At 65.6% G+C, this 115,343-nt stretch carries 87 protein-coding genes, 2 tRNA genes and 2 pseudogenes (1 of these 91 running past the window's edge); 60 read left to right on the top strand and 31 right to left on the bottom strand.

Going from position 1 to position 115,343, the window contains the following annotated elements:
* The 15 genes and pseudogenes from AC1DUN_RS18325 to AC1DUN_RS18255 form a co-directional block, all read left to right on the top strand.
* Positions 1–887, top strand: partial view of a FecCD family ABC transporter permease gene (locus AC1DUN_RS18325; protein ID WP_477715217.1) — the 3' portion only. The gene continues 205 nt to the left of window position 1, outside the view; the window shows 887 of its 1,092 coding nt (coding positions 206–1,092); its start codon lies beyond the left edge, outside the window; it ends in the stop codon at positions 885–887.
* Positions 884–1,669: pseudogene (locus AC1DUN_RS18320) on the top strand (ABC transporter ATP-binding protein); the annotation flags it as partial. The gene AC1DUN_RS18325 and the pseudogene AC1DUN_RS18320, both read left to right, overlap by 4 nt.
* 27 nt (positions 1,670–1,696) lie before the next feature.
* Positions 1,697–2,266 (top strand): cob(I)yrinic acid a,c-diamide adenosyltransferase, encoded by a 570-nt coding sequence (cobO, locus tag AC1DUN_RS18315; RefSeq protein ID WP_477715326.1) that lies wholly within the window; start codon positions 1,697–1,699, stop codon positions 2,264–2,266.
* A 4-nt stretch (positions 2,267–2,270) separates the two neighbouring features.
* Positions 2,271–3,134, top strand: a complete 864-nt coding sequence (locus AC1DUN_RS18310; RefSeq protein ID WP_477715216.1) for an ABC transporter substrate-binding protein — start codon at positions 2,271–2,273, stop codon at positions 3,132–3,134.
* 21 nt (positions 3,135–3,155) lie between these two features.
* The gene (gene cobW, locus AC1DUN_RS18305) at positions 3,156–4,217 is read left to right on the top strand and encodes a cobalamin biosynthesis protein CobW (RefSeq protein ID WP_477715215.1); all 1,062 of its coding nucleotides are present in this window, start codon (positions 3,156–3,158) and stop codon (positions 4,215–4,217) included.
* Between the two features lie 15 nt (positions 4,218–4,232).
* Complete coding sequence (cobN, locus tag AC1DUN_RS18300) at positions 4,233–8,051, top strand: cobaltochelatase subunit CobN (protein WP_477715214.1); 3,819 nt, start codon at positions 4,233–4,235, stop codon at positions 8,049–8,051.
* A complete protein-coding gene (locus AC1DUN_RS18295; RefSeq protein WP_477715213.1) occupies positions 8,048–9,115 on the top strand; it encodes a magnesium chelatase ATPase subunit I in 1,068 nt (355 codons plus the stop codon). Before cobN ends, AC1DUN_RS18295 begins: the two co-directional genes overlap by 4 nt.
* Positions 9,094–9,786, top strand: coding sequence for a vWA domain-containing protein (locus AC1DUN_RS18290; protein ID WP_477715212.1), 693 nt, complete (start codon positions 9,094–9,096; stop codon positions 9,784–9,786). The genes AC1DUN_RS18295 and AC1DUN_RS18290 overlap by 22 nt, the downstream gene beginning before the upstream one ends.
* Before the next feature lie 31 nt (positions 9,787–9,817).
* Entirely contained in the window at positions 9,818–10,213 is a 396-nt protein-coding gene (locus AC1DUN_RS18285; protein WP_477715211.1) for a DUF1636 family protein, read from the top strand.
* A gap of 77 nt (positions 10,214–10,290) precedes the next feature.
* Positions 10,291–10,482 carry a CbtB domain-containing protein gene (locus tag AC1DUN_RS18280; RefSeq protein ID WP_074575189.1) on the top strand — a complete coding sequence of 64 codons (192 nt, stop codon included), beginning with the start codon at positions 10,291–10,293 and terminating at the stop codon, positions 10,480–10,482.
* A gap of 19 nt (positions 10,483–10,501) precedes the next feature.
* Complete coding sequence (locus AC1DUN_RS18275) at positions 10,502–11,335, top strand: CbtA family protein (protein WP_477715210.1); 834 nt, start codon at positions 10,502–10,504, stop codon at positions 11,333–11,335.
* Between the two features lie 53 nt (positions 11,336–11,388).
* Positions 11,389–12,066 carry a 5,6-dimethylbenzimidazole synthase gene (gene bluB / locus AC1DUN_RS18270; RefSeq protein ID WP_477715209.1) on the top strand — a complete coding sequence of 226 codons (678 nt, stop codon included), beginning with the start codon at positions 11,389–11,391 and terminating at the stop codon, positions 12,064–12,066.
* Positions 12,063–13,082 carry an adenosylcobinamide-phosphate synthase CbiB gene (gene cbiB, locus AC1DUN_RS18265; RefSeq protein ID WP_477715208.1) on the top strand — a complete coding sequence of 340 codons (1,020 nt, stop codon included), beginning with the start codon at positions 12,063–12,065 and terminating at the stop codon, positions 13,080–13,082. Before bluB ends, cbiB begins: the two co-directional genes overlap by 4 nt.
* Complete coding sequence (locus tag AC1DUN_RS18260) at positions 13,079–14,098, top strand: aminotransferase class I/II-fold pyridoxal phosphate-dependent enzyme (RefSeq protein ID WP_477715207.1); 1,020 nt, start codon at positions 13,079–13,081, stop codon at positions 14,096–14,098. Before cbiB ends, AC1DUN_RS18260 begins: the two co-directional genes overlap by 4 nt.
* Complete coding sequence (locus tag AC1DUN_RS18255; RefSeq protein ID WP_477715206.1) at positions 14,095–15,549, top strand: cobyric acid synthase; 1,455 nt, start codon at positions 14,095–14,097, stop codon at positions 15,547–15,549. The genes AC1DUN_RS18260 and AC1DUN_RS18255 overlap by 4 nt, the downstream gene beginning before the upstream one ends.
* A gap of 11 nt (positions 15,550–15,560) precedes the next feature.
* Here the strand turns inward: AC1DUN_RS18255 and AC1DUN_RS18250 are convergent, their stop codons facing one another.
* The 5 genes from AC1DUN_RS18250 to AC1DUN_RS18230 all read right to left on the bottom strand — a co-directional run bounded on the left by AC1DUN_RS18250 (position 15,561) and on the right by AC1DUN_RS18230 (position 21,561).
* Positions 15,561–15,992 (bottom strand): hypothetical protein, encoded by a 432-nt coding sequence (locus AC1DUN_RS18250; RefSeq protein ID WP_477715205.1) that lies wholly within the window; start codon positions 15,990–15,992, stop codon positions 15,561–15,563.
* A gap of 88 nt (positions 15,993–16,080) precedes the next feature.
* Complete coding sequence (locus tag AC1DUN_RS18245; protein ID WP_477715204.1) at positions 16,081–18,003, bottom strand: sensor histidine kinase; 1,923 nt, start codon at positions 18,001–18,003, stop codon at positions 16,081–16,083.
* Positions 17,969–18,658 carry a response regulator transcription factor gene (locus AC1DUN_RS18240; RefSeq protein WP_477715203.1) on the bottom strand — a complete coding sequence of 230 codons (690 nt, stop codon included), beginning with the start codon at positions 18,656–18,658 and terminating at the stop codon, positions 17,969–17,971. The genes AC1DUN_RS18245 and AC1DUN_RS18240 overlap by 35 nt, the downstream gene beginning before the upstream one ends.
* A gap of 236 nt (positions 18,659–18,894) precedes the next feature.
* Positions 18,895–20,829: a sensor histidine kinase gene (locus tag AC1DUN_RS18235; RefSeq protein WP_477715325.1), complete on the bottom strand. Its 1,935-nt coding sequence runs from the start codon at positions 20,827–20,829 to the stop codon at positions 18,895–18,897.
* Positions 20,830–20,865: 36 nt separating this feature from the next.
* Positions 20,866–21,561 (bottom strand): response regulator, encoded by a 696-nt coding sequence (locus AC1DUN_RS18230; RefSeq protein WP_477715202.1) that lies wholly within the window; start codon positions 21,559–21,561, stop codon positions 20,866–20,868.
* A gap of 392 nt (positions 21,562–21,953) precedes the next feature.
* On the opposite strand from AC1DUN_RS18230, the pseudogene AC1DUN_RS18225 reads away from it, so the two are divergent.
* The 3 genes and pseudogenes from AC1DUN_RS18225 to AC1DUN_RS18215 all read left to right on the top strand — a co-directional run.
* A pseudogene (locus AC1DUN_RS18225) lies at positions 21,954–22,067 on the top strand (ESPR domain-containing protein); the annotation flags it as partial.
* Between the two features lie 126 nt (positions 22,068–22,193).
* Positions 22,194–27,053, top strand: a complete 4,860-nt coding sequence (locus tag AC1DUN_RS18220) for a beta strand repeat-containing protein (RefSeq protein WP_477715324.1) — start codon at positions 22,194–22,196, stop codon at positions 27,051–27,053.
* 229 nt (positions 27,054–27,282) lie between these two features.
* Complete coding sequence (locus AC1DUN_RS18215; RefSeq protein WP_477715201.1) at positions 27,283–27,936, top strand: response regulator; 654 nt, start codon at positions 27,283–27,285, stop codon at positions 27,934–27,936.
* 30 nt (positions 27,937–27,966) lie between these two features.
* Here the strand turns inward: AC1DUN_RS18215 and AC1DUN_RS18210 are convergent, their stop codons facing one another.
* The 3 genes from AC1DUN_RS18210 to AC1DUN_RS18200 are packed head-to-tail and all read right to left on the bottom strand — an operon-like array spanning position 27,967 to position 32,168.
* Complete coding sequence (locus tag AC1DUN_RS18210) at positions 27,967–28,653, bottom strand: response regulator (protein ID WP_477715200.1); 687 nt, start codon at positions 28,651–28,653, stop codon at positions 27,967–27,969.
* A gap of 8 nt (positions 28,654–28,661) precedes the next feature.
* Complete coding sequence (locus tag AC1DUN_RS18205; RefSeq protein ID WP_477715199.1) at positions 28,662–30,872, bottom strand: CHASE domain-containing protein; 2,211 nt, start codon at positions 30,870–30,872, stop codon at positions 28,662–28,664.
* A 12-nt stretch (positions 30,873–30,884) separates the two neighbouring features.
* Entirely contained in the window at positions 30,885–32,168 is a 1,284-nt protein-coding gene (locus tag AC1DUN_RS18200; protein WP_477715198.1) for an ABC transporter substrate-binding protein, read from the bottom strand.
* Positions 32,169–32,688: 520 nt separating this feature from the next.
* Between AC1DUN_RS18200 and AC1DUN_RS18195 the strand changes: the two genes are divergently transcribed.
* From AC1DUN_RS18195 to AC1DUN_RS18165, 7 genes are all read left to right on the top strand, one after another.
* Entirely contained in the window at positions 32,689–44,649 is an 11,961-nt protein-coding gene (locus AC1DUN_RS18195; RefSeq protein ID WP_477715197.1) for a YDG domain-containing protein, read from the top strand.
* 789 nt (positions 44,650–45,438) lie between these two features.
* Entirely contained in the window at positions 45,439–48,075 is a 2,637-nt protein-coding gene (locus AC1DUN_RS18190) for a two-partner secretion domain-containing protein (RefSeq protein ID WP_477715196.1), read from the top strand.
* Between the two features lie 250 nt (positions 48,076–48,325).
* Positions 48,326–50,011 (top strand): ShlB/FhaC/HecB family hemolysin secretion/activation protein, encoded by a 1,686-nt coding sequence (locus AC1DUN_RS18185; protein WP_477715195.1) that lies wholly within the window; start codon positions 48,326–48,328, stop codon positions 50,009–50,011.
* Between the two features lie 766 nt (positions 50,012–50,777).
* Positions 50,778–51,353, top strand: coding sequence for a toxin-activating lysine-acyltransferase (locus tag AC1DUN_RS18180; protein ID WP_477715194.1), 576 nt, complete (start codon positions 50,778–50,780; stop codon positions 51,351–51,353).
* 57 nt (positions 51,354–51,410) lie between these two features.
* Positions 51,411–52,727 (top strand): hypothetical protein, encoded by a 1,317-nt coding sequence (locus AC1DUN_RS18175; RefSeq protein WP_477715193.1) that lies wholly within the window; start codon positions 51,411–51,413, stop codon positions 52,725–52,727.
* Complete coding sequence (locus AC1DUN_RS18170) at positions 52,697–53,416, top strand: hypothetical protein (RefSeq protein ID WP_477715192.1); 720 nt, start codon at positions 52,697–52,699, stop codon at positions 53,414–53,416. Before AC1DUN_RS18175 ends, AC1DUN_RS18170 begins: the two co-directional genes overlap by 31 nt.
* The gene (locus AC1DUN_RS18165) at positions 53,350–53,844 is read left to right on the top strand and encodes a calcium-binding protein (RefSeq protein ID WP_477715191.1); all 495 of its coding nucleotides are present in this window, start codon (positions 53,350–53,352) and stop codon (positions 53,842–53,844) included. The genes AC1DUN_RS18170 and AC1DUN_RS18165 overlap by 67 nt, the downstream gene beginning before the upstream one ends.
* Positions 53,845–53,909: 65 nt before the next feature.
* Here AC1DUN_RS18165 and AC1DUN_RS18160 read toward each other — a convergent pair whose 3' ends face one another.
* From AC1DUN_RS18160 to AC1DUN_RS18150, 3 genes are all read right to left on the bottom strand, one after another.
* On the bottom strand, positions 53,910–54,245 hold the full coding sequence (locus AC1DUN_RS18160) for a pentapeptide MXKDX repeat protein (RefSeq protein WP_477715190.1): 336 nt from the start codon (positions 54,243–54,245) through the stop codon (positions 53,910–53,912).
* Between the two features lie 113 nt (positions 54,246–54,358).
* Complete coding sequence (locus tag AC1DUN_RS18155; protein ID WP_477715189.1) at positions 54,359–55,153, bottom strand: molybdopterin-dependent oxidoreductase; 795 nt, start codon at positions 55,151–55,153, stop codon at positions 54,359–54,361.
* Between the two features lie 31 nt (positions 55,154–55,184).
* The gene (locus AC1DUN_RS18150) at positions 55,185–55,781 is read right to left on the bottom strand and encodes a cytochrome b/b6 domain-containing protein (protein ID WP_477715188.1); all 597 of its coding nucleotides are present in this window, start codon (positions 55,779–55,781) and stop codon (positions 55,185–55,187) included.
* Between the two features lie 192 nt (positions 55,782–55,973).
* Here AC1DUN_RS18150 and AC1DUN_RS18145 point away from each other — a divergent pair, with 192 nt between their 5' ends.
* Positions 55,974–56,540: a VTT domain-containing protein gene (locus tag AC1DUN_RS18145; RefSeq protein ID WP_477715187.1), complete on the top strand. Its 567-nt coding sequence runs from the start codon at positions 55,974–55,976 to the stop codon at positions 56,538–56,540.
* Between the two features lie 38 nt (positions 56,541–56,578).
* On the opposite strand, the gene AC1DUN_RS18140 is transcribed toward AC1DUN_RS18145, so the two are convergent.
* The 5 genes from AC1DUN_RS18140 to AC1DUN_RS18120 form a co-directional block, all read right to left on the bottom strand.
* On the bottom strand, positions 56,579–57,091 hold the full coding sequence (locus AC1DUN_RS18140; RefSeq protein ID WP_477715186.1) for an O-acetyl-ADP-ribose deacetylase: 513 nt from the start codon (positions 57,089–57,091) through the stop codon (positions 56,579–56,581).
* A 64-nt stretch (positions 57,092–57,155) separates the two neighbouring features.
* Positions 57,156–57,887, bottom strand: a complete 732-nt coding sequence (locus AC1DUN_RS18135; RefSeq protein WP_477715185.1) for an amino acid ABC transporter ATP-binding protein — start codon at positions 57,885–57,887, stop codon at positions 57,156–57,158.
* Positions 57,865–58,632: an amino acid ABC transporter permease gene (locus AC1DUN_RS18130; protein WP_074579902.1), complete on the bottom strand. Its 768-nt coding sequence runs from the start codon at positions 58,630–58,632 to the stop codon at positions 57,865–57,867. Before AC1DUN_RS18130 ends, AC1DUN_RS18135 begins: the two co-directional genes overlap by 23 nt.
* Before the next feature lie 20 nt (positions 58,633–58,652).
* A complete protein-coding gene (locus tag AC1DUN_RS18125) occupies positions 58,653–59,420 on the bottom strand; it encodes a basic amino acid ABC transporter substrate-binding protein (RefSeq protein WP_477715184.1) in 768 nt (255 codons plus the stop codon).
* 178 nt (positions 59,421–59,598) lie between these two features.
* A complete protein-coding gene (locus AC1DUN_RS18120) occupies positions 59,599–60,489 on the bottom strand; it encodes a dienelactone hydrolase family protein (protein ID WP_477715183.1) in 891 nt (296 codons plus the stop codon).
* 322 nt (positions 60,490–60,811) lie between these two features.
* Between AC1DUN_RS18120 and AC1DUN_RS18115 the strand changes: the two genes are divergently transcribed.
* The 4 genes from AC1DUN_RS18115 to AC1DUN_RS18100 are packed head-to-tail and all read left to right on the top strand — an operon-like array spanning position 60,812 to position 66,429.
* Positions 60,812–61,618, top strand: coding sequence for a DUF2726 domain-containing protein (locus AC1DUN_RS18115; protein ID WP_477715182.1), 807 nt, complete (start codon positions 60,812–60,814; stop codon positions 61,616–61,618).
* Positions 61,619–61,676: 58 nt separating this feature from the next.
* The gene (locus AC1DUN_RS18110) at positions 61,677–61,994 is read left to right on the top strand and encodes an HNH endonuclease (protein ID WP_477715181.1); all 318 of its coding nucleotides are present in this window, start codon (positions 61,677–61,679) and stop codon (positions 61,992–61,994) included.
* Positions 61,991–64,825: a 7TM diverse intracellular signaling domain-containing protein gene (locus AC1DUN_RS18105; RefSeq protein WP_477715180.1), complete on the top strand. Its 2,835-nt coding sequence runs from the start codon at positions 61,991–61,993 to the stop codon at positions 64,823–64,825. Before AC1DUN_RS18110 ends, AC1DUN_RS18105 begins: the two co-directional genes overlap by 4 nt.
* An 11-nt stretch (positions 64,826–64,836) precedes the next feature.
* Complete coding sequence (locus AC1DUN_RS18100; protein WP_477715179.1) at positions 64,837–66,429, top strand: alkaline phosphatase D family protein; 1,593 nt, start codon at positions 64,837–64,839, stop codon at positions 66,427–66,429.
* Here AC1DUN_RS18100 and AC1DUN_RS18095 read toward each other — a convergent pair.
* From AC1DUN_RS18095 to mfd, 5 genes are all read right to left on the bottom strand, one after another.
* Positions 66,426–67,547 carry a 2OG-Fe(II) oxygenase gene (locus AC1DUN_RS18095; RefSeq protein ID WP_477715178.1) on the bottom strand — a complete coding sequence of 374 codons (1,122 nt, stop codon included), beginning with the start codon at positions 67,545–67,547 and terminating at the stop codon, positions 66,426–66,428. The genes AC1DUN_RS18100 and AC1DUN_RS18095 overlap by 4 nt on opposite strands.
* A gap of 16 nt (positions 67,548–67,563) precedes the next feature.
* Positions 67,564–68,982: a TolC family outer membrane protein gene (locus tag AC1DUN_RS18090; RefSeq protein WP_477715177.1), complete on the bottom strand. Its 1,419-nt coding sequence runs from the start codon at positions 68,980–68,982 to the stop codon at positions 67,564–67,566.
* 139 nt (positions 68,983–69,121) lie between these two features.
* Complete coding sequence (locus AC1DUN_RS18085; protein WP_477715176.1) at positions 69,122–70,978, bottom strand: ABC transporter ATP-binding protein; 1,857 nt, start codon at positions 70,976–70,978, stop codon at positions 69,122–69,124.
* A 36-nt stretch (positions 70,979–71,014) separates the two neighbouring features.
* Complete coding sequence (gene serB / locus AC1DUN_RS18080) at positions 71,015–71,725, bottom strand: phosphoserine phosphatase SerB (RefSeq protein WP_477715175.1); 711 nt, start codon at positions 71,723–71,725, stop codon at positions 71,015–71,017.
* Positions 71,722–75,210, bottom strand: coding sequence for a transcription-repair coupling factor (gene mfd / locus AC1DUN_RS18075; protein WP_477715174.1), 3,489 nt, complete (start codon positions 75,208–75,210; stop codon positions 71,722–71,724). Before mfd ends, serB begins: the two co-directional genes overlap by 4 nt.
* 145 nt (positions 75,211–75,355) lie before the next feature.
* Between mfd and ispD the strand changes: the two genes are divergently transcribed.
* Positions 75,356–76,087, top strand: a complete 732-nt coding sequence (gene ispD / locus AC1DUN_RS18070) for a 2-C-methyl-D-erythritol 4-phosphate cytidylyltransferase (RefSeq protein WP_477715173.1) — start codon at positions 75,356–75,358, stop codon at positions 76,085–76,087.
* A gap of 56 nt (positions 76,088–76,143) precedes the next feature.
* Entirely contained in the window at positions 76,144–76,629 is a 486-nt protein-coding gene (gene ispF, locus AC1DUN_RS18065) for a 2-C-methyl-D-erythritol 2,4-cyclodiphosphate synthase (protein ID WP_477715172.1), read from the top strand.
* On the opposite strand, the gene AC1DUN_RS18060 is transcribed toward ispF, so the two are convergent.
* Both AC1DUN_RS18060 and ompR read right to left on the bottom strand, forming a co-directional pair.
* Positions 76,630–78,006, bottom strand: a complete 1,377-nt coding sequence (locus AC1DUN_RS18060; protein ID WP_477715171.1) for a sensor histidine kinase — start codon at positions 78,004–78,006, stop codon at positions 76,630–76,632.
* Positions 78,007–78,226: 220 nt separating this feature from the next.
* The gene (ompR, locus tag AC1DUN_RS18055; RefSeq protein ID WP_007866319.1) at positions 78,227–78,964 is read right to left on the bottom strand and encodes an osmolarity response regulator transcription factor OmpR; all 738 of its coding nucleotides are present in this window, start codon (positions 78,962–78,964) and stop codon (positions 78,227–78,229) included.
* Positions 78,965–79,353: 389 nt separating this feature from the next.
* Between ompR and AC1DUN_RS18050 the strand changes: the two genes are divergently transcribed.
* A complete protein-coding gene (locus AC1DUN_RS18050; protein ID WP_477715170.1) occupies positions 79,354–80,070 on the top strand; it encodes an SIMPL domain-containing protein in 717 nt (238 codons plus the stop codon).
* 33 nt (positions 80,071–80,103) lie between these two features.
* Here the strand turns inward: AC1DUN_RS18050 and AC1DUN_RS18045 are convergent, their stop codons facing one another.
* Positions 80,104–80,565, bottom strand: coding sequence for a multidrug/biocide efflux PACE transporter (locus AC1DUN_RS18045; protein WP_477662697.1), 462 nt, complete (start codon positions 80,563–80,565; stop codon positions 80,104–80,106).
* A gap of 130 nt (positions 80,566–80,695) precedes the next feature.
* Here AC1DUN_RS18045 and AC1DUN_RS18040 point away from each other — a divergent pair, with 130 nt between their 5' ends.
* Positions 80,696–81,607: a LysR family transcriptional regulator gene (locus AC1DUN_RS18040; RefSeq protein ID WP_477715169.1), complete on the top strand. Its 912-nt coding sequence runs from the start codon at positions 80,696–80,698 to the stop codon at positions 81,605–81,607.
* Between the two features lie 73 nt (positions 81,608–81,680).
* Here the strand turns inward: AC1DUN_RS18040 and AC1DUN_RS18035 are convergent, their stop codons facing one another.
* Entirely contained in the window at positions 81,681–82,301 is a 621-nt protein-coding gene (locus tag AC1DUN_RS18035; RefSeq protein ID WP_477715168.1) for an outer membrane beta-barrel protein, read from the bottom strand.
* Between the two features lie 244 nt (positions 82,302–82,545).
* On the opposite strand from AC1DUN_RS18035, the gene AC1DUN_RS18030 reads away from it, so the two are divergent.
* The 3 genes from AC1DUN_RS18030 to AC1DUN_RS18020 are packed head-to-tail and all read left to right on the top strand — an operon-like array spanning position 82,546 to position 85,569.
* Positions 82,546–83,391, top strand: a complete 846-nt coding sequence (locus AC1DUN_RS18030; protein ID WP_477715167.1) for an N-formylglutamate amidohydrolase — start codon at positions 82,546–82,548, stop codon at positions 83,389–83,391.
* A gap of 46 nt (positions 83,392–83,437) precedes the next feature.
* Positions 83,438–84,475, top strand: coding sequence for a histone deacetylase family protein (locus AC1DUN_RS18025; RefSeq protein WP_477715166.1), 1,038 nt, complete (start codon positions 83,438–83,440; stop codon positions 84,473–84,475).
* The gene (locus tag AC1DUN_RS18020; protein WP_477715165.1) at positions 84,475–85,569 is read left to right on the top strand and encodes an NAD(P)/FAD-dependent oxidoreductase; all 1,095 of its coding nucleotides are present in this window, start codon (positions 84,475–84,477) and stop codon (positions 85,567–85,569) included. Before AC1DUN_RS18025 ends, AC1DUN_RS18020 begins: the two co-directional genes overlap by 1 nt.
* Before the next feature lie 6 nt (positions 85,570–85,575).
* Here AC1DUN_RS18020 and AC1DUN_RS18015 read toward each other — a convergent pair whose 3' ends face one another.
* A complete protein-coding gene (locus AC1DUN_RS18015) occupies positions 85,576–86,358 on the bottom strand; it encodes a 3-hydroxybutyrate dehydrogenase (protein WP_477715164.1) in 783 nt (260 codons plus the stop codon).
* Positions 86,359–86,476: 118 nt separating this feature from the next.
* Between AC1DUN_RS18015 and AC1DUN_RS18010 the strand changes: the two genes are divergently transcribed.
* The 5 genes from AC1DUN_RS18010 to rimO all read left to right on the top strand — a co-directional run bounded on the left by AC1DUN_RS18010 (position 86,477) and on the right by rimO (position 92,268).
* On the top strand, positions 86,477–87,382 hold the full coding sequence (locus tag AC1DUN_RS18010) for an alpha/beta fold hydrolase (protein ID WP_477715163.1): 906 nt from the start codon (positions 86,477–86,479) through the stop codon (positions 87,380–87,382).
* Positions 87,383–87,410: 28 nt separating this feature from the next.
* Entirely contained in the window at positions 87,411–89,672 is a 2,262-nt protein-coding gene (locus tag AC1DUN_RS18005) for a RelA/SpoT family protein (RefSeq protein ID WP_477715162.1), read from the top strand.
* Between the two features lie 246 nt (positions 89,673–89,918).
* Positions 89,919–89,995, top strand: a tRNA-Val gene (locus AC1DUN_RS18000).
* A gap of 273 nt (positions 89,996–90,268) precedes the next feature.
* Complete coding sequence (gene phaR, locus AC1DUN_RS17995; protein WP_051001938.1) at positions 90,269–90,760, top strand: polyhydroxyalkanoate synthesis repressor PhaR; 492 nt, start codon at positions 90,269–90,271, stop codon at positions 90,758–90,760.
* A gap of 98 nt (positions 90,761–90,858) precedes the next feature.
* On the top strand, positions 90,859–92,268 hold the full coding sequence (gene rimO, locus AC1DUN_RS17990; RefSeq protein ID WP_477715161.1) for a 30S ribosomal protein S12 methylthiotransferase RimO: 1,410 nt from the start codon (positions 90,859–90,861) through the stop codon (positions 92,266–92,268).
* Between the two features lie 132 nt (positions 92,269–92,400).
* Here rimO and AC1DUN_RS17985 read toward each other — a convergent pair.
* Both AC1DUN_RS17985 and AC1DUN_RS17980 read right to left on the bottom strand, forming a co-directional pair.
* Positions 92,401–92,485: transfer RNA gene (locus tag AC1DUN_RS17985), tRNA-Leu, on the bottom strand.
* Between the two features lie 4 nt (positions 92,486–92,489).
* On the bottom strand, positions 92,490–92,699 hold the full coding sequence (locus AC1DUN_RS17980; protein ID WP_477715160.1) for a hypothetical protein: 210 nt from the start codon (positions 92,697–92,699) through the stop codon (positions 92,490–92,492).
* On the opposite strand from AC1DUN_RS17980, the gene rnr reads away from it, so the two are divergent.
* Entirely contained in the window at positions 92,652–94,964 is a 2,313-nt protein-coding gene (gene rnr / locus AC1DUN_RS17975) for a ribonuclease R (RefSeq protein WP_477715323.1), read from the top strand. The genes AC1DUN_RS17980 and rnr overlap by 48 nt on opposite strands.
* A 61-nt stretch (positions 94,965–95,025) precedes the next feature.
* Entirely contained in the window at positions 95,026–95,583 is a 558-nt protein-coding gene (locus tag AC1DUN_RS17970) for a YggT family protein (protein ID WP_477715159.1), read from the top strand.
* 12 nt (positions 95,584–95,595) lie between these two features.
* Here the strand turns inward: AC1DUN_RS17970 and AC1DUN_RS17965 are convergent, their stop codons facing one another.
* From AC1DUN_RS17965 to AC1DUN_RS17955, 3 genes are all read right to left on the bottom strand, one after another.
* On the bottom strand, positions 95,596–97,089 hold the full coding sequence (locus tag AC1DUN_RS17965) for an NAD(P)H-hydrate dehydratase (protein WP_477715158.1): 1,494 nt from the start codon (positions 97,087–97,089) through the stop codon (positions 95,596–95,598).
* A 47-nt stretch (positions 97,090–97,136) separates the two neighbouring features.
* Positions 97,137–98,396: a D-amino acid dehydrogenase gene (locus tag AC1DUN_RS17960; RefSeq protein WP_477715157.1), complete on the bottom strand. Its 1,260-nt coding sequence runs from the start codon at positions 98,394–98,396 to the stop codon at positions 97,137–97,139.
* Positions 98,397–98,516: 120 nt separating this feature from the next.
* Positions 98,517–99,869, bottom strand: a complete 1,353-nt coding sequence (locus AC1DUN_RS17955; protein ID WP_477715156.1) for an amidase — start codon at positions 99,867–99,869, stop codon at positions 98,517–98,519.
* A 180-nt stretch (positions 99,870–100,049) separates the two neighbouring features.
* Here AC1DUN_RS17955 and rpsB point away from each other — a divergent pair, with 180 nt between their 5' ends.
* From rpsB to AC1DUN_RS17875, 16 genes are all read left to right on the top strand, one after another.
* Positions 100,050–100,799, top strand: coding sequence for a 30S ribosomal protein S2 (gene rpsB / locus AC1DUN_RS17950; RefSeq protein ID WP_413329170.1), 750 nt, complete (start codon positions 100,050–100,052; stop codon positions 100,797–100,799).
* Positions 100,800–100,924: 125 nt separating this feature from the next.
* Positions 100,925–101,839: a translation elongation factor Ts gene (gene tsf / locus AC1DUN_RS17945; RefSeq protein ID WP_477715155.1), complete on the top strand. Its 915-nt coding sequence runs from the start codon at positions 100,925–100,927 to the stop codon at positions 101,837–101,839.
* Positions 101,840–101,902: 63 nt separating this feature from the next.
* Positions 101,903–102,613 carry a UMP kinase gene (pyrH, locus tag AC1DUN_RS17940; protein ID WP_036838012.1) on the top strand — a complete coding sequence of 237 codons (711 nt, stop codon included), beginning with the start codon at positions 101,903–101,905 and terminating at the stop codon, positions 102,611–102,613.
* Between the two features lie 48 nt (positions 102,614–102,661).
* The gene (frr, locus tag AC1DUN_RS17935) at positions 102,662–103,222 is read left to right on the top strand and encodes a ribosome recycling factor (protein WP_007866405.1); all 561 of its coding nucleotides are present in this window, start codon (positions 102,662–102,664) and stop codon (positions 103,220–103,222) included.
* A 27-nt stretch (positions 103,223–103,249) separates the two neighbouring features.
* Complete coding sequence (gene uppS / locus AC1DUN_RS17930) at positions 103,250–103,990, top strand: polyprenyl diphosphate synthase (RefSeq protein ID WP_477715154.1); 741 nt, start codon at positions 103,250–103,252, stop codon at positions 103,988–103,990.
* Positions 103,990–104,850, top strand: a complete 861-nt coding sequence (locus tag AC1DUN_RS17925) for a phosphatidate cytidylyltransferase (RefSeq protein WP_477715153.1) — start codon at positions 103,990–103,992, stop codon at positions 104,848–104,850. The genes uppS and AC1DUN_RS17925 overlap by 1 nt, the downstream gene beginning before the upstream one ends.
* A gap of 7 nt (positions 104,851–104,857) precedes the next feature.
* On the top strand, positions 104,858–106,045 hold the full coding sequence (ispC, locus tag AC1DUN_RS17920) for a 1-deoxy-D-xylulose-5-phosphate reductoisomerase (protein WP_477715152.1): 1,188 nt from the start codon (positions 104,858–104,860) through the stop codon (positions 106,043–106,045).
* 1 nt (position 106,046) lies between these two features.
* The gene (gene rseP, locus AC1DUN_RS17915) at positions 106,047–107,423 is read left to right on the top strand and encodes an RIP metalloprotease RseP (RefSeq protein ID WP_477715151.1); all 1,377 of its coding nucleotides are present in this window, start codon (positions 106,047–106,049) and stop codon (positions 107,421–107,423) included.
* A gap of 13 nt (positions 107,424–107,436) precedes the next feature.
* Positions 107,437–109,734 carry an outer membrane protein assembly factor BamA gene (gene bamA, locus AC1DUN_RS17910; protein ID WP_477715150.1) on the top strand — a complete coding sequence of 766 codons (2,298 nt, stop codon included), beginning with the start codon at positions 107,437–107,439 and terminating at the stop codon, positions 109,732–109,734.
* Entirely contained in the window at positions 109,734–110,240 is a 507-nt protein-coding gene (locus AC1DUN_RS17905) for an OmpH/Skp family outer membrane protein (protein WP_007866425.1), read from the top strand. The genes bamA and AC1DUN_RS17905 overlap by 1 nt, the downstream gene beginning before the upstream one ends.
* 49 nt (positions 110,241–110,289) lie before the next feature.
* Positions 110,290–111,351, top strand: a complete 1,062-nt coding sequence (gene lpxD, locus AC1DUN_RS17900; protein ID WP_477715149.1) for a UDP-3-O-(3-hydroxymyristoyl)glucosamine N-acyltransferase — start codon at positions 110,290–110,292, stop codon at positions 111,349–111,351.
* The gene (gene fabZ / locus AC1DUN_RS17895) at positions 111,348–111,788 is read left to right on the top strand and encodes a 3-hydroxyacyl-ACP dehydratase FabZ (RefSeq protein ID WP_007866435.1); all 441 of its coding nucleotides are present in this window, start codon (positions 111,348–111,350) and stop codon (positions 111,786–111,788) included. Before lpxD ends, fabZ begins: the two co-directional genes overlap by 4 nt.
* Before the next feature lie 31 nt (positions 111,789–111,819).
* Positions 111,820–112,632, top strand: coding sequence for an acyl-ACP--UDP-N-acetylglucosamine O-acyltransferase (lpxA, locus tag AC1DUN_RS17890; protein WP_477715148.1), 813 nt, complete (start codon positions 111,820–111,822; stop codon positions 112,630–112,632).
* Between the two features lie 5 nt (positions 112,633–112,637).
* Positions 112,638–113,840, top strand: a complete 1,203-nt coding sequence (gene lpxB / locus AC1DUN_RS17885; protein WP_477715147.1) for a lipid-A-disaccharide synthase — start codon at positions 112,638–112,640, stop codon at positions 113,838–113,840.
* Positions 113,812–114,429, top strand: a complete 618-nt coding sequence (rnhB, locus tag AC1DUN_RS17880; RefSeq protein WP_477715146.1) for a ribonuclease HII — start codon at positions 113,812–113,814, stop codon at positions 114,427–114,429. The genes lpxB and rnhB overlap by 29 nt, the downstream gene beginning before the upstream one ends.
* Positions 114,426–115,232, top strand: coding sequence for a TrmH family RNA methyltransferase (locus AC1DUN_RS17875; protein ID WP_477715145.1), 807 nt, complete (start codon positions 114,426–114,428; stop codon positions 115,230–115,232). Before rnhB ends, AC1DUN_RS17875 begins: the two co-directional genes overlap by 4 nt.
* Positions 115,233–115,343: the final 111 nt, after the last annotated feature.

Below are 115,343 nucleotides of genomic sequence, written 5' to 3'. Positions count from 1 at the left end.
CTGCCGGCGCCTTGCTGGGCCTGGCCGGTGCGGTGGCGCAAGGCCTGTTCCGCAACCCGCTGGCCGACCCCTACCTGCTGGGCAGCGCCTCGGGCGCCTCGCTCGGCGTGGCGCTGGCGCTGGCCGCCCTGGGCGGCGGCGCCGGCATGTTGGGCGGATCGGTAGGTGGAAGCATGATGAATGGCGGCGTGGCCGTCAGCGTGTTCTCCAGCAGCCTGTGGGTGCGCCTGGGCCTGACCGGCGCGGCCTTTCTGGGCGCCGTGTTCGCGGTGATGCTCACGCTGGTGCTCTCGCGCGGCGTGGGCCACACCCTGCGCCTGCTGCTGGCCGGCGTGGTCGTGGGGGTGGTGCTGGGCGCCATGACGCACCTGGTACTGCTGTTTTCGCCCGAATCGCTGCAGGCCATGCAGGCCTTCATGCTGGGATCGACCGCTTTTGTCGGCTGGACTTCGTGCATCCTCATGGCCAGCGTCTGGGGCCTGTGCGTGCTGGCCGCGTGGCTGCTGGCACGCGTGCTCGACGGCCTGAGCCTGGGCGACGCCACGGCCGTCAGCCTGGGCCTGCCGGTGGCGCCCATGCGCGCGGCACTGGTCGCGGTGCTGGCGCTGGCCACGGGCACTGCCGTGGCGCAGACCGGGCTGATCGCTTTTGTGGGCCTGGCCGCGCCGCACCTGGTGCGCTCCGTGGTCAAGACCACGCATGCCCACCTGATGCTGCTCTCCAGCCTGATGGGCGGCGTGCTGCTGATGGCCGCCGACACGCTGGCGCGCGGGTTGATGGCGCCGCAGGAACTGCCCGTGGGCATGCTCACCGCGGTGCTGGGCGGCGGCTACCTGCTGTGGCTGATGCACCGCAGCAGCAGCCTGGGCGGAGGGCGCGCGGCATGAGCACGGTGACGACTCCCATCGCCCTTGGCGCGCAGTCCATCTCGGCCAGCCTGGGCCATGGCGTGCAAAGGCAGCAGGTGCTGCACGGCATAAACCTGGACATCGCCTCCGCGCGCTGGACCAGCATCGTGGGCCCCAACGGCGCGGGCAAGTCCACCTTGCTCAAGGCCCTGGCCGGCGTGCTGCCGCACAGCGGCAGCGTCGCGCTGCTGGGCCAGCCCCTGCAGCAGCTGCCGCACCGCGAGCGCGCCCGCCAGCTGGCCTGGCTGGGCCAGAATGAAACCTCGGCCGACGACCTGACCGTATGGGACGTGGCCATGCTGGGCCGACTGCCGCACCAGGCCTGGCTGGCGCCGCCCAGCGCGGCCGACCGTGCGGCGGTGGAGCAGGCCCTGCGCGCCACCCGCGCCTGGGACTGGCRCCAGCGCGCGCTGGGCCAGCTGTCAGGCGGCGAGCGCCAGCGCGTGCTGCTGGCCCGGGCCCTGGCAGTGCAGGCCCAGGTGCTGCTGATGGACGAGCCGCTGGCCAACCTGGACCCGCCGCACCAGGCCGACTGGCTGGATGTGGTGCGGGCCCTGGTGGCCGAGGGCAAGACCGTGGTCAGCGTGCTGCACGAGATCACCATGGCGCTGCAGGCTGACAGCCTGGTGGTGATGGCCGAAGGCCGCGTCACCCACCAGGGCCCCTGCGCCGATCTGGCGACCCACCGGGCCCTGGAAGATGTCTTCGACGGACGCATTGCCGTCCACCCCTTGCAAGGGCAATGGATCGCATTGCCCAAAGTTACCCAACCTCCCAAGAGGGCCCCCATGCAAATTGAAACCCCACCTTCGGCCACCCCCTACGAAAAACCCACCGGCGAGCGCCGCGGCCTGGTCCTCATCAACACCGGCCACGGCAAGGGCAAAAGCACGGCCGCCTTCGGCCTGGCCCTGCGCGCCCACGGCCGCGGCAAAGCCGTCAAGGTCTACCAGTTCATGAAAGTACCCAGCGCGCGTTTTGGCGAGCACCGGCTGTTTGAGCAACTGGGCATCCCGATTGAAGGCCTGGGCGACGGCTTCAGCTGGAAAAGCCGCGACCTGGAGCACTCGGCCCAGCTGGCGCTGGACGGCTGGGCCCGGGCCGAAGCCACCATACGCGCCGGCGAGCACTTCATGGTGGTGCTCGACGAAATCATGTACCCGCTGCGCTACGGCTGGGTTCCGCTGGAAGCTGTGCTCAGCTGCCTGCGTGAACGCCCGCCGCATGTGCACGTGGTGCTGACCGGCCGCAATGCGCCGGCCGAGCTGGTGGAGCTGGCGGATACGGTGACCGAAATGACGCTTATCAAACACCATTTCAAGGCGGGTGTACCCGCCCAACGCGGCATAGAGGATTAAGACCTTGTTCTCCTCCGCTTCCTATTCGGCCATGCGCCTGTTGCCTTCCGCGGCATCGCTGGCAACCCTGGGGCTGCTCTCAAGCCTGGCGGTGGCGCAGGGTGTGCAGCCGGTGTCACGCATCGTCACGCTGGCACCTTCGCTGACCGAGGCCGTGTGTGCGCTGGGCCACTGCGCGCAGCTGGTGGGCACGGACCGTCATTCGACCTGGCCCAATTCGGTGCAGGTGCTGCCCAAGGTGGGCGGCCTGGAAGACGCGCAGATCGAGCGCATCGTCACCCTGCGCCCGAATATGGTCCTGCTGGGGCCACGCAGCCGCGCCGGTGAAAGGCTTAAAGCCCTGGGCGTGCCGGTCATGACCTTTGACGCGCGCACCCATGCCGACCTCAAACGCATGCTGCTCAAGCTGGGCGACACGCTGGGCGAGCCGGCGCGTGCCACTGAACTGCTGGCCCGCATGGAGGCCGAGCTTGACGCCGCGGCCGCCCGCATGCCCGCCGCCCTGCGCGGGCGCAGCGTGTATGTGGAAGTGGGGGCGGGCTCGTCCGCCGCCAGCGACAAAAGTTTTATCGGCGAGACCGTCGCCAGGCTGGGCCTGGTCAACGTGGTGAGCGGCGAGCTGGGCCTGTTCCCCCGAATCAACCCCGAACTGCTGTTGCGCCGCCCGCCCGACATCATCATCGGTCCGCGCGCCACGCTGTCCAACCTGTCGGACCGCCCCGGCTGGAGCACGCTGCCCGCGGTGCGCCAGCAGCAGCTGTGCCTGCTGGATACCGAGCGCATGGACCTGCTGTCGCGCCCCGGCCCGCGCCTGGGCGAGGCCGCGCAAATGCTGGTGGAATGCCTTACGGCGCTGCCGCCCCGTTAATTTCTTCAACCGAGACACATCATGCAAACCCGAAAAATCCCCGCCACCATCGTCACCGGCTTTCTGGGCAGCGGCAAGACCACGCTCTTGCGGCATCTGCTGGCCAATGCGCAGGGCCGCCGCATCGCGGTCATCGTCAACGAGTTCGGCGAGCTCGGCATAGACGGCGAACTGCTGCGCGGCTGCGGCATAGGCTGCGACGAGAACGGCGAAGAAAACGGCCAGCTCTATGAACTGGCCAACGGCTGCCTGTGTTGCACCGTGCAGGAAGAGTTCGCGCCGGTCATGGAAAAACTGGCCGCGCGCCGCGACCAGATCGACCACCTGATCATCGAGACCTCGGGCCTGGCCCTGCCCAAGCCGCTGGTGCAGGCTTTCCAGTGGCCCACGCTGCGCAACACCTTCACCGTCGATGCGGTGGTGACCGTGGTGGACGCGCCCGCGGTGGCTGCCGGCGACTTTGCCGACGACCCGGTCGCTGTGGACGCCCAGCGCCGCGCCGACGACAACCTGGACCATGAATCGCCGCTGCACGAGCTGTTTGAAGACCAGCTGGCCACGGCCGACCTGGTGGTGGTGCACAAGACCGACGGCTTGACGGCCGAGCAACTGGCCGGCGTGGAAACCGCGATCCGCGCCGAGACCGCGCCCGGCGTCAAGCTGGTGCAGGCCCAGCACGGCCGCATCGACATCGGCGTGCTGCTGGGCCTGGAGCGCGCGGTCGAAGACGTGATCGACCAGCGCAAGACCCACCACGACGAAGAGGAAGACCACGACCATGACGCCTTCGACTCGGTGCAGGTGGCGCTGGACGTGCCCGGCCGCGAGGCACTGCTGGCCGCCTTGCGCGGCGTGGTGGAGCGCCATGAGATATACCGCGCCAAGGGTTTTGTGGCCTTGCCCGGTTCGGCCATGCGCCTGGTGGTGCAGGGCGTGGGCACACGCTTTGACAGCTACTTCGACCGCCCCTGGCGCGACGGCGAAGCGCGGCAATCCCGTCTGGTGCTGATCGGCTCCGGGCTCAATGCCGCGGTGTTGCAGAGCGAGCTGAGCACGGCGCTGGCGGTGCCTGTCGCGGCGTAACGATAAAAGAACGCCATGCATTTGCTCTCCACCCGCCCCGGCGGCCACGTTGAAGACGGTGGCCAGGGCGTGGTGCGCGTGGAGCAGACGCCGGGCGACATTGTGGTGCTCAGCGCGGCCGACACCACGCTGTCCCTGCTGGCCGATGCGGCGCAGCAGCTGCCCGCCGGCTTTCCCACGGTGCGCCTGGCCAATCTGATGTGGCTGCGCCAGCCCGCCTCGGCCGACATGTATGTCGACGAGGTGCTGCGGCATGCGCGTGTGGTGGTCATAGACCACCTGGGGGCCGCCAGTGACTGGGCTTATGTGGTGGAGCGGGTGCGTGAACTGGCGGGCGCGCGAGGGCAATGGCTGGCCCTGTTCTCGGGTGATGCCGCCGAAGACCTGCAACTGCTGCTGCGCAGCACCGCCCCGCATGAGGACTGCCGCGAGCTCTGGCGCTGCCTGCGCGAAGGCGGCCGCGACAACGCGCGCACATTTTTTGAATTGATAGGCCACGCCGCCTTCGGCCTGGGCGCACGCCCCGCGCCGCCCGAAGTGCTGCCGCCCGCCGTGGTTTACCAGCCGCTGGAGAGTCCTCCCTGGCGAGACGGTGCGCCCGCCGCGCTGCTGGTGTTTTACCGCGCCCACTTGCAGGCCGGCAACACCGCGGTCTTTGATGCCATGTTGGCCGCACTCAGCGCTGAAGGCCTCAACACCGTGGCCGTGGCGGTTGACTCGCTCAAGAACCCGGCCAGCCTCGCGCTGCTGCGCTCGCTGGCCGCTGAACACGGCGTGGGCGTGGTGCTCAACGCCACCAGCTTTGCCATCACCGCACTCGACGGCGACGACGTGGACAGCGTGCAGGGCGCGCAGATGGAGCCCCTGGCCGGCGACGCCCCGGTGCTGCAGCTGATCACCGCGGGCTGCTCGCAGGAGCAATGGCAGGCCGACCCGCACGGCCTGGCGCCGCGCGACCTCGCGATGCAGGTGGTGCTGCCCGAGGTGGACGGCCGCATAGGCACACGCGCCATCAGTTTCAAGGGCCTGGCCTGGCGCTGCGAGCGCACCGAGGTGGACGTGGTGCGCTACCAGCCCGAGCCTGAACGCATGGCTTTTGTGGCCGAACTGGCACGCCGCTGGTGCGCGCTGCAGGGCAAACCCAACGACACCAAGCGCGTCGCGCTGATCCTGGCCAACTACCCCAATGACGATGCCCGACTGGCCAACGGTGTGGGCCTGGACACACCGGCCTCCACCGTGGCCTTGCTGCGCGCCATGCGGGAGGCAGGCTACGCGACGGGCGAATTGCCCGAAGGCGGCGACGCCTTGATTGCCGCGCTGGTGGCCGGTGTCACCAACAACCTGGAGGCCAACCCCATGCGTCCCGCCGGGCAAAGCCTGGCCATGGCGGACTACCTGCAGGATTTCAATCGCCTGGACGCGGCCAGCCGCGACGCCGTCAACGCGTTATGGGGCCCGCCCGAACAGGACCCGATGGTGCGTGGCGGCCGCTTTATGGTGTCCGGCCTGCGCCTGGGTAATGTGTTTGTCGGCATACAGCCCGCGCGCGGCCGCGACCTGGACCTGGTGGCGACTTACCACGATGCCGACCTGGTGCCCACGCACAACTACCTGGCCTTCTACTTCTGGTTGCGCCGCCAGTTTGCGGTCGACGCGGTGGTGCACGTGGGTAAACACGGCAACCTTGAATGGCTGCCCGGCAAAAGTGTGGCCTTGGGTGCGACCTGCTGGCCTGATGCCATCCTGGGCCCGTTGCCGCACCTCTATCCCTTTATCGTCAACGACCCCGGCGAGGGCAGCCAGGCCAAGCGCCGCACGCAGGCCGTCATCATCGACCACCTGATGCCGGCGCTCACGCGTGCCGAGACCTACGGCCCGCTGCAAAAGCTGGAGCGGCAGATGGACGAGTACTACGAGGCCCTGTCGCTGGACCCGCGGCGCGCGCGGCGCCTGCGCGAGGACATCCTGGCGCACGTGCTCGCCGAAGGCCTGCATGCCGACCTGGGCTTTGCCAAACCCGCCGACGACGCGGGCCGTGAGGCGTTGCTGCAGCGCCTGGATGCCTACCTCTGCGAGATCAAGGAATCCCAGATCCGCGACGGCCTGCACATACTGGGCGCATCGCCCCAGGGCCGCCAGCAGGTCGACACGCTGGTCGCGCTGGCGCGCTTTCCGGGCGGTGCGGCCGCCGGCCAGCGCAGCCTGCTCACGGCACTGGCCCACGACCTGAAACTGGAAGGCGTGGACGGTTTTAACGCACTGAGCCCCGAATGGGCCGCGCCCTGGAATGGCCCACGCCCCGCCGTGCTGCAAGCGCAAAGCGAGGACGCCTGGCGCCATGCCGGCCACACGCGCGAGCGCCTGGAGCTGCTGGCCCGCCAACTGGTGGCCGGCCATGTGGTGGCCGATGAAGCGTGGGACGAACCCGCCTGGCCGCACAGCGCGCCGGTGCTGCGGCGCATGCGCGAGGTGCTGCGCCCGCGCCTGGATGCCTGTGGCCCGCAGGAAATTGCGCAGTGCCTGTGTGGTTTGTCGGGTAAGTTTGTGCCGGCCGGCCCCAGCGGCGCGCCCTCGCGCGGCCGGCCCGACGTGCTGCCCACGGGGCGCAACTTTTATTCGGTGGACACACGCGCTGTGCCCACGCAGACCGCCTATGCCATGGGCGCTGCCGCCGCCGAGCGTGTGGTCGAGCGCCACCTGCAGGACCACGGCGAGATGCTGCGCTGCCTGGGCCTGTCGGTCTGGGGCACCAGCACCATGCGCACCGGCGGCGAGGACATCGCCCAGGCCTTCGCGCTCTTGGGCGTGCGGCCCCGCTGGGCCGAGGGCAGCAGCCGCGTGGTGGACATCGAGGTGCTGCCCATGGCCATGAAGCACCGGCCGCGTGTGGACGTGACCCTGCGCGTGTCGGGTTTCTTCCGCGACGCCTTCCCCAATGTCATAGACCTCTTCGACACCGCGGTGCGCGCCGTGGCCGCGATCAGCGAAGAGGACGAACCCGACGAGGTGAACCCCATCCGCGCCCGTGTGCGGCGCGAAGCGCTGGAGGCGCAGGCCAGAGGCCTGAATGCCGAGGCGGCCGAACGCGAAGCCAGCTGGCGCGTGTTCGGCCCGCGTCCCGGCGGCTATGGCGCCGGGCTGCAGGAAGTCATGGCCAGCGGCCGCTGGAACGATGGCGCCGACCTGGCCCAGGCTTATCTGCGCGCGGGCGCCTTTGCCTACGGCCAGGGCGGGCATGGCGTGGCCGCGCGCGGCAGCTTCGAGCAGCGCCTGGCCGGCCTGGACGCCGTGCTGCACAACCAGGACAACCGCGAGCACGATGTGCTCGATTCGGACGACTACTACCAGTTCCAGGGCGGCATGGCGGTGGCCGTCGAAGCCCTGACCGGTGAGCCCGCCGCGCTCTACCACGGCGATTTCAGCGTGCCCGGCGCGCCGCGCATACGCACGCTGGGCGAGGAAGTGGCGCGCGTGGTGCGTTCGCGCGCCGTCAACCCCAAGTGGCTGGAGGGTGTGCGCCGCCACGGCTACAAGGGCGCGTTCGAGATGGCGGCCACGGTGGACTACCTGTTCGCCTTTGACGCCACCACCGGCGTGGTGGGCGACCACCAGTACGCGCTGGTGGCCGAGGCCTACCTGCACGACGACACCAACCGCGAATTTTTGCGGCAGCACAACCCGCTGGCCTTGCGCAGCATCGGCGAGCGCCTGCTCGAAGCCATGCGGCGCGGCCTCTGGGAAGCGCCTGGCGAGCACCGCGAACGCATCGAAGAGCATTTGCTGGCGCTGGAGCGCCGGCTTGAAGAATACGGAGAAGGACCCCTGGCATGAATACTCCCGAACTGAACATCACTGTCGAGCCCGCCGAGCGCGCGGCCTTTCCGTTTACCGCGCTGGTGGGCCAGCCGCAACTGCAGCGCGCGCTGCAGCTCGCCGCCATAGACCCCGGCATAGGCGGCGTGCTGATCAGCGGCCCGCGCGGCACGGCCAAGTCCACCGCGGCGCGCGCGCTGGCGGCGCTCTTGCCCGGCGCGCCCTTTGTCACCTTGCCGCTGGCCGCCAGCCTGGAGCAGTTGGTGGGCACGCTCAATGTGGAAGACGTTCTGCGCGACGGCCGGGTGCGCCTGGCGCCGGGCCTCCTGGCGCGCGCCCATGGCGGCGTGCTCTATGTGGACGAGGTCAACTTGCTGCCCGACGCGCTGGTCGACGCCTTGCTCGACGCGGCCGCCAGCGGCGTGAACACGGTGGAGCGCGACGGCATTTCGCGCCAGCATGCCGCGCGTTTTGTGCTCGTGGGCACCATGAACCCGGAGGAGGGCGAACTGCGCCCGCAGCTGCTGGACCGCTTCGGCCTGTCGCTGGTGCTGGCCAACCCGGTGGACGCCGCACAGCGCACCGCCATCCTGCGCGCGCGCCTGGGCTTTGACGAAGATCCCGCCGCCCTGGCGCAGCAGCATGCGCAGGAGCAGGCCGCCTTGAGCGCGGCGCTGGTGGCCGCGCGCGCGGCATTGCCGCGGCTGGGCTGGTCCGACGAGGTACTGAACCATGCGGCTGCTTGCGCGATCGCCGCCGGTGTGGACGGCATGCGCGCCGACCTGGTGATGCTGCGTGCCGCGCGCGCGCTGGCGGCGCTCGAAGGGCGCGGCGAAGTGACGACGGCCGATGTGGATGCCGTGGCCGAACTGGCGCTGGCGCACCGCCGGCCCGAGGGCAGCGCAGCGCAAGCACCTGCCAACACCGGGGCACAGCAGCAGCCCCGACACCATCCAGAGCGCCCGCAAGATGAACCGTCTGCCGCATCCGCCCCGCAAGGCGACTGGGGCGCGCTGCCGGCCCAGCCCGAAGGCACGGCCAAGGTCCAGGCGATCGCGGGGTGGCCGCCAAAAAAAGCCTAGGCCACCGCAGCCGCCGCCCGCGCAAAGGGCCCGGCGGCTGGCGGTGGCCTCCCTCGCACACACCTCTCACAACAGCCGCGCTGCCTGGTGCCAGGCAGCGCAGTGCCGCCATCGCCTGGCTGCCCACGGTCGTGGCCAAGGGGCAGTCGCCGCTCAAGCGCGAGCACCTGCGCCGCCAGCCCGTGGCGCTGCGCCCCAGCCGGCTGCACTGCATCGTGCTCGACACCTCGGGTTCCATGCGCCGGCACGGCCGCCTGGCCCTGGCCAAGGGCCATGCCGCGTTCATGATCGAGCAGGCCGCGCGCCTGGGCGACGAGGTGGCGCTGCTGCGCTTTGGCGGGCAGGGCGTGGAGCTATTGCTGCCGCCCGGCCCGGCGCGCGCCGCCGGCAGCCAGCGCCTGCGCCCGGTGGGCGGCGGTGGCGGCACGCCGCTGGCCGAGGCCTTGCACCAGGCTGATCGCCTGCTGCAGCGCAGGCTGCGCCGCAATGGCCCCATCGAATGCTGGCTGTGGCTGCTGACCGACGGCCGCACGCTGGAGCAACCATCGCCGCCGGCCGCGCAGCACCTGGTGATCGTGGACTTTGACGATGCCAGCAAACCCCTGGGCCGCTGCGCCGCCTGGGCCGTCCGCTGGGGCGCGGAGCACCGCCTGGCACTGCCCGCCGCATGAATCACTTACCGACTTGAACCTTCCCATACCGATGACCGATACCGAAATCATTGTCTGCACCACCTGCCGCCCGGCCGGCGCCTCGCGCGAGCTGCCCGCCCAGGGCCTGGCCCTGTTCGAAGCCGTGCAGGACGCGTTGCTGGTCTGCGAGCTGGACACCGGCGAGCACGAAGGCCTGCAATTGCGCGGCCAGGCCTGCATGAGCGGATGCTCCCGCGCCTGCACCGTGACGCTGCAGGCCCCGGGCAAGTTCACTTATTACTTCGGCGACCTGCCTTCCGACGCTGAAACCGCGGCCCAGGTGATTGCCTGCGCGCAGCTGCACAAGCACAGCGCCGACGGCAACCTGGCCCGCAACACGCGGCCCGAGCGCCTGCGCGGCGGCATACTCGCGCGGCTGCCCCCTGTCGGCCTGGGCTCGACATGACGGGCCGAATCCATTACGTTTGCATCAATCAAGTTTCTTTTTTCACCCATCAACCCTGCCAACCCAAGGAGATCACCATGACCGAACCGACAACGCTGACCCACAGCCCTTCCGACGTCCTGAACCCCGGCCTGGCCGTGCTGCGCCCGCTGCTGGGCGCCGCGGCGCTCGGCCTGGTCGTCCTGTATGGCGTGGCTTTTGCCGAAAGCCCGCTGGCGCATAACGCCGCGCACGACGTGCGCCACATCACCGTCAAACCCTGCCACTGAGCAGCCCCGGGAGACATCCATGATTTTTCAACGACTGATCTGGGCGGCCCTGGCCACCGCGGTGGTGGTGGGCAGCCTGCAAACCGGCGTGCAGCGCTGGCAGGCCGCTCCGCTGATCCTGGCGGCCGAGGTGTATGAGGAACAAAAGGCCGAGGCCCCCAAGCCGGCTGAAGCGCCCGCGGCCCATGTGCACGCCGCGGGCACCGCGCCCCATGACCATGAGCATCCGCAAGGTGCGGCCAAGGAATGGGAGCCCGCCAACGGCGCCGAGCGCACCGGCTGGACCTGGGTGGCCAATATGCTGCACGCCTTCAGCATGGCGCTGCTGCTGTTCGCCGTCATGGGCGTGTGGCTCTACCGGCGCGGCGCCGCGGTGGCTTCGCTGCGCCTGGCCGGCGTGGTGGCGGCGGCCGGCTGGCTGAGCTTTCACTTCTGGCCCTCGCTGGGCCTGCATGCGGAAGTGCCCGGCATGGAAGCCGCGCCGCTGCAGGCCCGCCAGCTCTGGTGGGTGCTGGCGGTGGCCAGCGCGTCCGGCGCCTGCGCCGTGGCCGGATTCTCGCGCGCGTCCTGGCGCTGGCTGGTGGCCGCGGCCTTGCTGGCGCTGCCCTTTGTGGTGGGCGCGCCCAAGCTGCAGGGCGATGCCCTGGCCGGCTTCGGCCCTGAAGCCCACGCCGCGCTCGAGCAGCTGGGCACGCAGTTCATCTGGGCCACCACCTGGGTGTCCCTGACGTTCTGGGTGAGCCTGGGGCTGGCGGGCGGATGGGCTTTCCAGCGCTGGGTACGCCCGGCTTTGCTGGCGGCGCTGCAGCGCGCCGATGCGCCCGCCGCGGTCGCCGTGCAAGCTCCGCAGTGAGTGCTCCGGCGGGTTCTGTGTCCACCGTCGGGGCAGGCCCGGTCGATCTGGCCGTGCCCGCTCACGCCTTCAGCGCCGCCGAAAGGCAGGCGGTGTACCGGGCCATCCACGAGCGGCGCGACATGCGCCACTTCAGCGGCGGCACGGTGGCCGACGAGCTGCTGCAGCGCCTGCTGTCGGCCGCGCACCATGCGCCCAGCGTGGGTTTTATGCAGCCCTGGCGTTTTATCCGCGTGCGCAGCCGGCCCTTGCGCGAGGATGTTCATGCGCTGGTTGAGCAGGAACGTGTGCTCACGGCCAAAGCCCTGGGCGAGCGCGAAGACGAGTTCATGAAGCTCAAGGTGCAGGGCGTGCTGGACGCCGCCGAGGTGCTGGTGGTGGCCTTGCCGCCGGGGCGCGAGCAGCATGTGTTCGGCCGCCGTACCCTGCCCGAGATGGACCTGGCCTCGGCGGCCTGCGCCATCCAGAACCTCTGGCTTGCGGCCCGCGCCGAAGGGCTGGGCATGGGCTGGGTCTCCATGTTCGAGCCGCAACAGCTGGCCGCGCTTTTGCGCATGCCCGAAGGCAGCAAGCCGGTGGCCGTGCTGTGCCTGGGGCCGGTGCAGGCCTTTTACGAGCAGCCCATGCTGCAGGCCGAAAAGTGGGCGCGCCGCGCGCCGCTGGCCGACATGGTGTTTGAGGACCTCTGGGGCGCCGCGCCTTCCTCCCAAGAATCCCAAGAAGCGCCATGATGGCCTGGACCGGCCTCTACCTTTTGCACAGCCTGCCTTATGTCGCCGGCTGCATGGTGCTGGCCCTGGGCCTGGCGCTGTGGATAGACAAGTACATGGGCGAGCCGCCTTCGCCCGTCCATCCGGTGGTCTGGATGGGCAATTACCTCAAAGCCTGCGGTAGCGTGACGGTGCGCCGCGCGCCGCCGGCGGCATTTGTGCTGGGCGCGCTGGCCTGGTGGCTGGGCGCGGCCCTGGTCTGCGCCATCGCCTGGGGCGCGCAGGCGCTGGTGTTCTGGCAACTGGCCGGCTATGCCGCGGCGCCGGCCTGGCAGGCTGCCATCGACACCACGCTGCTGGTGGTGCTGATGGCCTGGCTGCTCAAGTGCATGCTGTCCTGGCGCATGCTGCGCGAAGAAGTCGGCGCGGTGGAGCTCGCGCTGGGCCAGTCGCTGGAGGCCGGGCGCGAGCGCCTCTCGTGGCTGGTGAGCCGCGACACTACGCAGCTCAGCGCCAGCCAGGTGCGCGAAAGCGCGATTGAATCGCTGGCCGAAAACCTCAATGACTCGGTGGTCGCGCCCATCTTCTGGTTTGTGCTGCTGGGCCTGCCGGGTGCCGCCGTCTACCGCTTTGCCAACACGGCCGATGCCATGTGGGGCTATCGCGGCGTCTATCGCGGCAAGAACTGGGAGTGGGCCGGCAAATGGGCGGCGCGCGCGGACGACGTGTTGTCCTGGCTGCCGGCGCGCCTCACGGCCTTGCTGCTGGCACTGGCCTCACGCGGCCTGCCTTTTCATGCCCTGTGCCGCGAAGCGCGCAGGACACCGTCGCCCAACAGCGGCTGGCCCATGGCGGCCATGGCGCTGGCGCTCGGTGTTTCGCTGGGCAAGCCGGGCGTCTACACGCTGAATCCCCGGGGACGGCCGCCCGAGGCGGCGGACACCGCGCTGGCCCAGGGCCTGGCCGCCCAGGCGGTGTTTGCGCAGGTCTTTCTTGCCATGGCAGCGATGCTGCTGGTGGCGATGGCGGCGGTATGAGCGCCAAGCCATCGCGCATCCACGGCGGGCCCGACGGCCTGGGCGTGCCGCTGCATGACTTTTCTACCAACAGCAATGCCTGCGGGCCATGCCCCGCGGCGCTGGCCGCCGTGCGGCAGGCCGATGCCACACGTTATCCCGATGCCGGCTACACGGCCTTGCGCGCGCGGCTGGCTGCCTTTCATGCGGTGGACGAGGCGCGTGTGTTGCCGGCCGCGAGCGCCAGCGAATTCATTTTTCGCATCACAGCCCTGGCGGCCGGGCAGGGTGCGCGCGCCGTCTGGCTGCCGCCCCTCAGTTATGGCGACTATGCGCAGGCGGCTGCCGCGCATGGGCTTGCCATCACCCACAAGCCCCGCGATGCGCAACTGCTCTGGGCCTGCGAACCTTCCAGCCCGCTCGGGGCCGCGCAGGATGGTTTGAGCGCGCTGGCCGATGGCCGCCAGGAACAGGCGTTGCTGGTGCTGGACCGTGCTTACGAACCCTTGCGGCTCAGCGCCGTGCCCACATTAACGAAGCGGCAACTCAACAGCGTCTGGCAGCTCTGGACGCCCAACAAGGCGCTGGGCCTGACGGGCGTGCGCGCCGCCTATGCGATTGCACCGCTGGGACAGGAGGGCAGCGCCGCCGCGCTGGAGCAGCTGTGTCCCTCCTGGCCCGTGGGCGCACATGGCGAGGCCATGCTGCAGGCCTGGACCGATGGGGAGGCGCAGGAATGGCTGGCCGCCAGCCTCAAGACCCTGCGCGAATGGAAAGCCAGGCAAATCACAGTCTGCGAATCCCTGGGCTGGCACTGCCTGCCCAGCGAGGCGAATTTTTTCTGCGCGCAGCCGGTCTTGCCTGAAGGCCTCAGCCTGCAAGAGGCACTGGCCGCACTGCGCACCCAGGGCATCAAGCTGCGTGACACCACCTCCTTTGGCCTGCCCGGCCATGTGCGCCTGGGCGTGCAGCCGCCCGCCGTGCAGGATGCGCTGCACAATGCATGGCAACAACTCTCTTCTCAAACCCGTTCATGAGCGCAAAAAGTGTGATGGTGCTGGGCACCACCAGCGGCGCCGGCAAAAGCTGGCTGACCACGGCGCTGTGCCGCTACTACGCGCGCCAGGGGCTCAAGGTCGCGCCCTTCAAGGCGCAGAACATGAGCAACAACGCAAGAGTGGTGTCTGAAGGTGAAATAGGCAGCGCCCAATACTTCCAGGCCCTGGCCGCGAGGGCCGTGCCCGACGTGCGCATGAACCCCTTGCTGCTCAAGCCCGAAAAAGACACCCAAAGCCAGGTCGTGCTGATGGGCCAGGTCAATGCCGAGCTCTCGCGCATGGAGTGGCGCGGCCGCAGCGCCTCGGTCTGGCCCGTGGTTTCGCAGGCGCTTGACGAATTGATCGCCGAGAACGACGTGGTGGTAATGGAGGGCGCGGGCTCGCCCGCCGAGATCAACCTCAAGGCCAGCGACATCGTCAATATGCGCGCCGCGCAGCACGCCCATGCATCCTGCCTGCTGGTGACCGATATAGACCGCGGAGGTGCCTTCGCCCATCTCTACGGCACCTGGGCTTTGCTGGACGAGGCCGAGCGGCGCAGCATCAAGGGTTTTGTGCTCAACAAATTCCGGGGCGATGCCAGACTGCTGGCGCCCGGCCCGCAAATGCTGCAGGACATGACGGGTGTGCCCACGGTGGCCACCTTGCCGATGTGGTGGCAGCACGGCCTGCCCGAGGAGGACGGTGTGTTTGATGACCGCAGCGTGGCCAGCGGCGCCGTGACCCGAACCGTTGCGGTGATCGCTTATCCGCGCATCAGCAACCTCGACGAATTCCAGCCGCTCAAAAACGTGCCCGGCTTGCGCCTCAAGTGGGTGCGCAGCCCGGCCGATCTTATGGGCGCTGACTGGGTCATATTGCCCGGCTCCAAGCACACCAGCGGTGACCTGGCCTGGCTGCGCGCGCAGGGGCTGGACCAGGCCGTGGCCGCGCACGCCGGCCGCGGCGGCGTGGTGCTGGGCATTTGCGGCGGCCTGCAGATGCTGGGCGAGGCGCTGATAGACCCGCACGGCATAGACGGCAATGCGCCCGGCCTGGGCCTGCTGCCGGTGGTCACGGTGTTTGACCAAGCCAAGACCGTGCGGCACCGGCAGGCCGTGTTCACGCCGTTGCAAGGGCCGTGGGCCGGCTTGTCGGGCGTGGGTGTGCAAGGTTATGAAATCCACCACGGCCAGACCGTGCCGCATTCGGCCATGGCGGCGGCCGGTGATATCGCGCATGCGGTGATGGCCGAGGGTCTCGCCTGGCAGAACCAGGCCGGCAATGTGCTGGGCCTGTATTTGCACGGCCTGTTTGAGGACCCGCGCGTGCTCAAGGCCTTGTTCGGCGCGGCCGTGCCCACGCTGGACTCGGTGTTTGACGGGCTGGCAGACTACATAGGCGAGCACTTCACGCCCGGCGTTCTGCAATCGTTGATCAGCGACCGTTAAACACTAGCACGTCATTGAACGCGCTTGAGCGGCCCGAAACAGGCCTCCAGCGAAGCGGCCTTGCAGACGATGAACTGGTCCTGTTTGGGGCTGAACTGGATAAAGCGGATCACGCTTTCGTCACCGTCCGCATGCAGGTCGCCCGAGCAGTCGCGCTTGCCGTTGCTGCTGGTTACGGTTTCGGTCAGCGGGTAAAAGCCCGTCGTCGTGGGCTTGGCCGGCACCTGGTAGTCGCCCTGGGTGACTTCCTCGCCGCTGGTGCCCAGGCGCCTGCCGTCGGCGCGGTATTGCCAGGTTTCGGTGCAGGTCTTGCCGGGCAGGGTCCAGCTCCAGGTGCCCACAATCGGATGGGTTGTTGCGGGGCTGGGGGCGGCGGGCTGGGCCTGCGCGAGGGCGCCGCACAGCAGGGCGGAAAGAATGCTTGATCGCAAAAAAAAGTTCATGGCGGCGTGTGGGTGCTAAGGGCTATCCCGCGATTATGAAGACGCGGTGTAAAGCGCCTGTGGGCCGCACACGTAAAGCCTTTGCCCGCTAGGGGCGCTTTTCCGGCAGCTTGAGCGTCAGCGTGGTGCCCGCGGCCGAGGAGTGCAGCAAGAGCTCCGCGCCTATGGCCTGGGCGCGGCGCTGCTGGTTGGCCAGGCCCTTGCCGCCGCCGGCCAGCGCCTCGCTGATGGAAAAACCGCCGCCGTTGTCGGCGATGATGACGCTGACATAACCGTTTTCGGCACCCGTCATCACCCTGATCTGCGTGGCGCGGGTGTGCTTGAGGGTGTTGGTGAAGGCTTCCTGCAAGATGCGCAGTATGTGCAGCGCGTTGCGCGGGTTCAGCCAGTCCAGCGGCGGCACGTCGGAAACCTCCCAGCGCAGCGAGATGCCGGCGCCCGCCAGGCGCGGCCCCAGGCGAAAGCGCAGCGTGGCCAGCAAGAGCAGCAGGTCGGCCTCCACCGGCTCCATCGAGTCTATGGTCAGCTTGAGGTCGTCTATGCAGCCCTTGAGGACCTCGGCCACATCGGCTTCGCCTAGCCGGCCGGCTTCCACCACGCGCAGCGCGCTGACCAGCGAGGAGCCCAGGCCGTCGTGCATGTCCTGTGTGAGGCGCTGGCGCTCCTGGCTCAGCACCTCGCGCTGCTCGACCTCGCGCAGCCTTTCATAGCTCGCCGCGAGTTCGGTCTCGCGGTTCTTGAGGCTTTCTTCCAGCCCGGTATTGAGCTGCTCCACGGTGGCCAGGGCGCCCACATACTGGCGGAACATGATCACCACAAACACGCCGAACAGCAGCATGGCCGCGTAAGGCGTGAGGTAGTAGCTTTCCAGGTCGACCACGTACTTGAGGCGGGCCCAGTCGTAGACGCCGAACACATAGTTGACCAAAAAGGCGGTCGACAGCATCTTCGCGTCCAGCGAGCGGCTGCGCCATGAATGCCACAGCCCGATGACCGCGATGACCGTGGCCATGCTGATCAGCAGCAGGTGGGCATAGGGCCGCAGCGCCAGCAGGCTGGGGAAGACGGAGGCAAAGGGCAGCGTGACGATGGAAAACACCACGGCCATCGCCAGCATCACGCGGCTGGTCCGGGGCATGGCGCGGCCGTGCAGGAACTGCAGGAAATAGTGGGTGACCAGCGACTGCCACATCAGGGCGTTGAGAGTCAGCCAGATGAACCAGGCGTCGCTGACGATGAGTTTTTCGGGGCCGAGCTGGAAATGCCAGCGGCGCGTGGCATTCAGCACCGCCATGGCGAACAGGTAAAGGCTGGCGGGCTGGCGGCGCACCACCCAGACCGCCAGCGAAAAAAGCCCCACCGCGAGGAAGGCGGCGCTGCACATAAAGGGCAGCTGGTTGGCCAGCCAGTCGCGCCTGCCGGCCATTTCGACCAGGCTGTCGGAGTCGCCGGCATAGAAGGAGGAAATCCCGGCCTCGGGCGAGGGCAGGCTGTCCAGTCGTATCAGCAGGGTTTTTGGCGGCGGGCTGTCGGCGGTCAGGTTCAGCGGCAGCAACAGCGCGGGGTGGCTGAAGAGGTTCCAGACCGGGCTGCCGGTGGAACGGTAGCGCAGCCGGCCGTCGGCATACACCGCGATCTGGCCGGCCGCGAGCCAGCGTATCAGGTAGAAGTGCGTGGGGCTTTTGCTGCCCTGCAGCTCATCAAGGTGTATGCGCAGCCAGGTGGTGACCACCGGCCGTTTGCCGGTGTCCGAAGCCGCCGGTGTTTCAATCACGCGCGGCAATGCCACCTGGGTCCAGCTTCCGGGCAGGGCGCTGTCGTCAACCGTGGCCGCCAGCGGCTTGAAGCTGGTCGCTTCTTCGCGCAGCATTTCGGCCTTTGTGTAGTGCACGACAGTCCCCGCGGCCCAGGCGGAGGGGCCGCAGGCCAGCACCCAGGCGCACAGCAGCAGCCAGCGAAGCACGGCCCCGCGCAGCTCAGGCCGCCAGAATGCCCTGGTTCCTGGCTTCATAAATCGCTTCGGCCCGCGAATTCACATTGAGCTTGCTGTAAATGCGCCGCACATAGGTCTGCACCGTGTGCTGCGAGACCTGCATCAGCCGGGCGATCTCGTCGGCGGTAAAGCCTTTGGTGATGAGTTCCAGCACTTCTTTTTCACGGCTGGACAGCACGGCCTGCTCGCCGGCGGCCGGGGCCGGCGCGGCAGCCGGCGCCACCGGGGGCGCGGCGCGAAAGCGCATCAGGATCTGCCGGGCGATCAGCGGGCTGATCGGGCTGCCGCCGCCGTGCAGGCTGCGGATCTCGTGCAGCATATTCTCGGGCTCGCTGTCCTTGAGCAGGTAGCCCGATGCGCCGGCCTCTATGGACTGCAGCACATGGGCCTCGTCGCCGAAAGCCGTGCACACCATCACCGCGCAGGTCGGCCATTGCGCGTGCGCCGCGCGTATCACGTCGATGCCCGAACCATCAGGCAGGCCCAGGTCCACCAGCAGCACATCGGCGGGCGCGCCCTGCAGCGACTGCAGGCCTTGCGCGCGCGTGCTGGCCAGGCTCATCAGGCGTATGTCGGGCGAAGCCGAGATGGCGGTCACGATGGCGTTCTGGAAAAGGACGTCATCCTCCACGAGCGCCACGTGGATGGGGGACGGGGCTGGACTGGGCTGCATATCGGTTCCTGCGTTGGCGCATGCCTTGTGCATGCCTGGACGTCCCGCCCGCAGGATGGGAAGCGGACGGCCGGAAATATCGCCATTGTGCTTCAAGGGCGGGCTGCTGCGTGTCCCCATATCTAGGGACAGTTTGGATGCCTTGCGGCGCGAAATTCCGGCCTTGTCGCAGGAAAGAGGGACAACAGCGTATCGCGCGGATGACGGTGTTAACGCTTTTGTTGCAATCGGCGGAATCACATGGTTGCGGGGCGCTTTTCCGGCAGGCGCAAGGTCAGCCGTGTGCCGCTGGCTGAAGATTCCCAGTTCACCTCGCCGCTTATGGCCCGGGCGCGGCGCTGCTGGTTGGACAAACCTTTGCCGCCGCTTTGCAGCGCCTGGTCAACCGCGAAGCCCTTGCCGTTGTCGGTAATACTGACGCTGACCCAGCCGTCGGCCGCGCTGGTGGCCACGCGTATTTCGCTGGCCTGGGCGTGCTTGAGGATGTTGGCGAAAGCCTCCTGCAGGATGCGCAAAATGTGCAGCGCGCTTGAAGGGTCCAGCCAGTCCAGCGCGGGGAGTTCCTGAACTTCCCAGAGCAGCGTGATGCCGGTGCCTTCCAGCCGGGGCTCGAGCCGGAAACGCAGTGTGGCCAGCAGCAGCAACAGGTCGGCTTCAACCGGCTCCATCGAGTCGATGGCGAGCTTCAGGTCGTCCATGCAGTCCTTGAGAGTCTGCTTCACGCGTTCGTCGCTCATGCCGCCGACTTCGACGGAGCGGATGGCGCTGATCAGCGTCGAGCCCAAGCCGTCGTGCATGTCCTGCATCATGCGCTGGCGTTCGTGGCTTAGCATCTGCTGCTGGGCGATCTCGCGCAGGCTGCGGTGGCTGGCTTCAAGCTCGGCTTCGCGCGCCCGCAGGCGCTCGGCCAGGCTGGCGTTGACCTGCTCGACCTCCGCAATGGCGCCGGTGTAACGGCGGTACATCACGTAACCGAAGACGCTGAAGGTGATCGCGTTGGTATGCGGGCCCATGTACCAACTTTCGGGGCTGATGACATTGTTCTGTACCAACCAGTCGGTCGCGCTGAAGAGCGTGGCCAGCACCGTCCCGACGGCCACCACCATGGCGTCGCGCGAGCGCCCCCAGGCGTTGATGACGCCCGCCGCGCTGACGCTCACGCCCATCAGTGCGGTCACCGCATACAGCAGTGGTGTGGTCCTCGGCGTGTTGGGCAGGGCCGGCCATAGGGGCAGGGTCAGCAGGGCCATCAGCACGGACACGATGATCAGCGCCCGCGTCAGCCACGGTTGCTGGTGTCGGTGTAGCAGGCCGATTGAAAAGTGCACCACTGTGACCAGCCAGAACAGCGAGTTGACGGTGAACCAGGCAAACCAGTCGTTGGCAATCGGGTAGTTCACATAAAAATGCAGGCCCCGAATGAAGGACATGACCGCGAGCACAAAAAACAGCAGGTAGCCCGTCTCATGCCGGCGCCGCAGCCACACCAGCAGGGCGAAGATGCCGACCGCGAGGAAAGCCGAGCTGAACATGCCCGGCAATTCCTGCTGCAGCCATTGGCGGCCGTGGTAGCGCCAGCTGATGGCATCCACCGGGCCCAGCCACAGTGACGACAGCGCCACTTGGGTCGCCGCCGTGTGCTCGATGCGCAGCGTGATCTCGTGCGGCAGCCGGCCGTCCGGTGATTTCTCCAGCAGCACCCACAGCGGCGTGTGCGGGCTGTTCCATAAGGGGCCTTGCTGCTGCGCGGTGTGTATCAGGTGGCCGTCGGCATACACCGCGAGGGTGCCGTCGGTGCGCACGCGGGCCGCATACAGCGCCAGCGGCGCGGACGATGCCGGGACCGGCGGCACGGTCAGTCGAAACCAGCTGGTGCGTGTGACGGGCGCCGCGCCGGCGGATGCTGCAGCCCGGGCCTGTCCCAGCACCGAGACGGGCAAGGCGTGCGGCAGCGCAACGGGTTGCCAGTGGTCCAGCAGGGTTTGGCCGTCGAGGGTGAGCGGTGGCGAGGTGAAGCCCGCATCGGTTTGCACCTGCCAGTCAGCCTGGGTGAGATGCAGGGCCGCTGCGCTGGGGGAAGCACCCGAGCGGGTGTCCGCAGAGCCACAGGCGACAAGACCCGTCAGCACCGCGGCTGCTGCCAGCAGCGCTACGCGGGGCAAAAAACGCAGGAGCCGGTGGTTATGAAAGGGCATGCGCACGGGCAACTACTGCGACAGAATGCCCTGGTGCCTGGCTTCGTAGATCGCTTCCGCCTTGGAGGTGACCTTGAGTTTGCTGTAGATGCGCCGCACAAAAGTGCGCACCGTGAAGGGCGACAACTCCATCAGCCTGGCAATTTCCACCGCGGTGAAACCTTTGGTGATGTAGTCCAGCACTTCCTTTTCACGCGCCGACAGCAACGAGGACGCGTCGATATCGGCGGGCGTCGTGCCGGCGCCCGCTGCGGTGCTGCGGCGAAAGCGCGCCAGCACCTGCCGGGCGATGATGGGGCTGATCGGGCTGCCGCCGCTGGCCAGGCTGCGGATCTCGGCCACCATCTTCAGCGGTGAGCTGTCTTTCAGCAGGTAGCCGGCAGCGCCGGATTCGATCGACTGCATCACATGCGTCTCGTCGCCAAAATTGGTACTCACCATGATGCTGCAACCCGGCCACTGCTGGGAAGCCGCGCGGATCACGTCGATGCCCGAGCCATCGGGCAGGCCCAAATCAACCAGCAGCACATCGGCCGGCGGTTGCTTGAGCATCTGCAAGCCTTCGGCGCGGGTGCCCGCCGCGCCCACCAGGCGCATGTCAGAAGCGCCCTGCACCACGCGACTCAACGCCCCGCGAAAGCTCGGATCGTCCTCGACGATGGCGACGTGGATTACGGGCAGGTCTTGTTCAGCGGGCGGTGCATTCATCAGGCGACATTTTGCGACGGTTTCGGTCGCACGACTCGCTATTTGTGTAGATTGTTTGTTCTACATGCAAGCCGGTAACCGGTGGCTGGTCACCGGCAAAGCCTGTTCGCTGTCCCGTCGGTGCCGGTGACCATGCCACCCGGACGATCCATGTGCTATTGTTTTGATAGCTATTGGTGCCCATTTCTGCTGGTCTCGGGTCCAATATTGTGTCCGGGAGGGGCCCCTGAAGATATCTGGGTGTAGCGAATATGTGCGACAGACAGCGGCTTTCGTGTTTCGTACGATGACGGCCGGTCAGGCAGGCGTTCCACAACAGCCGGGGGCGCTGGCCCGACTGATTGGCGAGCAACCTGGTTCGCTGCAAGTCCCGCCCGTCAACGAAAGCTTCCATGAAAAGCCACGCCAGCATGAACCGTATTTACCGCCTCGTCTGGAACACCGCCCTGAGCCTGTGGGTGGCTGTGGCTGAGAACGCCAGAGGCAAAAGCAAGGGCGGCTCGGTTCGCTCAAGTGTGGATTGCAGTTCGGTTCATCAAGGTGATGGCAGGCATGGAGGCGAAGGTGGTAGCGGGTTCACGCTTAACGCCGTCTGCAAGGCGGCTCTTGGTGTTCTGTCTTCTCTCATCCTTATGGTTCCGCAGGCGCACGCTGCAGATGCGGCCAATGCGGCCGTCGTCGCCGGCGCAGGCACCGTCGCCACCGCGGGCAACGTCACCACGATCAACCAGGCGACGCAGAGGCTGGCGATTGACTGGACTTCACTGTCCACCCGTGCCAATGAGGCTTTGGTATTCAACCAGCCCAACGCGCGGGCGATTGCACTGAACCGCATCACCGGCAGCAGCCCCAGCGAGCTGCTCGGCAGCCTCACGGCCAACGGCCAGGTGTTTATCCTGAACCCGAACGGTGTGTTGTTTGGCGCCGGCTCCCAGGTCAATGTCGGCGGCCTTGTCGCATCGACCTTGAACATGAGCAATGCCGACTTCATGGCCGGCAACAACGTGTTCACGGGCTCCGGCGGCTCGGTGGTGAATCAGGGCACGCTGAACGCAGGGCAGGGCGGCTACCTGGCGCTGCTGGCGCCCGAAGTGCGCAATGAGGGTGTGATGACCGCCTCGCTGGGCACTGCATTGCTCGCGGCCGGCAACAAGGTCACGCTGAACCTCGACAACGGCAGCCTGCTGGGTTACAGCATTGACCAGGGCGCGATCAACGCGCTGGCGGAGAACAAACAGCTGATCCAGGCCAACGGCGGGCAGGTGCTGCTCGGCGCGAAAGCGCTCGACAGCCTGACCTCCGCCACGGTGAACAACACCGGCATCATTGAAGCGAAGACCCTTGCCAACAAGGCCGGCCGCATCATGCTGATCGGCGACATGGAACACGGCATGGTCAATATCGGCGGCATGCTGGATGCCAGCGCCCCCGATGGCGGTGACGGCGGTTTCATCGAAACCAGTGCCGCGAACTTCAAGATCCTGCCGGGCTTCAGGGTCAATACGCGGGCGCCGCAAGGCAAGAACGGCAACTGGCTGCTGGACCCGGCCACGATGACCATTGCGAGCGGTTCAGGTGCGGCGGCCAACACCATTTACGAGGACACGCTTGAAGCCGCGGGTTCCGACATGACCATCCAGGCCACGGACTCGATCAACGTGACGGGCAACTTCTCCAATGCCGATGTGGAAATGCCCAGTGGCCTGAACCTCATCATCAAGACCACCGGGGCAAGCGGCACCGGCATAGACCTCACGGGCAGCGGGGACGGCACCGCCCTGACCTTCAAGGTCTCAGGCGGCGGCACGATTAACGTGAATACAGCCTCGGCGTCCCAGTCCATCAAGAGTTCCGGGCTGGCCGTGACGGGCGGCGCCGGCACGATCACCGTCAACTCCGCCGGCGCGCTGGATATCAGCAACGCGGTTGTGCAGACTGCCGGAGGGGCGATCTCGCTGACCGGGGCGGGCCAGGCCGGAAACTCGGGCGTGCTGGTGTCCCAGAGCACGGTGAACGCCGGCACCGGCACGCTGACCATCAACGGCATCACGGCGGACACGGCGCAGTACGGTGTGTTGCTGGACCGTGCCACCTTCATCAGCGGCAATGCCAACATCAACAGCGCCAATTCAGCCATCAAGCTGGCGGGCAGCAGCCTGACCAGCAGCGGAAACATCAGCATCGATGCGTCCAATGCCAATTCAGGCAATCACGCGGTCGAGCTGGTCAACAGCGGGGCCACACAGACCAATGTCAGTACCACTGGCAGCGGCACCATCAACATCACCGGCAAGCTCAAGAGCGGCGGCGCCGCTGCTGTCGCCGCCAGCGGCGCGGCGGCAGGCGTGGCCATCGCCAACTCCAACGTCGCAGGCGGCGCCGGCACCGTCACCATCATCGGCGAGTCGGGCTGGGGCACCATCATTGCCCAGGCGGCCCGCGGGGTGCGGCTGGACTCACTGGCCAAGGTCACGGGTACGGGCAACATCGCCGTGACCGGCAACGCACACACCACTTCGACGGCCCACAGCGTCGCCGTTGAGCTGGGCACCGGCTCCGAGGTGTCCAGCACCGGCGGCAACGTGGAGGTCAGGGGCCAGATGCTCAGTGCCCTCGCCGCCGCCGCGGATACCAAGGGCATCATTGCCAAAGGCAAGCTGCAGTCCGGCGCGGCCAGTCGCATCTTGCTCGACGGCCTCGCTGATATGGACGATGGCACGACCGGTATCGGCATCCTGGTCGATGCCGGCGCCGACCTGATCGCGGGCACGGGCGGGCTCTCCGTTTCAGGTGCTGGGGTGGGCCTCTCGACAACGGCAACGTTCACGGGCATCTCCATGGCGGGCGGCAGCCTCAGCTCGACCGGTGCGATCAGCATGGACGGCCGCGGGAATTCGGCGGTGGTACACGCCGCCGGTTCCCAGGGCCTGAGCCTGACCGGCGGCAGCATCAACTCCAACGGCGCGGCCATGTCGCTGCTCGGGTCGGGTATGGCGCCGGCCTCGCCGGCCACCAACTTTGACCTGAACATCAACGGCACCGGCATCAACAGCGGGGGCGGGGACATCGCGCTGCGCGGTGACCGTGTCAACATCGGCAGTGCCGTCAACGCGGGCGCGGGCAGGGTGACGATCAATACGAACAGCAGCTTCCGGGCGATCACGCTTGGCGGGGCGTCTGAAACCGCCGCCATGAACCTGAGCAATGGCGAGCTCAACCGGATCACCGCTTCGGGGATCGTGATCGGAAGCACCATCAACACCGGCGGCATCGTGATCGGCAACACCGGGGGCGATATCAACCTGGCCAGCTCGCCGACCCTGAGCCTGATCAACAACAACATCACGGGCGCGATCAGCCAGACGGGGCCGACGGCCTTCACCGTCGCCAACCTGAAAGCCGATGCACGAAGCGTCATTCTGGCCAACGCTATCAACCAGATCAGCCAGGTCAGCGGGCGCGCCTACGGCACGGGCAATTTCCAGGTTGGCTCCAACTCTGCGCTGTCTGTGGGGACAGTAGACGGAACGGCCGGTATCACCCAGTCCGGCACCGGTCTTGTTGCGCTGACCAGCCGCGGCGCCCTGTCGCAAACCCAGGCCATCGTCGCGAACACCTTGCAGGCCAGAAGCACTGGAGGCATGACGCTGGCCAACGCAGGCAACCAGATCCAGAATTTCGACAGCCTTAGCAACGGCACATCGGGCGACATCACCCTTCGCAACACCGCCGCCACCGCCAGCTTCCAGGGCGGCCTCAACAGCGCCGGCCGCGTCGATATCGCCAACACGGGCAATATCTTGATGGTGGGCTCCTACATGCCTTTTTTGAGCAACGCCACGGGTACGACTGCGGGCACCGCCGGCTTCAGCATGGTGGCCACGGGCGGCATCAGTACGCAAACTGTCCAGACCAACATCAATCCCCTCTTTGGTGGCTCGGTCTACCTGGAGGCGGGCAACGGCAGCATAGGCGCCAGCACCGCCCGCCCCATCACCATTTACACGACCGGCCCGGTCGTTGCGGTGGCGAGCGGCGCCGGTTCACAGGTCAACCTGGACCTGGCCTACGGCGGCACCCTGGAAAACGTCAGTGCAACGGGCGCGGTGAACGTCACCGCTGCCTTCGACCTGGCGGTCAAGACGGTGTCCGGCAGCTCGGTCACCCTCAGCTCCGCGCTCGGAGCCATCCTTGATGCCAATGGCGCGGCCAACAACATCACCGCCGCCACGCTCAACGCGACCGCTCTGAACGGCATCATGCTGGGCACCAACGTGACGGGCTTGCAAACCCTGGCGACCACGGCCGCCGCGGGCGACATCAACCTCACCGCTGCCAATGCGTTGAGCAGCAGCAACCTCAGCATCAGCACCGATGCCGGGTCCGTCCAGACGGTCAGCGTTTCATCCGCCGCCGGCATCACGGTCGACAACGCCTTCGGCAATGCGCAGGACAAGCTCAAGCTGACCACGACCGCCGGCAACATCGCCATCAATGGCGCGCTGACGGCCAGCGAACTCACGCTGAACACCGCCGGCACCAGCACTCAAACCGCGGCCATCACCGCCATCGGCCTGGAGCTGCTGGGCACCGGCACGCACACCCTTAACAACGCAGGCAATGCGGTGACGACGCTGGCGGGCAACACCGGCAATGCCGAGTACTCGCAGGCCGGTGCCCTGGCTGTCGGCACGGTCAACACAGCAGGCCTTAGCGCCAGTGGCAAGGTGCTGGTGCGTACCACCGGCGCGGCCAGCGACCTCACCTTGAACAACAGCGTGAGCTCCGGCAGCGCGGCCAACGATTCGCTGGTGCTGGCCGCCGGGCGCAACTTTGTGAACAACGCGGGCGCCGGCGCGCTCAACCCAGGAGCGGGCCGCTTCCTTGTCTATTCGACCAGTCCTGTTGCCAGCACCCTGGGCGGCCTGGTTTCCACCGGCAACGCCTTTGGCCGTACCTATGCGGGCAACCTGCCGTCAGACGCCTCCATGACTTCGCTGAGCGGCAACCGCTTTGTCTACAGCTTTGTGCCTACGCTCAATGTGAGCGGCGACAACCAGAGCAAGGCATACGGCGGCGTCGACCCCGCTCTTACCTACACCGTCAACAGCGGCCTGGTGGCGGGCGACACCGCGGCCAGCGCGCTGAGCGGCGCCTTGTCGGCGCCCACAGGCGCCGCCGCGACCGGCCCCACACATGCGATTACGCAGGGCACGCTGGCATCGGCCCTGGGTTACAGCATCGCCTATACCAGCGGCACCTTGACGGTGATGGGTGTGCCGTCCCCCGCACCTTCACCGACGACGCCTTCTCCCGGCGTGGGCGCGGCGCTGGAGGGGGCTTATATGACCGCGCTCAACACCATTGCCGGCACGGACAAACTCATGGGCAACAGCATCGACAGTGAATCGAAGGTGCTGGATGACGCCGCGCTTATCAAGGCGCTGAATACGGCTGCTGCCGAGGCCGAGGGGCAGGACAAAGCCGAATAGGCCGCGCCGTTTTTGAGGGCCGCTGGCCCCCCGTCCCAACCTTCCCCCAGAGGGGAAGGAGTACATGCAGCTCTTGCTCCCTCCCCCGCTGGGGGAGGCTAGGGTGGGGGCTTGCCGCAGTGTCACCAGAACTGGGGACAGACAGTTCAGCGGCCCTTTGCCACAGTAGGGCAGTCATCAAGTCCGGCGCCGGGCCGTGTCCTTGTTGCCCAGGCCTGGAGAAGCTGGATTGAACTGCTGTCCCACCACCGTCTTGCTTGCCGGAGGCGACGCGCTGATGCGTGACGGCCTCAGGATGCTCTTGTCCGGCCAGGACAGTTTCGAGGTCGTTGCCGAGACCGGCGACGGTGAGGCCGTGCAGGCGCTGGTGCACCGGCTGTTGCCCCAGCTGGTGCTGCTGGACATGGATCTTCCCGGCACGCATGGCCTGGAGATTGCGTCCGCCATCAAGGCCGGCTTCGGCGGTGCCGTCAAGGTGTTGCTGCTGACCGGCGAGCTGCAGCCCGCTATCCTCAGGCGGGCGCTATTGGCGGATGCCGACGGCTATGCGCACAAAAGCGAGGACGGCGACGAGTTGCTGTGCGCGGTGCACGCCGTGCTGGCCGGCCGCCAGCATGTCAGCCGCGGCATCGCGGCGGTCTTTTTGCCGCGCTCCCTTCGCATGGAGAGGGCCGGTGAAGCGCAGACGGCCACGCCGCGCCAGCGCGAGATCATGTCGCTGGTGGCGCACGGCCTGGGCAACCGCGAGATCGCCAAGCTGCTGGCCATCAGCGTGCTCACGGTGCGCACCCACCGGCAAAATCTGATGGAAAAATTCCGGCTGCACAACGCAGCCGAGATCACCGCCTGTGCTGTGCGGCGCGGCTATTACACGCCGCACTGAAGGGGGTCTGCCGGAGCAAGACCCGGCAGATCACGCCGGAACGTAATAGCCCCTCTGCACCGCATAGGCAGTAATCTCCGCCGCATTCCGCAAAGAAAACTTCTCCATCAAGTTCTGCCGATGCGTCCGTACTGTCAGCACACTGATCGCCAGCAACTCGGCGATCTCGCGGTTGCTCAGGCCGCGCGCCACCAGCGACATGATCTCCCGTTCCCGAGGTGTCGCGACCAGCTTGTCTCCGGCGTAGTCCACCAATTGGGCGCGTGGTGAAAAGGCCGCGGCGATATTGCGGCTCACATATTGCCGCCCGGCCAGCACGGCGTGCACGGCCTGCAGCAGCTCGGCGCTGTCTTCGCTCTTGTGCACATAGCCGTCGGCGCCTGCTGCCAGCGCCTGCCTGACGGAGTCTGCCTGCAGGTCGCCGGTGAGCACCAGGACCTTGACGGCTTCGCCCAGCTCGGCCTTGATGCTGGCGGCGATCTTCACGCCGTGCTGGCCTGGCAGGCCCAGGTCCAGCAGCAGGAGCTGGGGCTTGAATTGCCGCACCAGCGCCTCGACCGCATTGCCGTCGCCGGTTTCCGCGACCACCTCAAAGCCGGTCTGGGTGCCCAGCAGCATCTTCAGGCCGTCGCGCATCAGCACATGGTCTTCCGCAAGAAGGATCCTGGTGGTCGCGATGGTGGAGGGGGTGGAGAGGGTGGAGAGGATGGATGTCATGGTGATGCTCATTGAATGCTTTTCATCAACGCGGCCAGCACGCGCGGCTCCACCGGCTTGTAGAGCAGGCGCAAGCCGTTGCGGGCCGCCTCGGCAAGCGTTTCGGCGGAAGTATCGCCGGTGATGATGACGGCGGACACCTGCCGGCCCAGGCGGCGCTCCACCGCCTCGACGATCTCGGTGCCGGTGACGCCATTGCCCAGGTGGTAATCCGTAAGCACCAGTGCCAGCGAGTCCGCCAGATCGGCCGCGGCGTTGATCGCCTCCCCCAGCGTGGCGGCCACACGCACCGGGTGGCCCCATTCGGCCAGCAGGCGCTGCATGGACTCGCGCACCTCGGGGTCGTCGTCAACCACCAGCACGCTGCCGGTGAAATGGTCGCGCAGGTCAGCGGGGACCGTGGTCGCGAGCTCGGGCGCCGCCGCGCGCGGCAGCGTGACGGAAAACACCGAGCCCTTGCCGGGTGTGGAGCGCACACCGACCTGCCCGCCCAGCAAGCGCACCGAGCGCAACACAATGGCCAGGCCCAGGCCCAGGCCGTGCTCGCGGTCGCGCGCCACATTGGGCACCTGGTAGAACTCGCCGAAGATGCGTGCGCGTTCCTCGTCGGCGATGCCTATGCCGGTGTCGAACACCTGAAATTCCAGCGTCTGGCCGCGCGGCCTGCATCCGACCAGGATGCGGCCCTGCTCGGTGTAGCGCACCGCGTTGGCGACCAGGTTGGACAGCACACGCGCGAACACCAGCGGGTCGGTGTCGACCCAGAGGCCACGCGGCGCAAAGACCTTGAAGCCCAGGCCCTTGGCCCCGGCCGGTCCGACGAAGGCGTTGTTGAGTTCCGCCAGCAATTGCGCCACCTCCACCGGCCGCCGCGCCACCTCCACCGTGCCGCTGTCCAGCCGCGACAAATCAAACAGGCCGTTGAGCAGCCGGCCCAGCCCGTTGAGCGCCAGCTGCAAGCGCTGCGCGATGTGGCTCACTTCCGCGCCGGGGATCTGTGCGCGCCCGGCCATGGCCTGCAGCGTGGCGACAAACAGGCTCAGCGCCTGTATGGGCTGGCGCAGGTCATGACTGGCGACCGCCAGGAACTGCGACTTCGCGCGGCTGGCCGCTTCGGCATGCTCCTTGGCGCTGCGCAGGCTTTCGGCGGCGCTGAGCGCGCGCAGGCGCCGGCGCAGCAAAACCCAGGTCAGCAGTGCCAGCATCACGCTGGCCGCGGCGCCCAGGCGGGCCACCAGCTGCAGCTTGCTGATGGCGATGGCGGTGGTGAAATTGGGCAGGGAGCGCGCCGTCAGCGTCCAGCCGTAGCCGCCCACCTCCACCTGCTGCGTCGCGTAAAACAGCTTGACGGCCGACTCGCCGCCCACGCGGTCGCTGTAGGTGTCTATCAGCTGGTCATCGTCCTGCCCCGCGCCGTCGTAGACCTCGACGGTGATGTTGGCGCGCTCGCCCAGGATGTTGTCCATCAGGCCGTCCATGCTGAAGGCGGCGTAAATCCAGCCCACGATGTTCGCGCGGCGCTCGGCCAGCGTGCCCTGCGGTTTGCCGTTTTTATAGACCGGCAAATACATGCGGTAGCCGGCCTGGACCTGGGCCGCGTCCTCCTCGGGCAGCTTGACCTTGTTGGAGACCGCGATGCCGCCGCTGTCGCGCGCGGCCTCCATCGCGGGCCTGCGCGAGGGCTCGGCGAAATAGTCCGTGCCCAGCGTGCTCAGGAAGGAAGAGCCGGTGGGCTCGAAGTACAGCGCCGAGGTGCTGGCGCCGCTGTCGCCGGGTGCTTGCACCGTGTAGGCCGGGAAGCCCTGGCTGCGCACCGCGGCGATGTGGCGCTCACGCTCGCTGGGCGGCACGATGAGCGCGAAACCCATGCCCTGCAGGCCCGGGTGGTTCTGGATGCGCAGGTTGGCGACAAAAGACTGGAAGTCGCCGCGCTGCACCTGGTCGGAGGTGGCGAACAGGCCGTGCGTGGCGCGCAGCGCCTGCTCATAGGCCAGCATGCGCTCGCGGAAAAGGCTGGTGGTCTCGCGCACCCGCGCATCGAACTCGCCCTGCAGCACCAGCTCGATCTCCCGGCGCTCGCGCTCCCAGAAATACCAGGCGGCGGCCAGCGCCAGGCCCAGCACCACACAGGGCAGCAGGTAGCTGAAAAAGCGCAGCCGCCTGAACGCCGCGGGCCGGGCTTTGGGCACGCCGGGTGAAGAAAGCACTTGATCTGCCATGGGTTAACGCTGTTAACGCTGGTAGGGCAGCAGGATGCGCTCGGCCTCGGCCTGCGCATCCTTCAAGGCCTGTTGCGGCGTCTTGGCGCCGGTGAGGGCCGCCGCCAGGCCGGCGTTGAGCGCGCGCGTCACACGCTGGTTCTCATGCGTGGAAAGCTCGGCCACGGCCTGCTGCAGCTGGTCGCGCGCGACGGCCGCCTTCGGGAAGTCCATCACATGGTCCCTCATGGTGCGTGTCTCCCAGGCGGCCGGGCTGACGGCGATATAGCCCGAATCAATGCCCCAGCGCGCGGTGCGCTCGGGCGCGACCATCCACTGGATAAAACGGAAGGCGGCTTTTTGCCGCGCTGGCGTGGTCTTGCGGAACACATAAAAATTGCCGCCGCCCGTGGGCGATCCAAAGCGCTTGTTGCCGGGCAGCATGCCCACGCCGAAGTCAAACCCGGCCTTGGCCTTGAGGTTGCCCAGGTTGCCGCTGGTGGTCCAGATCATCGCGGCCTTGCCGCCCAGGAAGTCGTTGGGTGTGCCGCCCCATTCGACAATGCCCGGCGGGTGCACCTTGTGCTCGCGCGACAGGCCCACCCAGTACTGGAGCGCCTCCACCACGGCGGGCTTGTCGAAATAGGTGCGGGTGCCGGCCGCGTTCATGAGTTCGGCGCCATTGCCCGTGGCCAGCCCCTGGAACAGCCAATAAGGAAATCCGGAGGACGGTATCTGCACACCCCACTGCATGGTGTTGCCCTGCGCATCGTGCCGGGTCAGCTTGCGGGCGTAGTCGGCCATCTCGCCCCAGTCGGCGGGCGGCCGTTCCGGGTCCAGGCCGGCCTGCTTGAAAAGCTCCTTGTTCCAGTAGAGCAGGATGGTCGAGCGCTGAAAGGGAATGCCCCAGGTCTGGCCCGCGGCGCGGCTGTTGGTCATCAAGGCCGGGTAAAAGCTGCGCAGCCAGGCCACATCGTCGGCATTGGCGACCAGGTCGTCGAATGCCACGATGGCGTTGGCGTCGATCAGCGTGTACATGTCGACGGCAAACAGCACGGCCGCGTCGGGGGGCGTGCCGCTCTTGTGCGCCGTCAGCGCCTTGACGATGGAGTCCTTGTAGGTGCCGGTGTAGACGGGCTTGACGCGGATGTCGGGATGGCTGTTTTCAAAATCGGCCGCCAGCGCCGAAATGCTTTTGGCAACGGGGCCGCCCACCGCGATGGGGAAATAAAAAGAGATTTCCGTCGGCTCGGCTCGGCCCGCACCGGCAATGGCCAGCGCGGCCAGCAACAGCGCGGCTTTCAGAATGTTCGACATAGCGCTTCCCGGCCCTCTTTTATTGTCTGCCCGCGACTTCCCGCCGGCTTGCCCGGCGGTGCATGGCTGCCGCCGTTGCCACACAGCATACACAGCACCGTGCAAGCACCCTGCCAACAATCATGCGCGTACACCCTCCGGGTCACAGGCATGGTATGCCGGGCTGGCGTTGCTGTCTGTCCCCAGTTTTGGGGACAAGCCATAGCACTCTCCCCACTATCTCCACCCATCAACCCACCACTACTGCATCGGCAGTATTGCCGCACACAAGCTTGTTACACAGAATCGCCCGCATGTGATCAGAGTCCATGCCTCCCGCCATCCGGTGAAGAGTTGAAGAGGTGATGAAAGTGCGCGGCCCGAAAGGGAAATTTTCACATGGGCGCGGCCGCGGTGTCCCCATAACTAGGGACATACAGGCGGAGAGTGGACTTTTACGATTTGCACGTTTTGTCACGGGTGCGCGCGAAGCGCGAGCCCGTGGCCAGTAGTCGCCTTAGTTTTTTTGGAAGTCCTCATCATGAAAAGCCACGCCAGCATGAACCGCATCTACCGTCTTGTCTGGAATGCTGCCCTGAGCCTCTGGGTGGCCGTGGCGGAGAACGCCAAGGGGCGCAGCAAGGGCGGTTCGGCGCGCGGCAGCGTGCAGTGGGATGACGTAGAGGCGCAAGGAGGAAGTGGTGGTGATGGCGGCGGTTCGGGCTTCAGGCTCAATACTGCCTGCCGGGCGGCATTGGTATTGCTGGCCTCGCTGGCGGTGCTCACGCATGAAGTACGCGCGGCCGATGCGGCCAATGCCAGTGTGTCGGCTGGGGCCGCCGGCATATCCACGATGGGCAACACCACCACCATCAACCAAAGCACCCAGCGTGTGGCCATCGACTGGACCTCGCTGTCCACCGCGGCCAATGAGGCGCTGCGATTTAACCAGCCGAATGCGGCGGCCATTGCGCTGAACCGCATCACGGGCAGCAGCCCGAGTGAACTGCTGGGCAGCCTCACGGCCAACGGCCAGGTGTTTATCCTGAACCCCAACGGCGTGCTATTTGGCGCGGGCTCGCAGGTCAACGTCGGCGGGCTGGTGGCTTCGACGCTGTCCATGAGCAATGCCGACTTTATGGCCGGCAACCATGTGTTCAGCAACAACGGCGCGAGCGGTTCCGTGGTGAACCAGGGCACGCTGACGGCGGCCAACGGCGGCTATATCGCCTTGTTGGCGCCCGAGGTGCGCAACGAGGGCGTGATAGGCGCGACGCTGGGAACGGCCCTGCTGGCGGCCGGCAACAAGGTCACGCTCAATATCGACAACGGCAGCCTGCTGGGCTACAGCATCGACCAGGGTGCAGTCAATGCGCTGGCCGAGAACAGGCAGCTCATCAAGGCCGACGGTGGGCAGGTGCTGCTCTCGGCCAAGGCCATGGACAGCCTGACCACGGCCACAGTGAACAACACCGGCGTCATTGAAGCCAAAACGATTCAGAACAAGGCCGGCCGCATTTTGCTGATGGGCGACATGGAGACCGGAACGGTCCATGTGGGCGGCACGCTGGATGCGAGCGCCCCCAATGGCGGCGACGGCGGGTTTGTTGAAACGTCTGCCGCGCATGTCAAGGTGGCCGACAGCGCCAGGGTCACTACGCTGGCCGCTGAAGGCAGCGGCGGCCGCACCGGAAAATGGCTGATAGACCCGAACGACTTCACCATCTCCGCCACGGGCGACATGTCTGCCACGGCCGTCCAGGCCGCCCTGACCGGCGGCAATTTTGAAATCGCCACCGCCACCATGGGCACGGCCGGCGGCAACGGCGACATCCATGTCAACCAGGCCATCAACCGGACGGACAGCAACACCTTCACCTTGACCGCCGAGCGCGACATCAATATCAACCAGGCTATCGGGAAAAGCGCTGGAGGCGCGGCTGGTTTGACAATGACCGCCGCGGGCAATATCGGTTTTAACGCCAATGTCTTTTCCTCCTCCGGCGCCCTGGCGCTGACGGCCAACGCCGGCGGCGACATCACCGGCGGCGGAACCCTGAACACGAACACCGGCGCGATAGACATGACGGCCGGCGGCAGCATCGGCGACCTGGGGCAGATCAATGCGGGCAGTTTGAAGCTGAAAGCCACCACGGGTGAACTGATCGTGAATAGCGGCGTGGACTGGCGAGCCAGCTCCTTCGACCTGTACGCGGGCACGAACATCCGGGGAAGCGACCCCAACTCCGCCGCCAACGTCATGGTCTTGGGCAACGGCAACTTCACTGCGTCAGCGGGCAACACGGGCAACGGCCGAATACGCGTGAACGCCTCCAGCGGCGCTATAGGCACGCTCAACCTGACTTCGCAGGGAACGGGCGGCGGCGGGCAGATCGATTTCAGCAGCGACTCGGCCGTCGGAAACCCGATCATCACCGCCGCCCATGATGTGAGCGTCAGCGTGAGCGGCAACCTTGACTTCAACGCCCTGACCCTGACGGGCGTCAACCAGAACGTCAACATGGCGGCCAACGGCGGCACTCTGACGCTGGGTGCCTTTAATGCCGGAACGGGCAACCTGACTTTGTCGGGCGGCTCCATTGCCATGGGCGGCGCCCTGAGCGCCAAAGACCTTAGCCTGAGCGCGACCAACGGCCTGAACATCAACCAGGACCTCACGGCGACCGGCAACCTGGCGCTCGCCGCGAGCAATGCGGCCATCCAGCAAACCGCCGGTGCCCTGGTGGTAGGCGGTACGACCAGCGTCAACGCCGGCGCGGGCCAGGTCAGCCTGACCGGCGCCAACAGTTTCACCGGCGCGGTCAGCGTCAGCAACCTTGGCGCGAACAATGTCGCCATCAACGCCGGCAGCGGCTCGCTCACGCTGGGCACCTCATCGGTCGGCAGTGGCACGCTGGCTCTGAGTGCGACCGACGCCGCCGCGGGCGACATCACCATCGCCAACGGCGCGACCGTCGGCGCGAACGGCGGCAATGTGCAGCTCACCGGCCGCGACATCACCTTCAACGGTACAGGCGCTGTCACCACCACGGGCGACGTCTATCTGGCCGGGCGGAACATCCGGCAGGGCGGCACCGGCGTTGCCGTCACGGCCAACAACCTGGCGATACGCTCCAGCGGCTACGTCGGCAACAGCGGCGCTGCGGACAAGCTCAATACCCAGGTGAACAAGCTCTCTGCCGTGGCGCCGGGCGCGATCTCGGTGAGCAACACCGGCGCGCTGACGGTTGACACCGCCACTTTCGCGGGTTCGACGGTTCCGGGCGGCGCCATCGCCGGCGTGAGCAGCACGGGCGGCGCGATCTCGCTGGCTACCGTCGATACCGGCGGGGCGACGGACAACCTGACGCTCAACCAGGCCGTCAGCACCACCGGCGGCAGCGCCAACACCATCACGCTGGCAGCCGACGACCACTATGCGCAAAACGCGCTGACGGTGTCCACCGTGGGTGCGAACGTGGCCATCAGCGCGGGCCGTACCCTGACGGCCACGGGCAGCGGAGGCGCCGCCATCAGGACTTCGGGCGCGGCCAGCAGCATGGACACCAACGGCTCGGACGCCGGCAACATCCAGCTCAGCACCAGTGGTGCCAATGGCGGCTCGATCACCGTGACTGGCGACCTCGCCGCGCAAGGCACCAGCGGAAATGCGGGCAGCACCACGGCCAGCAACAACGCCACTTCCGGTGGCAAGGGCGGCAATGTGAGCGTGACCACGGCCACCGCCGGCGCCGGCATCGCCATCTCGGGCAATGTGCTGGCCAATGGCGGCAATGGCAGCGGTGGCGGCACCAACTTTGCCTGGATGTTCGGCACGGGCGGCAACGGCGGCAACATCACGCTGAGGAACACGGGCAACAGCGGCGCCGGCAGCATCAGTGTGGGCAATCTCTCCGCCCAGGGCGGCCAGGCGGGATACATCGGCAATGGCGGCAGCGGCGGCACCGTCCTGGTGACAACGGCCGGTACGGGCGCGGCTTCCATCACCACGGGGACCATAGGCACCTGGGGCGGCAAGTACGTCGCCAACTCCCAGCCCGGCAGCAACGGCGGCAATGCCGGCAACGTCACGCTGGGCACGGTGGGCGCGGGCGCCACCATCCAGTTCGGCAACCTTGACGCGCACGGCGGCGCGGGCTCGCTCAACCGGGTCAACACCAACTACGGCAGCGCGACCATTGTGTCGGGCACCGGCGGCACTGTCAGCATCACCACCACGGGCGCCAATTCCGACATCACCGGTAGCGGCAATGTTTCCAGCTATGTCGAAAATGCCGGTTGCAGCAACGGCGCCACTTGCTCCATAGGCGCCGCGGGCAATATCACCCTGAATGCCAGCAACGGCAGCGTGAGCCTGGCCGGTAACGCCAATGCCAAGGGTGGTAATGCCCTGGGCGGCGCCGCCGTGGCCAACAACGGCGGCGCGGGCGGCAGCGTGACCGTGATTGCCGGCAACGCCAACCACAATGTCTCGATTGGCGGCATTGACGCGACGGGCGGAACCGCCCTGGCCGGCGGCACCGCAGGCGCCAGCAAGGCGGTGGTCGTGACCGCCGCGGACGGCTATGTGCAGCAGGTGCCCGGCAGCTGGTTCAACGGCTCCTCGGTGGCCGTGTCGGCCAACCGCGGCATAGGCGCTGGCACGGGGGCGGGCGACCTGAGCCAGCGCCTGGGCATCATCCCGGTGACGGGAACGGCGCGCAATGCGATCAGCGGCGTCTTCACGGCTACGCGCCAGGGCAACACGCGCGTCATCTATGGCGGCGGCAACGTGTCTTTGGCCGGCACCCAGGTGCAGAACCTGTTCACGACGGGCGACATCGACATCGCCACCAGCAATGGCTCGCTCACGGTGAACGGCCTGGGCCGCAACGGCGCCGGCAACATCAGCCTGAGCGCGGGTGGCGGAAACGACCTGACCATCAACACCAGCGGCACGCTGTCGGCCGTCAACGGCAATATCCGGCTTGAAGCCGGGCGTGACGTCATCTTCTCGAACAACGCAAGCGCCCAGACCACGACCGGCGACATTTACGTTTCTGCCGGCGCGAACGTCCAGCAGGCCGGTACCTCCACGGCGTTGACCGCCAACAACCTGGCGGTCCGCGCCGGCGGCTACATCGGTGACGGCGCGGGCGGTGACAACGCGCTCAATACCAGTGTCAATGCGCTCTCGGCCGTGGCCGGCAGCAACATTGGCATCAGCAACAACAATGCGCTGGTAATCGACCAGGTGACGTTTGGCGGTGGCACCGTTCCCGGCGGCGCGATCAACGGTGTGTCGACCACGGGCACCGGCAATGTCGCCGTCGGCACCACGGGCGGCGCGCTGACGGTGACGGCACCTGTTTCCGTGGCCGATGGCACGCTGGCCCTCAGCGGAACGACTGACCTGGCACTCAACAACACCGTCAGCAACCCTACACGCGCGGTGCAGCTCACCGCCGGCAGCGGCAGCATCAGCGGCACGGGCCAGGTGACGGCTGGCGCGCTGACGGCCACCGCGGCCACCGGCATCAGCCTCGGAGCCGATGCGGCGGCACTGACAGCTACCAGCACTTCAGGGCCTATCGCCGTGACCCTGGCCAACGGCGGCGGCATCGAGAACGTTGCCACCACGGGTACGGTGAACCTGACCGCCACAGCCGGCAACCTGGACGTGAAGACGGTTTCCGGCTCGGATGTGACGCTGACCGCTTCGGCCGGCGCGATCACCGATGCCAACGGCAGCGCCAACAACATCACGGCCACGACGCTGACCGCCTCGTCGCGGGACGGCATCGCGCTGGGCGCCAACACCACCGGCCTGCAGAGCTTTACCACCACGGGTGCCACCGGCGACATCGCCGTGGCCACCGACAATGCGCTGGACACCGCCAACTACAGCATCAGCACCGACAGCGGCTCCGCGCAAAACGTCAGCCTGACGTCCAACTCCACCTCGGGCATCACGGTGGGCAATGCCTTTGCCTCCACCAACGACAACATCAGTCTGACCGCCACGGCGGGCGACATCAGCCTGGGCAGCGCCATCGGCGCCGCGGGCCTGGCGCTCAATGCCCAGGGCAGCATCAATGCGCCGGCGGCCATCAATGTCAGCGGTGTGTTTGAACTCAAGGGCGGCGCTTTCAGCCAGGTTGGCACCTTGCCCACATTCTCCGCAGGTGACTTCCGCATCAGCGGCGGAACCTTTGTGCGCGCGCTGGGCGGTGACGGCCTGAGCACCAACACGGCCTACCGGATTGCCGACATTTACGGCCTGCAGGGCGCGGGCTCCGACGGCATGCTGGACAAGAACTTCAAGCTGGCCAACAACATTGATGCCAGCGGCACCGTGAACTGGAACGCGAGTGCGGGCTTCAAGCCGATAGCCGCCGGTACGCTATTTACCGGCAGCCTGGACGGCGGCGGTCATGTGGTCGACCAACTGGTCATCAACAGGCCTGGCGACAGCAACGTTGGTTTAGTCAGTTACCTCAATGGCGGGACGGTCTCCAACCTGGGGCTGACGGGCGGCAGCGTCACCGGCAACGGCTCTGTAGGCGCGTTGGTGGGCAGCGTCATTGGGACGATCACCAACAGTCATAGTTCGGCGACCGTGAACGGCATGCAGATCGTGGGCGGGTTGGTCGGCGCGAACAATGGAACCATCAGCAACAGCTATGCAAGCGGCAGTGTGACCGCCGGGAATGATGTGGGGGGCTTGGCGGGAGTCAACAACGGAACCGTGAGCGGCAGCTACGCCACCGGCACCGTGGTCGGTACCAATGCCAATGCCGGCGGGCTGGTGGGATCCAACAACAACGGCGGCACCATCGCCAACAGCTATGCCAGTGGCGCTGTGAGCACCAGCAGCGACAATACGACGGGTGGCCTTGTGGGCACCAACAGCGGCATCATCACCAACAGCTATGCCACCGGTGCTGTGGCGGGAACCTCCAGCGCAGGCGGCTTGGTGGGCTTGGACAACAGCGGCACGGTGACCGGCAGTTTCTGGGACACCCAGACCACGGGCCAGGCCACCACCGCGGGCGGCGGCACGGGCATACTCACGGCGGACATGATGAAGGCCCAGACCTTTATCGACGCCGGCTGGAACGCCAGCAACGTGGGCGGCGACGGAACCATCTGGCGCATCTATGAAGGCAACACCGGCCCGCTGCTGCGCAGCTTCCTGACTGCGCTGAACCTGGGCGACACCAGCTTGACCTACAACGGCGGCACGCAGACGGGCCCCGTCATCGCCGTCGTTGGCGTGTCGGGCAGCAACGCCAGCGGGCGCAATGCGGGCAGCTACCGCACGGGCTATTACTCGAACCAGCAGGGTTATGACATCATCGGCGGCGGGCTGAGCATCGCCAAAGCCGACCTGACGCTGAGCAGCAGCAATGTGACCAAGACCTACGACGGCACGCTCTCAGCCGCCGGCACGGCGGTGGCCGCGGCGGGCACGGCACTGCTGGGCGGCGACACCGCCAGCGGCGGCAGCTTTGCCTTTGCCGACAAGAATGCGGGCACGGGCAACAAGACGGTGACAACGGCCGGCGTGACGGTCAATGACGGCAATGGCGGCAACAACTACAACGTCAGCTATGCCGACAACACGACCAGCACGATCAACAGGGCCAACCTGACGCTGTCCACCAGCAACGTCACCAAGACCTACGACGGCACCACCGGTGCGACAGGTACGGTGGTGGTAACGGCAGGCACGGTGTTCGCCGGCGACAGTGCCACGGGCGGAACCTTTGCCTTTACCGACAAGAATGCCGGCAGCGGCAACAAGACGGTGACGACAACAGGCGTGACGGTGGGTGACGGCGTGAACAACGCCAACTACAACGTCAGCTATGCAGACAACACTACCAGCACGATCAACAGGGCCAACTTGACGCTGTCCACCAGCAACGTCACCAGGACCTACGACGGCACCACCGGTGCGACAGGTACGGTGGTGGTAACGGCCGGCACGGTGTTCGCAGGTGACAGTGCCACGGGCGGAACGTTTGCCTTCACCGACAAGAACGCCGGCAATGGCAACAAGACGGTGACCACGACGGGCGTGACGGTGGGCGACGGACTGAACAACGCCAACTACAACGTCAGCTATGCCGACAACACGACCAGCACCATCAACAAGGCAAACGTGACGCTGTCTACCAGCGACGTCACCAAGACTTATGACGGTACGACAGGCGCCACAGGCGCGGTGGTGGTAACGGCCGGCACGGTGTTCGCAGGTGATAGCGCCACGGGCGGAACGTTTGCCTTTACCGACAAGAATGCCGGTACGGGCAACAAGACGGTGACGACAACAGGCGTGACGGTGGGTGATGGCGTGAACAACGCCAACTACAACGTCAGCTATGCCGACAACTCCACCAGCACCATCAACAAGGCCAACCTGACGCTGTCCACCAGTAACGTCACCAAGACCTACGACGGCACGACCAGCGCGACGGGTGCAGTTGTAGTGACGGCCGGTACGGTGTTCGCCGGCGACAGTGCCACCGGCGGAACGTTTGCCTTCACCGATAAGAATGCCGGCAGCGGCAACAAGACGGTGACGACAACAGGCGTGACGGTAGGCGATGGCGTGAACAACGCCAATTACAACGTCAGCTATGCAGACAACACTACCAGCACGATCAACAGGGCCAACCTGACGCTGTCCACCAGCAACGTCACCAAGACCTACGACGGCACGACAGGCGCCACAGGCGCGGTGGTGGTAACGGCCGGCACGGTGTTCGCCGGCGACAGCACCACCGGCGGAACGTTTGCCTTTACCGACAAGAATGCCGGCAGCGGCAACAAGACGGTGACGACAACAGGCGTGACGGTGGGCGATGGCGTGAACAACGCCAACTACAACGTCAGCTATGCCGACAACACCACGAGCACGATCAACAAGGCCAATGTGACGCTGTCCACCAGCGACGTCACCAAGACTTATGACGGTACGACAGGCGCCACAGGCGCGGTGGTGGTAACGGCCGGCACGGTGTTCGCAGGTGATAGCGCCACGGGCGGAACCTTTGCCTTTACCGACAAGAATGTGGGTGCCGGTAACAAGACGGTGACGACCAGCGGCGTGACGGTGGGTGACGGCGTAAACAACGCCAACTACAACGTCAGCTATGCCGACAACACCACGAGCACGATCAACAAGGCCAATGTGACGCTGTCCACCAGCAACGTCACCAAGACCTATGACGGAACGACAGGCGCTACAGGCGCGGTGGTGGTAACGGCCGGCACGGTGTTCGCAGGTGACAGTGCCACTGGCGGAACGTTTGCCTTTACCGACAAGAATGCGGGTACCGGCAACAAGACGGTGACCACGACGGGCGTGACGGTGGGCGACGGCCTGAACAATGCCAACTACAACGTCAGCTACGCCGACAACACGACCAGCACCATCAACAAGGCGAACCTGACGGTGACGGCCAATGCGGTGAGCAGGACCTATGACGGCACGCTGAGCGCCACGGGTACCGGTACCGTCGCTACCCTGGCAGGTGCCGGAGCGGGTGAGGTCGTGAATGCCGCTGGTAGCCAGGCTTTCCTGGACAAGAACGCTGGTACCAGCAACAAGACGGTGCGCGCCAGCGGCGTGACGATCAAGGACAGCGGCAACGTGGACGTCACGGGCAACTACAACATCGCCTATGTCGACAACACGACCAGCACCATCAACAAGGCGAACCTGACGGTGACAGCCAATGTGGTGACCAAGACCTATGACGGCACCACCAGCGCCACGGGTACAGGCACGGTGGCCGCGCTGGCCGGGGCTGGCGCGGGTGAGGTGGTCGATGCCGCCGGCAGCCAGGCCTTCCTGGACAAGAACGCTGGTACTAGCAACAAGACGGTGCGCGCCAGCGGCGTGACCATCAAGGACAGCGGCAATGCTGACGTGACGGGAAACTACAACATTACCTACGCCGACAACACCAGCAGCACCATCAACAAGGCCGACGTCACCCTGTCCACCAGCAACGTCACCAAGACCTATGACGGCACGACCGGCGCAGCAGGTACGGTGGTGGTGACGGCCGGCACGGTGTTCGCAGGCGACAACGCCACGGGCGGAACGTTTGCCTTCACCGACAAGAATGCCGGCACGGGCAACAAGACGGTGACGACCTCGGGTGTCACGGTGGGTGACGGCGTGAACAACAGCAACTACAACGTCACGTATGCCAACAACACGACGAGCACCATCAACCAGGCCAACCTGACGCTCACCACCAGCAATGTCACCAAGACCTATGACGGCACGGTGGCCGCTTCCGGCACGGCCACAGTGGCGGCCGGTACGCTGTTTGGCGGTGACAGCCTGGCGGGCGGCAGCTTTGCCTTTACCGACAAGAACGCCGGTACGGGCAACAAGACCGTGACGACCACCGGCGTGGCGGTCAACGATGGCAATGGCGGCAACAACTACAACGTCAGCTACGCCGACAACACCACGAGCACCATCAACAAGGCCAACCTCACGGTGACGGCCAATGCGGTGATCAAGACTTACGACGGAACGCTCAATGCCACGGGTACGGGCTCCGTCGGTGCGCTGGCAGGCGCAGGTGCGGGCGAGGTAGTCAATACCGCCGCCACGCAGGTCTTTACCGATAAGAACGTGGGCAGCGGCAACAAGACGGTGCAGGCCAGCGGCCTGACCATCAAGGACAGCGGCAACGTGGATGTCACGGGCAACTACAACATCGCCTATGTCGACAACACGAGCAGCACCATCAACAAGGCCAACCTGACTTTGTCGACCTCCGACGTCACCAAGACCTATGACGGCACGACCGGCGCAGCGGGCACGGTGGTGGTGACGGCCGGCACGGTGTTCGCCGGCGACAACGCCACGGGCGGCAGCTTCGCCTTCACCGACAAGAACGCCGGCACGGGCAACAAGACGGTGACGACCAGCGGGGTGACGGTGGGCGATGGCGTCAACAACGCCAACTACAACGTCAGCTACGCCAACAACACCACCAGCACCATCAACCAGGCCAACCTGACGGTGTCCAGCGCCAACATCACCAAGACCTATGACGGCAACACGACGGCCGCGGGCAGCGCGACCGTGACCGGCGGCACGCTGTTCAGTGGCGACAGCCTGACGGGCGGCAGCTTCGCCTTTACCGACAAGAACGCCGGCAACGGCAACAAGACCGTGACGACGGTGGGTGTCACGGTGGGCGATGGCGTCAACAACGGCAACTACAACGTCACGTACGCCGACAACACCACCAGCACCATCAATCCCTTTGCGGTGAGCGTGTCGGGCACGCGCAGCTATGACGGCACGGCCAATGTGGCGGCCGGCGTGCTGAACCTCGGCCCGCTGGTGGGCGGCGAAACCCTGGGCCTCTCGGGTACGGCCACCATGGCCGACAAGAATGTGGGCGCCAACAAGGCGCTGACGGTCGCCGGCCTGAGCCTGGTGGACGGCAGCGGCCTGGCCAGCAACTACACCTTCACGGGCGGCACGCAGCAGGCCAGCATCACCCAGGCCAGCCTCACGGTGGGCAGCAGCAACGTCACCAAGACCTATGACGGCAACCTGTCGGCGGCAGGCACGGCCACCGTCACGGCGGGCACGCTGTTCAGCGGCGACAGCCTGACGGGCGGCACATTCGCCTTTACCGACAAGAACGCCGGCACCGGCAACAAGACGGTGACCACTTCGGGTGTCACTGTGGGTGACGGCATCAACAATGGCAATTACAGCGTCACATACAGCAATAACACGACCAGCACCATCAACAAGGCCGACCTGACGGTGACGGCCACGGGCGTCAACAAGGTGTATGACGGCAGCACCGTGGCCGCGGTCACTTATGGCGACAACCGCGTGGCCGGCGATGTGGTCGGCATCACGGGAACCGCCACCTTCGCTGACAAGAATGCCGGCACAGGCAAGGCCGTCGGCGTGAACGGCATCAGCACCTCAGGTACCGATGCCGGCAACTACAACCTGCTGAACACCAGCACCAGCACCACGGCCAGCATCACACCCAAGGCGCTGACCGTGACGGCCAACGGCGACACCAAGCTGTACGACGGCTCGGCCTACCACGGCGGCAACGGCGTGAGCTACAACGGCTTTGTGGCGGGCGACACCTCGGCTGACATCGGTGGTGCGCTGGCCTATGGCGGCTCCTCGCAGGGGGCCGTGGCCGCAGGCAACTATGTGATCACGCCGGGCGGGCTGAGCTCGATCTCGGGCAACTATGCGCTGGGCTTTGTGGACGGCGCGCTCAGCATCACGACCTCCAATGCCAGCACCGCGGCGCTGGGGAATGCCGGCCTGGTCAGTTCGTATGACGCGGCCTTGCAAGCCGTTGCCGGCCTTGGCGCTTCGTCGGGTGGTGGCGCTGGCGGCGGCGGCTTCGGTGGTGGTGATGCGGCTGCCGATGCGCTGGCTGCGGCTGCCGCTGAAGCCGGCAAGACCGGCGAGGAGTAAGGAGCCGGGTCTTGCTCCGGCGGACGCGCTCCTGCCTCCTCATCCTCCTCTTTCCTCTTCTTGGTTCTGCTGGCCGGGTCTCGCCCCGGCGGGCGACTTACTTTCTTTTGCTTCGCCAAAAGAACGTAAGCAAAGAAAAGGCGACCCGCAGTCTGGGTCCCTCCGCTGCGCTACGGGCAACCTGCGGTGCTCGAGCCAAGCGGGGTCTGGCTAAACTCGCTGCGTTTCACTCCGCTCAGACAACGCCAGCCCTGATCCGCTTGTCTCTGCGCTCCTCGGCCCAGCCAGGACGGGGCAATCGGGAGCGGGGACCGAATACCAAAAGACAAAGAAGACCAATACAAACAAGGACACGCCATGGCGTGTCCTTGTTTCTTCAGGTATTCGGTATTTTTCTCCCATCCCCTTGTGTATGCGCCGAGGAGCGGAGGTTCAGGCGGATAAGGGATCGCGTTGTTTGAGCGAAGCGCAGCGCAGCGAGTTTAGCGAGACCCCGCCTGAACCGAGCACCGCAGGCTGCCCGCAGCGAAGCGGAGGGACGCAGACACCAGGGTCGCCTTTTCTTTTGCTTACTTTTCTTTTGGCGAAGCAAAAGAAAAGTGAGTAGCTGCCGGGCTACCCCCGGCCAGCAAGCCTCAGCAGGGGAAGCAAAGATGGGGAGAAGAAAAAGGTAGAAGGGGGAGGCGCGCCCGCCGGAGCAAGACCCGGCCCACAATTTCATTTGTAATGTTCCCCCTCTGGGCGAGCAGCACCAAGAGGCATACCATCGCTGGCAGGCAAGGAGGAATCATGAAAAGCCACGCCAGCATCAACCGCATCTATCGCCTGGTTTGGAACCCGGTTTCCAACAGCTGCGTTGCCGTGGCGGAGAACGCCAGGGGCCGGGGCAAGGCTGCCGCTTCCCTGGCGATGGCCGGCCTGGTGCTTGCCCTGGCATGCCTTGCGTCGCAGGCCAGGGCCGCCGATGCAGCCAATGCCACGGTGTCGGCCGGTGCGGCCGGCATTGCGACTGTGGGCAACACCACGACCATCAACCAAAGCGGCCAGCGCCTGGCGATTGACTGGACCAGCCTGTCAACCCGCGCCAACGAGGCGCTGGTCTTTCACCAGCCCAATGCCTCGGCCATCGCGCTGAACCGCATCACGGGCAGCAGCCCGAGTGAGCTGCTCGGCAGCCTGACAGCCAACGGCCAGGTGTTTATCCTGAATCCCAACGGTGTGCTGTTTGGCGCGGGTTCGCAGGTCAACGTCGGTGGGCTGGTGGCTTCGACGCTCGGCATGAGCAATACCGACTTTATGGCGGGCAGGCATGTCTTCACGGGTTCGGGCGGTAGCGTCGTGAACCGGGGAATTCTCAACGCGGGGCAGGGTGGTTACCTGGCGCTGCTGGCGCCCGAGGTACGCAATGAAGGCGTGATGACGGCCTCACTGGGCACCGCATTGCTGGCGGCCGGCAACAAGGTCACGCTCAACCTCGACAACGGCAGCCTGCTGGGCTACAGCATCGACCAGGGTGCGATCAGGGCGCTGGCTGAGAACAAACAGCTGATCCAGGCCAATGGCGGCCAGGTGCTGCTGTCGGCCAGGGCCATGGACAGCCTGACCACGGCCACGGTCAACAACACCGGCGTGATTGAAGCCAAAACAATCCAGAACAAGGCCGGCCGCATTTTGCTGATGGGCGATATGGAGAGCGGCACGGTCAATGTGGGCGGGGCGCTGGATGCATCGGCACCCACGGGGGGCAGCGGCGGCTTTGTCGAAACCAGCGCGGCCCACGTGAAGGTGGCCGACGGCGCCGTCATCACCACGCTGGCCGCCAGTGGACACCACGGCACCTGGCTGATTGACCCGACAGACTTCAGCATCGCGGCGGGCAGCGGCGGCCTGACCGGCAGCGGCATAGGCGCGACGACGCTGGGCAACAACCTCAACCTGGGCAACGTCGCGCTGGCAACCAACAATGCGGGCGGCAGCGAGGCCGGCGACATCCATGTCAACGCGGCGGTCACCTGGAACGCCGGCACCACGCTGACCCTGAGCGCCTGGCACAACATCAACATCAACGCCTCCATCACCTCGCAGCACGCCAACGGCAAGCTGGCGCTGGAATACGGGCTGGGCGCGCTCAACGCGGGCAACACGGCGACTTACAACGTGCGCGCCACGGTCAACCTGCGGGCCGGCGACAACTTCAGCACGAAGCTGGGCAGCGATGGCGCCACCGACCAATACAAGGTCATCACCAGCCTGGGAGCGGCCGGCAGCACCACCGGCACCGACCTGCAAGGCATCAACGGCAACCCCACCGGCAACTATGTGCTGGGCGCCGACATCGATGCGAGCGCGACGGTGAACTGGAACGCCGGCTCTGGCTTCGACCCCCTGGGCGGTGTGAACGCGCCGGGCATCTTCGAGGGCCGCTTTGACGGCCTGAACCACAGGATCAGCAACTTGTTCATCAACCGACCGGGCGACAACTTTGTCGGCCTCTTTGGCCTCACACAAAGCACCAGCATCCAGAACCTGGGGCTGGTCGGCGGCAGCATTACCGGCGGCGACTTTGTGGGCGCCATCGCGGGGCAGGGCTGCTGTACCACTTTCAGAAATGTCTACAGCACGGCAGCTGTGCAGGGCAGCGACTATGTCGGCGGGCTGGTGGGCGAACTCAGCGACGGCGGCATCACCGACGCCTACGCCGGTGGCGCCGTGACGGGCAATGACAGGGTCGGCGGGCTGGTCGGCAGCTCGCTGGACGGCACCATCACACGCGCCTACAGCACCGGCCGCGTCAGCGCCACCGGCATGGTGGGCGGGCTGGTGGGCGAGGAGTTCGGCACCGCGGTGACCCGCGACAGCTATTGGGACATTGACAGCTCGGGCCAGACCGGCAGCGCGGGCGGCACGGGCAAGGCCAGCGGCCAGATGCTGCAGGCCGCCACCTTCAGCGGCTGGGACATCGCCACGCAGGGCGGCACCACGGCCACCTGGCGTATTTACGAAGGCCAGACCGGCCCGCTGCTGCGCAGCTTTTTGCAGCCGCTCACGCTGCCCGATACCAGCGTGGTCTTTAACGGCGCGCGGCAGTCGGGCATTGGCGCGCCTGGCGTCACGGCCGCCAGCGGCGTCAACCTCGGCATTTACAGCCCCTGGTCCGGCCAGGAGGGGTTTGACATCACGGGCGGCAGGCTGATCATCAGGCCTGCGGAGCCGGCGCCATTCTTCGTGATGAACGAGGCCTACCGCAGCGCCATGGTTTACCTGGCCGGCGTGGGCCGCCCGGCAAATGCCCAGGCCGGCCAGGACCCCTGCGCCATGGCCGATGCCTTGTCCGCCGCCGGGGTGGAGGCGGGCGACGAGGCCGGCCAACAGGCCTTGGCCGTGCTGCAAGGGGCTTGCCGTGGTGCAAGGCCTCGAGGCTCCTGATGCGCCTGCGCCAGTGCGCTTTCCACGTCAAAGCCCTGGGCGTTGTCGTCTATGTCGCTAAAAATAGGGACATACAGGCCGGCCGCGCTCTGCGACAGTGCGGGAGCGGCGCATCTGCTGCATTTGCAGTATGGCGGCGCGGTTCGGGAATACAGAAAATCGTGGGATGCCGGGAGGACATGGCTGGCGGCCCTGGGGTGGCGGTCGTTGCCGTGTGAAGCCGCGTGAGCGTTCAATCGAAATGACAAAGATGAAATTCAACTCCTTGCCTCTTTCCACCCTGGCCTCGGCGGTCCTGCTGGCGACACACGGCGGCGCCTGGGCCCAGACCCCACCCGTGCCCGATGCCGGCCAGGTGCTGCGCGACCTGCGCCAGGCGCCGGGCCTGCCGCCGCAGCAGGCGGTGCCGCTGCAGCGCATCGAGGAATCCGCAGACCTGAGCCAGCAGGGCCAGGCCAAGGTGCTGGTCAAGTCCATCGCCATCACCGGCAACCAGGAAATCCCCACGGCGGAGCTGCAGCCCCTGGTGGCCGGCCTGGTCGGCGCCGAGCAGTCGCTGAGCCAGCTCAATGCCGCCGCGCGCCGCATCACCGCCTACTACCGTGCCAAGGGCTTTGCCGTGGCCCGGGCCTTTCTGCCGGCGCAGGACATCACCGACGGCGCGGTCACCATCCGCGTCATCGAAGGCCGCATCTCCAGCCACAAGATCAACAACCAGTCGCTGCTCAGCGATGAGCGCGCCCAGGCCTACCTGGGCCAGGTCAAGGACGGCGACGTCATCAAGAGCGACCAGATAGACCGCGGCCTGCTGCTGCTGCAGGACACGCCCGGCGTGAGCACCTCGCGCGCCACGCTGCAGCCCGGCGCCAGCGTCGGCACCTCCGAGCTGCTGATTGAAGTCAACCCCGCCAAGCCCTACAGCGGCAGCGTGGTGGCCGACAACTACGGCAGCCGCTACACCGGCGAATTCCGCCTGGCCGGCACCTTCAACCTCGTGAGCCCGCTCAGGATAGGCGACCAGCTCACGGCCAATGTGCTGACCGCCGGCTCCGGCTTGAGCTTTGCGCGCCTGGCCTACCAGCTGCCCGTGGGCAGCGACGGCCTCAAGGTGGGCGCGGCCTATTCCGACATCCACTACAAGCTCGGCAAGGAGTTTGAAGCCCTGCAGGCCCATGGCACGGCCACCAGCAGCAGCGTGTTCGCGAGCTACCCCTTTATCCGCAGCCAGTTCAAAAACCTCAGCGGCACGGCCTCGTACGAAGACAAGAGCCTGAAGGACTATGTGGACGGCACTGCCACCTTCACGCCCAAAAAAGTCCGCGTCACCAGCCTGGGCCTGTCGGGCAGCCTGCAGGACGCGCTGGGCGGCGGCGGCATCACCAGCCTGGACCTCAGCATCGCCTTCGGCAACCTGAGCATCAACTCGCCCACGGCCCTGGCCATCGACGCGGCCTCGGCCCAGTCCAACGGCAGCTATACACGTTTCAGCTATGGCGCGAATCGCCTGCAGCGCTTTACCGACAGCACCTTTGTGGCGCTGTCGGTGGCCGGCCAGACCGCCAGCAAAAACCTGGACTCGTCCGAAAAATTCTCGCTGGGCGGCATCAACGGCGTGCGTGCCTATCCGCAGGGCGAGGCCAGCGGCGACGAAGGCTACCGTGCGACGGTGGAGCTGCGCCACAACGTGATGCCCAATGTGCAGGCCACCGTCTTCTACGACGTGGGCAAGGTCACCATCAACCGCAATCCCTTCGGCGCGCCAGCCTCCAACAGCCGCAACCTGGCCGGTGTGGGCGTGGGCGTGAATGCCGCCCTGGGCCCGGTGCAGCTGCGCTCATCGCTGGCCTGGCGCACCGACGGCGGCTTGCCTACGTCGATCCCCGCATCGGCGGCCAAGCGGCCCACCTTGTGGATGCAGGCTTCGGTTGCTTTTTGAGATAACTCCCTCTCCCCGGTTCAGCTCCCTCTCCCCCTGGGGGAGGGCGGGGGTGAGGGCCGTTCGCACGCAAGCGGCGCTGAAAAATAACGCGCGGAAGTCTCCAGCACACGCCGCGCATTGAGCTCCATATCAAAACAGGGCGGCCGCGGCGCCTGCACATAAAAAGGCCAGGGCGCCGCGGGCGCGCGGCCTGCTTGCGGGCGGGGCAGGGCTGTGGCGGCCCGGGACTGGGGTGGGTGGGAAAGCTGCATGTCTGTCTGTCCTTGGCCCCGGGTGCAGGGCGGTTTTGTTGTTCTGCAAGAGCCTTCATCGTACTGTATGAACATACAGTTATAACCCCTGATTTACCCCTGGAAACAATGACCCGGGCGCCCGCGGGCAGCGCCGGCGCGCAGCTTCGTTCAGCGCTGCCGGGGTGCCATCGCTTTAAGTCAGTTTTGTGAAAAATTCACAAAAAATCGTTACCACTTTGTCCGCCAAAACACAAAGTGGCCCCCTGATTTTTCCGCGCCTGCCTATTCTTGGCTCATATGAGTAGCACTTAAAAGCTAATAACAAATAAAACCATGGCTTTTTAGTAATGGAAAAGGCGTCTCAATTAAGGATTTGTACAACTTAAGAGTGAGACAGGCATTGACCAGGCAGCAAGGAGACAGGCATGAGTACTTTGTTAATACCTTTCTTTCCGTGGGGCAGGTGCTTTCCCCTTTATGCATGGCACGGCGCCGCTGCCGCCCGCCCATCCTGGTAAAGGAGGCCGGCCATGAGCACGCCCCACACCTTCCCCGCGCCCGCTGACTACAAATTTGCCATCCTCGGCAAGCTGGCCTGGCTCTGGATGRACTCCCCCTTGCACCGCGACTGGACGGTGGACTTGCTCAGCCGCTTCGCGCTGCCGCCCATCGAGCTGGGCCAGTACCTGCTGATTGAGCGCGACGGCATGCCGGTGGCGTACTGCAGCTGGGCCCACTTGAGCAGCCGCGCCGAGGCGGCCTACATGCTGGACGCTTCGCGCATCGCGCTGGCGGACTGGAACGGCGGCGACCACCTGTGGTTCGTCGACTGGGTCGCGCCTTTCGGCAAGGCCGACTCCTGGGAAATGAAAAAGCGGCTGGAAGAAAAATTCCCCACCTCGGTGGCGCGCGCCATACGCGTCAAGCGGGGCGGGCGGGCCGCGCATGTCATGGAGTTCAGGGGGCCGCAAACCGAGCGCCAGGCCGCGCGCACGCTGCTGACGCGGTATTTCCAGGACTTCCTTGCGCATCTTGATAAAGCGCGAAAGCCGCAGGCAAAAAAACCGGGCGCGGAGGCGCCGCATCCCGACAAAACGGCGGCCTGAGCAGGCCTTGAAACCCATCATCCATTTGAAACCCGTCATCCCCATCCGGAGGCCGCCATGCAACTGACCAATGTCGAACTGACAGAGCTTCTTCACGGCGGCCACTTGCCGCAATTTGCCGAGCGCACCGAGAGTGAAGTTTTCAAGAAGATGCTGGAGGCCAGCAACCCCTATGGCGTTTACACCGCCACGGACCGGATTGCGAATGTCTGGGTACGGACCTATGCAACGACGGGCTTGGACAGGCTGAAGGCGCGCATGAACTCCGCATTGATACCGAGTGCAGATCAAGATGAGCTGGCCTTTAAGTTCGATGTGCAAACCAGCTTGATGTTTCAGCACTTCTGGGCCAGCACGGCCTTTATGAGCATCAGCTGGGCCGCGAACCGTCCCTCACTGTACTCAGGCTACCTGGACGGTGACGATGACTATTCGCAGAACCTGGCCATCATCGCCCTGAGCCGCACGGCCATCAACAGCTTTCTTGAAGGATCGCTCCTGATAGCCGATGGCTGGCGATGGAGTCGAAGCATGAGTCCTGTACTCCTGAGCAAACTTGACGAGCGTCATGAGGATCTCCTTAAGGTGAGCACAGCTTCGAAAACTGTCTCTGACGCAGCCGAGGCCCACTGGCTGACATTTCTGCCTGGCGGTGTGCCGGGTGCCGCAGGTGCCATCCTCCCTGGGGAATTGGCTGCCAGGACGGCCTATGAGGGCGCTTTGAAGAAGACGGAGGCCGCCGAGGAAGCCGAAAAAGCGAGTAAGGAAAAATTTGAGAAAGCCCAGAGGAGGGTAGAAAGAACCAAGATGCTGCGCCCCGCCCTGAGCGTTACCACATTCACCGGCTTTGTGCTTAATGCGGTTCCCCAGTTGGCTATGGCGTCGATGACGTTAAAGCATGCCCAGGGGGATTGGCCGGAGTATATCGAGGACCATGGTGATAACAAAAGAGCCATTGATAGAGCGACGGCATCCCTGTTGTTCATTTCGGGCGTGACCAGCATCTTGACCAACGCGCCCAAAGCCGTAAGCAGCCTGGGCGCTGCTCTGAAGAGCCAGGACAAACTGAAGGCTCTCTATGACGATCCCGACATTCGCGGGCTCCTTTCCAAATACGCCGGCGGGTTGACTGCCAACAAGTACAAGAAGCTGGACAACATCAACAAGGGATTCGCGATCACCGGCACCGGTTTTGGCGTTTTTAACGCGGCATTCGGTGTCTCTGCTCTTGCGCCCAACCTGTGGAACCAAAGCCTGAGCGATGCGGAAAAGGGCATGGTCGTCGCGGAGATCGGCATTCAAGTCGCGTCCATGGCCGGTATCTTCGCATTTACCACTCGGACATGGCGGACACGACGCTGCCGGTGGCGCTGACGGGGCTGAAGGCGTATGCCACAGGTGGGCTGGACGCGGCCGCAGGCAACCAGAGCGGTGTTTCGCCCGGAGCCGACGGTGGCGGCCTTGTCCGCGACATCTTCAACCCCAATGCGCTGACCGACAACGTGGTGGGCGTCGGCTGGAACTTGCTGCGGGGAAGCGACAGCAACCTGGCCCATGTGGGAGGAAACAAGCCCTATATCGAGGTGGACCTGAAACAAGTGCGGACCATCTATTCGATCGCGCTGTGGGGGCGGGCGGACGTGCCTGAAGAGAGCAACAACCTGCGCATTTATGTGTCGGAGACCCCATTCCCTGTATCGGCGGCCGCGTATGCAGATCTGGAGGCCAAGTCTCTGGAGGCCGAACCGACGGTCAAGATGCACGAGGTCGAGGAGGTGGATGTTGCGGCGACCACAGCTTTCACCGACACGCTGAAGAGCATAGAAAACCTGGTCGGCACGGCGGTGAACGACACGCTCACCGGCAACGGCAACGCCAATATACTGGCCGGCGGCGCGGGCAATGACACCGTTAAAGGCGAAGGCGGCGATGACCTGATCCGGCAGGGCATGGAGTGGGGTAACGATACGCTCCAGGGGGGGGAGGGCAGGCGGGCATGGACTGGCTCAATGGCGGCGCTGGCAACGACACGCTCAGTGGCGGCGAGGGCGACGATGAGTTAGTAGGCGACAGTGGCAACGACACACTGTGGGGCGAAGCGGGCTCGGATACCTATTGGTTCGGCCGAGGCGATGGGGCGGACCTGGTGCAGGAAAACGACACCACGGCCGGCAATACGGACGTGTTTAAGTTAAGTGATGGCATACGGCATGATCAAGTGTGGTTGCGCAAGGTTGGCAACAACCTGGAGCTCAGCATCATAGGCACCAGCGACAAGGTGACGGTCAACAATTGGTACCTGGGAAATGCCTACCATGTCGAACGGATCAAGACCACAGACCCCTCCAGCAGGCTAACCCTGCTGGATACCGATGTCGACAAACTGGTGGAGGCCATGGCCCAATTCGAACCGCCGGCCGCCGGGCAGACCACGCTACCGGCGAACTACCAGCAGGCACTCGCACCGGTGCTGGCTGCCAACTGGCATTGAAGGTGGGTTAGGCCGCGGCGCAGGCGCCGCGGCCTTTTTTTCGGCTTCTGCTTCCTGCCTGCGTTTTATTTCTTCATCGCATCCTTGCCCATGGCGTCTTTGCCCATGGCATCTTTTTGCATGCCGTCCTTGGCCATGGCGTCTTTTTTCATCTTGTCTTTTTTGGCCATGGCCGTCTTGTCGCCGTCATGCTTCATGCCGTCTTTAGCCATGGCGTCTTTGGCCATCGCGTCTTTAGCCATGGCGTCCTTCTTCATGCCGTCCTTGGCCATGGCGTCCTTGCTGCTCATCGCATCCTTGCCCATGGCGTCTTTTTTCATGGCGTCCTGCGCCGTGGCGCTGCCGCCGGCGGCGAGCAGGCAGGCGGACAGGAGGGCGGCGGTCAAAGTTTGGGTGTTCATGATGGTGTTGTCCTTGATGAAAGAGTGTTGGAAAAGTTGTTGAAGATCAAAAAAACGGCAGGGCGGAGGAATACGTGAATGCCTTGCCGGCGTTGCGGGGCTTCTGAGCGGGCTCAGCTGCCTCCGAACCAGTTGTAGCCCTGGTCTTCCCAGTAGCCGCCAGGGTAGGTGTTGGTGACAAAAATCGCCTGGATGTGTTTGGGGTTTTTGTAGCCGAGCTTGGTGGGCATGCGCAGCTTCATCGGGAAACCGTATTTGGGCGGCAGCACCTGGCCGTCGTAAGTCAGCGCCAGCAGGGTTTGCGGGTGCAGGGCGGTGGCCATGTCTATGCTGGTGAAGTAGTCGTCGGCGCATTTAAAGCCCACGTATTTGGCCGTGGTGTCGGCGCCCACCCGGCGTAAAAAATGGAAGAAGGGAACGCCGCCCCATTTGCCGATGGCGCTCCAGCCCTCGACGCAGATATGGCGAGTGACCTGGTCGGCCTGGGGCATGGCGCGCAGCTCGGGCAGCGACCATTTGCGCCTGTCGGCGACCAGGCCTGCGACTTCGAGGCGAAAGCTTTCTTCCTCCACCTCGCGCACCTCGTCTTCGCCGTAGTAGGCGTTGAAAGGAAAGGGCCGGGTGATCATGGAGTCGGGATAGGTGGGGGCCAGGCGGTTCGGGTCGAACAGTGATGCCTGCACATCGTCGTTGAGGCGCGAGATGCGGCTGAGCGCGCTGTTGACGGATTCGCTGTCGTCGAGCACGCAGCCGCTCAGCATGGCCAGGCCGCCCAGGCTGAGCGAGCCGCGCAGAAAGTTGCGGCGGGCGGTCGAAAGCTTGTGGGCGATGGCGATGCGGTCCACGGCTTCCTTGAGGACGGCATCGCCGTCTATGTGCTGAAGGCGCCTGGGGCGTTGGATGTTCATGGTTGGTTCCTTGAGGTGTGCGGGCCGGTGTTCAGCGGCCGCGCAGCATGTAGACCAGGGTTTTGGGCACCAGGGCCACCATGACCAGGTGCACGACGACAAAGCCGGCCAGCGCGGCCATGCTGAAAAAATGGACCAGGCGCGCGCCTTCATAGCCGCCCATGAGTTCGCGCAGCAGCGGAAACTGCACCGACTTCCAGAGCACCAGGCCTGAAAGCACGATGAGCACGCTGTCAGCCATGACAAACAGGTAGGCCAGGCGCTGCACCATGTTGTAGTGGCGCGGGTCTTCATGGGCCAGCTTGCCTTTGAGGGCGGCCAGCAGGTCGGCCGTGATGCCTTTGAGGGACAGTGGGAAAAACTTGCGGAACAGCCGCCGCGTGAAGAGGTTGAAAGCCAGGTAAAGAATGCCGTTGAAGAAGAGCAGCCACATGGCGGCAAAGTGCCACTGCAGCGCGCCGCCCAGCCAGCCGCCCAGCGTCAGGTCTTTGGGAATCGTGAAGCCCAGGAAGGCGGTGGCGTTGTAGATGCGCCAGCCGCTCATCATGAGCAGCACAACGGCCAGTGCATTGAGCCAGTGCATGGCGCGCAGCCAGCCGGGGTGTATGGCGTTCGGGCTTGTTTTCATCAGGTGCTCCTCAAGGTGCCGCAAGGCCCGGCTGCCTGGGAAGAAGCAAGAAGCCGGGATTTCCGCCGCAGTTTTGCTGCGTGTTGGGCTTTGGTCGGGCGAGCTTGGCGTTTCTTACAGGTTCGCCGAATTTTTTGCAGGAAAATCGCTGACAGCTCCAGCCGATACCCCACAACCGCGTACCACCTACCCATGAAGCGCTTTAAACGACTGTTCGGCGTGCTGGCCTTTCTGGGCCTGCTGCTGGCGCTGTTCCAGCTCTCGGGCCTGCGGGACAACTTCAGCCTGGTGTTTTTGCACCAGAAGTTTCTGGACAACGAGGCCAGCGGGCTGCTGATCTTTATTGCGCTGTTCGCGCTGGGTAACCTGGTCCAGATCCCGGGCTGGATATTCCTGGCGGCCGCGGTGCTGGCGCTGGGCGAATCCTGGGGTGGCGTGGCGACCTATCTCGCGGCGGTGGTGTCCTGCGCTTTCACCTTCTGGCTGATACGCCTGCTGGGCGGCGATGCCCTGCGGCAGATCAAAGGCCGCTGGGTGCAAGGTGTGCTCGCGCAACTCGACGCGCGGCCTGTGGCCGGCATCGTGCTGCTGCGCACGCTGCTGCAGACCGCGCCGGCGCTGAACTATGCGCTGGCGATGTCGGGTGTGAGGTTTCGCGACTACTTGTTAGGCACCCTGCTGGGCCTGCCGCTGCCGATTGCGCTGTACTGCGTGTTTTTTGACTACCTGGCGCGGGTGCTCAAGGTGCCGGGGTATTGAGGAAGGCCTACGATGGACAGGCATTCCCCTGCTTTGGTTCAGGCTCCCGCAAGCAGGCGCTCATAAACCGCAAGGTCTTGCGCCGAAAAGCAGCAGAACACCACTTCTTCCACGGAGGAGGGCTGCTGCAAAGCCTGGCGCACGCTGGCTACCGCGACCTGGGCCGCCAGGTCGATGGGGTAGCCGTAAATGCCGGTGCTGATGCTGGGGAAGGCCAGTGAAGCGACAGCTTTGGCGGCCGCGATCTCCATGGAGCGCTTGTAGCAGGAAGCCAGCAGCCCGGGCTCGCCATTGCCGCCGCCGCGCCAGACCGGGCCCACCGTGTGGATGATGTATTTCGCGGGGAGCTTGTAGCCCTTGGTCGCCTTGGCGTCGCCGGTTTTGCAGCCGCCCAGCAGCCGGCATTCATGGACCAGTTCGGGGCCGGCTGCGCGGTGGATCGCGCCGTCGACACCGCCGCCGCCCAGCAGGGACGAATTGGCAGCGTTGACGATGGCGTCAAGCTGCAATTTGGTGATGTCGGCCTGGACGGCCCGGAGTAGGGCGGGCATGGCGATTCCTTGAGGATTGGCGAGTGCCGAAAAAGCAGGAGGCCCGCGAACGCGGGCCGCCGCCTTACAACACCTTGCTCAAAAAGCGCTGGGTGCGCTCTTCCCGGGGGTTGTCGAAGATTTCGGCCGGCGAGCCTTCCTCGATCACCAGGCCTTCGTCGATGAACATCACGCGGTCGGCCACCTGGCGGGCAAAACCCATTTCGTGGGTGACGACCACCATGGTCATGCCTTCTTCGGCCAGGGCCTGCATGACGGCCAGCACCTCGCCGACCATTTCGGGGTCCAGCGCGGAAGTGGGTTCGTCGAACAGCATGATGCGCGGCTGCATGGCCAGCGCGCGGGCAATCGCCACGCGCTGCTGCTGCCCGCCGGAGAGCTGGTTGGGGTAGGCGTCTATCTTGTCGAGCAGCCCGACCTTGATCAGCAGTTCGCTGGCGCGGTTGCGCGCTTCCAGGGCCGTGAGCTTGCGCACCTTGGTCGGGGCCAGCGTGATGTTTTCCAGCACGGTCTTGTGCGGGAACAGGTTAAAGCGCTGGAACACCATGCCGATTTCGGAGCGCAGGGCGTCGACGTCGGTCTTGGGTTCATGCACCGAGACGCCGTGCACCAGCACCTCGCCGCCGGTGGCCTCTTCCAGGCCGTTGAGGCAGCGCAAGAAAGTGCTCTTGCCGGAGCCGGACGGGCCTATGACGCAGACGACCTCGGTGGCCTTGATGGCGCAGTCGATGCCGCGCAGCACCGGGGTGTGACCAAACTGCTTGGTCAGCCGGTTAACGCGAATCACCTCGTCCATAACGAGCCTCCAGTTTCTTGACAAGGTAAGCCAGGCCCAGCGTCAGCACCCAGTACATGACGGAGATGGTGAGGTAGGGTTCCCAGTAGCGTGAGTAGGCGCCGGCGACGGTGCGCGCGGCGTAGGCGAGTTCGGCCAGGCCGATGGCCGAGATCAGCGAGGAGTCTTTCAGCAGCGAGATCGCGTTGTTGCCCAGGGGCGGCAGCATGCGGCGAAAGGCCTGCGGCAGCACCACGTGGTACATGGTGCGCGGGAAGGACATGCCCAGCGAACGCGAGGCCTCGACCTGGCCCTTGTCGATGGACTGGATGCCGGCGCGGAAGATCTCGGAGATGTAGGCACCGGCATTGAGCGTGAGGGCCACGATGCCGGAGAGAAAGGCGCCGTAGTTCTGCTTGATGTTGCGCGCGGCTTCACCCGAAATCACCAGGCCGTCGGACGGGTTGATGAACAGCGGCAGCACGGCGAAGTGGATCAGCAGGATCTGCACGAACAGCGGGGTGCCGCGGAAAAAACTGACGTAGACGGTGGCCGGCCAGCGCAGCGCGTATTTGCAGATCGCGCGCGCGGGCGAATGGCGGGATTCCGCCACGCGCGCCATGCCTATGGCCAGGCCCAGCAGCGTGCCCTGCACGATGCAGATCAGCGTGACCATGATGGTCATCTGCAGGCCGCGCCAGAACAGCACGCCGTATTCCGCGATGATGTCGGCCCGAAACCAGCCGAACCAGAGGACTTGCTCCATAGCGGGGAAATCTCAGCGGTTTATTGTGCGGGCAACGCGGGTGCGTCGGCCTGGAACCACTTCTTGTAGATGGCGGCGTAGCTGCCGTCGGCCTTGACGGCGGCCAGGCCCGCGTTGAGCTTGGCCAGCAAGTCCTTGTTGCCCTGCTTTACGACGATGCCGAAGTATTCCTTGGGAAAGCTCGCGTCGCTGACGGTCTTGAGCTGCTTGTGCTCCTGGGTGCGGAAGGCGATCACGCCGTTGTCGCCGATGGCGGCGTCCAGGCCGTTGTTGGCCAGCTCGGAGATCACCACGGGGGTGCTTTCAAAGCGGCGGATGTCGGGGTTGGTCTTGCCGAATTCGCGAGAGGCCATGTCGTCGCCGGTGCTGCCGGTGACCACGCCGATTTTCTTGCCGGCCAGGTCCTTCAGGCCCTTGGCGGTGCTGTTGCTGTGCACGGCGATCAGCTGGCGCGCTTCGAAGTAGGGGGTGGTGAAGTCGTAGGACTGCTTGCGCTTGTCGTTGATGGTGACGCCGGAGATGACCAGGTCCACGTCGCCGTTGTTCAGGGCCGCGAAGATGCCGGTCCAGGGGGTGTTGACGATCTTGATCTGCAGGCCGGCCTTCTGGGCGACGGCCTTGATCATGTCCACGTCGTAGCCGACGATTTCCTTGGTCGGGCTTTCATAGGCAAAAGGGCGGTAGGTGGCGCTGGAGCCGACGACCAGCTCCTTGTTCTGTGCGTGGACAGTACCGAGCGCGAGGGTGAGCAGGCCGGCGGTGGCGGCGATCTTGTGCAGGAAATTCATAGTCAGTGTCCAGAAAAGGAAGGGGATAAGTGCTTGCCGGCCCGTGGGGGGAGGCGAAAAGCGAAAGTAGCCAATGGTAACGCCTGCAAAAGCCGTGCCCGGCGGCCGGCGGGCAGGGTTTTCGCGAAGAGGGGGACGGGCGGCAGGGAAAAAGCGCCTAAAGGAGCGCCCCCGCGGGTCAGGCCCTGAGTTGCCGGTTGAAAAACGCCACGGTGCGCTCCCAGGCCAGCTTGGCGGCGGCCGCGTCATAGCGCGGCGTGGTGTCGTTGTTGAAGCCGTGCTGGGTGCCGGGGTACTGGTAGGCGGTGTAGCTGGCGCCGGCCGCCTTCAGGGCCGCCTCGTAGGTCGGCCAGGAGGCGTTGATGCGCTCGTCGACCGCCGCGAAATGAATCAGCAGCGGGGTTTTGACTTTGGCGGCGTCTTCCGCCGGGGGCTGGTTGCCGTAAAAAGGCACGGCGGCGTTGAGTTCGGGCAGGCGGGTGGTCAGGGTGTGTGTCATGCCGCCGCCGTAGCAGAAGCCGACCACGCCCAGCTTGCCGCTGCAGTCGTCCCTGGCCTTGAGCCAGGTGACGGCGGCCACGAAGTCCTCGACGCACTTGCGCTGGTCCAGCTTGGCGAACAGCTCGCGCGCCTTGTCCTCATCGCCGGGGTAGCCGCCCAGCGGCGTCAGGGCGTCGGGCGCGAAGGCGATGAAGTTGTCCAGCGCCAGGCGGCGCGTGATGTCTTCTATATGGGGGTTGAGGCCGCGGTTCTCGTGGATGACCAGCACGCCGGGCAGCTTTCCAGTGGCGTTGGCCGGTTTCGCGAGGTAGCCTTTGACGGTGCCGGTGCCGGCGGAAGAGGGGTAGCTGACGGTCTCGGTCTTGATGCGCCGGTCGTCCCTGGCGACCTGCTGCCCCGCGGCAAAGTTGGGGCTCAAGGCGGCCAGCAGGGCCGTGGCCGTCATGCCGGCGGTGGCGAACTTCTGGGCGCGCTCCAGGAAGCCGCGGCGGTCCAGGGTGCCGTGCACATAAGCGTCAAACAGAATCAGCAGTTCCTGGTCAAAGTCCTGGGCGGTCTTCATCGGCATGGCTCCCGCAAAAAGCCCAGCATAGCGATTCAGGCGCCGGCTGGCAAAGGGTGCCGCGCGCGCGACACGGCGGCGGTGCTGTGCACAGGCCGGCGTGCTATGAAACAGATAGCTGCCGGCGCCCGTGCCGGTTGGGCCGGAGAGCGCTGTTATGTGGCCGGCCGGTGGAAAGCCGGGAAAAACCTGCTTTAATAGCGGCTTGGGCCGCCGCGGCTTCAATTGACACGGCGGGCTTTCTGTGACTCACTGGGCCTGCCGGGGCCGTCCAGCCGCGGCTGCCTTCAGGCGGCCGCGCCCCCCCAATCATGAGGAGAACCGCATCTTGAACCTGATTTCATGGCTGATGGCATTGTTGGGCGTGGCCGTGGGCGCGCTGGCCGGCATCCTTCTGTACGCCCGCTGGTTGCGGCAACAGGCGAGTGAAAGGCTGCGTATCCCTAAAAAATGGCCGCTGGCCGCGCGCGGGATCGTGACTGACGACGAATACGAGGTCTGGAAATGGCTGCGCAGCGCTTTTCCCGAGCATGCGGTCATGCTCAAGCTGCCGGTGCTGCGCTTCACCATCCCGACCGAAAAAGACAAGGACAAGGAAAAAAACAAGGAAAAAAAGGAGCGCCTGCTTGAATTGCTCAACGGCGTGTACACCAGCTTCACCATCTGCACGCTGGACGGCACGGTGCTGGGCTGCGTCGACCTGCGCGGCAAGCGCGACGTGAGCCGCGCCAGCCGGGAGCTCAAGGAGACCCTGCTGTCCGATTGCGGCATTGCCTACACCACCATCAAGGCCGGCCGGCCGCCCACCGTGAGCGCCATGCGCGCGGCTTTCCTGGGCGAAATCCCCGAGGAGCTGATGGAGGAGCACCAGGAAACGCGCGGCGGCGACAGCAGCTTCCACGCCGACCTGGAGTCTTTCACCCGCGAGCGCAAGCAGGCGGCCAAGGACGCCGCGCTCAAGGAACTCAACAAGGAAACCAAGCAGGAGGCCGCCCAGGCGGCCGGCAACCGCGACATCGGGTTCAACCCGGACGGCACCGGCGGCCTTCGCATCGACAAGAACAACCGCTTTGCGACCAACTGGGAAGATTCCTTCATCGAGCCGGCGGACGCGCGGCCGGCCAAGCTCGAATAGGCAGGGGGCCCATGAGCGCGAGCCCCCCGCAGGCGTTGGCCCCGGCACGCCCTGAACCTTGCGGCCCTGTCCCCGCCGCGATGAAAACACCATCGTGAGCAGGCTGGGCCATACCCGGGACAAGATCTACAAGACCGTGGCGCGGCAACTGCACGGCGTGGTGCCCTGCTGGGTCTGCGGCGAACATGTCACGCCCCAGGCCGCTACGCTGGAACACATCAAGCCCTTGAGCCAAGGCGGCAACAGCCACGTGGAAAACCTCGCCATCAGCCATGAAGTCTGCAACGGCCAGCGGCACGCCGCCGGTGTGGTGCCGGCTTCGGACGCCGCGCCGGGGCGGGTGCTCAGGCGCGCCGACCCTGGCGTTTCCGCATGAGGCGGGCCTGGTTGCGCGGTGCGTGGCTGCTGCCGGCCGTGCTGCTGGCCAGCCTGGTGCTGCCGGCCGCCGCGCAGAAGCCGAAAGCGCCGGCAACTTCGGTGACACCAGCGACGGCAAAGGCGCAAGCGCCCGCCGCCGTGGCGCAGGCCGACACCGCTACCGATACCGGCCATGAAGTCGCCATAGGCCGCGAAGGCCGTTATGTGCTGTCGCGTTCTTTCTCCTACCTGGAAGATGCCGGCGGCGAACTGGTGCTGGCCGACCTGCTCAAACCCGAGGCCCAGGCGCGCTTCCAGCCGGTGCCGCAAACCGGCCCGGCCACCAATTTCGGCTTGACCCGCTCGGCCATCTGGCTGCGCGTGACGCTGCGCCCCGAGCGCGACGCGCCGGCTGACTGGATGCTGGAACTGGCCTACCCGCCGCTGGACCGGCTGGAGTTGTATGCACCTGATGGCAAGGGCGGCTTCAACCGGCAGGTGGGCGGCGACCTGTCGCCCTTCGCCGAGCGGGCCGTGGTGCACCGCAACCACGTGATGCCGCTGCGCCTGAAACCCGGTGCCGCCAGCACGCTTTACTTGCGGGTGAGCTCGGGCGGCACGGTGTCGGCGCCGGTGAACCTGTGGCAGCCCGCGGCGCTGTGGCGGCACGACCAGGCGGAGTACGCCACCATCAGCCTGTACTTCGGCCTGCTGATAGGCCTGCTGCTGTACAACCTGCTGCTGTTTTTCTCGGTGCGCGACCGGGCCTACCTGATTTACGTCGCCTTTGTGGCCTGCATGGCCGTCGCGCAGGCGGCGCTGACCGGTTTCGGCGCGCAGTTCCTGTGGCCGGACCAGCTCTGGTGGAACAGCGTGTCCCCGCCCACCGGCATGGCCGCGACCGCGGTCTTCGGCCTGCTGTTTGCGCGCAGCTTTCTGTCCAGCGCGCTCAGGATGCCGCGCCTGGATCGGCTGATGCAGGCCCTGGTGGCGGGCTGGCTGCTGACCTTGCTGGCGGCGCTGACGCTGCCGTATATCGTGTCGTCGCTGATGGTGACGGTGCTGGCGGTCTTCAGCGTTGTCACCCTGGTGGTCGTGGGTGTGCTGAGCGTGCGCTCCGGCCACCCGGGCGCCAAATACTTCCTGGCGGCCTGGGCCCTGCTGCTGGTGGGCGTGGTGACGCTGGCGCTGCACAACACCGGCGCGCTGCCGTCCCATGCGCTGACGGCCAACTCCCTGTTGATAGGCTCAGCGCTGGAGATGGTGGTGTTGTCTTTCGCGCTGGCCGACCGCATCAACGTCACGCGCCGCGAGAAGGAGCAGGCGCAGGCGCGCATCATGGCCGAGCACGCCATGGTCGAAGCCCTGAGCGTCTCGCAGGAAAATTTCCGCACGCAGCTCAAGGAGCGCGAGATGATCCTGGAAAACTCCATCGTCGGGATCGCCTTCCTGACGCCGGACGGCCGCTTTCGCTGGGCCAACCAGGCCATGCTGGAGGTCTTCGGTGTGGGCAGCGACGAGCTGACCTCGATGGAGCCTTTCTACCTTTCGCGCGAGGAGTACCTGCGGGTGGGCGGCGAGGTGGCCGCCTGCGTGAGCCGCGGCGAGAACTATGAGGCCGAGATCCAGGTCAAGCAGCACGACGGCACGTTGATCTGGGTGTCGCTGTCGGGCAAGGCGGTGAGCGAGCGCGACCTGAGCCAGGGCACGGTCTGGGTCATCATCAACATCACGCGGCGCAAGGAACTGGAAGCGCAGCTGGTGCGCACCTCGTCGGAGCGCGAAGCCATCCTCAACAGCGCGCTGGTGGGCATCGTGCTGTCGGTGAACCGCCGCCATGAATGGGTCAACGAGAAATTCGCGCAGATGATGGGCAGCCCGCGCGAGGCGCTCATGGGCCAGCCCTCGAGCTACATCCACCCGGACCTGGCCACCTGGGAGCAGTTCGGCAAGGAAGCGCGCGAGGTGCTGGTCGTCACCGGCAGCTATATCAGCGAGCGCCAGCTGAGGCGCCGCGACGGCCAGCTCTTCTGGGTGCAGATGGCCGGCAGCTGCGTGCAGCCCAGGGAACCCGAGTCGGGCGTGATCTGGGCCTTCCTGGACATCACCGAGCGCAAGCAGTCGGAAGAGGACACACGCGAGGCGCTGGAGCAGCAGCGCGCGCTCAATGAGCTGCGCACGCGTTTCGTGGCCATGACCAGCCATGAGTTCCGCACGCCGCTGTCGGGCATCCTGTCGGCCGAGGAGCTGCTGCGGCACTACGGCAGCCGGCTGCCCGAATCCGAGAAGCTGGAAATCCTCGACAGCATCGCCGCGGGCGTCAAGCGCATGACGCGCATGCTGGACCGCGTGCTGATGCTGGGCAAGGCCGATGCGCAGATGCTGGAATTCGAGCCGCACCCGCTGGACCTGCAGGCGCTGTGCCAGCAGCTGGTCGAGGAAGCGCGCATGCAGCAGCCCGGCAGCCTGTGCGAGCTGCGCCTGGACTACACGGCCGGAACCGGCCAGGGGCTTTACGACGAAAAGCTGCTGCGCCACATCTTCAGCAACCTGCTGTCCAACGCGGTCAAGTATTCGCCGCTGGGCGGCCTGGTGCTGTTCCGCGTGCGGACCGAGGAAGACATGGTGGTCCTGGAAGTCGAGGACGAGGGGATAGGCATTCCCGAAGACGAGCTGCCGCACCTGTTCGAGTCCTTCCACCGTGCCAGCAACGTGGGCACCATCCAGGGCACGGGCCTGGGCCTGGCGATCGTGCGCAACGCGGTCGACATCCACGGCGGCACCATAGACGTGCGCAGCAGCCCCGGTTCGGGCACCACCTTCACGGTGCGCCTGCCGGCCAGGCACTGAAGGCAGCGCGCATGAACACGCCGCTCGTGATCCAGAGGCGCCGGCTGCTGCAGTCGCTGGCGGCGGCGGGCGCCGGCCTGTACCTGCCGGGCAGGGCGGCCGCGCAGACACGGCTGGCCGGCGACCCCTTCACGCTGGGCGTGGCCAGCGGCTCGCCCACCCACGACTCGGTGGTGCTCTGGACGCGGCTGGTGCTGGACGGCGATGAGGCCTTGCGCCTGCAAGCCGGCCCGCTGGCTGTGCGCTGGGAAGTCGCGCATGACGAGGGTTTTACCCGCATCGCGCAGGCGGGCCAGGCGCAGGCCGTGCCCGGGCTGGCGCATTCGGTGCACGTGGAGGTGCAGGGCCTGGAGCCCGACCGCTGGTATTTCTACCGCTTTGCCGTGGGACATGCCGTGAGCGCCACCGGCCGCACGCGCACCTTTCCCGCGCCCGGTGCCGTGGTGGCGCGCCTGCGGCTGGCCTATGCCTCCTGCCAGCGCTGGGAGCACGGCTATTACAGCGCCTACCGGCACATGCGGGCCGAGGACCTGGACCTGGTGATGTTCCTGGGCGACTACATCTATGAATACCCCAACGCCGGCCAGGCCGTGCGCAAGCCCACCGGCGGCTGGGTGCTGACCTTGGACGACTACCGCGCGCGCTATGCACTGCACAAAAGCGATGCCGACCTGCGGGCCATGCACGCGGCCTGCCCCTGGCTGGTGACCTGGGACGACCATGAGGTGCAGAACGACTATGCGGGGACGTCGCCCGGCTACAGCGGGCCGCCGGTGGCCGATTTTGCGGCCCGGCGCGCCGCGGCCTACCAGGCGTTTTACGAACACATGCCGCTGCGCAGCTCGGTGCTGACCCGCGCTCTGGCGGGCCTGGCCGGCGGCGCCGAGATGCGCATCTACCAGCGCCTGCCCTATGGCCGGCTGGCCTCGCTCTATATGCTGGACGCGCGCCAGTACAAGGACGCGCAGGCCTGCACGCAGGGCGGCAGGGCCGGCTCCAGCACGCTGAACCCGGCCAGCTGTCCCGCATGGAAAGACCCGGCGCGCAGCATGCTGGGCGCGCAGCAGGAAAGCTGGCTGGATGCCGAATGGGGCAGCGCCGCGGCCAAGGCCGGCGGCTGGAACCTGGTGGGCCAGCAGTCGCTTTTCGGCCAGCGCGATTTCCGCCCGGGGCCGGACCAGGTGCTCTGGAACGACGGCTGGGACGGCTATGCGGCGGCGCGCACGCGTTTCACCGATTCGCTGCGCAGGCATGCCGTGGCGAACCCGGTGCTGCTGGGCGGCGATGTGCATGAGAACTGGGTCGGCCACGTCAAGGCCGACTATGCCGACGCAGCCAGCATGGCCGTGGGCACCGAGTTCTGCGGCACCAGCATCAGTTCGCGCTCGACGGACAAGGCCAGAACCCCCGAGGTCCTGGCCGAAAATCCGCACTTTGTGTTTGCCGACTCGGAACGCAGGGGCTATGGCGTGGTGGAACTGACGCCGGCCATGCTGACGGCCACGCTGCGCGTGGTCGATGATGTCACGCGCGCCGACAGCGGGGTGCAGACCCTGGCGAAGTTCGCGGTGCAGGCCGGGCGGCCGGTGCTTGAAAAAGCCTAGGCCTTGTAAGTCGCTGAAAGGCCTTTGTCCAGGAAGGCATTGTTGACCTCGCGCACCTTGGCGGCTTCGTCGTCATAGAGGAAAGGCAGGAAGGCATAACGCCGTCCGCGCGTCACCGTGGAGACGGCGTGCAGCAGCGAGCAGGAGAACACCAGGGCGCCGCCCGCTGGGGGTTTGAAGGACCGGGGGCCGTATTCGGGGAAGCTGACTTCGCCGCCTTCGAAGTCTTCGTTGAGGTTGATGGACACGGCAAAACGCCTGTGGGCCGTCCCGCGGGTGGTGTTGTCGCGGTGGGCGTTGAAATGCGCCTGCTGGTCGGCGCGGTAGCAGCCGATGATGTAGCGCTCCATGCGGGTGGCCTTGAACTGGTGCACCTTGGCGATCTCGGGAACGATGCGGCGCTGTATCCAGGCACGCGCTGCCTTCACGATGGCCAGGTCGGTGATGTCGTAGTCCTCACGCCGTTTGTGGCCGTGGTCGTGGGTGAGCACGGTTTTTCCGTTCTCCTCGCGCATGAAGCCCGACTCCGTGCCGCCATGGGTGTCGTAAAGCGTGATGAGCTCGCGGCAGAACTCCGGCGGGAAGACATTCGGCAGCAGCAGGATGGGCGCCTGCAATTCGGTGCCGGCGAATCGCAAGGGCGGCGGCAGCCCCGCGAGGCAGGACAGCAGCGTGGAAATATCGCCGGTATCGGCGAAAGGCGCCACCTTCAAGACCCTGAGGGTCGGGTCCAGGACGACGAACAGGCGGCGAACCTCGGCCCGCTTCTGCGCCAGGCCCGCGTCGAGCGGGGCCGCCCCATACAGCTCGCTGACCCGCGCGTCAAAGTCCCAGAGGAAGCGGCAGCCGGGATAGCGGTCGGCGACGCGTTTTTCGCTTTCATCGCCCGGGTCCAGGCTGACGCCGAAAAAAGAGCAGTGCGCGTCGTTGAAGATGTCCCGCCGTTCCAGGGCCATTTCTATGGCTGCCCGGCCCAGGGGCTCGGCGGCGCTGGCGAAAAAGCACAGCACGATGTAACGCCCGGCCGCGGCATGAATCGAGTAGCGCGGATTGGCGAAGGACCTTTGCCGGAACCAGGGCGCCGGATCGCCCGCAAGAAGGTTGAAATATTTGCCCATCTGTTTTTGGGGATTGCTAGGGCTTATCTGCTTCCAGCAGCGCGTTGATGGCGCTCAGGTCCGCCTCGCCCAGCGTCGCGTTCGCGGCCTTCAGGCGCAGGCCCTGGAGCAGGGTCTCGGTGCGTGCCTTGTGCCAGTCGCGCTGGGCCGCGAACAGCTGCTGCTCGGCGTTGAGCACGTCCATGTTGATGCGTGTGCCGACGAGGTAACCCACCTTGTTGGCGTCCAGCGAGCTTTTGCTGGAGATGATGGCCGAGGCCAGCGCCTGGGTTTGCGCCGCGCCGTTGACGACGCCCGCGAAGGCCTGGCGCGCCTGGGCCACCGCTTGGCGGCGCGCCGCTTCCAGCTCTTGCGCGGCCTTGCCCTTCAAGGCCACGGCTTCGCGCACGCGCGATTGCACGCCGCCGCCGGCGTAGAGCGGGATGGTCAGGCTCATGCCGACCTGGGTGGCGCGTGATCGCACCGAAAAATCGGACGGGGAGGTGATGCTGCCCGAGGTGAAGTTGCTGCCGTAGGATGCCGTCAGGTCCAGGGAGGGCGAATGCGCCGCCTGGTTTTTGGCGATTTCGTGGTCGGCCACTTCCAGCGTTGCCTGGGCGATGCGCACCTGGATGGATTGTTCCTGCGCGCTGTCCAGCCAGGGCTGCAGGCCCGCCGGGTCCATGCGCGGCAGGGAGCCGTCCGCGCGCAAGCCCGCCAGGCGAGCATGGGAAATCCCCAGGATGCGCGTCAGCTCGGCCAGCTTGTTCTGCAGTTCATTGCCGGCCACCACCGCCTGGGCGCGCGCCAGGTCCAGCCGGGACTGGGCCTCATGCACATCGGTCACGGTGCCGGTGCCGCCTTCGAAAGTGCGGCGGGCCAGGGCACGCTGCTGCTCCATCGCGGCTGTCTGCAGGTGGGCCACACGCTCGGCCTCCTGGGCGACCAGTATGTCGAGGTAGGCTTGCGCGGTGCGCAGGATCAGCTCCTGTTCGGCCTGCCGGAACTGCGCCTCGGCCAGCAATTCCTGTTGCCCGGCCTGGTCCAGCGCCGCTGATGCGGTGGCGCGCCACAGGGGCTGGCTCAGCTGCAGGTTCCAGCTGCGGGTATGCACGTCACGCGCCACCGCAGGCAGCTCGCTGAAAGAAGCTTGCCCGGCTTGCCGGCTGGCGGCACCGACCAGGTTGATAGCGGGCAGCAGCGCGGCGCGCGCCTGCGGCACCCGCTCGCGCGCCGCCTGCAGGGTGTAGACGGCGCCGCGGTAAACGGGATCGCGCGCCTGCGCCTGGCGGTAGACCTCGAGCAGGTCGGCGGCCGGCGCGCGGAAGGAGGCCAGCAGCAGCGGCAAGCCGGCCAGCCACAGCCGGCTACTCCAGGCATTCGGTGCGCGCTGTGGGTTTGATGTTTGACGTGTGAAGCGCGGCGCATGCACCGGCTTTGGTTCGGGGTCCTGCACCTCGACCTCCCTGCTGTAGTGTTCAAATTTGAACCATACGGGAGGCCATGGATACTTCTGCCGTCAATTGTCCGCAGCCGGACTTTCATTGCAGGAAATACCCGCGCGGAACGCAGCGAACGCGCCGGTGCGCCACGGCTCAGGTGGCGAGTTCGGCTTCTTCTTCGAGGTTGTCGCTCAGGAAACCACCGCTCTGGTGGGCCCAGAGGCGCGCGTAGAGGCCGCCATTGGCCAACAGCGTGCGGTGGTCGCCTTCCTCGACGATGCGGCCCTGGTCCAGCACGATGAGGCGGTCCATGGCGGCGATGGTCGACAGGCGGTGCGCGATGGCGATCACGGTCTTGCCCTGCATCAGGGTGTTGAGGCTGCCCTGGATGGCGACCTCGACCTCGGAGTCCAGCGCGCTGGTGGCTTCGTCCAGCAGCAGGATGGGCGCATCCTTGAGCATCACGCGCGCGATGGCGATGCGCTGGCGCTGCCCGCCGGACAACTTCACGCCGCGCTCGCCGACGTGCGCGTCGTAGCCCTTGCGGCCGTGCGGGTCGCTCAGGTAGTCGATAAAACCGTCGGCCTCGGCACGCCGGGCGGCGACACGCATCTGCTCTTCGGTGGCCGTGGGGCGGCTGTAGGTGATGTTGTCGCGCACCGAGCGGTGCAGCAGCGAGGTGTCCTGCGTCACCATGCCGATGTGGCTGCGCAGGCTGTCCTGCGTGACACTTGCAATGTCCTGGCCGTCGATCAGGACGCGGCCGGCGTCCAGGTCGTGAAAGCGCAGCAGCAGGTTGACCAGCGTGGACTTGCCGGCCCCGGAGCGGCCTATCAGGCCTATTTTTTCGCCGGGCTTGACGGTCAGCGTGAGGCCGTCTATTACCCGCGGGCCCTTGCCGTAGCTGAAACCGATGTTGTCGAAGCGCACCTCGCCGCGCGGCACCTCGAGCGTGGCGGCGTCCGGCTTGTCCTCGATCACGCGCGGACGCGACAAGGTGTTGATGCCGTCCTGCACGGTGCCCACGCTTTCAAACAGGCTGGTCATCTCCCACATGATCCAGTGCGACATGCCCTGCAGCCGCAGCGCCATGGCGGTGGCGGCGGCCACCGCGCCGGCGCCGACCTGGCCCAGGCTCCACAGCCACAGCGAGGTGCCGGCCATGCCCAGGATCAGGCCCATGCTGAGCGCATGGTTGACGATCTCGAAGGCGCTGACCAGCCGCATCTGGCTGTAGCCGGTTTTCATGAACTCCTGCATGGCCGAGCGTGCGAAGGCGGCCTCGCGCTGGGTATGCGAGAACAGCTTGACGGTGGTGATGTTGGTGTAGGCGTCGGTGATGCGGCCCGTCATCAGCGAGCGGGCGTCGGCTTGCTGCTTGCCGATGCGGCCCAGCCGCGGCACAAAGAAAAACAGCGCGGCGATGTAAAGCCCCAGCCAGACCAGGAAGGGGGCAATCAGCTTCATGTCGAAGGCGGCGGCCAGCACCGTCATGGTGGCCACATAGACCGCCATGGCGACCAGCACGTCGGCCAGCACGAACAGGGTGTCGCGCACGGCCAGCGCCGTCTGCATGACCTTGGTGGTCAGGCGGCCGGCGAACTCGTCCTGGTAAAAGGCCATGCTCTGGCCCAGCATCAGGCGGTGGAAGTTCCAGCGCAGGCGCATGGGAAAGTTGATGGCGATGGTCTGGTGCTTGACGATGGTCTGCAGCGCCACCACCAGGATGCTGGCGACGACGATCCAGGCCAGCACGGTGAGCGTGCCGCCGTGGACGGTCCACAGCTGCGCGGGTTCGGCCTTGCCCAGCCAGTCGACGATGCGGCCCAGCATGGCGAACATCAGGGCCTCGAAGGCCGACATGGCGGCCGACAGCAGGGCCAGCGCCAGGATGTAGCCGCGCGCACCGCGGCTACAGGCCCAGATGAAGGCGATAAAGCCCTTGGGCGGCAGGGCCGGCTCGCCCTCGGGATAGGGGTGCAGCAGTTTTTCGAATCGGCTGAAGAGCATTGGTACGGTTTGCGCTTTCTTTGTACGGTGTCCTGGCTACTTCACCAGCTCCAGCAGGCGGTCCAGGCCGCCTTCATTGATGGCCACCATGGCCTGCTCGCGCACGCGCGGCTTGGCATGGTAGGCCACCGAGAGGCCGGCCACGCCCATCATGGGCAGGTCGTTGGCACCGTCGCCCATGGCGATGGCCTGCAGCGGGTTGATGCCCAGCTTGCCGCAGGTTTCGAGCAGCATTTTTTTCTTTTCCGTGCCGTCGCAGATGTCGCCCCAAGGCTGGTCCACCATGCGGCCGGTGAGAAAACCGTCTTCCACCTCCAGAACGTTGGAGCGTGTGTAGTCGATGCCGAGCTCGTCACGCACGCGGTCGGTGAAGAAGGTGAAGCCGCCGCTGACCAGCAGCACCTTCATGCCGGCCTGCTTGCAGGCGCGCACCAGCTCGGCGGCGCCCGGGTTGAGCTTGAGGCGCTCGCGGTAGACCTGCTCCATGCTGGCCACGCTGACGCCCTTGAGCAGGGCCACGCGCTGGCGCAGGCTTTCCTTGTAGTCGCTGATCTCGCCGCGCATGGCCGCCTCGGTGATGGCCGCCACCTCGGCCTTGCGGCCGGCGGCGTCGGCGATCTCATCGACGCATTCGATGTTGATCAGCGTGGAGTCCATGTCAAAGGCGATCAGCTTGAAGGCGCTGAGCTTGAGCTCGGGCGTGGCGACGTTGACGACGAGGCCGGGGGAGATTTCTGCGGGGGTCATGCGGGCGTGGCTTCCTTGGTGGGTTGTCCGAGTGAACGCAGGACGTCGCGCACCAGCTGGGCGCGGTCCTTGGGATTTTCGAGTTCGCGCTCTATGCGCAGCTTGTCGTTGCCGGCCAGCCGGATGTGCCGGTTTTTCTGGATCAGCTGCATGATGGCCATCGAATCGATGGGTGGGTCCTTCTTGAAGGTGATGCTGATGGCGCCGGGCGCGGCATCGACCTTGACCACGCCGTAAGGCCTGGCGATCACGCGCAGGCGGTGCACGTCGATCAGCGTCTGCGCCTGCGCCGGCAGCTTGCCGAAGCGGTCGACGATTTCCTCGAGCAGCGCGTCGATCTGGTCGGTGTTCTTGGCGGTCGCCAGCTTCTTGTAGAAAGACAGGCGCAGGTGCACGTCGCCGCAGTAGTCGTTGGGCAGCAGGGCCGGGGCGTGCAGGTTGATTTCGGTCGTGACGCTCAGCGGCGAGAGCAAATCGGGTTCGCGCCCGGCCTTGAGCGAGGCCACGGCCTCGCTGAGCATCTCGTTGTAAAGCTGGAAACCCACTTCCAGCATGTTGCCGCTCTGGTTTTCGCCGAGGACTTCGCCGGTGCCGCGGATTTCCAGGTCGTGCATGGCCAGGTAAAAGCCCGAGCCGAGTTCTTCCATCTGCTGGATGGCTTCCAGCCGCTGGCTGGCCTGTTTGGTCAGGCCCTCGATGTCGGGCACCATCAGATAGGCATAGGCCTGGTGGTGGCTGCGGCCCACGCGGCCGCGCAGCTGGTGCAGTTGCGCCAGGCCGAAGCGGTCGGCGCGGCTCATCACGATGGTGTTGGCGCTCGGCACGTCGATACCGGTTTCGATGATGGTGGAGCACAGCAGCAGGTTGTGGCGCTGGGCGATGAAGTCCTTCATCACACGCTCCAGCTCACGCTCGGGCATCTGGCCGTGGGCCACGGCGATACGGGCTTCGGGCAGGATTTCTTCGAGCTTTTCGCGCCGGTTCTGGATGGTCTCGACCTCGTTATGCAGGAAGTAGACCTGGCCGCCGCGCTTGAGTTCGCGCAGCACGGCCTCGCGGATCACGCCATTGTTTTCGCTGCGCACAAATGTCTTGATGGCCAGGCGCCGCTGCGGTGCGGTGGCGATCACGCTGAGGTCGCGCAGGCCTTCGAGCGCCATGCCCAGCGTGCGCGGAATCGGCGTGGCCGTCAGCGTCAGCACGTCGACCTCGGCGCGCATGGCCTTCATGGCTTCCTTGTGGCGCACGCCGAAACGGTGCTCCTCGTCGATGATGAGCAGGCCCAGGCGCTCGAACTTCACGTCCTGGCTCAGCAGCTTGTGCGTGCCGACCACGATGTCGACCGTGCCGTCGCCCAGGCCTTTGATGGCGGCGCTGATTTCCTTGCCGGATCGGAAGCGGCTCATCTCGGCGATCTTGACCGGCCATTTGGCGAAACGGTCCACCAGCGTCTGGTAGTGCTGCTCGGCCAGCAAGGTGGTGGGCGCCAGCAGGGCCACCTGCTTGCCGCCGGTGACGGCGATGAAGGCGGCGCGCAGCGCGACCTCGGTTTTGCCGAAGCCCACGTCGCCGCAGACCAGCCTGTCCATGGGGCGCGGGCTGATCATGTCCTGGATCACCGCGTGGATGGCGGCGCGCTGGTCGGCGGTTTCCTCAAAGCCGAAGTCGTTCGCAAAGGTCTCATAGTCGCCCGGCGAGTAGCGGAAGGCGTGGCCTTCGCGCGCGGCGCGGCGCGCGTAGATGTTGAGCAGCTCGGCGGCCGAGTCGCGTATCTGCTCGGCGGCCTTGCGTTTGGCCTTTTCCCACTGGCCGCTGCCCAGCTTGTGCAGCGGGGCTTCTTCGGCGCTGACGCCGGTGTAGCGGCTGATCAGGTGCAACTGGCTGACCGGCACATACAGCGTGGCCTTGTCGGCGTATTCGAGGTGCAAAAACTCCTGCAGCAGCGGCGTGCCGTCGGCATTGGTGCCTTGGCCCAGGTCCATGTTGATCAGGCCGCGGTAGCGGCCTATGCCGTGGGCGCTGTGCACCACCGGGTCGCCGACGTTGAGCTCCGAGAGGTCCTTGATCAGCGCTTCGACGTCGCTGACCTGTTCCTGTTTTTTGTTGCGGCGGCGCACGGTGGCGCCGGCGGCGAACAGCTCGGTCTCGGTGATGAAGTCTATGCCTTCTTCGAGCCAGCTGAAGCCGGTGTTGAGCGCGGCGGTGGCGATGCCCAGCTTTTCATCGCTGGCCTGGAAGTCGGCCAGCGAATCAAAGGCCGGCGGGCTGACGCTGCTGGCGCGCAGGAAGTCCAGCAGGCTTTCGCGTCGGCCTTCGCTTTCGGCCAGCACCAGCACGCGGTGGGCCGTGTTGCGCACATGGCCCTTGAATTTGGCCAGCGGGTCTTCGGCGCCGCGCACCACGGCCATTTCGCCCAGCTTCTGGAACTGCGCGTTGTCGGCCACGTCTTCCACCGTGGCGCGTATCGCCAGCTGGGCGTAATCGTTGGCGCGCGCGTAGAACTGCTCGGTGCCCAGGAACAGCGACTCGGGCGGCAGCGCCGGGCGGTCGGGCGCATCGCGCACCAGGCGGTAGCGGTCCTTGGTGTCCTGCCAGAAGCGCTGGAAGGCCGGTTCCAGGTCACCGTGCAGCACCACGGTGGCGTCACTGCCCAGGTAGTCGAATACGGTAGCGGTTTCTTCGAAGAACAGCGGCAGGTAGTACTCGATGCCGGCGGTGGCCACGCCGTTGCCCATGTCCTTGTAGATGCGGCTCTTGGTCGGGTCGCCGTCCAGCAGCTCGCGCCAGCGGCTGCGGAATTTGGCGCGCGCATCGTCGTCCATGGGGAATTCGCGCCCGGGCAGCAAGCGCACTTCAGGCACGGGGTAGAGGCTGCGCTGGCTGTCGGGGTCGAAGGTGCGGATGCTGTCGATCTCGTCGTCAAACAGGTCGACGCGGTAAGGCACGGGGCTGCCCATGGGGAACAAATCGATCAGCCCGCCGCGCACCGCGTATTCTCCGGGGCTGACCACCTGGGTGACGTGGCTGTAGCCGGCCAGCGTGAGCTGGGCTTTCAGGCGCGTTTCGTCGAGCTTTTGCTTGACTTTGAAGTGGAAGGTGTAGCCGGCCAGGAAGCTTGGCGGCGCCAGCCGGTACAGCGCCGTGGTGGCGGGCACGATGACCACGTCGGCGCCGGTTTCCTTGTCGCGCTGCTGGATGCGCCACAGCGTGGCCAGGCGCTCGCTGATCAGGTCCTGGTGCGGCGAGAAGGTGTCGTAGGGCAGGGTTTCCCAGTCGGGAAACAGCGCGCAGCGCAGGTCGGGCGCGAAAAAGGTGATCTCGTCCATCAGGCGCTGGGCCGTGGTGGCGTCGGAGGTGACGATAGCGGTGAGCTTGCCGGCGGCTTTTTCGCGCGTGCCCAGGCGTGCCAGCAACAGGGCATCGGCGGAACCGGCGGGCTGGGGCAGGGTGTAGCGTTTGCCGGAGGCGAGTGAGGGTAGCTGCATGAATCGGTGCGCGGTGAGGGCTGGCCAGGTGGCTTCGGTCAATCAGGAATGAGAGAAATGATTCGGCAAAAGCCAGGCACCCCAAACCATGCGGAGTGGGGTGCCTGCGTATTCAAGCCCTGATTTTAGAATCTATGATGAAGTTATGACGACAAGCCCTGCCAATACCCGTCCTGAACCCCGTTTTTTTGTGCTGATCCCCTGTGCAGGGCAGGGAAGCCGGGCCGGAACGGCCAAAGCCAAGCAATACCAACTGATTGACGGACTGCCCATGGTGAGGCATACCATGCAGGCTTTCCGGGCGCTGCCGGATACTTTTGCCGCCGTCTGGGTGGTGATTTCGCCGTCTGACGATGACTTTCTCGAGGTGTTTCCTGATTTCAACCAGGGCAATGAAGTCCTGCTCGTCGGCGGGGGCGCCACGCGGGCGGGGACGGTGCTCAACGGCCTCAAAGCCATGGTGGAGCAGCCCGGCGGCGCGGCCCTGGACGACTGGGTGCTGGTGCATGATGCGGCGCGCTGCCTGGTCACACCCGAGCAGATCAAGGCCCTGATCAGAGAGTGCCGCAACGATGCCGTGGGCGGCCTGCTGGCGCAAAAGTTGCCAGACACACTCAAAACAGAGAGGGATGGCCGCGTGGCCTCCACCCTGGACCGCAGTGACAAATGGCTGGCGCAAACGCCGCAGATGTTTCGTATCGGGGCCTTGATCGACGCTTTGCAGCGGGCCGGGGATGCCGTCACCGACGAATCCAGCGCCATGGAGGCGGTGGGCCTTTCCCCCAGGTTGGTGAGCGGCAGCGCCCAGAACTTCAAGGTCACCTATCCGGAAGATTTTGCGCTGGCTGAAGCCATCCTTGAGCGGCGCAGGAAATAGCGCATGGCTGCTCCATCAACCCCATTCAACCCACATCATTCTTGTAAGGCACCACGATGACCGCCATGAACTTTCGAATCGGTGAAGGCTGGGACACGCATGCCCTGGTGCCCGGGCGCAAGCTCATCATAGGCGGGGTCGATATTCCCCACACCGTGGGCCTGCTCGGCCATTCGGATGCCGATGTGCTGCTGCACGCGATCACCGACGCACTGCTAGGCGCGGCGGGCCTGGGCGATATCGGCTCGCATTTTCCGGACACCGACGCGCGCTTCAAGGGCGCGGATTCCTCGGTGCTGCTGACCGAGGTGGGGCGGCTGCTGGCCGAGCGTGGCTGGAAGATCGTCAATATCGACAGCACCGTGGTCGCGCAGGCGCCCAAGCTGGCTCCGCATATCGCCGCGATGCGCGGCAATATCGCCGCTGCCTTGGGGCTGGATGCCGACCAGGTCAACGTGAAGGCCAAAACCGCCGAGAAGCTGGGCCCCGTCGGCCAGGGACTGAGCATGGAAGCCCGTGCCGTGGTGCTGCTGCAGCGCTGACTAGCTCCGCCGCAGCTTGATGTGCGCGGCCAGCCCGCCCGAACCGGTGTTGGCCAGGCCGAACACGCCGCCCATGCGGTGAACGGTTTTTTCCACAATCGCCAGGCCCAGGCCGGCGCCGGTGGCGGCGGTGCGGGCGGCATCGCCGCGGAAAAACGGCCGCGTGAGTTTTGAGAGGGTTTCGGGCGCCACGCCCATGCCGTGGTCGCGCACCTTGATCAGCACCCACTGGTCGCGGGCCTTGGCGGCGATGTCGACCAGGGCAATGCCGGTTTCCGGCGTCTTGCCGTAGCGCCTGGCGTTTTCCAAGAGGTTGGCGATCACGCGGGACAGCTCGACCTCATCGGCCAGCACCGCCATGTCATCGGGGATGGCGACGGTCACGCGCATGTCCTCATAGTCGGCCACGGCATAGACCGCGGCATCGACCACCGCATTGAGCGAGACGCGCTCCAGCCGCGGCGGCTCGGGCCGGGCGTAGTCGAGGAATTTGTCGATGATGGCGTCCAGCTGGGTGATGTCGGCCGCCATGTGTTCGCGCGCGTCGGGGTCGGTGACGCTCATCTCGGTTTCCAGGCGCAGGCGCGCCAGCGGCGTGCGCAGGTCGTGCGAAATACCGGCCAGCATGATGACCCGGTCCTGCTCGATCTTGGAGAGCTGCTCGGCCATGCGGTTAAAGCCGATGTTGACTTCGCGGATCTCGCTGGTGGCGACCTTCTCGTCGAGCAGGCTGGCGTCGAAATCGCCGTCGCGCATGCGGCTGGCCGCGAAAGACAGCTGCTTGAGCGGCCGGTTGATCAGCCGGGCGATAAAGGCCGCTCCCGCCAGTGACAACACGGCCGCCGTGATCAGCCAGATGACCCAGGTGCTGTTGCGAGACGGGCCTATCTTGGATGGGTCGGTGAGCAGCCAGTAGGAGTCGCCGTCGATGGCAAAGCCCACCCACAGGCCCTTCTGGCCGTTGACGCTGCTGGCCACGACGGTGCCGCTGCCCAGCCGGGCCCTGAGCTCTTCGGCGGTGCGCTCGCCGAGCTCGTCGCTTTCGAACAGCTCGAACTTGTCCTTGGGTTCGCGCGGCGTGATGCGCACGCGCTCTTCGTCGGCCAGGGTCTTGATCAGCGAGACGCGGGCGATGGCGTCGGAATAGCGCAGCGCGGCCCGGCTCAGATTGACGAGGGAAGCCAGTTGCTGCGCGCTCTGGATGGCGCGCGGCTCGGATTCAAGCGCACGGAAGGTCTGCAGCCAGGCCACGATGGAGCCGAACAGCAGCAGGGACAAAAAGAAAAACGTCCGCCAGAACAGGCTGAAGCCGCGCCGCGGGCGCATCTCCAGCGGTGCCGGTGCGGTTTCAAGAGGGGCCGGGTTGGTGGCGTCCATAAAAAGTGGGTACGTGCCGGGTGGGCGGGCTGGAAATGGACGTTAGCACGATACGCTTGCGTCACGGCGGACAAGCTGTAGCCGCCTGTTGCAGGCGCGCGTCAGTGAATTCTCCAACCAGCATGAGCCGCGGGACTGGCTTTGCCAGACCGCAGGCGGGCGGCCCCCTCGGGGGGCAGCGCATTACACGAAGCCGAAGGCGCAGTGAAAAGCGTGGGGGCTAGTTAGTGCCGTCCGGCACGAACACGTAGCCAATGCCCCAGACCGTCTGGATGTAGCGGGGCACCGCCGCATCGACTTCGATCAGCTTGCGCAGGCGTGAGACCTGCACGTCCAGGCTGCGGTCAAAAGGCTCGAACTCGCGGCCGCGGGCCAGCTGCGCCAGCTTTTCGCGCGACAGCGGCTGGCGCGGATGCCGCACCAGGGTCTTGAGCATGGCGAACTCGCCGGTGGTCAGGGGCAGCTCTTCGCCGTTCTTGTGCAGGGTCCGCAGGCCCATGTCGAAGGAGAAGGGGCCGAAGGTGATGACTTCCTGGTCGCTGGATGGCGCGCCGGGCACTTCGGCGGTGGGGCGGCGGCGCAGCACGGCGTGAATGCGGGCCAGCAGCTCGCGAGGGTTGAAGGGCTTGGCGAGGTAGTCATCCGCGCCGACTTCCAGGCCGACGATGCGATCGACATCTTCGCCCTTGGCGGTCAGCATGATGATGGGGGTACGGTCGTTGGCCGCGCGCAGCCGGCGGCAGATGGACAGGCCGTCTTCGCCGGGCATCATCAGGTCCAGGACGATCAGGTCGACGGCGTCCCGCAGCATGATGCGGTTCAGGGCCTTGCTGTCTTCGGCCAGGATGACTTCGAAACCCTCCTGGGCGAGGTAGCGGCGCAACAGGTCGCGGATGCGGGCATCGTCGTCAAGGATCAGGATTTTGTCGGCACGGGCGTTAGGTTGGGCTTGGGTCATAGTCGTCTGGTAATTTGTAACAGAGCCATTTTGAAGGCTGAAAACACGAGATGTCTCGTTTTTCAGTCGGTTTGACACACTGTTACAAAAGTTGCGGCGATGTGCAACTGTGAGCCCGGCCACAGGCCTTGTTGTCGCAATGCTCCTACAGGCATAGGCGAAATCACATGCAAAAATGGGCGGCCGCTTCTGCGCACCTGTTGCTGCAGGGCGTTACCCGCCGTAAACAGAAACCGGCCGGGCCTGAAACGGGCATCGGCCGCCGTCACCTTGGGGCCCCGAATGACTTGCAAAAGCCACAAAAAGCGCGGCAACCCTGAGGACTGTTTATGGCTTCTTTTTCTCTTTTTTCGGCCCAGCGCCGAGAACACCCCCGAAAGGCTTTTCTGATGCGAACTCCCACCCTGATCGCCGCGTGCGCCCTGTTTGCCGGCGCCGCGCTGGCCTCCAGCGCCATGGCCCAGAACATGCAGCATGAAACACTGCAGAACGTGGCCCAGCTGTCGGCCAGCGGTTCCGTCGAGGTGCAGCAGGACCTGCTGTCGATTTCCCTGAGCACCACGCGCGACGGCAGCGACGCCGGCGTCGTGCAGGCCCAGCTCAAGCAGGCCCTGGACAGCGCGCTCACGCAGGCCAAGCAGGCGGCCGCGCCGGGCCAGATGGACGTGCGCACCGGCAACTTCAGCCTCTACCCGCGCTATGGCAAGGACGGCAAGATCAACGGCTGGCAGGGTTCGACCGAGCTGGTGCTGGAAGGCAAGGACTTTCCGCGTATCACCGGCACGGCGGGCAAGATCCAGACCCTCACCGTGAGCAACGTGAGTTTTGCCCTGAGCCGTGAGCAGCGCGCCAAAGTCGAGGGCGAAGCCCAGGCCCAGGCGATCGAGCGCTTCAAGGCCAAGGCCGGCGAAATCGCGCGCGGCTTCGGGTTTTCCAGCTACAGCCTGCGCGAGGTTTCCATCAACGCCAACGACCAGGGCAGCCCGCCGCGCCCCCGCATGATGGCGATGTCGGCCAAGGCTGAAATGGCCGATGCCGGCGTTCCGGTGGAGGCCGGCAAAAGCACGGTGCTGGTCAACGTGTCGGGCTCGGTGCAGATGAAATGATGAAGTGGGGCGGCTATGGCCGCCCCGGACCGCTCAGGCCGCCGAGGCGCAGGCTTGCTGCTTGCGGCGGCGATGGCGGGCGACGACCTTGGCGCGCAGGTGGTCGTAAGCCCAGTTAAAGCCGAAGGTGTAGGGCAGGAAAAACAGCACGATGGCGATGTCCAGCACAAAGGCTTCCCACAGGCCTATGTCCAGCCACCAGGCGGCCAACGGCACCACCGCCATGATCAGGCCGATTTCAAACAGCACGGCATGCACGGCACGCGCCGCCAGGGTGCGTTCAAAGCCCATGCGGCGCTGCGCCCGGTCGAACAGGGCGTTGAACAGCATATTCCAGCTCATGGCCATCAGAGAGACCATCAGGGTCAGCAGGCCCATGTGCGCCAGCGAATAGCCGAGCAGCCAGGCGCCCAGGGGTGCGCAGATGGCGATGGCCAGGACTTCAAACCCGAGGGCGTGGAAAAAACGTTCTTTGAGGGATTTCTGCAGACTCACGATGCACTTCACTTTCTGAGGGATTCGGGCCTTATCGGCATGGTGCCGGGTGGCCATGACAGTATTTTCATCGCTATTTCGAATAGATTAAAATCAATTACTATCGTAAAAATAGATAAAAGGCCGCCCTATGCGCCACTCCCCGGAAGCCCTGACTGCTTTTGCCGAGGCCGCCACCCTGGGCTCGTTTTCGGCCGCGGCGCGCAAGCTGGGCAAAAGCCAGTCGACCGTCAGTAGCGCCATCGCCAACCTGGAAATCGACCTGGGCATCACGCTGTTTGACCGCAGCAGCCGCAAGCCGGCCCTGACCGAGCACGGCAGGGTCATGCTGGGCAAGGTGCAGGAAATCCTGGCGGCCAGCGACCGGCTGGACCGCGCCGCCAGCCAGCTGGGCGGCGGCATGGAGCCCAAGCTCAGCGTGGTCTGGTCCGATACCTACCAGTCCGACCGGTTTGAGGAAATGCTGCTGGCGTTTGAGCAGCGCTTTCCGGACCTCGAATTCGAATGCCTGATTGCCGAGCATGGCGACCTGGTTTCGCTGGTGCAGACCGGGCGGGCGCACATAGGCGTGGTGGCCGCGCAAAACGCCTACCCGCCGGACATAGGCTCGGCCACCATTGCCGAGCAGTCTGAAATCACGCTGTTTGTGGCCACAGGCCACCCGCTGGCCGGCAAGAAGGACATCACGCCCGAACTGCTGGCCGGCTTCAGGGAACTGCGGCTCGATACATATATAGAGGGGGAGCAGGGCGCCCAGGGGCTGCCTCAGTCGCGCCGCGCCTGGTCGGCGCCCAGCTACCTCATGCTGATGGAAATGGCGGTGCTGGGTTTTGGCTGGGCGGCGATTCCGCGCTGGATGGTGACGCGTTTCGCCACTGGCAAGCTCAGCGAGCTCGACGCGCGCGGCTGGCCGCGGCGCGTGCCGGTCGATGCCGTGTGGTCGCGCCAGCGCTCCCTGGGCCGCGCTGGCACCTGGCTGTTGCAGGAAATGCTGGCGCCCACCGGGCCCGCAAATCCGGCCGCGATCGCGGGCGGGACGTGAAAAAGCCCGCAGCCTGGGCGGGCATGCGGGCGGGTGGCGACGGGCGCGGCAAGCGCGCTTGCGTCAAGGCCGGTCAGAAGCGGTAGCGCAGGCCCAGGCTGGTGGTGCTGACGCGTTCCTTGCCGGTGCCCACGAACTTCAGGTTATGTTCGTCCCATGCCAGCACGGCCGACAGGGCCGGGGTAAAAGCCCATTCGGCGCCTATGCCGTAAGACACGCCCCAGTTGTTGTCGCTGCCGGAGGCCAGGCCTGAAGCCGGCGAGGCGGACACGCGGGTGTGCCCGTAGGTCGTCCCCAGCTTGCCCAGCAGGTTGAAGGAGTTGCTCAGCGGCAGGCGTCCGACCAGGCTCAGGCTGATGCCTTGCGCTTCGGTCTGTCCGCCGCCGCGGTTGGCTTTGCCGAAATCGGTGTAACCGAGTTCCAGGCCGAAGTTGTTGTTGAAGTAGCTGCCGCCGTAAAGGTTGTACGAGGTGTCCTTGTTGTCCGACGGGAAACCGCCAGCCCCGCTGGGCAGCGAGAAGTCCGACTGGCCCACGTTCAGGCCGAAGTAGCGCGAACCCGGTGCATAAAAGGAATAGTTGCTGCTGCTCGACATGCCGGTGCTGGAGCTGCTCTGGGCTTGCGCGCCGGTGGCGGCCGCCAGCGCGGCCGCGGCCAGCAGGGAGGCGGAAAAGGTACGGGTCAATGATGGCATGGTGTTTCCTTCAGGGGATTTCAATGGATAAATAGGCGGCGTCACGCTTGTGGCAAAACGGCCGCAAGTTGTTGATTTCCGTGGTGAAATTTAAGGTGCACCCGGGTGCGCTTTTGTGGGTGCAAAAGTTAAATCCCTGTAGGACAAGCGGAAGTTTGCCCGCAGAGTTTGCGTACGGCGGGACGTGTTGGCGCGGCGCCATGAAGGGCTCCTGAGCCGATTTTTGCGGTGCTAAAGTCAGGGCATGCCGCTCATTACCTACCTGCCCGGAAGCACAGCGCTGGTCCTGGATTCTCCCCACAGCGGAACGGTCTACCCGGCGGATTTCCGGCACGCCTGCGAACTCGCCGTGCTGCGCAGCGCCGAAGACACCCATGTCGAAAAACTCTACGACTTTGCCCCCGCGCTGGGCGTGCACTGGATAGAGGCGCACTTTCCGCGCAGCTACCTCGACGCCAACCGCAACACCACGGAAATGGACGTAAGCCTGCTGGACGGGCCCTGGCCCGGGCCGGTGGAGACCGATCCCAAGATACTGTCCAAGGTGCGCCTGGGCAAAGGCCTGATCTGGCGCACCACGGACGAAGGCGTGCCGCTGTACGACCGCAAGCTGGGTGTGGCGGAAATCCAGGCGCGCATAGAGCAGTGCTGGAAGCCCTACCACGCGGCCGTTGCGCGTGCGATTGACGCCGCCCATGAGGCGCACGGCTACAGCATCCATATCAACTGCCATTCCATGCCCGCGGTGGCCTCCAGCAGCGCCACGGATTTTCCGGGCGAGGCGCATGCCGACTTCGTGGTGGGCGACCGCGAAGGCACGACGGCCAGCAAGGCTTTGTCCAGGCTGGTGTGCGAACACCTGAAGGCGCGCGGCTACAGCGTGGCCTACAACCACCCCTACAAGGGCGTGGAACTGGTTCGCCGCTACAGCCGGCCCGCCGAACACCGGCACAGCATCCAGCTCGAAATCAACCGCAAGCTGTACATGGATGAAAGCAGCTTCGCGCTGACACCCGGCGCCGAATCGCTCAAGGCCAGTTTGCGCTCGCTGGTCGAGCGGCTGCTCAACACCGACCCTCGCGCGATGTGAAGCCCGCGAGCCGCCGTCTGCATTTTTGCCCAACCCCTCCGCCGCCATGCTTACCTTTTTCAGCGACAGCCACCATGCCCATGCCCCGCAGCACGAATTTTTCCGCGGTGAGCGTGTGCCCTGTTTTGAAACACCGGCGCGCGCCGAATATGTCAAAACCCGTTTGAGCGAACGCGGCCATGTGCTGCAGACGCCGGATGCCGACAGCCGCGCGGTGCTGGCCAAGGTGCACAGCGCCCGCTACCTCGCGTTTGTGGAGCATGCCTGGCGCGACTGGGTGCAACTGGAAGCCGGCAACGAAGAGCGCCAGCCCTTTCCCTCGGTATGGCCGGTGCGCACGCTGCGCAGCGACGTGGAGCCGCTCAACTTCACCGCGCGGCTGGGCTTGTATTCGATGGACAACGGCACGCCGCTGTCGGCCGGCACCTGGCAGGCCGCCAAGGCCGGCGCGGATGCCGCCGCCAGCGCCGCGGCTTTGCTCACGGCAGGCGAGCGCGCCGTGTTCTGCTGCAGCCGCCCGCCCGGGCACCATGCGGGGCCCGACTTCATGGGGGGCTATTGCTTTTTGAACAACGCTGCCGTGGCCGCCCAGGCGCTGCGCGATGGCGGCGCGGCGCGCGTGGCGGTGCTCGATGTCGATTACCACCACGGCAACGGCACACAAAGCATTTTTTACGACCGCGCCGACGTGCTGTTTGTGAGCCTGCACGGCGACCCCATGACCGAGTACCCGTTTTACCTGGGCCATGCCGACGAGACCGGCACGGGCGAGGGCGCGGGCTTCAACCTGAACCTGCCGCTGCCGGCGGGCTGCACGGCGGCGCGCTGGTTCGAGGCGCTGGAAGCGGCCTGCCTGCGCATCGCCAGTTTCAAGTCGGACGCGCTGGTGGTGTCGCTGGGGCTGGACACCTTTGCCGGGGACCCGATCTCCAAATTCGCGCTGCAGCCGGACGACTTCATCCGCCTCGGCGAGCGCCTGGGCAAGCTGGGCCTGCCTACGGTGTTCGTGCTTGAAGGCGGCTATGCGGCCGCTGAACTGGGCACCAATGCGGTCAATGTCATTGAAGGTTTTGAAGGCCGCTGATGGACAAAGTCGATTGTGTGGTGATAGGCGCGGGTGTGGTGGGCCTGGCCGTGGCGCGCGCGCTGGCGCTGCGGGGCAGGGAGGTCATGGTGCTGGAAGCCGCCGATGCGATAGGCACGGGCACCAGCTCGCGCAACAGCGAGGTGATACACGCCGGCATCTATTACCCGCAAGGCTCGCTCAAGGCCAGGCTGTGCGTGGAGGGCAAGGAACTGCTGTATGCCTACTGCGCCGAACGCGGCATAGGCCACAGGCGCTGCGGCAAGCTGATTGTGGCGACCAGCCAGGCGCAGGTCGCGCAACTGCAGGGCATACGCGACAAGGCCGCCGCCAACGGCGTGAACGACCTGGTGCTGCTGACCCGCGAAGAAGCGCGTGCGCTGGAGCCGCAGCTCGAATGTGTGGCCGCGCTGCATTCACCCAGCACCGGCATTGTCGACAGCCACGGCCTGATGCTGGCGCTGCAGGGCGACCTCGAGAACGCGGGCGGGCTGGTTGCGCTCAATTCGCCGCTGGCGCACGCTGAATGTTCGGCCTCGGCGATTTACCTGGCGGCGCAAGACGGCACCGAGCTCGCAGCTACCACCGTTATCAATGCCGCGGGCCTGCAGGCCCAGCAACTGGCCGGGCGCTTTGCCGGCCTGCCCGCGCGGCATGTGCCGCCCAGCCATTACGCCAAGGGCAACTACTTCACGCTGCCCGGGCGCTCACCCTTCAGCCGCCTGATCTACCCCGTGCCCGAGGCTGCCGGCCTGGGTGTGCACCTGACGGTGGACATGGGCGGCCAGGCCAAGTTCGGCCCCGACGTGCAATGGGTGGATTCGCCCGAGGACCTGGTGGTGGACCCGGCGCGCGGCGAGGCTTTTTATGCCGAGGTGCGTAAATACTGGCCGGCGCTGGCCGACGGTGCGCTGACGCCGGGTTATGCCGGCATACGCCCCAAGATCCAGGCGCCGCATGAGGCCGCCAAGGACTTCCTCATCCAGGGGCCCCGTGATCACGGCGTGGCGGGCCTGGTCAACCTCTTCGGCATTGAATCGCCGGGGCTCACGAGTTCGCTGGCGATTGGCGATTACGTGAGCCGGCTGCTGTAAGGCCGCTTACTGCGCCGCCCAGCCGCCGTCCATGTTCCAGGCCACGCCGCGCACATTGTTGCCGGCCGGCGAGCAGAAAAACACCGCAAGCGCGCCCAGTTCTTCGGGCGTGGTGAACTGCATGGAGGGTTCTTTTTCGCCCAGCAATTGCTTGGTCGCGGCCTCGTTGCTGATGTTGCCGGCGACGGCCTTGGCGTCCACCTGTTTTTGCACCAGAGGCGTGAGCACCCAGCCGGGGCAGATGGCGTTGCAGGTGACGCCCGTGGTGGCGTTCTCGAGCGCGGTGACTTTGGTCAGGCCCACGATGCCGTGCTTGGCGGCGACGTAGGCGGATTTTTCGGCCGAGCCGACCAGGCCGTGGACCGAGGCCACGTTGATGATGCGGCCCCAGCCCTTGCCGCCGTTGGCCGCCAGCATGGCGGGCAGGGCCAGGCGGGTGGCGTGGAAGGCGCTGCTCAGGTTGATGGCGATCACGGCGTCCCAGCGCTCGACCGGGAAGTTCTCGACCCGCGCCACGTGCTGGATACCGGCGTTGTTGACGAGAATGTCGACCTGGCCGAATTGCGCGGCGGCGTAACGCATCATGTCCTCGATGTCGGCGACTTTGCTCATGTCGGCGCCGTGGTAGGCCACGCGCGCGCCCAGCGCTTCCACTTCGGCCTTGGGGCCGTCCACGTCGCCGAAGCCGTTGATCACGATGTTGGCGCCCTGCGCGGCCAGCGCTTTGGCGATGCCCAGGCCTATCCCGCTGGTCGAGCCGGTGACGAGGGCTGTTTTACCTTTGAGCATATTGTTTCTCCGGATGATTTACGATGGTTGAACTGGGATCCCGAACCTCGCGCCGTGCACCTGGCGCTGGGTTGATTTCTCAAGCAATTATCAAGCCTTTGAATTGAACCGCCGCACCATGACCCAACCTACGCTGAACTACGTAAACTGCCCCGATGCCGGCGGCGGCCACCGCATGGCTTACTGGCAGTGGGGCCGGCCGGACAGTTCGCACCTGATCGTCTGTGTGCACGGCCTGTCGCGCCAGGGGCGCGACTTTGACGTGCTGGCGCGGGCGCTGTCCGAGCAGGCCGATGGGCGCGTGGTCTGCCCCGATGTGGTGGGCCGCGGCGAAAGCGACTGGCTCAAGGACCCCATGGGCTACCAGCTGCGCACCTATGCGGGCGACATGCTGGCGATGCTGGGCCAGCTGCACGCCCAGGCGCCGGTGGTCTCGCTGGACTGGGTGGGCACCAGCATGGGCGGCCTGATCGGCGTGGCGGTGTGCGGAACGCCCAACCTGCCCCTGCCCGCGCCGGTGCGACGGCTGGTGCTCAATGATGTCGGCCCGGCCATCCAGTGGCAGGCGATTGTGCGCATAGGCGCTTACCTGGGCCAGGCCGGCCACTTCGGCTCGGTGCAGGAAGCGGCCGATGCGATGTGGGCGATCTCCCAGAGCTTCGGCCCGCACACGCCCGAGCAGTGGCTGGCGTTGTCGCGCCCCATGCTCAGGCGCGTTTCGGAAGCCGCTGACGCCAAGTGGCGCCTGCACTACGACCCGGCCATCGCCGTGCCCTTCAAGCAGGAAACCGAGGAATCCGCGCGCCAGGGCGAGACCATGCTCTGGCAGCTCTACGACAATATCAAGGCCGAAACCCTGGTGATACGGGGCCGGCAATCCGACTTGCTGAGCCCGCAAACGGCCCAGGCCATGACGCAGCGCGGGCCGCGTGCCCGCGTGGTGGAATTTGAAGGCGTGGGACATGCGCCCACGCTGATCGCGCCTGACCAGCTGGCCGCCGTGACGGGCTTTTTGCTGGGCTGAGGCCGCGCAACCATTTGACTGAAGTTTCATGAAAAGCAATGTGGTCGGGCCGGGTGGCCCGACAGCCTCCCAGGGGGCGAATGCCTCCATCGTGACCGCCACGGCCGACAGCCTGCCGGACCAGCCGCATGCGCTGGCCCGCGCCCGCGCGTTCGCCGAGCCCCTGATCGCCAGCGAAACGCATGACACGGGTGAAAACATCCTCGCCCATGCCGACGCGGTGGCGGCCATCCTGAAGACCATAGGCGGCTCCGAAGCCATGCAGGCGGCCAGCTACCTGGTCTATGCCTGCCAGCATTTGAACAAGCCGCAGGAAGTGATCACCAAGGCCTTCGGCGCCAACTATGCCGCGCTGGCCATGGAGACCACCAAGCTGGTTCATGTGCAGCGCCAGGCACGTTCGGCGAATGCGAAAGCCCAGCTGCTGGACGACCCGGCCGCGCAGACCGAAAACGTGCGCAAGATGCTGCTGGCGTTTTCGCGCGACCTGCGTGTGGTGATGCTGCGGCTGGCGTCCCGCCTGCAGACCCTGCGCCACTACGCCGCGACGCGGCAGACAGCGCCGCTGCCGCTGGCCTATGAGTCGCTGCATGTTTTTGCGCCGCTGGCCAACCGCCTGGGCATCTGGCAGATCAAATGGGAGATGGAAGACCTGGCCTTTCGCTTCCTGGAGCCCGAGACCTACAAGCAGACGGCCCGACTGCTCGACGAAAAACGGGTGGAGCGCGAAGGCTTTATGGAAGCCCTGCGCGCGCAGCTGGAACGCGAACTCAACCAGAACGGCATTGCCGCGCTGGTGCAGGGCCGGCCCAAGCACATCTACAGCATCGTGAAAAAAATGCGCGGCAAGTCGCTAGACTTCGAGCAAGTCTTCGACATCCGCGCGCTGCGCGTGATCGCCGCCGACGTGAAGGGCTGCTATGCGGCGCTCGGCTACGTGCATTCGCGCTTCACGCCGGTGGACGGCGAGTTCGACGACTACATCGCCAAGCCCAAGAGCAACGGCTACCAGTCGCTGCACACCGTGGTGCGCGACGAGGCGGGCAGGGCGGTGGAAATCCAGGTGCGCACCCAGGCCATGCACGACCATGCCGAGCACGGCGTGGCCGCGCACTGGGCCTACAAGGAGGCCGGCACCAAGGGCTACGGCGGTGTCTCGGCCAGCAGCGAATACGACGCCAAGATCGCCGTGCTGCGCCAGTTGCTGGCCTGGGAGCGCGATCTCTCGGGGCCGGCGGCGCAGCGCGCGGCGGGCGCCAAGCAAGGCCTGTTCGAGGACCGCATCTACGTGCTGACGCCGGACGCCGCCATTGTGGAGCTGCCGCAGGGCGCGACCACGGTGGACTTCGCCTACAGTGTGCACACCAGCCTGGGCCACCGCTGCCGCGGCGCGCGCATCGACGGTGTCATGGTGCCGCTCAACACGCCGCTGCAGAACGGCCAGACGGTGGAGGTGATCACCGTGAAAGAGGGAGGGCCTTCGCGCGACTGGCTCAACCCTGAACTCGGTTTTCTGAGCAGCCATCGCGCGAAGTCCAAGGTGCGCGCCTGGTTCAACGCGTTGGCCATGGAACAGACCGTGGCCAGGGGCCGCGAGGCCGTGGAAAAACTGCTGCAGCGCGAAGGCAAGACGGCGATGAAGCTGGACGACCTGGCGGCGCAGCTCGGCTTCAAGGCGGCGGATGACTTGTTTGAAGTGGTGGGCAAAGACGAGTTGTCGCTGCGCACGATAGAGAACATGCTCAGGCCGCCCGAACCGGTCCTGAGCCAGGACGATTACGTGCTGGCAAAAAAAGCCCGAGCACCCAACTCGAACGCCAAGAAGGCGGCGGGCGGCGTGCTGGTTGTCGGCATGGGATCCCTGCTCACGCAATTGGCCAAATGCTGCAAACCCGCGCCGCCCGACGAGATCCTCGGCTTTGTCACCAAGGGCAAAGGCGTCAGCATCCACCGCAGCGACTGCAGCAACTTCCGCAACATGGCCGCCGGCAGCCCGGACCGCGTGATCGAGGTGCAATGGAATTCACCCAAGACACCCGACGGCGCGGTCTACCCGGTGGACGTCGCCGTCGAGGCGGCCGACCGGCAGGGCCTGCTGCGCGATATTTCCGAGGTTTTCGCCAAGGAAAAAATGAACGTGATCGGCGTGCAGACGCAGTCGGTGAAAGACAACCGCGGCGGCACGGCCTGGATGACTTTCACCGTGGAAGTGGCGCAATCGGGCCGCCTCAACCAGGTGCTGGCCGTCGTCGCCGAGGTGCCGGGCGTGCGCTCCGCGCGCAGGCGCTGAGTTGCGAGCTGCGTTGGGAATCTGTCTTCACCAGCATGAGCCGCGGAACCGGCTTCGCCGGGCCGCAGGCGCAGCGGCCCCCGAGGGGCTGGAGCCCGCGGCTCCAAGCCTGCCTGCGCAGGCTTGGACGGGCGACAGAGGCGAAGCGTCTCGCGAGCCGCGGCCTGCAAGGCCTCGGGAGCGACACGAAGTGCGCGACCGTGGGGGTAAATTTACGTGCTATACTGCTAGCTTCGAACAGTCCTTAGGCGCGTAGCTCAGCTGGTTAGAGCACCACCTTGACATGGTGGGGGTCGTTGGTTCGAGTCCAATCGCGCCTACCAATTCCCTCGAAACGGTTCCTGTCCAGGCTTTCGCATTCATGATGCGGGCCCATCACACAGGGTAAACCAAGGGGATTGTGTACATCAGAATTCCTAGAATGTATTGAACCCCGGCGCCCGGTCGCTGGCCGTCATTCAGAGGAGAAATCAGTGCCAAAAAGCAAATCCACCAGCCCGGCATCCGGCCTTCCGCCTTCACAGGGCGATGCGGCTGCCGACGGCAATTCCGGCGCCAGAAGCGCCCGGGCTGCCGCCAAGGCTGCGGCGTCCCGCGTGATCAAGAAGTACCCGAACCGGCGGCTCTACGACACCGAGACCTCGACCTACATCACGCTCACCGAAGTGCGGCAACTGGTGATGGAGAGCGCCGACTTTGTGGTGCGCGATGCCAAGACCAACGAAGACCTGACGCGCAGCATCCTGCTGCAGATCATTCTCGAGGAAGAAACCGGCGGCGCGCCCATGTTCACGGAGGCCGTGCTGGCCAACATCATCCGTTTTTACGGCAACGCGATGCAGGGTTTCATGGGTGCCTACCTGGAAAAAAACGTCCAGAGCTTCATGGACCTGCAAGTCAAGATGGCCGAGCAGTCCAAGGGGCTGACACCTGAAATGTGGGCGCAGTTCATGAATGCGCAGTCGCCCATGATGCAGGGCATGATGGGCACTTATGTGGAGCAATCCAAGAACGTTTTTACGCAGATGCAAGAGCAGATGCAAAAGCAGAGCGAGCAGATGCTGCAGGCCTTCGGCCTCAAGAAGTGAACTGAACGCCGGGCCTTGGGCCCGCGCGAATACTGGCCGTTGAAGGCCATCCGGGGTTCACGGTTCGCCCTGACGCCTACCCTGAGACAATAGACCCCATGAGCGACGTAATTTCCCCCTCCGCCCCTGCCAATGCCAAGGCCGCGCCCCGCGTCGGTTTTGTCAGCCTGGGCTGCCCCAAAGCCCTGACCGATTCCGAGCTGATCCTCACGCAGCTGAGTGCCGAGGGCTACCAGACCTCCAAGACCTTTGAAGGCGCGGACCTGGTCATCGTCAACACCTGCGGTTTTATCGACGATGCGGTCAAGGAAAGCCTGGACACCATAGGCGAGGCGCTGGCCGAGAACGGCCGGGTCATCGTCACCGGCTGCCTGGGCGCCAAGGCCGGCGAGGACGGCGGCAATCTGGTGCGCCAGATGCACCCCAGCGTGCTGGCCGTGACCGGCCCGCACGCCACGCAGGAAGTCATGGATGCGGTGCACCTGAATTTGCCCAAACCGCACGATCCTTTTGTGGACCTGGTTCCCAACGCTTTCGGTGTTGCGGGCATCAAGCTCACGCCCCGGCACTACGCGTACCTGAAAATCAGCGAAGGCTGCAACCACCGCTGCACTTTCTGCATCATCCCTTCGATGCGCGGCGACCTGGTGTCGCGGCCCATAGGCGACGTGCTCAATGAAGCGCGCGCACTGTTTGAGGGCGGCGTCAAGGAATTGCTGGTGATCAGCCAGGACACTTCGGCCTACGGCGTGGACGTGAAATACCGTACCGGCTTCTGGGACGGTAAACCCGTCAAGACGCGCATGCTGGAGCTGGTGCAGGCGCTGGGCGAGATCGCCGAGCCCTATGGCGCCTGGGTGCGCTTGCATTACGTCTATCCATACCCCAGTGTGGATGAAGTGCTGCCCCTGATGGCCACCGGCAAGGTGCTGCCTTACCTGGACGTTCCGCTGCAGCACAGCCATCCGGATGTGCTCAAGCGCATGAAGCGGCCGGCCAGCGGTGAAAAAAACCTTGAGCGCATTGCGCGCTGGCGCGAGATCTGCCCCGAGATTGTGATTCGCAGCACTTTTATTGCCGGCTTCCCCGGTGAGACCGAGGCTGAGTTCGAACACCTGCTGGACTTTATGCGCGAAGCCAGGATCGACCGCGCGGGCTGCTTTGCCTACAGCGCGGTGGAAGGTGCCACGGCCAACGACATTCCGGGCATGTTGCCGATGGAATTGCGTGAAGAGCGGCGCGCCCGTTTCATGGCCGTGGCGGAGGCGGTTTCCAGCCAGAAGCTGCAGCAGCGCATAGGCGCGACCATGCAGGTGCTGGTGGACTCTGCGCCCGCGCTGGGCCGAAAGGGCGGTATCGGGCGTTCTTATGCTGATGCACCCGAGATCGACGGCGTCGTCAAGCTGCTGCCGCCCGAGAAAATCAGCAAGACGCTGAAAGTCGGCGAATTCACCCGGGCCCGCATCGTCGGAACCCAGGGCCACGACCTGGTGGCCGTGCCTGTTTGATCAAGCCGGCGCACGAGAAACCGGGCCGCAAGGCGGGGCCCGGAAACAAAAAAAGCCACTGGGTCACAGTGGCTTTAATCTTGCTTTCTTCCAGAGCTCGTTTCAGAGTCTGGCAAAGCTGTTTGGTGTATCTGGTGCCCGGGAGAGAACTCGAATCTCCACATCTTGCGATACACGGACCTGAACCGTGCGCGTCTACCAATTCCGCCACCCGGGCACAGCTAGCAGTGTACCATTACTTGAACGCATTCTGAGGCCCCGGCCCACAAATTTTCCTGAAATATTTCGGCTGCATACTCAAAACCAGCAGCCCCAACAAAAAGAGACTTTTTATCAAAACAACTCATTCCCATACGGGCGGATCGTCCGCCCATTCCTCCGGTCTGCTCGCTGAATTCGAGGGCACCGTTTCCGGCCACCGCGACGGCCATGGTTTCGTATTGCGCGACGACGGCGAGGCCGATATTTACCTGCCGCCCAATGAAATGCGCGCGGTGCTGCACAAGGACCGCGTCAAGGCGCGCATCGTGCGGCATGACCGCAAAAACCGGCCCGAAGGCCGCGTGACCGAGATCATCGAGCGCTCCTCCAACCCCATCATCGGCCGCCTGTTGCAGGAAAGCGGCGTCTGGCTGGTCGCGCCCGAAGACAAGCGCTACGGCCAGGACGTGCTGATCCCCAAGGGCGCCACCGGTACGGCCAAGGCCGGCCAGGTGGTGGTGGTGCAACTCACCGAGCCGCCGGCGCTGTTCGGCCAGCCCGTGGGCCGCGTCAAGGAAGTGCTGGGTGAGATCGACGACCCCGGCATGGAAATCGAAATCGCGGTGCGCAAATACGGCGTGCCGCATGAATTCAGCGATGAGGCGCTGGCCCTGGCCCGCGCCTTGCCGGACGCCGTGCGGCCCGCCGACAAAAAGCACCGCATCGACCTGACCGACGTGCCGTTGGTCACCATAGACGGCGAAGATGCCCGCGACTTTGACGATGCCGTGTATTGCGAGCCGGCCAAGGTCGGCCGCGGCAAGGGCTGGCGCCTGTTGGTGGCGATTGCCGACGTGAGCCACTATGTGGAAACCGGCAGCGCCATCGACATCGACGCTTATGACCGCGCCACCAGCGTGTACTTCCCGCGCCGCGTGATTCCCATGCTGCCGGAGAAACTCTCCAACGGCCTGTGCTCGCTCAACCCCAACGTCGAGCGCCTGTGCATGGTCTGCGACATGCTGGTCAACGCCAAGGGCGAGGTCCATGCCTACCAGTTCTACCCTGCGGTGATGTTCAGCCAGGCGCGCTTCACCTATACAGAGGTCGCCGCCATCCTGGCCAATACGCGCGGCCCCGAAGCCGCGCAGCGCAAGGCGCTGGTGCCGCACCTGCTTGATTTGCATGACGTCTACCAGGCCTTGCTCAAGGAGCGCGGCACGCGCGGAGCGGTGGACTTCGAAACTACCGAAACGCAAATCGTCTGCGATGAAGCGGGGCGCATTGAAAAAATCGTGCCCCGTACGCGCAACGTGGCGCATCGCCTGATCGAGGAGGCCATGCTGGCCGCCAACGTCTGCTCGGCCGACTTCATCTCGCAGAGCAAGCACGTGGGCCTGTACCGTGTGCACGAGGGGCCGACGCCCGAGAAGAAGGAGATGCTGCGCAACTACCTGAAGGCCGCCGGCGTCGGCATGACCATCAGCGACGACCCGGAGCCCGGCGAGTTCCAGCGCATCGCGCTGGCCACCAAAGACAGGCCGGACGCGCAGCAAATCCACTCCATGCTGCTGCGCTCCATGCAGCAGGCCATCTACACGCCCATGAACAGCGGCCACTTCGGCCTGGCTTACGAGGCCTACACGCACTTCACCAGCCCGATCCGGCGCTACCCCGATTTGCTGGTGCACCGTGTCATCAAGGCGGTGCTCAACAAGGCCAAATACCAGTTGCCGACCCTGCCCACGCCGGGCGAGGCCGAGGCCAAGCTGTCCAAGCGGCTGGCCTCGCGTGTCAAGGAACCCACGCAGAAGCCCAAAAAAGCCAGCGCCGACGAACTCGCCTGGCAGGCCGCCGGCCTGCATTGCAGCGCCAATGAGCGGCGCGCCGACGAAGCCAGCCGTGACGTCGAGGCCTGGCTCAAATGCAAGTACATGCGCGAACACCTGGGCGAGGAGTTCGGCGGCGTCGTCACTGCGGCCACCGGCTTCGGCATCTTCGTCACACTGGACGCGATGTATGTCGAGGGCCTGGTGCACATCACCGAGCTGGGCGGCGAATACTTCCGCTTCGATGAAGCCCGCCAGGAATTGCGCGGCGAGCGCACGGGCATCCGCTACGCCATCGGCACGCGGGTGCGGGTGCAGGTCAGCCGGGTGGACCTGGACGGCCGCAAGATCGACTTCCGGCTGGTGAACGAAGGCCAGGACCTGGTCGGCCGCGCGATGAAGGACAAGACCGGTGGCCATGCCGGCGAGCTGCCGGCCCAGGAGCGCGGCGCGACTCGCCATGCCGCGGAACCCCGGACCGGCAAGGCCGGCAAACAGACGGCCGGCAAGCGCGCGGAGACCCGCTCCGGCAGCCGTGGCAGCAGTTCGGGCCGCAGCGCCGGCAGCGAGCGCACGCCCAAGTCACCCATCCAGGCGCTGAAGGCCGCCGTCAAGAAGGCCGCCGGCAGCGCCGGGCGCAAACAGGGCAAGAAGCCCCGCCGCTAGGCGTCCAGGAAATAGCCATGGATTGTTTTCTTCATCTTTTCTGGCATAGGGCGGGCCGCGCATGCTGATCCGCATCCTGTCGTTTCTTCTTGAAACCATTTTTTTCCTGCTGATTGCCGCAGCCCTGCTGCGCGCCTGGATGAACTGGGTCCGGGTCAACATGAGCGCCCAGCCGGGCAGCTTTGTCATGGCCCTGACCGACTGGCTGGTCAAGCCGCTGCGCCGGGCATTGCCCAGGTCGCTGGCGCAGTCGCGGGTGGACTGGGCCAGCGTGATCGCCGCCGCCGTGCTGGCGCTGGCCTATGCCTTGCTGTGGGCCTTGATGTTCGGCCTGCTGCTGGGCGCGCTTGAGCTGGCGCCTGCAGTCCTGCTAACGCTGCTGTCGTTCGCGCTCAAGATGCTGGTGCGCGTGGCGCTGCAAACCCTGTTCATCCTGGTGCTGGGTTTTGCCATTCTTTCGTGGGTGCAGCCCGGCTCCCCGGCCTATGCCTTGCTGGGCCGCCTGACCGAGCCCGTGCTGGCGCCGCTGCGCCGGGTGATCCCCGTCGTGGGCGGGGTCGACATCTCGGCTCTGGTGCTGATCGTGCTGCTGCAGATTGCCTTGATGGTCCTGGTTTAGCGGCCTGGCGATCTAGGCCTTGGCCAGCGCCGACGCCGTCAGCGTCTGCTCACCGGCGGGCCATTCATCGGCCAGGCGGCCGTGGGCAAACACGGCGCCGCATGCCGCTTCAAAGGCCTCAACTCCCCCGGCCATGCGCGCCCCCAGCATGCCGGCCAGCACATCGCCCGTGCCCGCCGTGGCCAGCAGGGCGTTGCCGCTGCTGTTGATGGCGCTGGCCTGCCCAGGCGCGGCGATCACGGTTCCCGAGCCCTTGAGCACCACGACGCATTGAAAGCGCTCAGCCAACTGGCGGGCGTGAACCAGGCGGTTGGCTTGCACTTCTTGGGCGCTGATCCCGGCCAGCCGGGCAGCTTCGAGCGGATGGGGCGTGAGCACGGTCGCATAGCCGCGATTGCGGCGGGCCGCGAGCTGGGTCTGCAGCTGAGTGTCCCCGGCAATGGCGTTGAGCGCGTCCGCGTCCAGCACCAATCGCGGCGCCGCCGACAGCGCCTTGGGCAGCACGGTGCGCACGGCATCGCCGCCGCCGCAGCCGCACACGACCACCTGCCGCGCCAGGTCCAGCGCCTCCGGGGCGCGGAACATCAATTCGGGTTGCTGGGGGTCCGTGCTGAGCGCCGGGCTGCCGAGCAGCGCCACATACACGCGGCCCGCGCCCGCATGCAGCGCGGCCCGCGCGGCCAGCAGCGCGGCGCCCGCCATATGGCTGCGGGCTGTGGATTCCCCGCCCAGCACCGCTACGTCGCCGAAGCTGCCTTTGTGACTCGCATGCGGGCTGGTCTGCCTGGGCGCACGCAGGGCCCGGTCGGCGCCCAGCAGCCAGGCATCGGGCGCCGGCGCGCCGGCGCTTGCCGTGCCAAGGTCGTCAAACCACACATGGCCCGCGCAGTCGCGGCCGTTCGCGGTGAACAGGCCCGGCTTCAGGGTCAAAAGACTGAGGGTAAAAACTTCCGGGCCTGTGGCAAACCCGGCGGCGAAGACACCGGTGTCGGCGTCCAGGCCGGTCGGCAGGTCCACCGCGATCCGGGGCGCGGTGCCGGCCTGCATGCGCGCCAGCCATTGCAGCATCAGGGCTGTGCCCGGCCGGGCTGGGTCCAACGTGCCGCCCAGGCCCAGCAGGGCGTCTATGCAGAAATCGAAGTCCTCGGGCGGCTGCGCGGCCATGGGCACGCCGGCGGCCAGGGCCCGTTCGCGCGAGGCCTGGGCGTCGGGTGGCTGGCCGGTTTTGCCCGGCGGCAGGCCGGTCCAGGTCAGGGTTACATTTTTGCCCCAGCGGTGCAGGTGCATGGCGGCCTCGAAGCCGTCGCCGCCGTTGTTGCCGGGGCCGCAGGCAATCCAGATGCGCTGCGCGTGCGGCGCCAGGGCCAGCGCCAGGCGCGCGACTGCCAAGCCGGCGCGCTGCATCAGCGTGTGCGGCGGCAGGCCGGCGGCGGCCAGCCGTTCAAGTTCGCGGGTGGCCGCCACGCCGTGAAGCGGCTCGCTGAGGGCGCTGGAAATTCTTCGCATGGCCCGATTGTGCGGCTACAGGCGTAAAAAAGCCCGGCGGGCCAGGCTCAAGCCAGGCGCGCGACGCCCAGGCCTTCCATGTCGATGTCGGTGTTTTTGCCGGCCATGAGGTCGGCCAGCGCCCGCGCGCTGCCGCAGCTGAGCGCCCAGCCGCTGGAGCCATGGCCCAGGTTGAGCCAGAGGCCGGGGATGCCGCTGTCGCCGATAACGGGCGGCCCGTCGGGCAGCATGGGCCTGGCGCCTTTCCATTCCTGCACGCTGGAGCCGGTGTTGGAGAGCTGGGCCGCGCCCGGAAACCAGTCGTGCAGAACCTTGTAAAGGGTTTGCAGCGAGGCGGCTCGCTTGTTGTCCAGCGAGCCGCCGATTTCGGCGCTGCCGGCCACCCGCACGCGGTTGCCCATGCGCGAAATCGCGACCTTGTAGCGCTCATCCATCAGCGCGCTGCGCGGCGCGTTCAGGGGTTCGCGAATCGGCGCGCTGATGGAGTAACCGTAGACTGCGGCCATCGGAATCTTCAAGCCCAACGGCCGCAAGAGCTGCGCCGAGGCCAGGCCCGCGCACATGACCACCCGGTCGAAGCCGCGCGGCGTGCTTTCACCGGCGATGACCAGGCTGGCGGGCTGCGCCTGCTCCAGCCGGGCCACGGTGGTGTTGAATTCAAAATTCACGCCCAGGCGTTGGGCCTCGTTCTTCAGCAGCAGCGCGAACTGCCGGCAATTGGCCACTTCGTCGTTGGGCAGGTGCACGGCGCCCAGAAAGGGCGTGTCGGGGTTCAGTGCCGGCTCGATTTTGAGGACTTCCTCGGGGCCGATTTCCTTGAAGGTTACGCCCGCGTCGCGCAGCACCGCCAGGCCGGGCTGCACCAGCTTGCTGTCTTTTTCGGAACGCAGCAGCACCATATAGCCGGGACTGCCGTCGTATTCGAGCTGCAGCTCGGCCGTCAGGTGATGCAGCCTTTCGCGGCTGTAAAAAGCCAGGCGCTGCATGCGCGCGCGGTTGGCCAGGTAGATGTCCAGCTTACAGGCGCGAAACCACTGCCACATCCACGCGAGTTCGCCGGCCGACAGTGGCAAGCCGAGCTTGACCGGGGCGTGGCGGCTGAACAGGTGGCTGAGGACCTTGCGCGGCATGCCGGGCGCGGCCCAGGGCGTGACGTAGCCGGGCGCGACCAGGCCGGCGTTGGCAAAGCTGGTTTCCTCGGCCGCCGCGCCGCGGCGTTCGAATACCGTGACCTCGTGGCCGTCCAGTGCCAGTTCGTAGGCGGTGGTGATGCCGATGATGCCGGCGCCAATGACGGCGATCCTCATGCGAAGGCTCCGCGGCGGCGTGGCGTGGAGGCGGGGCGTTTGGGACGGGAAATCTTGTTGTGCATTGTTTTTTTTATGGGTGAGCAGGCCGCGAGCCCGGGCAGGATGGGGTTGCGGCGGTTATTGGTGTAGCGACTGCGCCAGAGCGGCTTCCACTTGCAGGGCCAGGTCCAGCACCGCGTCGTCATGCAGGGCCGCGTGCCACAGCATCAGGCCCACGGGCAACTGGCCGGGCGTGTGGCAGGGCAGGGAAATCGCGCAGCCGTCGAGCATGTTAACCACCGAGGTGTTGCGCAGCAAAAGGCCGTTGACCCTGAAAAACTCAGTGTCGTCATTCAGCAAACCGGCGATGGGCGGCGCAACCAGGGGTACGGTGGGCGACAGCACGGCGTCAAAGCCGTCGAGCCGCGCTTCCATACGGGCTATCCAGTCCTTGCGCGCCGCCAGCAGGTCTATGTAGTCGGCCGCGCTCATGGCGGCGCCGCGCAGTATGCGCTGTGCGACACGCGGGTCGTAGCCGGACTGGCGCTCGGCGATCAGCTTGCGATGCCAGGCGTAGCTTTCGGCCGCCGACAGGCCGCCGGTGGCGTTGATGGCCGCCAGCTCGGTGATTTCCTCGAGCGGGATTTCCACGATCTGCGCGCCGGCCTCGCGCAAGACCTGCAGGCTGCGCTCAAAGGCCTGGGCCACCGTGCGGCTCAGCGCGTCCTGCATCAGCGTGCCGGCCACGGCCAGGCGGTATCCGGACAGGGGCTTGCCGGTCAGCCCGACCCGGCGCGCCGCCAGCACCTCGTGCACGGTGACGGCGTCGCGCACCGAGCGCGTCAGGGCGCTCACGGTGTCCAGGCTGGTCGATAGCGGCAGGGCGCCTGCGGTTGGCACCAGGCGGGCCGTGCTCTTGAAGCCGACGATGCCGCACAGTGCCGCGGGAATGCGGATGGAGCCGCCCGTGTCCGAGCCCAGGCCCACCAGGGCCGCGCCGGTGGCCACCGACACGGCCGCGCCCGACGAGGAGCCGCCCGGGATGCGCGCCGTGGCCGGGTCGGCCGGGTTGGCGGGCGTTCCGTAGTGCGGGTTGATGCCCACGCCTGAAAAAGCGAACTCGACCATATTGGTGCGGCCCACCAGTGCCGCGCCGGCAGCCCTGAGCCGGGCCACCGCGGGGCAGTCGGCCTGGGCCGGGGCGGCTTGCGCCAGCACTTTGGAGCCGGCGGCGGTGACCTGGCCGGCCACGTCGAACAGGTCTTTGATGGACACCGGAATCCCGGCAAGCGCCAGTCCGGCATTGCCGGAGGGCGTGTTTTTCAGCGTTTCAGCCGGGTTTGCCGGCGAGCCGGGCATAAAAACATGGCGGCAGGCCTCGCTTTGCGCGGCCAGGGCGGCCTGCGCCAGGATGTCCGTGGCTTGCACATGGCCTTCCTGGAGTGCCAGGCGGGCGGCATGGAGGTCGCCGGGGAAGGGGGGCTGGCTCATGGGATGGGAGGGGGCTCAGGAGAGGAGGGCGGAGGGATGTTATACTCGACAGGCTTTGCAAATGACGATTTTGTTGTTTGCAATGCAAATCGCAAATCAGCCACCCAAGGTGTTGCCCCATAAATCTCAATGATGGGGCGATAAGCGCTGATTTTAGACACAACCTTTTGGAGTATTTTTATGTCGACCACTATGCGCGAAATGCTGGAAGCAGGCGTTCATTTCGGACACCAAACCCGCTTCTGGGACCCCAAGATGGCCCCCTACATCTTCGGCCATCGCAACCGTATTCACATCATCAACCTGGAAAAATCGCTGCCGATGTACCAGGAGGCGATGAAGTTCGCCAAGCAGCTGTCCGCCAACCGCGGCACCATCCTGATGGTGGGCACCAAGCGCCAAGCCCGCGAAATCGTCGCCACCGAAGCCAAGCGCGCCGGCGTTCCCTACGTTGACCAGCGCTGGCTGGGCGGCATGCTGACCAACTTCAAGACGGTCAAGACCTCGATCAAGCGCTTGAAAGAGATGAAGGCCCAGCAGGAAGCCGGCCTCGAATCCATCAGCAAAAAAGAACAGCTGACCTTCAAGCGCGAAATCGAAAAGCTTGAAAAGGACATCGGCGGCATCCAGGACATGAACGCCCTGCCGGACGCCATCTTCGTGATCGACGTGGGTTTCCACAAAATCGCGATCCTGGAAGCCAAGAAGCTCGGCATCCCCCTGATCGGCGTGGTTGACTCCAACCACTCGCCCATCGGCATCGATTACGTGATCCCCGGCAACGATGACTCCTCCAAGGCTGTGGCGCTGTATGCCCGCGGCATCGCCGACGCGATCCTGGAAGGCCGCGCCAACGCCGTGAACGACGTTGTCAAGGCGGTTTCCGCCGAGAGCTCGGACGAGTTCGTGGAAGTGGACAACGCGGCCTGATAGTTTTCGGCTCTGCGCCAGACGCGAAAAAGGGGCTCGCGTAGCCCCTTTTTCACAACTTAAACATCAAGAAGGGATGGGCCCTGTCGGCCCGTCCCCGTGAACACGATAAACGGAGAATCAAAATGGCAATTACTGCAAGCATGGTCGCTGAACTGCGCGCCAAGACCGACGCCCCGATGATGGAGTGCAAGAAGGCGCTGACCGAAGCCGAAGGCAATTTCGAGAAAGCCGAAGAAATCCTGCGCGTCAAGCTCGGCAGCAAGGCCGGCAAGGCCGCTTCCCGCGTCACCGCCGAAGGCGTGGTGGCCGCGCACCGCGAAGGCGATGTGGGCGCGCTGGTTGAAGTCAACTGCGAAACCGACTTCGTGACCAAGAACGACAGCTTCCTGGCTTTCACCAAAGGCGTGGTCGAAGGCATCGTCAAGAACAACCCGGCCGACGTGGAAGCCGTGGGCGCCATGCCCCTGTCGCTGGACGGTTTCGGCCCCACGGTCGAGGACGTGCGCAAGGGCCTGATCGGCAAGATCGGCGAAAACATGAGCGTGCGCCGCTTCAAGCGTTTTGCCGGCAGCAAACTGGCTTCTTACCTGCACGGCACGCGCATCGGCGTGGTGGTGGAGTTTGAAGGCGACGAAGCCGCCGCCAAGGACGTCGCCATGCACGTGGCCGCGATGAAGCCCGTGTCGCTGTCCAGCGCCGAAGTTCCCGCCGAACTGGTCGCCAAAGAGCGCTCGGTGGCCGCCGCCAAGGCTGCTGAAGATGCCGCCAAGGCCCAGGCCGAAGGCAAGCCCGTGCAATCCGCTGAAATTGTTGCAAAGCGTATCGAAGGCGGCGTGCAAAAGTACCTGAAGGAAGTCAGCCTGTACAACCAGACTTTCGTCAAGAACGACAAGCAGACCGTTGAGCAGATGCTCAAGGAAAAAGCGACCACGATCAAGTCCTTCACGCTGTACGTGGTGGGCGAAGGCATCGAGAAGAAGGTCGACGATTTCGCCGCCGAAGTCGCCGCCCAGGTCGCAGCCGCCAAGGCCGCTTAAGCACTCAGCCTAGCCGGAAGGCCGCTAAACTCCCCTTCACTTCAACCACAGAAAGCCCCTCACATGCCAGCCTACAAGCGAATCTTGTTAAAACTGTCAGGTGAGGCCTTGATGGGGGACGATGCCTTCGGCATCAACCGCGCCACCATCGTGCGCATGGTGGAGGAAATCGCCGAGGTCACCCGCATGGGCGTCGAAGTGGCGGTGGTGATTGGCGGCGGCAATATTTTCCGCGGCGTGGCGGGCGGCTCGGTCGGCATGGACCGCGCCACCGCCGACTACATGGGCATGCTGGCCACCGTGATGAATGCCCTGGCCTTGGGCGACACCATGGACAAGGCCGGCCTCATCGCCCGCGTGATGTCGGCCATCGGCATTGAGCGTGTGGTCGAACCTTACGTCCGCCCCAAGGCCTTGCAGTACCTCGAAGAGGGCAAGGTCGTTATTTTCGCGGCCGGCACGGGCAATCCTTTTTTCACCACCGACACGGCGGCAGCGCTGCGCGGCGCCGAGATCGGCGCGGAGATCGTACTCAAGGCCACCAAGGTCGACGGTGTGTACACTGCGGACCCCAAGAAAGACCCGAAAGCCACGCGCTACACCAACATCACGTTTGATGAGGCCATGGGCAAAAACCTCGAGGTCATGGATGCCACCGCCTTCGCGCTGTGCCGCGACCAGAAGCTGCCCATCAAGGTGTTCAGCATCTTCAAGCACGGCGCGCTCAAGCGCGTGGTACAGGGAGAAGACGAGGGAACGCTGGTTCACGTCTGAGCCGCAGGGCTTGCTTTTTTTTCGCCATAAAAATCCGGAGATCCGACCATGAGCATTGCTGACGTCAAGCAGCTGGCAGAGCAAAAAATGCTGCAGTCCATCGACTCGTTCAAGAACGGCCTGACCAAGATCCGCACCGGCCGCGCCAACCCCGGCCTGCTCGACACCGTGCATGTCGACTACTACGGCTCCATGGTGCCGATCAGCCAGGTTGCCAACGTGTCGCTGCTCGACGCGCGCACCATCAGCGTCTCGCCCTGGGAAAAGGGCATGGGTGCCAAGATTGAAAAAGCCATTCGCGATTCCGACCTCGGGCTCAACCCGGCGGCGCAGGGCGACCTGATCCGCGTCCCCATGCCGCCGATGACCGAAGAGCGCCGCAAGGAGCTCACCAAGGTCGTGCGTTCCGAGGGCGAGCACGCCAAGGTCGCGATTCGCAACTTGCGCCGCGACGCCAACGACGGCATCAAGAAACTGGTCAAGGAAAAGCTCGCGTCCGAGGACGACGAGCGCCGCGCCCAGGACGACATCCAGAAGTTCACCGACCGTTTCATTGCCGAAGTCGACAAACTGGTCGCCGGCAAGGAACAAGACATCATGGCGGTTTGACGCTTCAGCGTCTGGCCTGAATTGTCCATGGCCACCACTTCCAGTCCGGTCCCGCGCCACATTGCCATCGTCATGGATGGCAATGGCCGTTGGGCGACCAAACGGTTTTTACCCCGCATCGCAGGCCACAAGCAGGGCGTTGATTCGCTGAGCCGCTGCGTGCGCGCCTGCCTGGAGCGCGGCATCGGCGTGCTGACGGTGTTCGCGTTCTCATCGGAAAACTGGAACCGGCCCTCTGAAGAGGTGTCGGGCCTGATGGAGCTGCTGGCCCTGTCGCTGGCCAAGGAAGTGCCCAGCCTCAATGAAAACGGCGTGCAGCTGCACTTCATCGGCGACCGTGAGCGGCTCTCCGAGAAGGTCAGGGCCGGCCTGGCAAAGGCCGAAGGGGATACCTCGGCCAACAGCCGGCTGGTTTTGAATGTCTGCTTCAACTACGGCGGCCGCTGGGACATCGCGCAGGCCGCGCAGAAGCTGGCCAGCCGCGGCGAGGCCATCACCGAGCTGTCGCTGGACCGGGCCATGGCGATGGCGCACGTGCCCGACCCGGACCTGCTGATACGCACGGGCGGCGAACTGCGCATCAGCAACTTCCTGCTGTGGCAGGCGGCCTATTCGGAGCTGCATTTTTCCGACAAGCTCTGGCCCGAGTTCGACGAGGCGGCGCTCGATGAGGCGATTGCCGTTTTTCGCACCCGCGAACGGCGCTTTGGCCAGACCTCCGCGCAGGTCAGCGGCCAGGGCAACAACCACAATGCAAAGGCGGCTTGATGCTTAAACAGCGTGTCATCACGGCGATTGTCCTGCTGGCCATCCTGCTGCCCGCACTTTTTTACTCCACCCCCCAGCCCTTTTGCGTCGTGGCGCTGCTGCTGATTGCAGCGGGTGCCTGGGAGTGGGGCCGGCTCAATGGCTACGGGCAGGGCGTTTCGCTGGGACTGGGCCTTGTGAGCGTGGCGGCCTGCGCGCTGTCCTGGTATGCCGGCCTGCTGGATAAGTCCTTGCCCATGCTCTGGGCCGCCGCCGGTGCCGCCTGGGTGCTGGCCGGCGGCTGGTTGCTGCGCAAGGGCGTGGCCGGCTGGCCGCACATTCCCAAGGCGCTGCGGCTCGCGGCGGGGCTGGTCGCGCTGTGGCTGGCCTGGCTGGCCGTCGCCCAGGCGCGTGTCACCGGTATCAATTTCCTGCTGTCCGTGCTGCTGCTGGTTTGGGTGGCCGATATCTTTGCCTACTTCGCCGGGCGCACTTTCGGCGGCCGCTTCAGCAAGGGCAAGCTCGCGCCTTCGATCAGCCCTGGCAAAAGCTGGGAAGGCGTCTGGGGCGGCATGGCCGGTGTGGTCGCGCTGTCGCTCGCCTGGGCCTATGCGGGCACCGCCTCGGGCGGCGCCGGTTTTTGGGGCGAGGCCACGCTTTACAGCCGGCTGGTGGCCAGCCACGGTTTGTGGGTCATGCTTTTGGCGGTCATTTTCCTGGCGGCCATGAGTGTGGTGGGCGACCTGGTCGAATCGCTGATCAAGCGCAGCGCGGGCGTCAAGGACTCCAGCGGCCTGCTGCCGGGCCACGGCGGGGTGCTGGACCGCGTTGACGCCCTGTTGCCCACGTTGCCCCTGGCGATGATGTTGGTCACCCTTTAAGTCCGCCATGTCCTTCAGCAAGCAGCGCATCACTGTTCTGGGCTCCACCGGGTCCATAGGCGTCAACACGCTGGACGTGATCGCGCGCCATCCCGAGCGTTTTGAAGTGTTCGCGCTCAGCGCGGCGACCCAGGTCGACCTGATGCTGGCCCAGTGCGCCCAGTTCAAGCCACGTTATGCCGTGATGGCGAGCGAGCCGCATGCCCGCCAGCTGGCCGACAAGGTCAAGGCCCACCAGTTGCCCGTGCAGGTGCTGTCGACGCCCGATGCGCTGGAAATGATTGCCTCGCATGAATCGGTGGACACCGTCATGGCGGCCATTGTGGGCGCGGCGGGCCTGGCGCCCTGCATGGCGGCGGCCCGCACGGGCAAACGCCTGCTGCTGGCCAACAAGGAAGCGCTGGTGGTAGGCGGCGAAGTCTTCATGCAGGCGGTGCGCGCCGGCGGGGCCAAGCTGCTGCCCATAGACAGCGAGCACTCGGCCATCTTCCAGTCCCTGCCGGAAGACGCCGCGACCTGGGGCGAACGCGTCGAAAAAATCATCCTGACCGCTTCCGGCGGGCCCTTCCGCACCCGCGATGCCGCCAGCCTGCGCCATGTCACGCCCGACGAAGCCTGCGCCCACCCGAACTGGGTGATGGGCCGGAAAATCTCGGTCGACTCGGCCACCATGATGAACAAGGCCCTGGAGGTGATCGAAGCGAAGTACCTGTTCGGCCTGGCGCCGCAGCAGATCGAGGTTGTGATCCATCCCCAGAGCATCATCCATTCCATGGTCCAGTACCGCGACACCTCGGTGGTGGCGCAGCTCGGAACGCCAGACATGCGCGTTCCCATCGCCTACGGCCTGGCCTGGCCGGACCGGGTGGTGTCGGGGGCCAAGGCCCTGGATTTCAGGTCGCTGGCCACCATGACCTTCGAGGTACCCGATGATGCGCGCTTCCCGGGGCTACCGCTGGCCTGGGAGGTGCTGAACGGCCCCGTGGGCAGCACCGCCGTGCTCAATGCGGCCAACGAGGTGGCCGTCGCCGCCTTTCTTGAAAAACGCATACGTTTTGACCATATTCACCATGTAAATCACGCAACTTTGGAGGCCCTGGCGCCCTCAGAGGTAAGTGATATTGAAGGCCTGCTCGGTCTGGATGGGCAGGCTCGCCGCCTTGCCCTTCGCATTGCCGGACAACTGGAGCCCTGACATGCTGACCCTGGTTTCTTTCGTTGTGACGCTGGGAATCCTGATCGCCGTGCACGAATACGGACACTACCGCGTGGCCGTGGCCTGCGGCATCAAGGTCCTTAAGTTTTCGATTGGATTCGGCAAGCCGATTTACAGCTGGAAGCTCAAGAACAAGTCCACCGAGTTTTCCATCGGCATGCTGCCCCTGGGCGGCTACGTCAAGATGCTGGACGAGCGCGAAGCGCCCGTCGACCCGGGCGAGCGCCACCTGGCCTTCAACACCCAGCCGCTGAAATCGCGTGCCGCCGTGGTGGCGGCAGGCCCGGCGGCCAACCTGCTGCTGGCCGTGCTGCTGTACGCCATCCTCAACTGGAGCGGCCTGCAGGAGCCCAAAGCCGTGCTCGCCAGTCCCGTGGCCGGATCGCTAGCGGAAAAAGCCGGCCTGCGCGGCCAGGAAACGGTGGCGCAGGCGGCTTTTGAAGGTGATGAACTCCAGGACGTCCGCTCTTTTGAGGACTTGCGCTGGCGCCTGACCCAGGGCGCGCTCGACGGCCGTGACCTCACGCTGGTGCTGGGTGCAGACGCCGCCGGCGCCGGGCAAATGGTGCGTCTGCCGCTCAGTCGCCTGGGCGCTCCCGAAGCCGATGCCCAGCTGTTCCGCAAAATCGGCATCCTGGGGCCCTGGACCCGTCCCGTGATCGGGGATGTCATGCCCGGGGGCGCAGCCGAAAAATCCGGCCTGCATGCCGGCGATGTGGTGGTGCGCATTGGTGACACTGCCATCGTCGACGGGCAGCACTTGCGGGAAACCATAAGGACCTCGGTTCCGGCTTCCACCACGGGCCGGGCTGCGGTAGCGCCCCAGAACTGGCAGGTCGTTCGCGCCGGCCGGACGCTGGCGCTGCAGGTCACCCCGGAGCTCAAGACCGTGAACGGGACGCTGGTGCCCCGTATCGACGCCTATGTGGGGACCGCGCCTGAACTCGTGACGGTGCGCTACGGCTTTATTGACGGCCTGTGGCAAGGGGCGGTGCGCACCTGGCAGGTGTCCGCGCTCACGCTGCGCATGATGGGGAAAATGCTGACCGGCCAGGCCTCGCTCAAAAACCTCAGCGGGCCGCTTACGATTGCCGACTATGCGGGCAAGTCGGCCAGCCTGGGATGGAGCTATTACCTGACCTTCCTGGCCCTGATCAGCGTGAGCCTGGGCGTCCTGAATTTACTCCCGCTGCCGGTTCTGGATGGGGGGCACCTGATGTATTATCTTTGGGAGGGGATCACTGGCCGAGGCGTGTCTGACGCCTGGATGGACCGGTTGCAGCGCGGTGGCGTTGCGATCCTGCTGGGCATGATGTGTGTTGCCCTGTTTAACGATGTCACCCGGCTCTTGGGCTAATTCCATACATTTCATGCAAAAACAAATAAATCGCTTCAAAGTTCGCGCAGTTTGCGCCATAGCCGCCGGTCTTTTTGCAGCCAGCACCGCCTGGGCGGTTGACCCTTTCACGGTGCGAGACATTCGGGTTGAAGGTTTGCAGCGCGTGGAGCCTGGGACCATTTTTGCGTCGCTTCCCTTTCGTGTCGGCGAAACCTACAACGACGACAAGGGCTCGACCGCCATTCGCGCGCTGTTCGGCCTGGGTCTGTTCAAGGACGTGAGGCTGGAAGTCAGCGGCGACGTGCTGGTGGTGATTGTGGAAGAGCGCCCAACCGTGGCCGACGTGGATTTTGTCGGAACCAAGGAATTCGACAAGGAAGCGCTGAAAAAGGCGTTGCGCGAAGCGGGCGTCGCCGACGGCCAGCCTTTCGACAAGGCGCTTGCCGACAAGGCCGAGCAAGAGCTCAAGCGCCAGTACATCAACAAGAGCCTCTATGGCGTCGAGGTGATCACTACCGTCACGCCGATTGAGCGCAACCGCGTCAACCTGACCTTCAGCGTGGTGGAGGGCGAGGTCGCGAAGATCAAGGAAATCCACATCACCGGCAACAAGGCGTTCAGCGAATCCACGCTGCTGGGCCTGTTTGACCTGGACACCGGCGGCTGGCTCAGCTGGTACACCAAGTCCGACCGCTACTCGCGCACCAAACTCAATGCCGACATCGAGACGCTGCGTTCCTACTACCTGTCGCGCGGCTACCTGGAGTTCAAGGTCGACTCCACCCAGGTCGCGATCTCTCCCGACAAACAAAGCATTGCCATCACCGTCAATGTGAGCGAAGGCGAGCGTTTTGTGGTGTCGGGTGTCAAGCTCGAAGGCAACTACCTCAACAAGGAAGAAGAGTTCAAGACCCTGGTGAAGATTGAACCGGGCGAGCCCTACAACGCCGATCAGGTGGCCGAAACCACCAAGGCCTTCACCGACTATTTCGGCACCTTCGGATTTGCGTTTGCGCGCGTCGAGGCCGTGCCCGAGATCGACCGCAGCAACAACCGCGTGGCCTTTGTGATCCAGGCCGATCCTTCTCGCCGCGCTTATGTGCGCCGCGTGAACGTGGCGGGCAACAACCGCACGCGTGACGAAGTCGTGCGCCGCGAGTTCCGCCAGTTCGAGTCGTCCTGGTATGACGGCGACAAGATCCGCCTTTCGCGCGACCGCGTGGACCGCCTGGGTTACTTCACCGACGTCAACATAGACACGCAGGAAGTCCCCGGTACCCAGGACCAGGTCGACGTGACGATGAGCGTGACGGAAAAGCCCACCGGCAACCTGCAGCTCGGCGCGGGTTACTCCAGCGCGGACAGCGTCTCCCTGCTGTTCGGCATCAAGCAGGAAAACGTCTTCGGTTCGGGCAATTACCTGGGTGTTGAGATCAATACCAGCAAGTCCAACCGCCAGATTGTGCTGAGCACCATAGACCCTTATTTCACGGCCGACGGCATTTCGCGCACGATCGACGTTTATGACCGCACCTCCAAGCCGCTTTCCGGCCAGGGCGGCGATTACAGCCTGAAAACCCGCGGCGCCAGCATCCGTTTCGGGGTGCCGTTCACCGAGAACGACACCGTCTATTTCGGCAGCGGTTACGAGCAACTGACCATTGTTCCCGGCACCAACCTTCCCGTCAGCTACCAGGACTACGCCAACCAGTTCGGCTACAAGAGCAGCTCCGTTCCCCTGACGATCGGCTGGTCCCGCGACAGCCGGGACAGCTCCCTGGTTCCCACCACGGGCCGCTACCAGCGCGTGTACGGCGACTGGGGTGTCGCTGGCGACATCAAGTTCGTGCGGGCCAATTACCAGATCCAGCAGTACATTCCGCTGAACAAGCAGTTCACCGTCGCCCTGAACGGCGAGTTCGGCTGGGGCAAGGGCCTGAACGGCCAGCCCTATCCGCTGTTCAAGAACTACTACTCGGGCGGCCTCGGATCGGTGCGCGGCTTCGAGCAGGGCTCTCTGGGCCCGCGCGATGCGTCCGACCTGGCCATTGGCGGACCGAAAAAACTGACCCTGAACGCCGAACTGATCGCACCATTCCCGGGTGCCGGCAACGACAGGACCCTGCGTTTGTTCGGTTTTGTCGACGCCGGCAACGTGTTCGGGGAAAAAGAGCAATACAAGCTGAATGACCTGCGTGTCTCAACCGGCGTCGGCATCAGCTGGATTTCCCCATTGGGGCCTTTGCGGCTCGCCATTGCCACGCCCCTGCGTAAAAAGCCAGGCGATAGAATAGAGCGGTTGCAATTCCAAATTGGTACATCTTTCTAATGAAGCATCTTTCACACAAAATTTTCCTCGGCCTTGTTGTCGCGTTGGCGGGCTTCTCCGCAAGCGCGCAGGAGTTCAAGGTCGGTGTCGTCAATCTGGACCGGATTTTCCGCGAAGCCAATTCCGCCAAAGCCGCCCAGACCAAGCTCGAGCAGGAATTCAGCAAGCGTGAAAAAGAACTGAACGACCTGGCGAACCAGCTCAAGACGCTGTCCGACAAGTTTGAACGCGAGGCACCCACGCTGGCCGAAAGCCAGCGCAACACGCGGCAAAAGCAGCTGGTGGACCAGGACCGGGATTTCCAGCGCAAGCGCCGTGAGTTTCAGGAAGACCTGAACACCCGCAAGAACGAAGAACTCCAGCAGGTGATTGAGCGCGCCAACAAGGTCGTGAAAACCCTGGCTGAAACCGAAAAATACGACCTGATCCTTCAGGAGTCGGTGTACGTCAACCCCAAACACGACATCACCGACAAGGTGATCAAGGCGCTGAACGCCGCCCGTTGATGGCGGGGGTGTTCACCACGACCACCATCGCCAAAACGGCAGGCGCAGTGTGACACTCCGTCTTGCCGATATCGCCCAGTTCCTCGCTGGCCTCAATGCCGAATTGATCGGCGACCCGGGCCTGCAGATTGAGCGGCTCTCCACCCTGGAGGCCGCCGGCCCCCAGGATCTGAGCTTCCTCAGCCATCCCAAATACCTGGCCAAGCTGGCGCAGTCCGCGGCGGCCTGTGTCATCGTGGCGCCTGCCGCACGGCAGGCCGCCGTAGCCCGGGGTGCCTGCATCGTGGTGGACGACCCCTACCACGCCTTCGCGCTGGTCACCCAGCTCTGGAAGCAGCGGCATGCCCCGCGGGCCGCGCCGCAGATTCACCCCAGTGCCTTTATTGACCCCACGGCTTCGCTGGCCCCCGGCGTGTCGGTGGGGGCGTTTGCCTGCATAGGCGAGGGCGCGGTCATAGGCGAGGGCGCCCGCATCGCCGAGCACTGCGTCATCGGCAGGGGTGCGCAGGTCGGCGCCGGCAGCCGCCTGTCGGCGCGCGTCACCCTGGCGGACGGTTGCCGCATGGGTGCGCGCTGCATTGTGCACCCTGGCGCGGTGATAGGCGCCGACGGTTTCGGTTTCGCCTTGCACCAGGGGCAATGGGTCAAGATAGAGCAACTGGGCGGCGTGCTGATAGGCGACGACGTGGAGATCGGGGCCAACACCTGCATAGACCGCGGTGCCCTGCAGGACACCGTACTCGAAGATGGCGTCAAGCTCGACAACCTGGTGCAGATCGGCCACAACGTGCGGGTGGGTAAACACACCGCCATGGCGGGCTGCGCGGGTGTGGCGGGCAGCGCCACCATAGGCGCCCACTGCACGGTGGGTGGCGGCGCTATCGTGCTGGGCCACCTGAGCCTGGCCGATCATGTGCATGTGTCGGCGGCGTCCGTCGTGACGCGGTCCATCCTCAAGCCCGGAAATTACACCGGGCTCTTTCCCATCGACGACAATGCTGTCTGGGAAAAAAATGCCGCGACCCTCAAGCAGCTCCACACATTGCGCGAGCGCCTGCGGCTGGCTGAAAAAGCCATTCTGAACTCAGGACACATTGAAGAAAAATCATGATGGATATCCACCAAATTCTCAAGCAGCTCCCGCACCGCTACCCCATCCTGCTGGTGGACCGCGTACTCGAAATTGAAAAAGGCAAAAGCATCAAGGCGCTCAAGAACGTCACGATCAACGAGCCGTTTTTTATGGGCCATTTCCCGCACCACCCGGTCATGCCCGGCGTGCTGATGCTCGAGGCCATGGCGCAGGCCGCCGCCTTGCTGGCCTTTGAAACCCTGGGTGTGACGCCCGACGACAAGACGGTGTATTACTTCGCGGGCATAGACGGCGCGCGCTTCAAGCGCCCCGTCGAGCCGGGCGACCAGTTGATCATGGACGTCACCCTGGACCGCATGAAGGCCGGTATTTTCAAGTTCAAGGGTGTGACCCGCGTCGGCGACACCGTCGCCTGCGAAGCCGAACTCATGTGCACCATGCGCACCATTGCGTGAGCCGGGCCGTGACCATCCAGGCGAGCGCGACATGACAGCATCCCCTCACGCGCCGGGCATACACGCCACGGCCATCGTGGACCCGCAAGCCCAGCTCCATGAGTCGGTGAGCGTCGGGCCCTACACCATCATCGGGCCGCACGTGAAGATAGGCGAGGGCACCACCGTCGGCGCGCACTGCGTCATCGAAGGCCACACCACCATAGGCCGTGACAACCGCATTTTCCAGTTCAACTCGCTGGGCGCGATTCCGCAGGATAAAAAATACGCCGGCGAGCCCTGCGAGCTGGTCATAGGCGACCGCAACACCATCCGCGAGTTCTGCACCTTCAACATCGGCTCGCCGGGCGACACCGGCGTGACGCGCGTGGGCAACGACAACTGGCTCATGGCCTATGTGCACCTGGCGCATGACTGCTCGGTCGGCAACAACACCATTTTTGCCAACAACTCCCAGCTGGCCGGCCATGTGCATGTGGGCGACTGGGTGATCCTGGGCGGCTTCACCGTGGTCCACCAGTTTGTCAGGCTGGGCGCGCACAGCATGACGGCCATGTGCTCGCTGCTGTTCGCCGACCTGCCGCCTTTTGTCATGGTGCAGGGCCAGCCCGCCGAGGCACGGTCCATGAACTTCGAAGGCTTGCGCCGGCGGGGGTTTTCGCCTGACCGTATTTCCGCCGTCAAGGCCATGCACAAGGCCCTGTACCGCGACGACCTCACGCTCGACCAGGCGCGCGCGCGGATTGCCGAGCTGACCGGGAAACACCCGGAGTCTGCGCCCGATGTGCAGATGATGCTCTCTTTCCTGGAGCACACCTCGCCGCAACGCGGCATCGTCCGGTAAGGCCCATGTCTCTCGAGACCAGCCCTCTGCCAGCCCGTGGAGAGGCTGGCGGCCCCACGGCAAGGCCCCAGGTGGCCATGGTTGCCGGGGAAACCTCCGGCGACCTGCTGGCGGGCTTGCTGCTTGACGGCCTCAAGGCCCGCTGGCCGGCGATGACCTCCAGCGGCATAGGCGGCCCGCAGATGGCCAGGCGCGGGTTTGAAGCGGAGTGGCCCAGCGAGAAGCTGGCCGTGCGCGGTTATGTGGAGGTGCTGCGCCACTACCGCGAGATCGTCGGCATACGCGAACAGCTCAAGCAGCGCCTGCTGGCACAGCGTCCCGATGTTTTTGTCGGTGTGGATGCACCCGACTTCAACCTGGACCTGGAGGCCGCGCTGAAAGCCCAGGGCATCAAGACCGTGCATTTCGTCTGCCCCTCCATCTGGGCCTGGCGCGCCGACCGCGTCGAGAAAATCCGCCGCAGTGTGGACCACGTGCTGTGCATTTTCCCGTTCGAGCCGGCCTTGCTGGCCGCCCACGGCATCGCCGCGACCTATGTCGGCCATCCGCTGGCCAATGTCATTCCCCTGCAGCCCGACCGGGCCGCAGCGCGGCGCGCGCTGGGTTTGCGGGATGAGGACACGGTGATTGCCATCCTGCCGGGTAGCCGGAAGTCGGAGATCCAGTACCTGGCCCACAGGTTTTTCGCGGCCGCCGCCCTGATCCGGCGCGCGCAGCCGGCCGTTCGCTTCGTCGTGCCCGCGATTCCCGCCTTGAAGGCCGCCATCGAACACATCGCGGGCGAAGCCGGCATGCGAGACCAGCTGCAAATCCTCGAAGGCCAGTCGCACACCGCGCTGGCCGCCTGCGACTTCACGCTGATCGCCAGCGGCACCGCCACGCTGGAGGCGGCGCTGTTCAAGCGGCCCATGGTCATCGCTTACAACATGAACTGGCTGTCCTGGCAGATCATGCGGCGCAAAAAACTGCAGCCCTGGGTGGGCTTGCCCAATATCCTGTGCCGCGACTTTGTGGTGCCCGAGTTGCTGCAGGACCAGGCCAGCCCCGAAGCGCTGGCCGCGTCCGTCCTGCAGTGGGTGGCGGCAAAATCGTCGGCACCTGACAAAATAGCGGCTGTCGAGCAACGATTCGCCGCGCTGCATACCGAACTGCGGCGAGATACTTCAACATTAGCGACCGATGCGATCCAGCAAATTCTTGAAAGCTGAGCAAACCGCGCTGTCCTGGGACATTCCCGGGCTGGTGGCCGGTGTTGACGAGGCGGGGCGCGGCCCCCTGATGGGGCCGGTGGTGGCCGCCGCCGTCATTCTTGACGAGCTGAACCCGATCAAGGGCTTGGCTGACTCCAAAAAGCTCACGGCCCTGCGCCGCGAAAAACTCTACGACGAAATTCGTGCCAAAGCCCTGTGCTGCTCGATTGCCCAGGCCAGCGTGGAAGAAATCGACAGCCTCAACATCCTGCAGGCCACCATGCTGGCCATGAAGCGCGCGGTGGAGGGCTTGCGCCTGAAACCCAACAAGGTGCTGGTCGACGGCAACCGCCTGCCCACGCTGGCTATTTTGTCGGAAGCCATTGTGGGCGGTGATGCGCTGGTGCCCGCCATCTCGGCGGCCTCCATCCTGGCCAAGGTGCACCGTGACCGCTGGTGCGCCGAGTTCCACCTGGAATACCCGCAGTACGGTTTTGCCGACCACAAGGGCTACGGCACGGCCGAGCACCTGGCCGCGCTGCGCGAGCACGGCGCCTGCCCGCAGCACCGCAGGTCCTTCGCGCCGGTGGCCGAGGTTCTGCGGTGAGTTCGGGCTTTGCCTCCGGCGGGGCGTCCACCGAAGCCACACACCTCACCTCGCGCGATAACCCGCTGATCAAGGACTTGCGAAAGCTGTCGCAGGACAGCACGGCCTATCGCAAGCAGGGGCGCGTCTGGCTGGAAGGCGACCATCTGTGCCGCGCGGCGCTGGCGCGCGGGCTCAAACCTGCGCTGGCCGTTTTCGCCGAGTCTTATTGGCCTGCGGCACCCGCGGAATTTACGCGGGCGGCGGTCAAAAGCATCGTGATCCCCGACGCCTTGCTGCCCGAGATCAGCGGCCTGGAGTCGCCCGCGCGCATGGGCTTTGTCATGGGGCTGCCCGCCACTACCGGCCTGCGGCCCGATGCAGCCTCAGTGATCCTGGACCGGGTGCAGGACGCCGGCAATGTCGGCTCCATCCTGCGCAGCGCGGCGGCCTTTGGTTTCGGTCAGGTCATCGCCCTCAAGGGCACGGCGGCGCTGTGGTCGCCCAAGGTGCTGCGTGCCGGCATGGGCTCCCACTTTGCCCTGCAGCTGGTGGAAGGCCTGGAGCCCGAGGCCCTGGCGGCCCTGGCGGTGCCCGTCGTCGTCACCAGCTCGCACCACGGCGGCTTTTTGCACCAGCAAAAATTGCCCATGCCCTGCGCCTGGGCCATGGGCCACGAAGGGCAGGGCGTCAGCGACGAACTGATGGCCAGGGCGGCACTCAAGGTCCGCATAGACCAGCCGGGCGGCGAGGAGTCGCTCAACGTCGCCGCAGCAGCAGCAATTTGCCTTTACGCCAGCTCGCTGATCGTCTCTGATTCGTAAACCTGCGCACGGTGGGTGCATTGGGGGTTTTGTCTTCACCAGCATGAGCTGCGGAACCGGCTTTGCCGGGCCGCAGGCGGGCGGCCCCCATAGCGAGGAAAGGGGCAGCGC

This window comes from Polaromonas sp. P4_F6 (assembly GCF_056401275.1).
The sequence above is the reverse complement of the archived record's forward strand: the minus strand, read 5'-3'. Positions and strand labels throughout refer to the sequence as shown.

Coding starts and splice junctions, on each gene's coding strand:
- cobO (WP_477715326.1), top strand. CDS start 1,697: ATGCAAATTGAAACCCCACCTTCGGCCACCCCCTACGAAAAACCCACC.
- cobW (WP_477715215.1), top strand. CDS start 3,156: ATGCAAACCCGAAAAATCCCCGCCACCATCGTCACCGGCTTTCTGGGC.
- cobN (WP_477715214.1), top strand. CDS start 4,233: ATGCATTTGCTCTCCACCCGCCCCGGCGGCCACGTTGAAGACGGTGGC.
- AC1DUN_RS18295 (WP_477715213.1), top strand. CDS start 8,048: ATGAATACTCCCGAACTGAACATCACTGTCGAGCCCGCCGAGCGCGCG.
- AC1DUN_RS18285 (WP_477715211.1), top strand. CDS start 9,818: ATGACCGATACCGAAATCATTGTCTGCACCACCTGCCGCCCGGCCGGC.
- AC1DUN_RS18280 (WP_074575189.1), top strand. CDS start 10,291: ATGACCGAACCGACAACGCTGACCCACAGCCCTTCCGACGTCCTGAAC.
- AC1DUN_RS18275 (WP_477715210.1), top strand. CDS start 10,502: ATGATTTTTCAACGACTGATCTGGGCGGCCCTGGCCACCGCGGTGGTG.
- cbiB (WP_477715208.1), top strand. CDS start 12,063: ATGATGGCCTGGACCGGCCTCTACCTTTTGCACAGCCTGCCTTATGTC.
- AC1DUN_RS18260 (WP_477715207.1), top strand. CDS start 13,079: ATGAGCGCCAAGCCATCGCGCATCCACGGCGGGCCCGACGGCCTGGGC.
- AC1DUN_RS18255 (WP_477715206.1), top strand. CDS start 14,095: ATGAGCGCAAAAAGTGTGATGGTGCTGGGCACCACCAGCGGCGCCGGC.
- AC1DUN_RS18250 (WP_477715205.1), bottom strand. CDS start 15,992: ATGAACTTTTTTTTGCGATCAAGCATTCTTTCCGCCCTGCTGTGCGGC.
- AC1DUN_RS18245 (WP_477715204.1), bottom strand. CDS start 18,003: ATGAAGCCAGGAACCAGGGCATTCTGGCGGCCTGAGCTGCGCGGGGCC.
- AC1DUN_RS18240 (WP_477715203.1), bottom strand. CDS start 18,658: ATGCAGCCCAGTCCAGCCCCGTCCCCCATCCACGTGGCGCTCGTGGAG.
- AC1DUN_RS18230 (WP_477715202.1), bottom strand. CDS start 21,561: ATGAATGCACCGCCCGCTGAACAAGACCTGCCCGTAATCCACGTCGCC.
- AC1DUN_RS18220 (WP_477715324.1), top strand. CDS start 22,194: ATGGTTCCGCAGGCGCACGCTGCAGATGCGGCCAATGCGGCCGTCGTC.
- AC1DUN_RS18210 (WP_477715200.1), bottom strand. CDS start 28,653: ATGACATCCATCCTCTCCACCCTCTCCACCCCCTCCACCATCGCGACC.
- AC1DUN_RS18205 (WP_477715199.1), bottom strand. CDS start 30,872: ATGGCAGATCAAGTGCTTTCTTCACCCGGCGTGCCCAAAGCCCGGCCC.
- AC1DUN_RS18200 (WP_477715198.1), bottom strand. CDS start 32,168: ATGTCGAACATTCTGAAAGCCGCGCTGTTGCTGGCCGCGCTGGCCATT.
- AC1DUN_RS18195 (WP_477715197.1), top strand. CDS start 32,689: ATGAAAAGCCACGCCAGCATGAACCGCATCTACCGTCTTGTCTGGAAT.
- AC1DUN_RS18190 (WP_477715196.1), top strand. CDS start 45,439: ATGAAAAGCCACGCCAGCATCAACCGCATCTATCGCCTGGTTTGGAAC.
- AC1DUN_RS18185 (WP_477715195.1), top strand. CDS start 48,326: ATGAAATTCAACTCCTTGCCTCTTTCCACCCTGGCCTCGGCGGTCCTG.
- AC1DUN_RS18175 (WP_477715193.1), top strand. CDS start 51,411: ATGCAACTGACCAATGTCGAACTGACAGAGCTTCTTCACGGCGGCCAC.
- AC1DUN_RS18170 (WP_477715192.1), top strand. CDS start 52,697: ATGGCGGACACGACGCTGCCGGTGGCGCTGACGGGGCTGAAGGCGTAT.
- AC1DUN_RS18165 (WP_477715191.1), top strand. CDS start 53,350: ATGGACTGGCTCAATGGCGGCGCTGGCAACGACACGCTCAGTGGCGGC.
- AC1DUN_RS18160 (WP_477715190.1), bottom strand. CDS start 54,245: ATGAACACCCAAACTTTGACCGCCGCCCTCCTGTCCGCCTGCCTGCTC.
- AC1DUN_RS18155 (WP_477715189.1), bottom strand. CDS start 55,153: ATGAACATCCAACGCCCCAGGCGCCTTCAGCACATAGACGGCGATGCC.
- AC1DUN_RS18150 (WP_477715188.1), bottom strand. CDS start 55,781: ATGAAAACAAGCCCGAACGCCATACACCCCGGCTGGCTGCGCGCCATG.
- AC1DUN_RS18145 (WP_477715187.1), top strand. CDS start 55,974: ATGAAGCGCTTTAAACGACTGTTCGGCGTGCTGGCCTTTCTGGGCCTG.
- AC1DUN_RS18140 (WP_477715186.1), bottom strand. CDS start 57,091: ATGCCCGCCCTACTCCGGGCCGTCCAGGCCGACATCACCAAATTGCAG.
- AC1DUN_RS18135 (WP_477715185.1), bottom strand. CDS start 57,887: ATGGACGAGGTGATTCGCGTTAACCGGCTGACCAAGCAGTTTGGTCAC.
- AC1DUN_RS18130 (WP_074579902.1), bottom strand. CDS start 58,632: ATGGAGCAAGTCCTCTGGTTCGGCTGGTTTCGGGCCGACATCATCGCG.
- AC1DUN_RS18125 (WP_477715184.1), bottom strand. CDS start 59,420: ATGAATTTCCTGCACAAGATCGCCGCCACCGCCGGCCTGCTCACCCTC.
- AC1DUN_RS18120 (WP_477715183.1), bottom strand. CDS start 60,489: ATGCCGATGAAGACCGCCCAGGACTTTGACCAGGAACTGCTGATTCTG.
- AC1DUN_RS18105 (WP_477715180.1), top strand. CDS start 61,991: ATGAGGCGGGCCTGGTTGCGCGGTGCGTGGCTGCTGCCGGCCGTGCTG.
- AC1DUN_RS18100 (WP_477715179.1), top strand. CDS start 64,837: ATGAACACGCCGCTCGTGATCCAGAGGCGCCGGCTGCTGCAGTCGCTG.
- AC1DUN_RS18095 (WP_477715178.1), bottom strand. CDS start 67,547: ATGGGCAAATATTTCAACCTTCTTGCGGGCGATCCGGCGCCCTGGTTC.
- AC1DUN_RS18085 (WP_477715176.1), bottom strand. CDS start 70,978: ATGCTCTTCAGCCGATTCGAAAAACTGCTGCACCCCTATCCCGAGGGC.
- serB (WP_477715175.1), bottom strand. CDS start 71,725: ATGACCCCCGCAGAAATCTCCCCCGGCCTCGTCGTCAACGTCGCCACG.
- mfd (WP_477715174.1), bottom strand. CDS start 75,210: ATGCAGCTACCCTCACTCGCCTCCGGCAAACGCTACACCCTGCCCCAG.
- ispD (WP_477715173.1), top strand. CDS start 75,356: ATGACGACAAGCCCTGCCAATACCCGTCCTGAACCCCGTTTTTTTGTG.
- ispF (WP_477715172.1), top strand. CDS start 76,144: ATGACCGCCATGAACTTTCGAATCGGTGAAGGCTGGGACACGCATGCC.
- AC1DUN_RS18060 (WP_477715171.1), bottom strand. CDS start 78,006: ATGGACGCCACCAACCCGGCCCCTCTTGAAACCGCACCGGCACCGCTG.
- ompR (WP_007866319.1), bottom strand. CDS start 78,964: ATGACCCAAGCCCAACCTAACGCCCGTGCCGACAAAATCCTGATCCTT.
- AC1DUN_RS18050 (WP_477715170.1), top strand. CDS start 79,354: ATGCGAACTCCCACCCTGATCGCCGCGTGCGCCCTGTTTGCCGGCGCC.
- AC1DUN_RS18040 (WP_477715169.1), top strand. CDS start 80,696: ATGCGCCACTCCCCGGAAGCCCTGACTGCTTTTGCCGAGGCCGCCACC.
- AC1DUN_RS18035 (WP_477715168.1), bottom strand. CDS start 82,301: ATGCCATCATTGACCCGTACCTTTTCCGCCTCCCTGCTGGCCGCGGCC.
- AC1DUN_RS18030 (WP_477715167.1), top strand. CDS start 82,546: ATGCCGCTCATTACCTACCTGCCCGGAAGCACAGCGCTGGTCCTGGAT.
- AC1DUN_RS18025 (WP_477715166.1), top strand. CDS start 83,438: ATGCTTACCTTTTTCAGCGACAGCCACCATGCCCATGCCCCGCAGCAC.
- AC1DUN_RS18020 (WP_477715165.1), top strand. CDS start 84,475: ATGGACAAAGTCGATTGTGTGGTGATAGGCGCGGGTGTGGTGGGCCTG.
- AC1DUN_RS18015 (WP_477715164.1), bottom strand. CDS start 86,358: ATGCTCAAAGGTAAAACAGCCCTCGTCACCGGCTCGACCAGCGGGATA.
- AC1DUN_RS18010 (WP_477715163.1), top strand. CDS start 86,477: ATGACCCAACCTACGCTGAACTACGTAAACTGCCCCGATGCCGGCGGC.
- AC1DUN_RS18005 (WP_477715162.1), top strand. CDS start 87,411: ATGAAAAGCAATGTGGTCGGGCCGGGTGGCCCGACAGCCTCCCAGGGG.
- rimO (WP_477715161.1), top strand. CDS start 90,859: ATGAGCGACGTAATTTCCCCCTCCGCCCCTGCCAATGCCAAGGCCGCG.
- AC1DUN_RS17980 (WP_477715160.1), bottom strand. CDS start 92,699: ATGGCCGTCGCGGTGGCCGGAAACGGTGCCCTCGAATTCAGCGAGCAG.
- AC1DUN_RS17970 (WP_477715159.1), top strand. CDS start 95,026: ATGCTGATCCGCATCCTGTCGTTTCTTCTTGAAACCATTTTTTTCCTG.
- AC1DUN_RS17965 (WP_477715158.1), bottom strand. CDS start 97,089: ATGCGAAGAATTTCCAGCGCCCTCAGCGAGCCGCTTCACGGCGTGGCG.
- AC1DUN_RS17960 (WP_477715157.1), bottom strand. CDS start 98,396: ATGAGGATCGCCGTCATTGGCGCCGGCATCATCGGCATCACCACCGCC.
- AC1DUN_RS17955 (WP_477715156.1), bottom strand. CDS start 99,869: ATGAGCCAGCCCCCCTTCCCCGGCGACCTCCATGCCGCCCGCCTGGCA.
- rpsB (WP_413329170.1), top strand. CDS start 100,050: ATGTCGACCACTATGCGCGAAATGCTGGAAGCAGGCGTTCATTTCGGA.
- tsf (WP_477715155.1), top strand. CDS start 100,925: ATGGCAATTACTGCAAGCATGGTCGCTGAACTGCGCGCCAAGACCGAC.
- pyrH (WP_036838012.1), top strand. CDS start 101,903: ATGCCAGCCTACAAGCGAATCTTGTTAAAACTGTCAGGTGAGGCCTTG.
- frr (WP_007866405.1), top strand. CDS start 102,662: ATGAGCATTGCTGACGTCAAGCAGCTGGCAGAGCAAAAAATGCTGCAG.
- uppS (WP_477715154.1), top strand. CDS start 103,250: ATGGCCACCACTTCCAGTCCGGTCCCGCGCCACATTGCCATCGTCATG.
- AC1DUN_RS17925 (WP_477715153.1), top strand. CDS start 103,990: ATGCTTAAACAGCGTGTCATCACGGCGATTGTCCTGCTGGCCATCCTG.
- ispC (WP_477715152.1), top strand. CDS start 104,858: ATGTCCTTCAGCAAGCAGCGCATCACTGTTCTGGGCTCCACCGGGTCC.
- rseP (WP_477715151.1), top strand. CDS start 106,047: ATGCTGACCCTGGTTTCTTTCGTTGTGACGCTGGGAATCCTGATCGCC.
- bamA (WP_477715150.1), top strand. CDS start 107,437: ATGCAAAAACAAATAAATCGCTTCAAAGTTCGCGCAGTTTGCGCCATA.
- AC1DUN_RS17905 (WP_007866425.1), top strand. CDS start 109,734: ATGAAGCATCTTTCACACAAAATTTTCCTCGGCCTTGTTGTCGCGTTG.
- fabZ (WP_007866435.1), top strand. CDS start 111,348: ATGATGGATATCCACCAAATTCTCAAGCAGCTCCCGCACCGCTACCCC.
- lpxA (WP_477715148.1), top strand. CDS start 111,820: ATGACAGCATCCCCTCACGCGCCGGGCATACACGCCACGGCCATCGTG.
- lpxB (WP_477715147.1), top strand. CDS start 112,638: ATGTCTCTCGAGACCAGCCCTCTGCCAGCCCGTGGAGAGGCTGGCGGC.
- rnhB (WP_477715146.1), top strand. CDS start 113,812: ATGCGATCCAGCAAATTCTTGAAAGCTGAGCAAACCGCGCTGTCCTGG.